The sequence below is a fragment of the Pseudomonas sp. GW821-FHT03C07 genome, from assembly GCF_059420925.1.
Window position 1 is genome coordinate 1 of the sequence record NZ_JBWKUQ010000009.1, and the last position, 115,343, is coordinate 115,343.

A 115,343-nucleotide genomic window follows, 5' to 3' on the forward strand; every position below is an offset into this window, starting at 1 on the left:
CCCCCCTCCCCCCCCCTCCCCCCCCCCCCCCCCCCCCCCCCCCCCCCCCCCCCCCCCCCCCGCTCCCACATGAAAACAGGTGTCTCACCATAAAGGTTTGCTGAGTCCGAACCCTAAGGTTGGCTTGTCAGCAATCGCCTAGTGCACCACCGCATTCGGCGGCAATTGCCCCAGCCGCTCCGTCAGCCGCAGCCGCTGCAGCGGATCTTCGCTGAGCAGCAGTGCGCGCTCCAGGTCATAGCGTTCGGCCCGTGGGCAATCGAGGCGCTGGTACAGGCTGGCACGGGCCAGGTAGTCGCCGGCATTGGCCTGGCCCAGCTCCAGGACCCGTTCGGCATCCACCAGCGCGCCGAGGAAGTCGTCGTTGGCCTGGTGCAATTGCCGCAGGTTGCGCGACAGGCGCTGGAGCATCTGCATCGGTGTGGCCGTGTCCATGTGTTCGGCCTTCAGCACCGTGCTCGGACCGTACTGGCGGGTCAGCAGTTCGCGGCAGTCGTTGGGATAAAGACGCCGGCCGCCGCATGGGTCGAGTAAATGGTCGGCCCCCGGCACCCGTAGCAGGAAATGTCCGGGGAAGTTCACCCCCACCAGCGGGATCTCCAACTGCCGGGCCAGTTCCAGGGCGATCAGCGCCAGTATCAACGGCTGCCCGCGTCGACGCTGCAGGACCTTGTCGAGCAGCGCCGCGTGCGGACGCAGCGGGATGAATTCGTCCTGCTGGAACCCCAGCTCGTTCAGCCGCCGCAACAGCGGCTGGCCCAATTCGCTGACCGGCAACATCGGCAAGCCGGCGCTGACCCGTTGTTGCAAGTCGCGGAAGTCGCGCAGCACGGCGTCGGGACGGACCTGTGGGTCATGTTCGGCCGCGATCCACAGCGCTGCTTCGAACACCGCGGGCGGGGTGCGTTCCAGGCAGGCGAAAAAGGCTTGGCGGGGGTTCATCGAGATCTCCGGCAGAGTCTCTGTTTTAGCCCCGCGCCGGGCTTTCGTCCAGTCTCTTGCAGCGGTTGAGGGTTATGTCGCAAAACCCGTAAACGCCAAGGCCTTATTCCTGCTTGCTTCTGCAAGCTTTCCTACGAAGCCTATACTCGCTACAGGTAGTATCCAGGGGGCCTCTCGATGTTCGCTCTCATGCAAAGTACTCGTCTTGAGTCATTGCACCTCAGTGTCGATCCGGTCACCGGGTTGAAGGCGGTGATCGCCATCCACAATCGTCGGCTCGGGCCGGCGCTGGGGGGCTGTCGTTATCTGGCCTATCCCAATGACGAAAGTGCCATGGTCGATGCCATCCGCCTGGCCCAGGGCATGAGCTACAAGGCCGCGCTCGCGGGGTTGTCGGTGGGCGGCGGCAAGGCGGTGATCATTCGCCCGCCCCATGTGGAAAGTCGCGCCGCCTTGTTCGAGGCCTTCGGCCGTTGCATCGAGCAACTCGATGGGCGCTATATCACCGCCATCGACAGCGGTACCTCCACCGCCGATATGGACTGCATCGCCCAATACACCCAGCACGTCACCAGCACCACCAGCGCCGGCGACCCATCGCCGCACGCGGCCATGGGCGTATTCGCCGGCATTCGCACCACCGCCATGGCGCGGCTGGGCAGCGACAACCTGGAAGGTTTGCGAGTGGCGGTGCAGGGGTTGGGCAATGTCGGTTATGCTCTGGCCGAGCAGTTGCACGCGGCGGGAGCGGAGTTGTTGGTCAGCGATATCGATCCGGGCAAGGTGCAACTGGCCATGGAGCAACTGGGCGCGCATCCGATCGCCTGTGAAGCCTTGCTCAGTACCCCGTGCGATATTCTTGCCCCTTGCAGCGTGGGCAATGTGCTCACCAGCCAGAGCGTGGCGCAGTTGCGTTGTGCCGCGGTGGCCGGTTCAGCCAGCACCCAGCTGACCCATATCAGCGTCGCCGATCAATTGGAAAAGCGCGGCATTCTTTATGCGCCCGACTACGTGATCAGCTCGGGTGGCTTGATTTATGTCGCCCTCAGACACCAGGGCGAGGAATTGCCAACCATCACCGCCCATTTGTCTCGTATCGGTTCCCGCCTGACCGAAGTTTTCGCCCATGCCCAGGCGGAAAAGCGCTCGCCGGCGCGGGTGGCCGACGAACTGGCGGAGCGCCTGCTTTACCGTTGAGCGAACCGGCGTCCCTATCATTCTGTACCGGCTGAACGCGGTCACTTGTAGGCGCCGGCTTGCTGGCGATGCAGGCGGCGCGGTATTGCAGGGACACCGCGTTGAACCTATCGCCAGCAAGCCGGCTCCCACGGTGCGGCGTGTTATTCGGCTGCAGGGGCCGAGAGCAATTCGCTCAATGCATCCGGCTGGCTCTTGAACGCCCGGGCGAATACATCACGGTTTTTCGCCATGTAGATACCGGCTTCTTCCACCTGCTGCTCGCTCAGCGAGGGCACGGCTTTTTGCAGGACTTCGGCCAACAGCTCGGCCAGTTCGAGCATTTTGTCATGACGGTCAGCTTCGGCTTTATCCATGAACAAACGCTCCAGATCTCGGCTGCTGCGGTATACCACTTCGACGGCCATTCACCACCTCACATGCCTTCACGATAGTTGTGTTTTGCAATTACTGTATTTATATACAGCCAAAAGCATAAGCGAATCCCCAGGGTTTGGGTAGTGGCTTTTTAATCTAGACTAATTCTCGGTTTGTCAGGTGGACTGCGCCATCTTCATCGCGAGCAAGCGTGCGGCCACAGGCCGAGCTCCTCAGCAGAACGTGGCGGCCCTCGCCGCAACGTGTCCCGAAACCCACGATCACCATCTCACCCCCTGTCCCTGGCCTTTTTTCTGCATGCTGGTGTAGAGAGGGACAATGGTCATCTTCCACCCGCATTATCCGATCAAGCCGAACCAAGGAACCTGTACCGTGAAAATCAATTGGGCCGAGAACCTGCGACAAAACGTGCATCAGGTGGCCGAGTCCCTGGGCAACCTGTTCGTCGAGTCGTTTCATTACCTGGCGTTGTTCGCCATTGGCGGGGTCACTGCCTGGGCGGCGGTGATGGAGTTCCTGACGATGATCGAAGAGGGTCATCTGAAGATCGACGACATCCTGCTGCTGTTCATCTACCTCGAGTTGGGGGCGATGGTGGGGATCTACTTCAAGACCAACCACATGCCGGTGCGCTTCCTGATCTACGTGGCGATCACCGCGCTGACCCGGTTGCTGATCTCCAACGTGTCGCACCACAATCCACCGGACATGGGCGTGGTTTACCTTTCCGGTGCGATCCTGCTGCTGGCGTTGGCGATCCTGGTGGTGCGCTATGCCTCGTCGCAGTTCCCGTCGATGAGGATCGAGCATCCGCAACGCAAGACCGGCGAGGGCTCCAGCGAACATCCGGAAGTGGAGAAGGGCGAGCTTTGACACTCTGTAGGCGCGAGCTTGCTCCAGGCGGCGTTCCGACGATGGTCGTCAATGATGGCAGGGCACACCTGATGCCCTGCGGTGTCTGGGCTACCATCGCGAGCAAGCTCGCTCCTACATCTACATCATCAGTTGACCCAGGCGCCGACGCGCAGATGCCAGCCATCGTTATGCCGTTCCCAGTGCGGGTGCTCATAGCGATAACCCTGGCGCACCGGTTCCCAATGGCCGTGCATCGCCACATAGCGCCGCCCGTCCCAATGCCAGTAGCCCCGTGCCCAGACGAAACCCGGGCGATAGGCTGGCTCCACTTCGATCACTTCCTGCGGTGGCGGCTGCGGTGCCACCACTTCCACGTATTGCGGCGCGGGCCGTTCGACCACCACCTGACGGTCGTGAACCACACGCTCCTGTACGCAGCCGGAAGCCGCCACGACTACCGCTGCAAGTGCTGCGTAACGTAAAAACATATTGCCTCCTCGGAATGGTCCGCCTCACGGTGTATGCCCGGCGAACGGGTCGCTGCCGTATTTTTTCACCGGCTACGCTTGTTGTAGCAGTATGTATCTGTCCGGAACCTGAACCCAACAGCGTCTTTTTTGCCGCAAGAGCCGCTTGTCACAGACCTTTGGCAGGATAGAACTGAATGCGCATTTGTCAGCATTGGTACAGCCAGTTCGACAGACACTGGGGATGAAAGGATTACTGCCGTTCCCACCTTTGGAAGCCTCTTGATATGCCAGTACCGGGTGCTGCTCTACGTTGTCTGGGGTTGTCGGTGTTCCTCGTGGCGGGCCTTCCCGCCGTTGCCATGGCGGCGCCTGCCGCACCGTTGAGTCCCGCCGACTCGGCCTGGCTGCGGCGCGACGGTTACGACCTGGATGCGGCGAATGTCGCGCGCTTTCGTGCCATGGGCCGTGCCGGCTTGCTGGAGGCGCAACTGACTGACCGCCTCCGTGATCCGTTGCCGCCGGGTATCGACGCGCAATTGCGGGCGTTCCCGATCCTCGCGCAACCGCTGCAGGCCACCCTGCTCGCCTTCAAACAGGGCCAGGAGCAGCTGCAGTCGATGCCGGACGGCGATGCCAAGGTCGAGGCGAAAAAGGCCCAGCAGCAAGGCCTCAATGACGCCGCCGACCAGGCCCGGCAAATCACCCTGCTGCGGGCGGTCTATGGCAGCAACCAGCTCAAGGAGCAAATGGTCGGCTTCTGGCTCAATCACTTCAGCGTGTTTGCCGGCAAGGGCGCGGTACGCCTGATGGCGGCGGACTACGAAGAGCAGGTGATCCGCCCGCATGCCCTGGGCAAGTTCAAGGACCTGGTACTGGCGACCCTGAAGAGTCCGGCGATGCTGGAGTTTCTCGACAATGCCCAGAACGCCAAGGGCAAGGTCAATGAAAACTACGCCCGTGAACTGATGGAGTTGCACACTCTGGGGGTCGGTTCCGGCTACACCCAGCAGGATGTCCAGCAATTGGCGCTGATCCTTACCGGCGCCGGGGTGAGGCCGCTGGACGGTCGGCAGCAGAAGTTCGGGCCACGGGTGGCACCGTTGCTGGTGAATGACGGGATGTTCCAGTTCAACCCCAATCGCCATGACTTCTCCGACAAGGTGCTGTTGGGCGAACCGATCCAGGGCACGGGTTTCGATGAAATCACTCGGGCGGTCAGCCTGATCACCCGGCAGAAGGCCTGTGCGCAATTTATCTCGCGCAAACTGGCGCAATACTTTGTCGCCGACCAGCCGCCGCAGTCCCTGGTGGACCGCATGAGCGTGACCTTCCAGCGTAGCGACGGCGATATCGCCCAGGTGCTGCGCACGCTCTTCGAGTCGCCGGAATTGCTGCAAAGTGCCGGGAAAAAATTCAAGGATCCGACCCAGTTCGTGGTCTCGGCGGTGCGCCTGGCCTATGACGGCAAGCCCATCGCCAACCCGCGGCCGATGCTCAACTGGCTCAATCAGCTGGGTGAACCGGTGTTTGGCCGGCAGACCCCGGACGGCTGGCCGCTGGACGCCGTCGGCTGGGCCAGTTCGGGGCAGATGTCCAAGCGTTTCGAGATCGCCCGCGCCATCGGTTCAGGCTACAACAAGCTGTTCACCCCGGAGGGCAGTGACAAGGCCCAGGGCGGTTTTCCCATGATCACCACGCCGCTGTACTACGAGGCAATCGGCCCGCATCTGTCGGCTGCTACCACTGCCGCGCTGAATCAGGCCACCTCGCCGCAGGAATGGAACACCTTCCTGTTGTCTTCGCCTGATTTCAACAACCGCTAATATCGTGCTCTTCAGGAAGGTGCCGTGATGAATCGTCGAGACTTTCTGGTTGCTTCGGCAGTTGCTGCCGCGACCTTGCCGACGTTGTCCTTTTCCGGGAAGTTGTTTGCCGCCCCAGCCTCGGCACCGCGCTTTTTGATGGTGTTCCTGCGCGGTGGATACGACTGCAACAACCTGCTGGTGCCCTATGCCAGCGATTTCTACTACGAGTCGCGGCCGACCCTGGCGATTGCCCGGCCCGACCCGCACAACCCCAACAGCGCCATCGCCCTCGACGGCCATTGGGGGCTCAACCCGGTACTACGGGATTCGCTCTACCCGCTCTGGCAGCGCAAGCAGCTCGCCTTTGTGCCCTTTGCCGGCACCGACGACCTGTCCCGCAGCCATTTCGAAACCCAGGACAATATCGAGGCCGGCCTCGCCGGCGATCAGCACGGACGCTATGGATCGGGCTTTCTCGCCCGGCTGGCCGGCGCCATGCCCGGCAGTGCGCCGATTGCCTTTACCGATGCCTTACCTCTGAGTTTCCAGGGCGGCCGGGATGTTCCCAACCTGTCATTGCGCGGGGTCTCGAAACCGGTGTTCGATGAACGCCAGTCCTCGATCCTCGCCTCGATGTACAAGGGCACGACGCTGGCCGCGCCGGTGACCGATGGCCTGCAACTGCGCCAGCAAGTGTCGAAGGACCTGCAGGATGAAATGACCAAGGCCGGACGCGGCGCGCAGACCGCGCAGAATTTCGCCGCGGAAACCCGGCGCATTGCCACCCTGATGCGCGATCAGTATCGGTTGGGTTTCGTCGATGTCGGCGGCTGGGACACCCATGTCAATCAGGGCGGCGTCCAGGGGCAGCTCTCCAACAACCTGGCGAACCTGGGGCAGGGCCTGGCGGCGTTTGCCGAGGCCATGGGCGATCAGTGGAAAGACACTACCGTGGTGGTGGTCTCGGAGTTTGGCCGCACCTTCCGCGAGAACGGCGATCGTGGCACCGATCATGGCCATGGCACGGTGTATTGGGTGCTGGGCGGCAGTGTGCACGGCGGGCGTATTGCCGGCGAGCAGGTGGCGGTGGCGCCCGGCAGTCTGTTGCAGAACCGCGATTACCCGGTGCTGAACAATTACCGCGACCTGCTCGGCGGCGTGTTCGGCCGCACCTGGGGCCTGTCCGCTGCGCAACTTCAGAGCGTTTTCCCCGGCGCGCGCCCCAATGGGTTGCAGTTGGTGTAGCGGCTGCTTAACGAAGTGGCAGGGTCAGCACCCGCCCGGTCGGTGTGACCGGGCGTCCAACACGATGACCGGCACCGCTCCAGACCGGGGCGGGGAGGGTCGCCAGCTTGAGGCTGTCGCTGTCGGTCATGGCCGTGAGAATATCCATCGCACTGTGCCCCTGCTCGATGGCGATGCCGAATTGCACGCTCTGGATCAGGCGTTTCAGGCGCTGCGGATCATTGCGCTGCTCGGCGCTGATCATCCGTTTGGCCACTATCCCGTCGGCGTTGGACAGGGTCAGCATGATGTCGCCGTCCAGTCCCTGGAGGCTGAGGTTGACCCGGTATTCGGGTTGGAAAGCCTCGTTGATCAACTGAAAGGGGTTATCCATGTGTGTCACCACTCTGATCGAAACCTGGATTCATTGACTGCGCGCCGGCCGGATTGGTTCGTCGGTTCCGGACCGGTGGCAGGGCAGGCGCCCTGACCTCATGTCGGAGCGCCATTGCATCGATGAATTTGCAAGGCTTGTGCCGAGTGAACGATCGTTCAGTAGAACCGTCGCGGGTCGGCGTCGATCAGGCTGGCCAGCTTGGTCAGGGCGAAGCGCAATTCGTCGCGGCTGGTGGGCGACATCAGCACGATCCGCACGCTGCGGCTAGGCCCCAGGCGCTCGGCCTGGAACTGCGTGCCGCTGAGCACCAGCACGCCGTTGGCCCGCGCCAGCAGGGTGAATTCGTCGCCGCTCCAGGGCTCGGGCAAGGTCAGCCACAGGTGATAGCCGTGGGGCTGGGTGGCGATTTGCAAACCGCGAAAAACTTCCGCGGCGATGGCCTGGCGCGCGGCCGCTTCGCTGCGCTGGACGGCTATCAGGCGAGTATCCAGCCCTTCGCTGAGCATCATGCTCGCCAGTTGTGCGGTCAGCGGCGACGGCATCCAGATGCTGCTGCGGACCATCGAGGTCAGGCGCGACAGCAGTTTCGGCGGGCTGTACAGGTAGCCGATGCGCAGGGCCGGCATCACCGACTTCGACAGGCTGGTGAGGTACACCGAACGGTCCGGGGCGTAGCTGGACAGCGGTTTGATCGACGGATCGTTGCCGAGGAAACCGTAGATATCGTCGTCGATAATGATGAAATCGAACGCTTCGGCAATCGCCGCGATCTGCGCCCGGCGCGCGGCGGACATGATCGCCGTGGTCGGGTTCTGGCAAGTGGCGACACAGATCAGCAATGCCGGTTTTTCCCGTAGGCAACGCTCGTGCAGGGCCTCGGGAATGATCCCTTCCTCATCCATTTCCACACCGCCGAGCCGCCGCTCCAGGCCATGGGCCAGTGAGATGATGCCGGGGTAGCAGAGCGCTTCGCAGAGTATCAGGTCACCGCTGTTGCTCAGGGCACTCATGGCGACCATCAGCCCATGTTGCGCACCGGCGGTGATCACCACCTGTTGCCATTGCGCATCGGCTACCGACTGGCGCAGCCACTGCGCGCCGGCTTCACGGTGGGCCGGGTGGCCGCCGTCGGGGGCGTAGTCCAGGGCGCGGGCGAAATCCGCGTCGTTGGCCATGTTCACCAGGGCATCGCGCAACTCGTGTTCGAGGGGCTCGCCGTGGGGCTTGATGATCGACAGGTCGAGCAGGTCGGTCGGCCCGGCGCTCAGCAATGCCGGCGCCTGCTGGCGCGCCGCCGGTGTAGCGCCCTGTTCCAGCACATAGGTGCCGCGTCCGACTTCGCCCTGCACCAGCTTGCGCCGCTGGGCCTCGCTGTAGGCGCGGCTGATGGTGCCCGGGGTGACATCCAGCGCCTGGGCCAGCTCACGCAGGGTCGGCAAGCGGCTGCCGACCTTCAGCGCACCGCTGGCAATATCCCGCGCCAAGGCATCGGCGATGGAGAGATACACCGGTTGGTTGAAGTCGCTGAGCCGAGGAACCCACATGCAATGACTACCGATCCTGAAAAGAGTGGGGGCAAGCTTATCACAGGGTCTGCAAATCAAATTGCTTCTATTGAATCGAATCAATTTTTGCGGTTATATGCGCATAAATCGATTCAATCGAATCAATGCTTCTCCACTCCCAGGTATCGACGCTTATGAATAGCCTCAGACAGGACTTTTCGTTATCCGCGGTGATCGCCGGCTTTATCGCCGTGGTCATTTCCTATGCCGGCCCGCTGATTATTGTGTTCCAGGCGGCGTCTCAGGCCCATCTGTCCAGCGACCAGGTGTCATCGTGGATTTGGGCGATTTCCATTGGCAGCGGTGTCACCGGCCTGCTGTTGAGCTGGCGCCTGCGGATCCCGGTGATTACCGCCTGGTCGACGCCGGGCGCGGCTCTGCTGGTGTCGATGTTGCCGACGGTGTCGTTCGCCGAGGCGATCGGCGCCTATGTGGTGGCGTCGGTGATCATCCTGGTGGTGGGGTTATCCGGGGCCTTCGACAAGTTGATGAGCCGCTTGCCCAAGGCGATTGCCGCGGCGATGCTGGCGGGGATCCTGTTTCGCTTCGGTGCCGAGCTGTTCACTTCGATCCGCCTGCAACCGGCGCTGGTGTTGTCGATGATCGCCGTCTACCTGGTGTGCAAGCGTTTCTCGCCGCGCTACGCGATTCTCTCGGTGCTGATCGTCGGCTGTGCCTTCGCCGCGCTGATGGGTGAGTTGAACCAGGGAGCGATCAGCGTGGCGCTGGCGCACCCGATCTTCACCGCGCCCGAGTGGAGCTGGCACGCGATCATCAACATCGGCCTGCCGCTGGCCCTGGTGACCCTGACCGGCCAGCACGTGCCGGGCATGGCCGTGTTACGCACCGCCGGTTATACCCAGCCGGCCCGGCCGATGATTTCGCTGACGGCCGTGGGCGCGGTGTTGCTGGCGCCGTTCGGTGCCCATGGTCTCAACTTGGCGGCGATCACGGCGGCGATCTGCACCGGTCGCGAGGCCCACGAAAACCGCGACAAACGTTACATCGCCGGCATCGCCTGCGGGGTTTTCTACATCCTGATGGGCACCTTCGGCGCGACCCTGGCTTCGGTGTTCGGCGCCTTGCCCAAGGAACTGATCGCGTCCCTGGCCGGGTTGGCGTTGTTCGGCGCGATCAGTGCCGGGCTCACGGGGGCCATGGCCGAGGAGAAACAACGGGAAGCGGCGCTGATCACCTTTCTGGTGACCGCTTCGGGCATGAGCTATCTGGGTTTGGCGGCGGCGTTCTGGGGATTGATCTTCGGCCTGGTGGCGCATTTCGTGCTGAGCTACACCCGCGAGCGCAAGGTGCTGCCGGGGTTGCGCGAAGCTTGATGCTCTCGAACGCCGGGCAGGGACGTCCGGTGTCGCAAGGCATTTTTGCCGAACTCGCGATGGGGCTTGTTCCGGGAGGTTGTGGCAAGAAATAACAGGAAAGCGATTCGACCCAACTCCCGACATTAACAGCGCCTTGCGGGCTTGTCCGGCTATTTCGTCGGATAATTATTTATCTTTTCAAAGGGCTTGAATTGTTTTTCCAACTGCCCAACTCTGTCATCAAGAGGTCATGTTCAGCACGCCTTCAGGCGTTGCCGGCGAGCCTTTTGCAAGCTAGCTGAAATAAGGGAATAACTATGCAAATCCAAGTCAATAGTGATAACCATATTCAAAGCAGCATTCGACTGGAGGAGTGGGTCCGGACGAGCGTCGAGAACGCGCTCGAACGTTATGAAGAAGACCTGACACGGGTCGAAGTTCACCTGGCGGACGAGAACGGCGACAAGCCCGGTCCCCACGATATGCGCTGCCAGATGGAAGCGCGGCCAAAAGGCCATCAACCGATTTCGGTCACCCACAAGGCCGATACGCTGGAACAGGCGATCGACGGCGCGGCGATCAAACTGGAACATGCACTGGAGCATCTGTTCGGCAAACTGCAAGCCAAACGCGCGACCGCCATCAAGGGCGAGCGCCGCGACCTGGGAGACGCACTGCTGGAAGAGGAGTTCGAAGAGAAAGAACGTGTACGACTGGCCGCTAACGGCTGATCCTCGACACTGACCCCGACGGGCCTGCATTGCAGGCCCGTTTTCGTTTCAGGTGCTGTTCACAGCTCAGCCCTGCGGCTCGCTGGCCTGGCGTTCAGCCCTGGCCTGCAACCAGCTGGCAATCAACGCGGCGTTGATGAACAGCGCGATGCCCAGCAGGATCACCAGGATCGAGGCCAGTTTGTAGGGGCCGATGCTTTCGTCGAACATCAGCCACGAGGTGATCACACCGGAAATCGGCACCATCAACGACAGCGGCGCGACCATCGCCGAGGGGTATTTCTTCATCAGGTTGTTCCACACCCGATAGCCGAACAGGGTGGTGACATAGGCCTGGAACAGCACCGAGAAGATCGCCGAAGGCGTGAGGTTGCTACCCAGTTGATAAAACGCTGCGCTGCCCTTGGCCAGCCAGGTCATGAAAAACAGCGGCGGTGCCGCGAACAGGCTGGACCAGACGATAAAGGCGACCATATCGCTGGGTCGGGTCTGCTTGACGATCAGGTTGCAGGCACTCCAGCTCAAGGCGGCCAGCAGCACCAGCACGGTGCCGGCGAGCACCGCCTGGCCTTCGCTGAAGTGAATGATCGACAGCAGCCCGAGGCTGGCCACCAGTACCCCGGCGATCTGCGGGCCGGCGATTTTTTCCTTGAGCAGCCAGGCACTGAGGAAGATCGTGAAGAAGGCGCTGAATTGCAGGATCAGCGAGGCCAGGCCCGGGGTCAGTCCCAGGTGCATGGCGTAGTTCACCACCCACCAGAGTCCGACCCCGAACAGCAGGCCGTAACCGGCGATGGCGGCCAGGCTGACGCCCGCCGGCCGTTTCATGAAAAACACCAGGGGCAAGGCGCAGCAGGTAAAGCGCAGGGCGGTGAGCAGAAACGGGTCCAACTGCTCAAGACCCAGTTCGATCACCGAGAAGTTGCTGCCCCAGATGATGGTGACCAACAGCCCGAGGGCGAGGTCCAGCGGTTGAAATTTCATGGGGATTCGAGATCCTGTTGGCGGCGGCTGAGAGGGCGTTCTTGCCGCCGCAATGGCGACGACAAGGACGTGGACGAGGTTCAGGCGGCGATCTCCGGATCGACGCCGTCATAGACGAAGGCGTCGAATTTCTCCGGGCGCCATGTGTCATCCCGGGTGTAGTAGTTCAGGACCACGGTGATCTTCTTTTCCGTCACCGTCGGCTCGCAGTCATGGAGGATTTCCCGGCCTTTCATGATCAGCACCGAGCCGGCTTTGGCGTAGATGTGCCGGTGTTCGATCCACGGCTCCGGCTTGCTCGGATGGGCCCGGGGAATCTGCATGCGCAGGGGCGCTTCGCGGTTGCTGGTGAGGAACAGCAGCACGGTGATCGCGTTGGTGTCGTAGTGCTCGCCCAAGGTCCCGCCGCCTTCGGGGTAGACCTTGATATTGATATCGGAGCGGCTGTGGGGCGAGACCACCGCATCCTGGCTGGTGACCAGGCCGATCAGCGGCAGCAGCGAGTGATAGATTGCCGTCAGCTCCGGCAAGTGATTGCGGACATCCTGGCCCTGGAAGATGTAGTGCAGGTATTGCCCGCCGGCATCGGATACCTCGTGGGTGCCGAGTCCCTGGTGGTTGACCAGCTTGACCCGATCCTGCTCGATGGTGCGCTCGACCCGTTCTTTCAAGGTGTCGCACAACGAGGCTGGGACGATGTCAGCGAGGACCGTGACATAGTCGTAGTGATACTCGGCAATGTGTTTGTTGAGATTGAACGGTGTGTTCATGGAAGCTCCCTGCTAGGTCAGAGGACGGCATTCCCCCTCGACTCCCTGGCTGAAGAGGCCGTATGTTGGACGATCAGACTAGGCCGGCCCGGGACTCCATCCGCGTACAAGAACCCGGGCCGGATCGGCGACCCGTGCTGAGACGGCAACCGTCGACACGCCGAAATTAGCCCAGCATTCGCCCCCTTCTCCAGTGTTTTCCAGCATGACTAGCCGTTCGGATAGTCAAGATGAGATGTCCTTGTGCCATTGCGGCACATCGGATGTCTTTGCGTATGAGAATTTTTATCATTAATATTGGCGTCTTTTCAGCCAGACTTGCCGCCGCCCGGCGGTTGGCTGTTGCTGGGAGTGTCGCGATGAACCTGGCCCTGCGCCCCCCCGAGAACTCCGAGGCCGAGAGGACCGAGCCGCACGCCGGTCGTACGCACTTCCTGCAAGTGTTCCTGTCCCAGCGTTCGCAGATGGAAGCGCTGGTCAGCCGCCGGGTCGGTTGTCGTGCAACGGCGGCGGACCTGGTCCAGGACCTGTTCCTGCGTTTCTGGCGTCGGCCCCTGGTGCAGGTGGAGGAGTTGAGCACCTACCTGCTGCGTTGTGCCGGCAACATTGCCATTGACCATTTGCGCAGCGAGGGGGCCCGCGTACGTGTCAATGAAGGCTGGCTGCCCGAGCAGCAGGCTAACCAGAGCCTCGAACCCGAGGCAGCTCTGGAGGCCGGTAACGATCTGCGTTATGTCGAGGCGGCGCTGCGCAGCCTGCCGGAGCGCACCCGACAGATTTTCCTGCTCAACCGCATCCATGGTCGCAAGTATGCCGAGATCGCCAAGGCCATGGGCCTCTCGCAAAGTGCCGTGGAAAAACACATGATGCGCGCCCTTGAAGCGTGCAAGGCCAGTCTGCGAGAGCCTTCAGCTATATATCGAGAGTCGTCAGCCACACGTCTGCCAGGGAAAGCATCGTGATCCATTCGTCCAGCGTCGCCGTGACACCCGCCCAGGAACAGGCCGCGCTGGCCTGGCTCAGTCTGTTGCACGATCAGCCGAGCCGAGGCGACCAGGCGTGCTTCAGTCTCTGGTTGCAAGCCGACCCGGCCCATGTCGAGGCCTATGCCCAGGCCCAGGTGCTCTGGGAACTGAGTGAGGTGCCGGCGACTACCCTGGCCCGGGAAGAGGCCGCGGCCTTGCAAGGTTGGCTCGCGGCCATGGACCGGCCACAGCTGGTGTCGCGCTGGCGCTGGTCGGCGGGCCTGGCCATGGCCGCCTGCCTGCTGCTGACGGTGTCCATGGGTCTGGGCTTTGAGCCCTGGCGTTGGCTCGACGACCTCGGCGCCGACTATGTGTCGGTGCCGGGGCAGGTGCGCACGGTGATCCTGGCCGACCAATCCGAAGTCACGCTGGATACTGACAGTGCGATTGCCGTGGACTTCAGTGGCGGCGAACGGCATGTCCGGCTGCGGCGCGGTTCGGCGTTTTTCCAGGTAACCCATACCGGCGAACCTTTTGTGGTGGAGGCCGAGGGCGGCGAGGCGCGGGTGCTCGGGACGCAGTTCGAAGTGCGTCTGCAACCGGGGGGCGCGCGGGTGACGGTGTTGTCCGGGCGGGTCGGGGTCCGCGCGGGCCCGGGCGCGCCGCCGCAGATTCTCGGCGCCAATCAGCAGGTGGCTTATGCCGACGGTTCGGCGCAGCCGCTGCATCCGGTGGACAGCGACCAACTGTTGGCCTGGCGCCAGGGCTGGTTGAATTATTCAAAAGTCAGCGTGGCCGAGGTGGTGCGGGACCTGGGCCGCTATTACCCGGGACGGATTCTGCTGTTCAACGACCGCCTGGCGGCACGGCGGATCAGCGGCAGCTTTCCGAGCAAGGATCCGCGGGCGGTGCTCGACTCGTTGCAAGGCGTGCTGGGGTTCGAACAGCACCGCCTGTTGGGCCGGGTCATCGTATTGCGCTGAGCTACCCGATAACGCCGACCGTTGTAGGAGCTGGCTTGCCAGCGATGGCGTCCGGATGGGCAGCGCCAGGCTCAAGGGCCCCATCGCCGGCAAGCCAGCGCCTACAGGGCCGTGCCAGGCCAGCGGTCGGTGTCGCGATGCCCCCCGAGAAAATATTTTCAAAATAAAGGTGAGGTAAACCCGAAGCCCATTCGTGTAGTGGTTGAAAGTGCGATTCATTCGCATTAATGATTTCTCTACACACGGGTCAGGCACACATGAAGTCCAGGGCAAAAGCGATGGCAGGCAGTTCGGGCAAGCGATGGTTCGGCGCATCGGCGCTGGCGCTGACGGGGTTGGCCTTGCTGCCCCTGAGCGTGGCCCTGGCGGCCGAGCCCGTGGCGCAGCACAGTGCGCAATTCAACTTCGCCATCGCCGCCAAACCGTTGCCCCAGGCCCTGAGCGACTTCAGCCGGGTCACCGGCCTGAGCGTGGTCTACACCGACGAAGCGGCCTACGCTCATCAGGCCCCGGCGCTCAGCGGGCAGATGAGCGCCGAGCAGGCCATGCAACGGCTGCTGAGCAATTCCGGCTTCACCTTCCGCCGCACCGATGACCACACCCTGGCCCTCGAACCCCTGCCGACCCAGGGCGCCCTGAACCTCGGCGCCACCACCATCAATGGCAACCAGCAGGCTTCCGCCACCAGCTACCAGCCGCCGCAAGTCACCTCGGTGGCCCGTTCCAGCGCCTCGCTGCAGGAAATCCCGCAGACCATCAACGTGGTCGCGGCCCAGGTCCTGCGTGACCAGACCCCGCGCAATCTCGACGACGCGCTGAACAACATCAGCGGCATCACCCAGGCCAACACCCTCGGCAGCACCCAGGATGCGGTGATGATTCGCGGCTTCGGCGACAACCGCAACGGTTCGATCATGCAAGACGGCATGCCGCTGGTGCAGGGCCGTGCGCTAAACGCCAGTACCGATCGGGTCGAAGTGCTCAAGGGCCCGGCGTCCCTGCTCTACGGCATCCAGGACCCGGGCGGCGTGGTCAATCTGGTGAGCAAGAAACCCCAGCTGGAACAGTACAACGCCGTGACCCTGCGTGGCTCGACCTACGGTTCCGGCAAGAACGGCAGCGGCGGCAGCCTTGACAGCACCGGTGCCCTCGGCGATTCCGGGCTGGCCTACCGCATGGTCCTCGACCGTGAAGACGAAGATTACTGGCGCAACTTCGGGTCCCACCGCGAGACTCTGATCGCCCCGTCCCTGGCCTGGTTCGGCGACAGCACCAAGCTGCTGCTGTCCTACGAGCACCGCGAGTTCCTCACGCCGTTCGACCGTGGCACGGCCATCGATCCGCGGACCAACCATCCGTTGGCGATTCCCAAGGATCGCCGTCTCGACGAGCCGTTCAACAACATGGAAGGCCGTTCCGACCTGGTCCATGTCGAAGCCGACCATGACCTCAACGACAACTGGAAGGCCCACTTCGGCTACAGCTGGAACCGCGAAACCTACGATGCCAGCCAGGTCCGGGTGGTCTCGATCAACCCGGCCAGTGGCACCCTGGTGCGCAGCATGGACGGTACCAAGGGCGCGCTGACCAGCGACCGCTTCACCACCGCCAGCCTCGACGGCAAGGTCGATGTGGCCGGCATGCAGCATGACCTGGTGTTCGGTGTCGACGACGAATATCGCAAGATCTACCGCTCCGATCTGATCCGTCAGAGCCCGCTGAATACCTTCAGTTACCTGGACCCGGTCTATGGCCGCGAAGTCCCGGGCTCTACCGTCAGCGCCAAGGACAGCGACCAGACCGACCTGCTACGCAGCGACTCACTGTTCGCTCAGGACTCGATCCACCTCAACGACCAGTGGATCCTGGTTGCCGGCGGGCGCTTCCAGATGTACGACCAGTACGCGGGCAAGGGCCGGCCATTCCAGGTCAACACCAACGGCAACGGCGAGAAATTCGTGCCGCGCGCGGGTCTGGTGTACCGCTACACCGACGAGCTGTCGTTCTATGGCAGCTACACCGAATCCTTCAAGCCCAACTCCACCATCGCCCCGCTGGCGCTGACCAGCAGCACCCGGCTGGTGCTGGACGGCTCGCTGGAGCCGGAACAGTCCAAGGCCTGGGAGATCGGCACCAAGCTGGATATTCCCGGGCGCATCACCGCCACGGCGGCGATCTTCGATATCCACAAGCGCAACGTGCTGGTGTCCGTCGCCGACGGCCTGACGACCCAGTACAGCATTGCCGGCCAGGTCCGCTCGCGGGGGCTGGAACTGGATGCCAGCGGTCAGTTGAGCGAGCGCTGGAGCCTGATTGGCAGCTATGCCTACACCGATACCCAGGTCACTCAGGACGCCAACTACCAGGGCAACCGCCTGCAAAATGTGGCGAAGAACGCCGGCTCGCTGTCGGCGGTCTACGACTTCGGTTCGATCATGGGCGGTGGCGACAAGCTGCGGGCCGGTGCCGGGGCGCGTTATGTCGGCCATCGGACCGGGGATGCGGCCAACACCTTCGATCTGCCGGGCTACACCGTGGCCGATGCCTTCGCCACCTACGACACCCAGGTGGAAGGGCAGAAGGTCAAGTTCCAGCTCAACGTGAAGAATCTGTTCAACAAGGTCTACTACACCTCGGCGGTCAGCCAGCTCTTCGTGTCCATGGGGGATGCCCGCCAGGTGTCGGTTTCCAGCACCCTGGAGTTCTGATGAAAAACCTCAGTGCAGCCCTGTTGTCCCTGACCCTGAGTGGTACCGTCCTGGCGACGGCACCCGGGGAAGAGCGCCTGTACCAGCGTGAATATCAGGTGACCTTGCCCGGCTCTGGCGACAGCTGGGGCTTCGCCGCCCTCGACCCGACCCGGCCCTACCTGTTTCTGGCCCGGCGGGAAAACGGCCTGAGCGTGTTTGACGTGGCGAAACAGCGTCTGGTGAAAACCCTCGACCACTCGGCGGGTGCCAATGCCGTGGTGTTCGTGCCCGAACGCAATCGCCTGTTCGTGCTCAACAGCGACGGTAGCCTCGGCGTCGTCGAGCTGTCGAGCCTCAAGCTGCTCAAACGTATTCCGGTGGCCCAGAGCAACCTCAACAGCGCGGCGTACGAGCCGCGCAGCGGCCAGGTGATTGTCGTCAGCGGCCGGCGGGCGGATCGTTCGACGTTGTTTGTCTTCGATCCGAAACAGGAAAAGATCACCGCCGCCCACGAACTGGACGTGAAGAAAATCGACCCGCTGCTGGTCAAGGGCGACGGCAGTTTCTTCCTGCCGATGCGCGACGAAGGCAAGGTGGCACGGTTTTCCGCCAGCACCTTCGAGGTACTCGACAGCTGGCGCTTCGAGGGTTGTGCCAAACCCAGCGCCCTGGCCCAGGATGAGAAGGGCCAGCGGCTGTTCGTCGCCTGTCGCGGCGAGCAACCACGGTTGATCGTCGCCGACCTGGAAAGCGGCGCGGTCAAGGCCAGCCTGCCGATCACCCGGGATGTCAATGCCCTGGCCTGGGATGCCAAACAGCGGCGATTGATCATCCCCAGCGGGGTGGACGCCAACCTGACGCTGGTGACGCAGAAGGACGTCGACCACTACGCCGTGCTGGGTAGCGTCAGCACCTTGCCAATGGCCTACAACATGGCGTTCGACCCGACCAGCAGCAAGGTCTACCTGCCGGCCATGGACTTCACCCTGCCGGCGACCGCCAAGGGCGAACCCAAGGCCGATCCGTTGTTTCACGCCAATAGCTTTTCCATCACCACTCTGGCGCCCTGAACCACAAAGCCTGTCCCCGGAAAATGGATCGCCGTGCATGGATTCCGGAGGCCGTGTTACCGCATAATTCCCCGCCTGTTGACTCGATAAGTACCTTGTTCTTACGTGCCTCCTGAGTGATGAGCCGCTGCGGTTGGCAGCGGCTATTGTGTATTGATTGGTTGAGTTCGAGGCGGAAGATGAATTCGGTACAGGGTTTCATGGGCAAGGGCATCGCGCTGGCGTTATGCGTACTGTTGGCGGCCTGTTCGAGCAAGGTGCCGAAGGCTCCCGAGCCGGTCCGGACGGTGGTCCTGCAAGCGGCGCAGTTGCCACTGCCATTGCCACGCTCGGCCTTTTGCGCCGGGCTCGACAGCGTCCTGCGCGCCCCAGCGTTGCAAGGTGCGATGACCTCGCTGGTGGTGCGCGAGGCGAACACCGGCAAGCTGGTGTGTGAATACAATCCGCAGTTCCGGCTGATTCCGGCCTCCAGCCTGAAGCTGGTGACCAGCGCGGCGGCGATGGAAGTCCTGGGTGCTGATTATCGGTTTGCCACAACCCTGTTGAGCACCGGCGTGCAGCAGGGCAACGTGCTGACCGGCGATCTCTACCTGCGCGGCAGCGGCGATCCGAGCATGCGCCAGGAAGACTACCAGGCCCTGGCGGCCGGGCTGGCGCGCAAAGGCATCACGCGGATTCGTGGGCGACTGATCTTCGACGACACCGCCTTCGACCGCGAGCGGCTGGGGGCCGATTGGTCGAGCAGCGATGAACAACAGTATTTCTCGGCGCAGATTTCCGCGCTGAGCGTGTCGCCGAACGCCGACCTGGATGTCGGTTCGATTCTGGTCAACGTACGCGCCGGCGCTACCGCGCGCCAGCCGGTGCGGGTCAGTTTCACGCCAGCCAACCGCTACATGAGCGTGCTCAATCGGGCCAGGACGGGCCGTGGCGGTCCGCTGGTGGTCAGTCGCGGCCATGGTGGCAACCTGTTGCGCATTGACGGCGCGTTGCCCAAGGGCGCGGAGCGTATCGCCCAAGTCAGTGTCTGGGAACCGACCGGGCTGGTGGCCGACCTGTTCAAAAGTGCCCTGGTTCAACAAGGCATCGCGGTGGAAGGCGGCAGCCTGCTGGGCGTCGCCACACCGGTTTCGGCTCAGCCGTTGCTCGAGCACCAGTCGCCGGTCCTCGCGGAACTGATGCCACCGCTGCTTAAACTGTCGAACAACAACATGGCGGAGATCCTGCTCAAGTCCATGGGCCGCAAGACCGCCCATGCGGGGACGGCGACAGCGGGCGTGGCGGCGGTCAACGCGTTCCTGCAGGGACATGGGGTGTCCTCGGCGGAGTTGCTGCAGTTCGATGGTTCCGGCTTGTCACGGCGTAACCAGGTGTCGGCGCGGACCCTCAGCGACATGCTGCTGGCGGTGCGCACCCAGCCCTGGTTCCAGGCCTGGTACGCGGCGCTGCCGGTTGCCGGCAATCCCGAGCGGATGATCGGTGGCACCCTGCGCAAACGCCTGCGCGGCACGGCGGCGGCGAACAACCTGCATGCCAAGACCGGCAGCATGGGCGGCGTGTCGTCGCTGGCCGGGTATGTCACCAGTCGTGATGGGCGGTTGCTGGTGTTCGCCATGCTGAGCAATAACTACCTGGTAGGGGGGCGACAAGTCAAAGCGGTGGAGGATCAGGTGGTCACGGCGCTGGCCAACAAAGCTGACTGAAGAAACGAGATCTTGAAAACGCCGCATAACCTGTGGGAGCTGGCAACAGGATATTTTGCGGAGAGACACAAACCTGTAGGAGCCGGCTTGCTGGCGATGGTGTCCGGATGGGCACCGCAAGGCTCAAGGGCCTCATCGCTGGCAAGCCAGCTCCTACAAGGTCGGTGTTCGGCCTTAGTGTGCGAAGGCTTGCCGGTACTCGCCAGGCGTTGCGCCCAACACCTGGCGAAACCGATTGGCGAAATGACTGGCGCTGGCAAATCCGCACGCCAGGGCAATCTCACCAAGCGGCTGCCGCGTGCCGCGCAACAACACCCGCGCCTGCTCCAGACGTCGCGCCAGCACATACTGATGGGGCGCCAGGCCGAAGCTGGCACGGAACATCCGCGCAAAGTGATATTCCGACAGCGCGCATAACCCGGCCAACTCACCCAGGCTCAACGGCTGGTCCAGGCGACTGTTGATGTACTCCGCCAACAGCCGTCGCTGGTGCGCGGCCAAGCCGCCTTTCAAGCGCAGACCCTGGCGCAACCCCACCTGATTGAGCAACGTATGGCCGAGCAACTCGTGGGCCAGGCTGCTACTGAGCAGGCGCTCCGCCGGCTCGTCCCAGTTCAGGCCGATCAGCTGACGAAAACGTCGGGCCTGCTGCGGGTCATCGAGAAAGGTGTGTTCCTGCAATTGCAGTTCACGAGGTTCACGGTCCAGCAGTGTGACGCAGCCGACCGCGAACTGTTCCGGGCTGAAGTACAGGTGCGCCAGGCGGATGCTGCCGTTGATCACCCAACCGGACCGATGCTCGGCGGGCAGGATACACAGCTTGTCCGGACCGCCCTTGGTGTCGGGACGGTCCCGGCGAAAAGTCCCGGTGCCACCGGCGATATAGCAGGACAGGGTGTGATGGCTGGGCGCCTCGTAGTCCTGGGCGTCATGATGATTGCTCCACAAGGCCGCAGCCAACCCGTCACCCAGATCGGCACTGTGTTCCAGGCGCGAATTGGGCGAGCGGTTCAGGGCTTGAAAGACTTGCAGGGTATCCAGTGCGGGCATGGTCTGTTCTCCAACGCCTTGCATCCTACTCCGTGATGCAAAAACCTGGCAGTCGCCGGCCGACAAAAGCGCAAGTTTTTGCAAGCGCCAGCGCCGGGCGTTCAGCACACTGAGGCCTGTCTTCGGGAGTCCGCCGCATGAACCTGTTTCTCTATCTGCTTACCGTGTTGATCTGGGGCACCACCTGGATCGCCCTGAAACTGCAACTGGGCGTGGTGGCGATCCCGGTGTCCATCGTCTATCGCTTCGGCCTGGCGGCGCTGGTGTTGTTCGTCATGCTGCTGCTCAGCCGCCGCCTGCAACCGATGAACCGTCGCGGCCACCTGATCTGCCTGGCCCAGGGCCTGTGCCTGTTCTGCCTGAACTTCATGTGCTTCCTCACCGCCAGCCAGTGGGTACCCAGCGGCCTGGTGGCGGTGGTGTTTTCCACCGCGACCTTGTGGAATGCCCTGAACGCCCGGGTGTTCTTCAAGCAGAAGATCGCCCGCAATGTGCTGATGGGCGGGGCCCTCGGCTTGCTCGGCCTGGGCCTGCTGTTCTGGCCGGAACTCTCCGGGCACACCGCGGGCCCGCACACGCTGCTGGGACTGGGACTGGCGTTGCTCGGCACGATGTGTTTCTCGGCCGGCAACCTGCTCTCCAGCCTGCAACAGAAGGCCGGGCTCAAGCCCCTGACCACCAACGCCTGGGGCATGCTCTACGGCGCGACGATGCTGGCCGTCTACTGCCTGTTCCAGGGCATCCCGTTCGCGATGGAATGGAATACGCGGTATATCGGCTCGCTGCTGTACCTGGTGATTCCGGGCTCGGTGATCGGCTTCACCGCCTACCTGACCCTGGTCGGGCGCATGGGCCCGGAGCGCGCGGCCTATTGCACGGTGCTGTTCCCGCTGGTGGCGTTGAATGTCTCGGCCTATGCCGAGGGCTATCACTGGAGCGCGCCGGCCCTGCTCGGGCTGGTGGCGGTGATGGCGGGCAACGTGCTGGTGTTCCGCAAACCCAGGGTAGTGCTGCGATCGACGTCGGCCAGGGTGGCCTAGGCGCGCCATATCCATGTAAGGCACGCCACATCTATGTAGATCAGTCCCGGATCAATGGCTGGATAACCTGACGCTTTCCACGGCGTATCAGGAAGTCCAGGCCATGAATCGAACTGATGAAGAAAGCACCGATGTCGATACGGTGAATGAACCCCCAGCGCCCAGCGAAGCCGACGACCCGCGGTTGTCGGCTTTTCTGCGGCGTGACGCCGACCTGCTGCACAACGAGAAGAGCTGGGCGCAACAGCAGGTCGTCGAACAACTGGCGAGCTCGTTCAAGGCGGCCATGGGGCCGCTGCATGAAGCCGAGCAGCGCAGCTGGCTGGGACACTATCGCCAACTCATGGCGGCCAGGTCGGTGCTGGATGCTGAAAGCCGAAAAGTTGTCGATGCCTTTGAAACCGTCGGTGTGGCAAAACTGCGCGAACGCCTGAAGCAAGTCTCCAAGCTGGACCTTGACCCGCACACCACCTACCTGCACACCGTGATCGATTCGCCGGAGCAGGCGCCGCAACCCAAGGGCGAAGGCCCGCCGGTCGAGGTGGAGAGCTTCGAGCGGCGTATCGGCACGGTCACCGTCTCGACCATGACCCTGTGGCAGGCCGCCTGCCTGAACTTCACGTTCTCCGATGCCAGCTACGCCAACCTCAAGCGGCGCTGGATCTCCTTTGACAAGAAAGTCGATATCAACGATCGACGCGGGCTGCTCACCACGGAGCAATTTGTCGGGATCGTCCGTGAGCTCGATCTGGGCGCCATGCTCAAGCCCCATGTCGCGCAGGCAATGCGCGCCGACGGGCCACTGGATCACTCGATACAAGCCTTCACCAAGGCCGAGATCGACTTCGGCCTGTATGACTCGGCCCGACAGCCGGCCGTGACGGGGCTGAGCTACGCGGCCTTTGTCGCCCTCAGGGACGAGTTGTCGGCGGCCCAGCCGCAGCTCAGGGGAGCCTATGCCGCGTTACGTTTGCCGGGCGGTCTGAAGGCCGGCCTGGACCGGGTGCTGGAGTCCATCGAGAGCGAGCTGCTGCACCTGTTCAATATTGAGCACGAACCCCTGGAGGCGATCTACTTGCCGCTGCTGCTCTTCGAGATCGTCGGGCGGACGGGATTCTACAGCTACTGTGTCGACCGTCCGGGGGGCGCCTTGCGCCACCACGATTCAAGGGCGGCGTTCGAACGCGAGTTCAAGGCCCAACTGCAAAAAGACAGCGGCGGCCAGCGGCTGCGTTGGTTGATCCCGTCGCTGGCCTTCAAGCAGCAGCATCAGTTCTGGCAATGGATCAAGGCGCACCGCAAGTCCAAGAGCCTGCACTGGACGTCGACCGTTTCTGACCTCTACAACTGGCTCTGGTCAGGGGAGGTGATCGACGACCTGACCTTCGAGTATGGCGCCTGGGAGGCCGGCTTCCGTCCCGGTCGGGCCTTGGCCGAGTTCTACGCCTGGCGTTTTCGCCTGAATACCCAAGCGATCGCGGTGGCCAAGACCGAGCACGATCTGCAAGCGGTCAAGGAGGGCGTTCTCGCCGCCATGCACCTGCTGCTCAATCTGCTGATGCTGCCGGTTCCCGGCGGTTTCGGGGTCCTGGGCCGGGTGGTGGCGACGATCATGTTCGCGCAGATGGGCCTGGAGTTGGCCGACGGTATCCTGGCGACTTTCCAGGGCCGGCCGAGAGCGTTGGGCAAGGCCCTGGCCGACGTCGGCTCGATGATCCTCAGCGCCAGCGTGCTCGGGCTGGCGGGACGTGTCATGGAGCGACGTTTCCAGGCCTTGTCCCTGGAAATCGGGCGCTGGCGCAAGGTGACACCGAGCCAGGGGCCGGAACAGCTGTGGAAGATGGACCTGAGCAATTATGCCGTCTCCGTGAAAGGCCTGAAGGAGCGCTTTGGCGCGGACGAACGGGGGCTTTATGAAGAGGACGGCGTGCTGTACGGCGAGGTGCTGGAGCAGGGCGGCTCGATTCAGGTCCGCCTGGAATACGATGCCGGGCTCAAGCGCTATGTGGCGCGCGCCGCCGACCCCGGGCGATTTCGACCGCCGATGCGCTACGACCGGCAGGCGCGCTGCTGGCTGCCGGACCTGGATGACAGCCCGGGCCTGAGCAATGCCAGTTGGTTGGCACGGATGCTGGTCCGGGGCACGACCGAAGAGGCCGAGACGATGCTGAGCATCAGCGGCGTCAGCCGCCAGGAACTCCAGACGGTCTGGTCGGGTGGCTTGCCACCGGTGTCGCTGGTCGAGGCGGAGCGACGTCGACGGATCGACGCCGGTCTCAGCGCGCTGATTGCTGGCAACGATGCGCGGCTGAGCTTGCCGGTGGAAGCCGAGCGCGCGCTGTTCTGCTTGCTGCCACGGCTGGCCGATTGGCCGGAAACCGCCGGGTTGTTTGTCCATGGGTCCGACGGCGAACTGTTGGCGGTGCATGGTCGGCACGAACATCTGGCCGACTTCGAGCACAAGGTGGCGATTCGCAGGCTGGAGGAGGGCGGCTATGTCGCGCAACCCGCCGATGCGCAACAGGTGAGCGACGTTCTCGCCCATGAAGAGGGCGTTCAGGCGCTGATCCTCAGCCTGTTGCCCGACGACTGTCCGCTCAAGGGCGACTTCGAGCCCTTTGTCCGGCGCCAATGGCACAAAACTATACGACAACAGATCAGGGCCCTGGCCCGGCTTGAGCGGCCTGCGCTGTTCGAGCTGCTCAGTGCCTATGACGGCATGCACCACGCGACGTCGCGGGCGCCAGCTCCGCATTACCTGTCGCTGGTCACGCCGTCCCTGCCGCCGCTGGTGATCGAGCTCCAGCGGCGCTACCCCGCGCTGTCGTTGGCGCGGATCGCCGAGCACCTGCGGCGCCTGCCGCTGGCGGTGTCAGAGCGTCAGCGTTTCCTGGACAGTGCCCAGTTGCCTGGCGCGCAGGCCCGCGCCCTGGCCGATGGGCAAGCCTTGAGCCGCCTCGGTCGGGTGCTGGACGGGATTCATCACAACCGGCTGTTCAATCGCGATACGGATGCCTGGCTGCAACTGGCCGGCGAGTTGCTGGTACAAGAGCAACTGGGGCTGACCCTGTGTCCGCAGGTGCGCACCAGTGAAACCCACGACAGGTTCTACCTGGCGCTGGCGGCGTTGTTCAAACCGAGTGAACTGAGTCGGCTGGGCGTGACGGACGCGACTGACGTGAAGGCCTTGCGCAAGTTGCTCGCCGGCGTCCTGGAAAGGCGGCGGGGCGCGGACGGGCGTATCCGCCTGCCGATCGAACGTTGCCAGGAAACCCGCGCCCTGCCGTCGACCCTGATGCCTGATGAAGCCGGTCGCTATCGGCTGGAAGGCAACACCTACCTGTCGCTTGAGGGGAGTCTTTACCGTATTGAAAACACCGGTTTGAGCGAGGACTGGCGGATCAGCCCCAGCCATTTGCCGGGGGCCTACCCACCGCGCCTGGAACATAACGGGGTCAGTGCCTGGTGGCATGAGTTCGAGGACCCGTTGAGCTGGGACGGCCTGACCGCGTTTCGTCGTCTGGGTGGGCAAGCCGAGTCATTTTCCGAGCCGGTCGCCCGGCGGATACTGAGTATCAGTGCGACACCCGACAGCCTGTTGCGGCAGACGATTTTTTGCAATCGACGGCCTCCGGCTTTCCTCACCACCGTCATGCAGCGTTTCAGGGACTGCCTGGATATCGAGCAGCACCTCGGCGCGTTGAACTGGCGCACGAAGGCGTTGCCAGAACCCTTTAAGACGGCTCTTGATGCGGTCGGCGAAGCCGATAGCCTGTGGCTGGCCGTCGCTCCGCAATTGCCCGAGGAGCGGAATGTCGCTGCTTTGTTGCGGCGCCTGGAGAGTGATCCGCGACGGGTCAGGCAGGTGCTGGTCGACGGTCTGTCCCGGCAGCGGGACAAAGCCGTGGAACCTTTGGCAAGCGCGCTGGTAGAAGCCTTTCCCCTGCTGCCTGGCAGTGTCGCCGAGGAAATCCTGGAGCACAGCCAATCCTGGCAACGTCGGCTGATCGAGCAGGAGCACCGTATTCCGCTGGCGCTGGCCGAAGAAGCCCGGTGGTGGAGTGAGGAGGCGCTCCTCGGCCGGGCGCTCATGGGGCTGAGCCCCGACGCGCCGAGTAACGCCCACAGCGATCAGGTCCTGCTGACGGTGCTCAAGGAGCTGTCGGGTTGGCCCGGCCAGGTCCGGATTGAACTGCGCGAAGCGGCCATCGACGGGGCGCTGTTGGACAGCAGCGGCAGCGCTGAACTGACTGATCGGCGGGTGGTGGTGAAGACCGCGGACGGTTACGAGTCATTCCTGGTTGAGGGCGAGCAGGTGGTCCGTCGGGGCGCGCTACAAAGCGACCTGCTACTGGCCCTGTCACGGTTGATGCAGGACCTGCCGGCCGGCCTGCCCTGGGGCGGTGCGCAGGGGCCGGGAGCCCCGTTGAAAACCCAAATCTGTCAGCAGGCGATTCGCCAGCGTGGTGAACTGCGCCGTCGGCTTGGCCTGCGTCCGCTACCGGCGTGGGCACCCTTGCCGCGACGTCTGGTGCGCCAACGCAACGGCCGGATTGGGATTGCGCTGAGCGGTCGCGGCCCGGGTCTGCCGGCGGTGGAGCTGTTCGGTCGGCTGAAAAGACTCTACCGCGGCGCGACCTACCAGGAGTTGTTCGACGTCCTGCAGGTGCTGGGACACACAAGAGAGGAGCAACAGGTGGCGGTCGAGGCGTTGGAACGCGACTACCTCACCTTGAAGAACGATCTGGGGGCCTGGCTCGATATCCCGCAAGCAGAGGGCCTGGACCGCTACCTGGCGCTCAGGATGCGCAGGACGATGGCGGCGCGGATCCGGCGTTGCTGGCGCTGGGAAAGCCGTAATGTATTGGGCGGTGTGTTGCTGCTCGATGGTTTTGTGGTCGAGCAGATGCCGATGCTCAATGTCGCGTTCAGCCATGTGACGCAACTGCACATTCGCGATACGAACCTGGATGTCAGCTACGTGAACGCTTTCCTGCGGGCTTTTCCGGCCTTGAAGCACCTACGGCTATGTAACACCAACCTGAAGCGTCTGCCCCATGACGTCGGCGAGCTGCGGGGGCTGGAAGAGCTCGATCTGCAGGGCAATCAGATTGTCCTGGCGGCGGCGAGTGCCTTGCAAGTGTCCGGGATGCGGCAATTGAGATACCTGAACCTGCAGGACAACCCGCTGAAGTTGCTGCCCGACTTCGCCGCCCTGACGGATTTGCAGTGGCTGAATCTGAGCCGGACCGGCATGGATAGCTGGCCTTCGGGTGTGCTGTTTCTCAAGCAACTGAGCTTTCTCGACCTGCGCCACAACCGCATCCAGCAGCTACCTGGCGCGGTGCTGTTGGCGCCAGTGTCGCTCAACCGTGGGGTGAATCTGCAAGGCAATCCGCTGCTCCCCGAGACCGTGGCCAAACTGTCGGTCTATGCGCGGGAAAACAAGATGGCGGGGGTTACCTTCGGACTCACCAGCGCCGAGCTTTCCGGGCCCGTCGGTATCGAAGCCTGGGGGGCGGCGGTGGATCGAACCCAAGAGCAGAACAGCTGTTGGCAACGGGTCAGGGACGACCTGGACGCCGATGAGTTTTTCGAATACCTGGATCGCCTGAGTGCGCTGCCGGCCTTCTATGACCCGCTGTTTTCCGCTACGCGGCGCAATCTGACAGAGCGCCTCTGGCGAGTAATCAAGGTGGCGGCCGACAGTGTCGACCTGTGCGAACAACTGTTCATCCTGCAACTTGAAACGCTGGCGGACGGGGGCAGCCTGTTGCAGATCTTCAATGAACTCGAGTTCGCGGTACTTTGCCATCAGGTCTTGCTGGCCGAGGGCGACAGGGCCTGCGCCGAGGCCCGCATGGTGCGCCTGTTCAAGGGCAAGTTCCGGCTGAGTGTGCTCCGCGACAAGAGCGCCGACCCCGCGACTTATCGGGCCTACTGGGAGCTGTTGGCCGGACGCCTGGAACTGCCCGACCTGTTCGACGAGGCCTTCCACAAGGAGCGGGTGCAACTGGACGACAGCCGGCTTGAGGCGATGGTCGAGCAGATCCAGCAGATGGAAGCGCAGCCGACCGCGGTCAATGGCTTGCACCGCTACCTGAAAGCGCACACGGTCTGGCGCAACTTTCTGGAGCTGGCCTACGAAGAGGAACTGCAGTCATTATTCGGCACGGCGCGCGAGTCGCGGATCGATGCGCTCACCAGCGCTGCCTTGGGCAGCCCCGCCTGACCGCGCGGCGCGCAAGGCCCGGGTCCGGTTGGCGATACTTAACTAGCGCCGTGGGTCCGACCTGGCGGCTTAGGCTGGTGGTTTCAACGCTTGCCAGGGAGGCAGCATGAACCTACCCGCGGAACAACCGCAACCCAGCCCATCGACCGCGCCGGCTTCCGAGCCGGATATCGACCCACGGATCAGCGCATTCCTCGCGCGGCAACCCACTCTCCTGCATTCCCGGGAGAGCTGGGCGCGGCAACAGGTCCTCGATCATCTCAGCGACCTGTTCAAGGACGCCATGCGCCCGTTGGAGGAAATGGAGCAGCGCAGCTACCTCGGGCTGTTCCGCTCGCTGGTCGCCGCCAAGGGCGCCCTGGATGCCGAGAGCAAGGGCTTTGTCGAAGCCTTCGAACAGGCCGGCCTGCAGGCCCTGCGCACGCGCATCAAACAGGACTGCGGCCAGGACCTGGACCCACGCACCACCTACCTGCATACCGCCTATGCCGTGGATCCCGGCAAAAAACGTCGGGCGGCACCGCAGCGGCGCGCACTGGACCCCAGCGCGGGCGTCGCGGTGGACGTGGCGACCCTGTCGTTGTGGCAGGCCGCCTGCCTGAACTTCGCTTTTTTCGACTTCCCCGAAATGAAGCGCCGCTGGATCAGCTACGGCACCGGCGAGGAGGATATCAACCTGGGCAGCTTGATCGATGTGGACACGTTCATCCACATTGTCCGCGAGCTGAACCTCGGCGCCGACCTGCGGCAGCGCGTCGACACGGCCCTGCAACCCTTGGCGCTGCTGCCCCGGCTGATCCACGGCTATGTGCACGAGCTGTTTCGCTTCAACCTGTACGAAGCCACCAGGGACGTGGCCAAGACCCGAATGAGCCGCGGCATGTTTGAGTCGCTGCGCGATGCCCTGGAGCGCGGAACGCCCTGGTTGAAGGTCGAGCAGGTGGCGATCCAACTGCCGCAAAGCCTGGCTCGACGGATGGCCCGCGTCGAGCTGAGTATCGCGGATGCGCTCCTGCGACTGTTCTCGTTGAAGTCGTTCGACCTCAGCGGCATTTATCTGCCGGCGTTGATCCTGCGGGTGTCCGGTGAGCCCGGCCTGTACAGTTATTGCGCCGAGCGCCCTGACGGCGTGTTGCGCCATCACGTATCGCTGGCGGCCTTCGAGGAGGAATTCAAGGCCCTGCTCAAGGCCGACAACAGCCGCGAGGCCCTAGGTTGGCTGATCTCTTCGCTGGCCTTCGAACAGCAGAGCAAGCTCTGGCAACTGATTGAGCCCGAGCACAAGCCGACCCAGCTCAATTGGCTGGCGGATAAACTCTACGACGCCTTCCATTGGGTGTTTCCGAACCACACCGTGGATGACCTGGGCTTCGCCTACCATCCCGCCGGGGCGAGTCCGGAGCAGGCGCTGAGCACCTTCTACAGCTGGCGCTTTCGCCTCAACACCGAGGCGATTGCCGTGCCCAAGGGCCAGCAGGATCTGCGCGCGGTCAAGGAAGGCATTGTCAGCCTGATGCACCAACTGCTCGACCTGCTGCTGACGCCGGTGCCGGGTGGTCTGGGCAGTCTCGGGCGGGTGGTGATGGCGGCGATGGCCGGGCACCTGACACTGGAATTGTTCGATGGGATCGAGGGCGCCGGCGAGGGGCATCCGCAGGCCTTGCTGCAAGCCGGATTGGAGACCGCCAATATGCTCTTGCTGGCCGGGCTGCATGGTTACGCCGGGCGCTTGGCCTATCGGCACATCGGCCAGGAGTTCAAGCGCCTGGACAAATACCGCCGGGTGCAATTGGCGGATGGCGCCAGCCAACTGTGGCAACCGACGTTGCTGCCCTATGCGCGCAAGAGCGTCGAGCTGAGCGCACTATTCGATGAGCAGGGACTGAGCCCCCTGGGCGGCAAACTCTATGGCCAGGTCAAGGAGCGGGGACAGGACCTGACTGTCGAGCTGGAGTACGACAAGACCCTCAAGGGCTATCGGGCGACCCATCCCGACGCGGGGCAGTTTCATCCGCCAATGCTTTACGACCCGGCGTCCCGGCGCTGGTCGGTGTCCCTGGATGACAGTCATCAGCTCTCGGATGCCCGGCTACTGCAACGGATGATCGCGCTCAAGGGCGCCGACCAGGAGCAGGCCCAGCAGATCCTCGATATCAGCGGGGTGTCCCGCGAGCACCTGGAACAGATTTGGTCGGGCGGCGTGCCGCAGGCCTCGCTGGTCGAGGCGTTGGAGCGCTTCGAGGTCGATCGGGGCATTGCCGAACTCAGGGCCGGCGACCAGGAGCTGGCCCTGCTGTCGCCGTGCGCGCAGCGGGCCTTGTTTTCCCTGCTGCCGGAGTTGCGGGATTGGCCGGCCGACCTCTGCCTGAAGGTCCACGCCGCGGACGGTGAACTGCAGCAAGCCTATGGCCAGCGCCAGCGCCTGGAGCTGTACACCCATTCGGTGAGTATCCGGCGTTTGGAGGATGGCAGTTTTATCGAGCAGACCGAAGTCCCGAGTGACTCCTCGGTCGCCACCGCGCGTGGTTATGAACCCGGCGTGTTGGCCTTGATCCTCAGCCTGCTGCCCAGCGACTCGCTGCTGCGCGGCGGTAGCGATCCGCTGGTCTGGCGAGTCTGGAGCAAGACGGTTCGGCGGCTGGTCAATGCCTTGGCCAGGGAGCGCTCGGGCCCCTTGTTCGAGGCCCTCGGCACCCATGCGGGGCGGATCAAGGTCGATGTCAGCGACAACGCCTTCGGGGCCGAAGTGGGGGCCTACCTGCCCGTGCTCACGTCCGGCGTGCCGGCGCTGCCGGGGAAAATCCGCCAGCTCTATCCACAGCTGTCGCTGGCCAGGCTGGCGCAATTCCTGCGCGACAACCCCTTGTCGTCGAGCCAATGCCAGATCCTGCTGGACAATAATCGGCTGCCTTACCGCCTGGGTTACAACCTGGCGCACACGCAGCAGCTCAGCACCCTGGGCCGGGCCTTGGATGGGATCTACCAGGCCCGCGCGTTCCAGGAAGACACCGACGCCTGGTTGCAGGCCATCGCCGTCGGCGTGGTGAGCGAACGTCTGGGCCGGGCCCTGAAATGGGTCGACAGCGACCGGGCCTTTCTCCCGGCCCCAGGGGACCTGCCATTACGCCGATATGGCCAAGGACTCTACACGGCACTCGATAGCCGCCGGCAACCAAGCCTCGATCTGTCGTCGCCCGCCGAGAGTTTTTACCTGGCCTTCGCCGCTTCATTGTCCACCCGGGAGCTGGGCTTGCTGGGCATGGTTTCGGCGGCTGACGTGCAAGCGTTGCGCAACGCCCTCGGTGCCGGTCTGGGCGCCTTGCGGCGTCCCGATGGCAGTGTCGGCCTGGCGCTTGAGCTGTATGAGTGCCCGGCGCTCTCCGAGGGTTATCGGGAACCCGACTCGCCGGGACTGTACGTCAAGGACGGTGTGCGGTTCGTCTGCCTGGACCAGCGCTTCTATCAGGTCGAGCAGGACCTGCGGTTCGATGAATGGCGGATTGGCCATCCGTGGCTCAAGGGCGCCTATGCCCCCCTGCTGGAACACAATGACCGAGGCGGTTGGTGGCATGAGTTCGAGAACCCGCTGGCGTGGGACGGACCCACGGCGTTTCGCCGCCTGGAACCGGGCGCCGCGGTTTTTTCCGCGAGCGTGGCGCGCCAGATCCTGGCGATCAGCGCAGTCGACGACGCGCTGCCGGGCCGGTTGTTGTTCGAAAACCAGCCCAGCGCACCGCTGTTGAGTGAAGTGGCTCGGCGTTTCCTTCAGGCGCGGATGGACAGCCCGTTGCTGGAGGTCGCCGAGTGTGATCCCGGCAGCGATCTCCAGGTGAGCTTTCTGCGTCAGCAGTTCCCGCGATTGAGCGTCGACATGGCGCAGGACCTGACGGAGCAGGCGGACTCGTCCCAACGTCAACTGATGCGTGACTACAAGCGCGTGCCCCTGGCCCTGGCCGAGGAAGCGCGCTACCTGAGCCGCGAAATCGAAGTCTGCCGGGTGTACGAGAGCCTGTTTCTGTCCACGACGCGCAACGACGCCTGTGACACCCTGTTATTGCAGTTGCTCGAGCGCTTGCCTGGCTGGTCGCGGACACTGCGGATCGAGCTGCGTCGCGAGACAACCACCGGCCCCTTGATCGCCAGTGTCGGCGAGGTCTCGGCCGCGGTCCGTCGGATCCTGGTCAAGACGGAGCGCGGCTATGAGCCATTCGAGTCCGATAGCAGCGGGCCGCGCAGCTTGGCAGCGCTGGATGACGATCCGTTCGCGGCGCTGTTGCAGGCGTTGCCGCAGTTGAAGCGTACGACCCTGGACCTGCTCCATGGCGGCGATGATGTCGAGATGGACTTGAAACGGCTGATGTTCCAGAGCGTGGCCGGTGATCGCAACCGCATCCGGCAACTGCTCGGACAGCCGCCGGTGCTGCCCTGGAGCCGTCCGCCGCAACGCCTGATGCGCCTGGAAAGCGGCGTGCTGGGCTATCCGCTGAGCGGGCGCGGGCGTTCGGGGCTGTATCCGTCGGAGCTGTTCAAACCGCTGAAAAAACTCTATCGCGGTTGTTCCGATGCGCAAATCGCCGAGATTCTGGCCAACCTCGGTGCCACCTTCGAGGCGCGTGTCAGGGCCGTGGAACACCTGCAGGATGAATACCGCCAGTTGAAGGATGACCTGGCGCGTTGGCAGTACGCCCCGCAGTTCGAGGAGATGGACTTGCCGTTCAGCGATAGCCGGATTCCACGGCGCCGTAAAATCGCCCGACGCCTGAGGCACTGCTGGCGTCGCCAGAGTATCGCCCAGGACCTCGGGCCGCTGCGTTATGAGCTGGTCCTCGATGGCCTGGAGATCGAGGACCTGCCCGAACTGAGCGCCGACTTCAGCCATGTCGCCCTGCTGTCGATGAATGACATGCGGCTGGGCAATGCCCGCTATCTGAGCCGCTTCCTGAGATACTTCAGCGGCCTGACCACGTTACGCATGGACGGCAACGGCTTGAGCAGCCTGCCCAATGCGATCGGGACGCTGGAGAGGCTGGAAGAGCTTTCACTGGAAAACAACCAGTTGAAGCTGACCCAGGGCACGGCGCGGGAACTGGCGGGACTGACCAGGCTGCAGCGCTTGAATCTCAACGGCAACCCCTTGGGCGTACTGCCCTACTTCGGCGAGATGGAGCAATTGCAGGTACTGCGCCTCAGCCGTACCGGTATCGAGCGCTGGCCCTTGGGGCTGCTGGCCTTGAGGGACCTGGTGCGGGTCGAATTGCGCGAGAATGCGATCAGTGAGCTACCGGCGGAGCTGTTCAGCAGGCACGCTCAACTCTGTCGTGGCCTGGACCTGTCGGGCAATCCGTTGTCAGCGCAGGTGCTGAGGTCGATTCGGCATTATCGACAGACCGTCGAGAACCATGATGTGGTATTCGGCCTGGGTCGCCTGCGCCTGTCGTCTCTGTTCGGGATTGACCGCTGGGCCGACGGCGCCGAGAAAACCGCGCAAAGGAGCGCCCAGTGGCACAGTGTCAGGGACCAGCCCAATGCCGATGTGTTTTTCCTGCTGCTCGATCGCATGAGTTCTCCGCCCAATTTCTTCCATGATGAGTATCAGCCGGTACGCAGCGACCTGAGTGCGCGGGTCTGGCGGTTGATCAAGGCCGCCTCCGAAGACCGCGCCTTGTGTGAAGAGGTGTTCCGCCTGGAGGCGCAAGGGCGTGTCGTCGGCCTTACCAGCTACCAGATATTCAATCGACTGGAGTTGAGCGTGGATTGTCATGAAGCCTTGCGATTGACGGATCAGGAGGCGGTGGAGTCGCGTCTGTTGAGCGTGCTCAGGGGGCAGTTCCGCCTGGGCGTGTTGAGCGTCGCGGTGGGCAGGAAGCATCCGGCGCGGTCGTTGTTCTGGTATCGCGCCTATTACGATGCCCTGGCCGCTGAGCTGGCCTTGCCCAGCCAGTTCAACGGCCTGTTTACCGCCAATCCGGTGCATGTCGGCAAGCAGCAGGCCAGCGACATCAAGGCTGAGGTGCTGAGCGAGGAACTGCCCCAGGCATTGCCTGAAGGATCACCCGGCAAATCCCCTGAGGCTCGGCTTGAGACGCTGCTTGAAGGCATGAGCGAAGCGTTGCCCGAGGAGATACCGCAAGAACCGCCCGGGGTGTTGCCGGATGAATTGCCGCCCGAGCCGCACGAGGAGTCTGCCGATGCCGAGAGCCTGCCGTTGATCGGCTATCTGGTGGCCAATGACAGCTGGAGCGACTTTCTTATCCGCGCCCATGAGCGTGATTTTCGGCGGGTCTTCGGGCGTCTGTGGGAATTCGACAAGCGCCTGGAAGACAGTGAGTACCGCCACCTCTGGCGCACCCGCCTGAACCAGCTCCAGTACACCCGCCGGCGTGCCGCCTGGCTCCGGCACTGGACCGTCAAGGCCCTGGGCAAAGTGGGGGTGTCGCCGCTCGGCAGTGCCTGAGTGCCCATTGGCGGCTGTCGTATTTAGTTAGAACCGCGGCCTCGGGAGGGCACGTTAGGCTGCTTTTTTCCATCAATGAAAAGAGCAGCCATGGACGACTCCCCACCCCTTGCCGACCCCAGCGTCGAGCCTGCCCCCTCAGATCTTCTCGAGGAGCAGGCGCACTTTCTCCATTCCCGCGAGAGTTGGCGGCTCGACGATATCGGCAAGCACCTGCTGGCTGTTTCCGATGCGGCCATGCAACCGCTGAACGAGGTCGAGAAGCTGACCTACGCCAGCCTGTTCCGTTACCTCACCCAGATGAACCGGGCCGTGGAGCTTGCCAACGGCAAGCTCGCCCGCGCCTTTGAACAGGACGGTTTGAAAGCCCTGCGGGACAAACTGCGGGAGCGCACCGGCAAGGACCTGGACCCGAAAAACACCTATATCCATACTCTGCACATGGAGTTCAAGGACGGCGCGGGTTGGGTGCCGGGCCAACGCGGCCGACGCGCCTACGACCCCGATGCGCCCCTGGCTCATGTCTACAGCCTGTCGCTGTGGCAGGCGGCCTGCCTGAACTATGGCTTCGGCGATCTGTTCGCCTCGACCCAGGTGCGCGCCAGTTGGATCAGCCAGGAAGCGGGGCCGGGTTACCAGCGCGGTTTTCCACCCGGGGAGATCAGCACCGGGACCCTGATGCCGGTGCGCAGCTTCGTGATAATTGCCCGTGAACTGGATCTGGGCCGTGATCTCAAGGCGCGCGTCGACAAGGCCCTGGACAAGGACGGCGAACTGAGCCGGGGCCTGGAGCAGGTGGCCTGGGCCGAGATCCGTTTCAGTCCCTATGAGGCGTATCGCAACGGCGCGCTGACCGGAGTGAGCAACGCGCCGTTCAGCCGCCTGCGCCACGATTTGTGGAATGCGCCGCAAAATGTCACGGTCAAAGCCGTGTCGATCAAGCTCAAGGACAGTGTCGTCGTCACTCTCCTGAAAAGCCTCAACCCCGGCCATCAGTTGCGTACGGTTCTTTTCGGCGAGAGCGACCTGTTTTCCAGTTTTCTCGAACTGCCGTTGTTGACCTTTGAACTCGAACAGTTCGACGGGCTGTTCAGCTACTACCCGAATCGGCTGGGCGGCGCCTTGCGCTATCACCGCGACCGGCCGACGTTCGAGGCTGACTTCAAGCGCCAGCTCAAGGAGGACAATGCGCAACAGCGCCTCAACTGGTTCCTGGCACCATTGAGCATCAAGGCCCAGGCGATCGTGCGCGATATCGCCCGCCCCCACGAACGACCGGAAGGAATGAACGCGGTGTACAGCGGGCTGTACGATGCCTTTCACTGGGTGTTTCCGGCGCCGCTGCTCGAGGACCTCAAGTGGCGTTACCAGGCGCTGACCACGACGCCGGCACAGGCCCTGAAAGACTACTACCTGGAACGCGACCGGCAGAACCTCAACGAGTTGGCCGTGGAGCGCTCGGTGAAGGATCTGCAGGCCTTCATCGAGGGCGTCAGCGCGGTCATGGACGAAGTCCTCGGCCTGTTGCTGCTGCCGGTGCCGGGCGGTGCGCGTGGCCTGGGGCGGGTGGTGCAGATCGCCCTGTTCGGCACTCTGAGCTACAACTTCATCCAGGGCCTGACGGAAGCGGCGAAGGGCCATCCGATGCAGTTGGCCCAGTCGGTGGTGGATATCGGCAACCTGTTGATCAGCGCGGGCCTGCATCGCCACGCGGTGAAAGTGTCGATACGCCGGCACCGGGAACTGAGCCGTTGCCTGGGCGCCGTGCACCGGGTCGAGGTGGCGGGCGGGCATGCCCTCTGGGCGTCGCGGCTGGACCGTTATGTCAGTGTGAAGATCGGCCTGTTGCATGGTGCCAAACCCCGGGCCTCGGGGGTGATCGAATATAAGGGCAAGCAATACGCCGAACTGTCGGTCGAGGGCGAGTCACGGGCGTTCGAGCTGGCATACGATCCGCTGGCCCGGCAACACACACTGGTGCATCCGGACGCGACGCTGTTCCGTCCGGTGGTCAGCTTCGACCCGGGCCTTGCGCGTTGGCAGCTGGACCTGGCGAAAATCGAGCCGCCGAGCATGACGCAACTGGGCGAGCGGCTGCTGCCCTGCGGGCCGCTGAGCCGTGGCGAAGTGACCCGCCTGAGCCGGATCAGTGGCACCACCTCGCAGACCCTGCAGCAGGTCTGGGCGGGTGAGCCGGCACCGGCCGCGCTGGTCGATACCGTCAAACGGCATAACACCGACCGCGCCCTGCAAGCCGTGACCGCACCGCTGGCATCGCGACAACCGTTACCCGAGGAAGGCGACCGGGCGCTGTTCTCGGCGCTGACGCAATTGCCGGACTGGCCGGACGACCTGGCCCTGGGCATTTATGATCGGCAGGGTCGGTTGCTGGAGGCCTACGGCAAACAAGACCGTTTGGCCGAACACCGCCAGACCCTCTCGCTACGCCGCCTGGAAGATGGCGGCTACGTCGATCACGCGGCGCCGGAGGCGATCGCCGATCACCAGCTGGGACCGCTCGGCTTGATTCTCGGATTATTGCCGGCCGAGGCGGCGTTGCGGCGGCCGGCCGCGCCTGGCCAGGCGTTCTCGAGCCAGGTCGCGATCCTCCGGCGCCGTGTCGGTGACCTGGCGATCAGTGAGAAACTGCCGCTGTTCGAAGTGCTGAGCCGCTATCCGGCGCGGACCCGCTCCGAGCGGCCGGAGTTGGCGCCGGGTCTGCGCCGCTTTCTCCCGGTGGCGCGGGCGCCGCGCCCGGCCGTGCTGGACCAGGCCCTGCTGCTGCACCCGGACCTGTCCCCGGCGCGGGTTGCCGAATGGTTGCGTAGCCATCCGTTGTCACCGGCCGAACGTGGCGCGTTCCTGAAAACCGGCCAGTTGCCGGAAGGCCCGCGCCGTGCGCTGGCGCAAGCGGCCAGAAGCCTGCGCCTGGAACAGTCGCTCGATGGCATTTATCAGCGCCGGGCCTGGAATGCATCGACGGATGCCTGGGCCCGCGAAGGCATGACGGCGCTGCTGCAAGACAAACTGGGAGTGACCCTGGAGATCGGCGAGGTCGAGCCGGGAGCGAACACCACTGCGGTTGTCGAGGAGTCGGCGAGCAAGCGGGTACTGCTGCGCCATCATGGCCAGGGGCGCTATGCGGTATTCGATACGGTCCGGCAGGTGGAACGTCCGGTCCTGCCCGGCACCGACAGCTTCTACAAGGCATTCAATACGGCGTTGAGCCGTAGCGAGCAGCTGCAACTGGGGATCCAGGATGCCAGTGCCGACAATGTCGCGATCCTGCGGCGCGACGTGGGTGATGCCTTGACCGAGCGGCGTAGCGACGACGGCGATATACGCCCCTGGAACGATTCGGCGGACAGCTACCGGCAATCCCTCAGCCTGCCCGCGGAGCTGGAGCCCGACGCGCTGGGACTGTATCGCTGGCGGGATAAGACCTGGTTGGCGCTGGATGACGCGGTGTTCGAGGTCGACCATGACCCGCGCTTCGACGAGTGGGGCATCGAGCATCCGAGCTTGCCCGGCGCCTACCGACTGGAGCTTGAGCATAACGGCGCCGGTGCCTGGTGGCATGAACAGGAGCAGCCGCTGGAGTGGCAAGGACTGAAGCTGTTTCGGCGTCTGGGCCATCGGGCGGCGGCGCAACCCGATGAGCTGGCGCGGCAGTTGATGGCGATCTGTGATGTCAGCGAGGACCAGTTGCGCAAAGTCCACGTGACTCGCTCGCGGGCACCGGGCCTGCTGATGGACACCCTGGAGCGGGTCGACAACCATGTCCGCGTCGGCTATAGCCTGGATCGGCTGGGGACCAGTCGCCGCCTCGACAAGGTCTTGAGCCGGGCGCTGGAACAACTGAACCAACAGGAGCGGGTGGCGCTTTTCGGCGCGGGGGACATGGATGATCAGGGCCGCGTGCGGGTGCTGAGTGAAAAAACCAGCGAGGACGCGCAGTCACTCAAGACCCTGCTGGGCAATGCGCTGGATCGGGCGCGGGACAGCGCCAGCGAGCCGTCGACCGCGCTGCTTCGCCGGCTGTTCCCCAGCCTGCCGGAACGGGTGGCGCGGGATATCGTCGAGCGCGCCGACAGCGAACAGCGCCGGGGCCTGCGCGAAACCGGCAAGCTGCCCCTGGCCATGGCCGAAGAAGCGCGCTGGTGGATTCAGGATGTCCGGCTCGGGCGGGCGCTGGAAGGTTTCCAGGTCGACAGCCTGATCAACCCCGACACCGAGCGCCTGGCCTTGCACCTGCTGGAATATCTGCCGGGTTGGCCGGACGACCTGCGCATCGAGGTGCGCGAAAACTCGCCGAGCGGGCCGTTGCTCGACAGCGTCGGCGCTGACGCGGCGGCGCGGCGCGCGCTGATCGTCAAGACCCGTGCGGGCTACGCAGCGGCCACCGGCCCGGGCAATCGCCTGCCACCGGCGAGCCACCAACTGCTTCCGGCGATCGTCGCCGTGCTGCCGGAAACGGCGCGCACGGCGCTGGTGCCCAGCGGTTTTGCCAGCGAGTTGCGGCGTGACCTGGCGCGGGCGGCGGTCGGCGAGCGCGGGCGAGCCAAACGGCTGCTGGGCATGCGCCCCGAGATCCCCGGCTTCGTGCCGCCGCAACGCCTGGCCGATGGCCGGATCGGCTACTCATTGAGTGGTGGCGAAGGTCGACAGGGCCGGCAATTGAAGCGTTTCCGCGCCTTGTATTCGGGCTATTCCTATGACGAAGCGCTGCAACAATTGGAGCGCTTGGCTGGCGATCTGGCCAGCCGCGAGGGGCTGATCCAGCAGCGCGGTGCCGAGTTGAATACCCTCAGGGGCCATCTCAAGCGCTGGCGCCAGACGGCCTACCATCCCGAGAGACCGGCGCATCTGTATCAGCTGGCGAAACGGCTCAAGCAGTGTTGGCGTCGGGAAGTCCTGTACGCCTATCCGCATTTGAATGGGGACAGCGGCTACCAACTGAACCTGGATAACCTGGAGGTGAAGCGCTTTCCGCTGTTGCCGGTGAGCGCGGATTTTTCTCACGTCACACAATTGTTGATGCGTGACATGGCGTTGGAAGCACCGGTGTTTCTCGACCAGTTTCTGCGCAAGTTTTCGTTTCTACAGGAGTTGGATCTGTCCCATAACCGCCTGACTGATCTCCCGGCATTGGAGGGGCCGCTGCGGGATCTGCGTTGGCTGACGCTGAGGGATAACCGGATCGTCTTTCCCGTGGGCGGCCATCAACGCCTGTCCGGCATGAGCGAGTTGGTGCACCTGGACCTGAGCCACAATCCCCTCGGCCATCCGCCCGCGCTCGGCGAGCTGCACCTGCTGGAAAAACTTGACCTTCATCAGACCCGGATAGAGACCCTGCCGGACGGCATCGAGCGGTTGCGCCACCTGGTACAGGCCAACCTGGGCGATAACCTTATCCGCGACATTCCCGGGCGGGTGTTCGAGTCCCTGGCGGTCGCGCCTGACGAAGGCCGGCAACCGCCAGCGATTGCCCTGGCCGACAACCCGCTGTCAAACGATGCGCGGCTACGTCTGCAGTATTTCAAACTGAGCCATCCCCATGCGCGTCTGGGTTTCGATGTGCCTGACCTGGAGGGGCTCGAGCTGTGGTTATGGAGTCGTACCGAAAACCGCAACCAGGCACTGACCGAGGCCTGGCAGCGCCTGGCTGCCGAGAACGGCGAGGAATTCCTGGGCTTCTTCAGCAAACTGGCCACGCTTCCCGATCTGTATCTGGAGGCCTGGGATTCGGTTCGCCAGGGCCTGATCGAGCACCTGGAGTTTGTCCTCACCTCGGCTTCACGCGACCCCGAACTGCGCGACCGGCAGTTCGATATCGTCCACTACACCGGGTTGCAGGATGCGCTGCCGTTTGATGTCTTCCGGGAACTGGAACTGGAGGCGTTTTATGCGCTCGCCCGGGGCAAGGCCGATATTCAAGAGGCGGAGCAAGTGCTCTTTGGCCTGGTGCGGGGGAAATTCCGCTTTTTCACCCTGGCCGAGGAGGTGCGCCAGCAGAACGTGCCGGACCCTGAGGCACGTTTTCGGGCCTATGCCTATCGCCTCGGGGACCTTGAGCTGCCGCCGCTGTTCCTGGCCGATGTGGTCGTGACGGACCTTGAACTCGGGGTGCTGGATCCGATGCGCCAGCGCATTCTTCACGCCGAGAAAACGCAAGGGTTGGAGAATATCCTGATGAGCAACAGCCAGTGGCAGGGGTTTATGAAGGACAGCCATCTTGCCGAGCATGACGCGCGCTTCGGTGAGTTTTTCGACTATTCCGCGCTGGAGGGAGAAAACACCCAGGAGTATCGCGAGCGTGGCGAGGCGTTGCAGGGCGAGTATCTGAGGCGGCGTGACGAATGGTTACGCGGATTGACGCGTGAGGCCTTGTCCCGGCTGATACCGGCCAATATCGAGACCGGGCAGGATTAGCCCGGCCTCGTGGTGACTCAGCCCTTCCACACTTGGGGATTGACCAGATCGCGTGGCCGCTCGCCGAGCAGGGCGCTGCGCAGGTTGGCCAGCGCTCGGTTGGCCATGGCTTTGCGGGTTTCGTGGGTGGCCGAGCCGATATGTGGCAGGGTGACGGCGTTCTTCAGTTGAAACAACGGCGACTCGGCCAGTGGTTCTTTCTCGTAGACGTCCAGCCCGGCGCCACGGATAGTGCCGTTTTGCAGTGCCTGGACCAGCGCCGGCTCGTCCACCACCGGGCCACGGGAGATGTTCACCAGGATCGCATCCGACTTCATCAGGCCCAGTTCGCGATGGCTGATCAGGTGGCGGGTCTTGTCGCTCAAGGGCACCACCAGCACCACGAAGTCGGACTCGGCGAGCAAGGCGTCGAGGCTGCGCAACTGCGCGCCGAGTTGCTGTTCGAGTTCCGGCTTGCGGCTGTTGCCGCTGTAGAGAATCGGCATGTTAAAGCCAAGATGACCACGGCGGGCCACGGCCGCGCCGATATTGCCCAGGCCGACGATACCCAGGGTCTTGCCGTGCACATCGCCGCCGAACAGGGCCGGGCCGACGCTGGCCTGCCACTGCCCGGCCTTGGTCCAGGCGTCCAGCTCGGCAACGCGGCGGGCGCTGCTCATCAACAGGGCGAAGCCGAGGTCGGCGGTGCTTTCGGTGAGCACGTCGGGGGTGTTGGTGAGCAGGATCCCGCGTTCGTTGAAGTAGGCCAGGTCATAGTTGTCGTAGCCGACCGAGACGCTGGAGACCACTTCGAGCTTGGCGGCGGTTTCCAACTGGGCGCGGCCGAGTTTGCGGCCGACGCCGATCAGGCCGTGGGCGTGGGGCAGGGCGGCGTCGAACTGAGCGTTGAGATCACCGCGCTTGGGATCCGGGACAATCACCTCGAAATCTTCGCGCAGGTGCTCGACCATGGCGGGGCTGATGCGGCTGAAGGCGAGTACGGTTTTTTTCATCGCAGGGCTCATCGAACGGCGGGAATGCAAAGCACGCTATCATTTTTCGCCGGATTTGTGCGCTGGATTCTGACTTTGTAGGAGCGAGCTTGCTCGCGATGGTGGTCCAGACACCGCGGGGTATCAGATGCCCCGCGTTATCGTTGACGCCCATCGCGAGCAAGCTCGCACCTACATTTCAGTTGGCGATACGTACGTTTTTCAGCTCATACGCCGCCAACTCGGCCTGATGGGCCGCGAGGATCTCCGGCAAGGAGCCTCGCAGGTACTCGACCCAGGTCTTGATCTTGGCATCCAGGTACTGCCGCGACGGATAGATCGCATACAGGTTCAGCTCCTGCGAGCGATAGCTGGGCATCATCCGCACCAGGCTGCCATTGCGCAGCCCCTCGATCGCCGCATACACCGGCAACACGCCGACTCCCATGCCGCTGATGATCGCCGCCTTCATCGCATCGGCGGAGTTGACCAGAAACGGCGAGGTGGCAATGTTCACTGCTTCCTGCCCATCCGGCCCATCGAAAGCCCAGCGGTCCAGGGCGATCACCGGGCTCACCAGGCGCAGGCAGGCATGGTTGAGCAGATCACTCGGCCGTTGCGCGCAACCGTTGGCTTTCACATAGGCCGGCGAGGCACAGACGATGCTGTAGGTGATCCCCAGACGCTGCGAAACAAAGCCCGAATCCGGTAACTCGCTGGCCAGCACGATGGACACGTCATAGCCCTCGTCGAGCAGATCCGGCACGCGGTTGGCCAGGGTCAGGTCGAAGGTCACGTCGGGGTGGGTCTTGCGGTAACGGGCAATTGCATCGATCACGAAATGCTGGCCAACCCCGGTCATGGAATGCACTTTCAACTGCCCGGCCGGCCGCGCATGGGCGTCGCTGGCCTCGGCTTCGGCTTCCTCAACGTAGGCCAGGATCTGCCCGCAGCGCAGCAAATAGCGCTTGCCGGCCTCGGTCAGGGCGATGCGCCGGGTGGTGCGGTTGAGCAGGCGGGTTTGCAAGTGGGCCTCAAGAGCCGAGACCGCGCGCGAGACGTTGGCCGTCGTGGTGTCCAGTTGCACGGCGGCGGCGGTAAAGCTACCGGCTTCGGCCACGCAACTGAAGGCGCGCATATTTTGCAAAGTGTCCATGGGGTGCTCTCTGGGGTGACGGCAAATTGTGACACGAAGTAACAGGGGGATGGGCATTCGACCAAGGGATTATCGCGTTAACGGTAACAAAGCTTCACAGAAAGGCCATCTTATCGTCTGACAGGCCGCCCTCTAGAATTGCTCCCCCAGGTCAGTGTTGTGCCCACGGGAAACCGCTTTTCTCCCCACCCCAGGAATTTGCAGCAGTGCCGCGTCGCATCAGCAGAGAGCTGAAGGCTCTCAGTGTTTGGGCTTTATCCTTGGCTATCAGCGGCTGCATCGGAACCGGAGGTATTGCCCCACAGGGCCAGCCCCTCGCCGCCAACACCTTGCTTACCGACCAGGCGATCCAGAGTGCCGAGCGCGACGCGCACTGGCCTGTGGCGCAGTGGTGGCAAGCCTATGGCGACCGCCAGCTCGACCAATGGATCGAGCGCGCCGTGCAAGGCAGCCCGAGCCTGGCCATGGCCGCCGCCCGCGTGCGCCAGGCCCGGGCCCTGGCGGGGCTGGCCGAGTCCGCCGAGTCCGTGCAGATCAAGGGCGACGCCGCGCTGAAACGGCATAACTGGGCCAACGACCCGTTCTACGGCCCCGGCGAACTGGCGAGCACCACCACCTGGGACAACAACGCCGCCCTGGGCCTGAGCTATTCCCTGGACCTCTGGGGTCGGGAAAGCAATGCCAGTGAACGGGCCGTGGACCTGGCCCATATGAGCGTCGCCGAAGCGCGCCAGGCTCGGCTCGAATTGCAGAACAGCATCGTCCACGCCTATATCCAGCTGTCGTTGCAGTACGCCCAGCGCGATATCGTCGAAGCCACCCGCAAGCAGCAGATGCAGATTCTCGACCTGGCGCAAAAACGCCTGAACGGCGGCCTCGGCACCCATTTCGAAGTCAGTCAGGCCGAGACGCCGCTGCCGGAAACCCATCGCCAGCTCGACGCGCTGGACGAAGAGATCGCCCTGAGCCGCAACCAGTTGGCGGCCCTGGCCGGCGTCGGCCCGGGCGAGGGCGCGCGCCTGCAACGGCCGTCGCTGTCCCTGCACACCACCTTGAAATTGCCCTCGGCCCTGCCCGCGCAACTGCTCGGCCAGCGCCCGGACGTGGTCGCCAGCCGCTGGCAAGTGGCGGCCCAGGCGCGTGGTATCGATGTCGCCCACGCCGGCTTCTATCCCAACGTCGACCTGCTCGGCAACCTCGGCTACATGGCCACCGGCGGCGGCCTGCTGACGTTTCTCAGCGGCAAGAAATTCAACTACGGCGTCGGCCCGGCGCTGTCCTTGCCGATCTTCGACGGCGGCCGCCTGCGCGCCGAATTGGGCGAAGCGGCGGCGGGTTATGACCTCGCCGTGGCGAAATACAACCAGACCCTGGTCTATGCCCTCAAGGGTATTTCCGACCAGTTGATCCGCCGTGAGTCCCTGGACAAGCAGCAGGTGTTCGCCGCCGAGTCCGTGGCCTCGGCGCAGAAAACCTACGACATCGCCATGATCGCCTACCAGCGTGGCCTGACCGACTACCTCAATGTGCTCAATGCCCAGACCCTGCTGTTTCATCAGCAGCAGGTCGAGCAGCAGGTCGAGGCCGCGCGCCTGAGTGCCCATGCCGAGCTCATCACCGAACTGGGGGGCGGCTTAGGCGCGGGCAACGATGTACCGGCCGAGAGCCGCGCCGTGGCGCACAAACCTGCGGCCGTGCTGGCCGCCTTTGATCACTGAGAACCGCGTCATGACCCCCTTGCCCGCCCCCGTGCGTTGGCTGTACTCCCTGGAATGGCGTCGCGGTTTCTTCGATTGGGCCCGTAGCGACGGCGTGACCTGGATCTATATCTTCAAGGTCCTGGCCGCCGCCTTCCTCACCCTGTGGCTGGCCATGCGCCTGGAATTGCCGCAGCCGCGCACCGCGATGATCACCGTGTTTATCGTCATGCAGCCGCAGAGTGGCCATGTGTTTGCCAAGAGTTTCTACCGCTTCCTCGGCACCCTGGCCGGTTCCGCGGTGATGGTGGCGCTGATCGCCCTGTTCGCCCAGTACACCGAGCTGTTTCTCGGCGCGCTGGCGATCTGGATCGGCCTCTGCTCGGCTGGCGCGCAACGCAACCGCAACTTCCGCGCCTACGGTTTTGTCCTGGCCGGCTACACCGCCGCGATGGTCGGCCTGCCGGCCCTGGCCCATCCGGAAGGGGCCTTTATGGCGGCAATGTGGCGGGTGCTGGAAATCTCCCTGGGGATTCTCTGCTCGACCCTGGTCAGCGCCGCGATCCTGCCGCAGACCTCCAGCGCCGCCATGCGCAATGCCCTCTACCAGCGCTTCGGAGTGTTCGCCGGGTTTGTCAGCGCCGGCTTGCGCGGCCGCCACCCGCAGGCCGCCTTCGAAGCCGCCAACGTCGGCTTTATCGCCCAGGCGGTGGGCCTGGAAGGGCTGCGCAGCGTCACCGTGTTCGAGGACCCGCACATGCGCCGGCGCAATGGTCGGCTGAACCGGTTGAACAGCGAGTTCATGACCCTAACCACCCGCTTCAACGCCCTGCACCAGTTGCTTGAGCGCTTGCGCAGTCGCGCTCGGGTCGAGGTGTTGGCGGCCATCGAGCCGGGCTTTCCCAGCCTCGGTGAATTGCTCGATGACTTTGCTGGCCGCGCCCTGACCGACGCCGATGCCCAGCGCCTGGCCAGCCGCCTGGCCGACTACAAACTGGGGCTGCCGGAGCAAGTACGCAGCCTGCGGGCGAGTTTCCTGGAAAGTGAGCCGAGCGAAGCCGACCTGCTGGATTTCCACACCGCCTACGAACTGCTCTATCGCTTTGTCGAGGAACTGCACAGCTACGCCCTGACCCATGCGTCCCTGGCCGATCACCACCACGAACGCGAACAGTGGGACGAGCCCTATGTGCCGAAAACCAACTGGCTGGCCGCCTCGGCGTCGGGCATTCGCGGCGCGTTTATCCTGATCGTGCTCGGCAGCTACTGGGTGGCGACCGCCTGGCCGAGCGGGGCGACCATGACCCTGATCGCCGCCGCCACCGTGGGCCTTTCCGCGGCCACGCCGAACCCCAAACGCATGGCTTTCCAGATGGCCTGCGGGACGTTGCTCGGCGCGGTGATCGGCTTTGTCGAGATGTTCTTCGTGTTTCCCTGGATCGACGGTTTCCCGCTGCTGTGCCTGATGCTCGCGCCGGTGATCGTGCTCGGCGCCTTTCTCGCCTCGCGCCCGGCGTACGCGGGTGTTGGCCTGGGCCTGTTGATCTTCTTCAGCACCGGCTCGGTGCCGGACAACCTGACGATCTACAACCCCTACAGCTTTATCAATGACTACATCGCCATGGTCATGGGCATGCTGGTCTGCGCGGCGGCGGGGGCGATCATCCTGCCGCCCAACAGCCGCTGGTTGTGGCGCCGGCTGGAGCAGGACCTGCGCGAACAGGTGGTGTTCGCCATCAGCGGCAAGCTCAAGGGCCTCGGTTCAACCTTTGAAAGCGGCACCCGCGACCTGCTGCACCAAGCCTACGGCCTGGCCGCCGGGCAGCCGAAAGTGCAGAGCCAGTTGTTGCGCTGGATGTTCGTGGTGCTGGAAGTCGGCCACGCGATTATCGAGCTGCGCAAGGAACAGGCGATCCTGCCGGTGCACCCGGCGTATGCCGAATCGCAGCCGTGGCGCCAGTCGATCCGGGTCATGGGCCGGGCGCTGGTGCGTCTGTTTATCCAGCCTAACGCGAGCAATCTGGAGCGTGGGCTGGTGGCGGTGGACCATGCCATCAGCCGGGTTCAGGCCACCGACGAACCCTTTGCCCGGCACTTCGACACCTCGGCCCTGCGTCGGGTACAGAGCTACCTGCACTTTATCCGCACCTCGTTGCTGGACCCGCAATCCCCGCTGGCCGAGCTGGGCCGTGCCCAAGGAAATCCCCATGCCCCGTGAAATCGCCTTCCACGGCGTCTATATGCCGACCATGACCCTGATGTTCCTGATCGCGGCGGGGTTGGGCTGGGCGCTGGACCGGTTTATCGCCAGCCATGACCTGTACCGCTTCTTCTGGCACCCGGCGCTACTGCGCCTGAGCCTGTTCTGTTGCTTGTTCGGCGCTTTGGCGCTCACTGTCTACCGTTGAGAACGACCTGATGAAAAAGCTCTTCAGCCTGATCGCCACCTTGCTGGTCCTGGCCCTTGCGATCTGTATCGGCCGATTCCTCTGGGTGCAGTACATGGAAACCCCCTGGACCCGCGACGGCCGGGTGCGCGCCGACATCATCAACGTCGCCGCCGACGTCACCGGTGAAGTGGTGGACGTGCCGGTGCGTGATAACCAGGAGGTGAAGAAGGGCGACCTGCTGATGCGCATCGACCCCGAGCACTACCGCCTTGCGGTCAAGCAGGCGCAGTCGCTGGTGGACTCGCGCAAGGCCACTTGGGAGATGCGCAAGCTCAATGCCCATCGCCGCGCCGACCTGGACAACCTGGTGATCTCCAAGGAAAGCCGCGACGACGCCAGCAACACCGCCGATGCGGCGCTGGCTGATTACCAGCAGGCCCAGGCGCAGTTGGAGGCGGCGCAGTTGAACCTGGCGCGCACCGAAGTGCGGGCGGCGGTGGACGGTTATGTCACCAACCTCAATGTGCATCGCGGTGACTATGCGCGGATCGGCGAGGCGAAGCTGGCGGTGGTCGATATGAATTCGTTCTGGGTTTATGGGTTCTTTGAAGAGACCAAGTTGCCGCATTTGAAGGTGGGTGATCCGGCAGATATGCAACTGATGAGCGGCGAGGTGCTCAAGGGGCATGTGGAGAGTATCTCGCGGGGGATCTACGACCGTGACAACCCCGAGAGCCGCGAGCTGATCGCCGATGTGAACCCGACGTTCAACTGGGTGCGCCTGGCGCAGCGGGTACCGGTGCGGATTCATATCGATCAGGTGCCAGACGGGGTGCTGTTGGCGGCGGGGATTACGTGTACGGTGATCGTCAAGCCGGTGGGGGCCTGAAAATCGCTAAAAGCTTCGCGGGCAAGCACCGCTCCCACAGTCTTGAGTCGTACCTGAATATTGCGTACGACTGAGAACCCGTGGGAGCGGTGCTTGCCCGCGAAGAGGCCCTCCAGAGCGCTAAAGCTTTGGGGTTAACTTCGGCCAGCAAGACAACTCGCTTTCCATTGAGTGAAATTTCCTAGAAAATCCCGGGCGCTTGTTTGTGCCTGATTGCGCGACTAGGCTTGATTTCGTCACTGCCAATTCAGTGGCCGGGTTTAGCAGCTCGTCGTGTAACTAGGCGCACAGCGCCACCTTCAGCAAGGCGCTTTTTTTCGGCCCTGTTTTATGGTGGTCGTGCGCAGGGCGCCTCGCGGCGCGCCGGGTTCCTAGTGCACCGGTCTGCTAACCTGCGTACGGCTGCCACCCTCTCGTTTAGCAGCGATGGTGACGGCTCCCAAACATGCACTTGGAGCTTTTCGCTATGTTCAAGATCACCCCCAACCCGCCGCTTTCAACCAGCGCCGAAACCATCGACCCCCAAGCCGCCGACCGTGCTTTCGCGCACTACGACCTGGGGCCGTATCCGCGTCCGAAATCTTCTGCCGTCAACTCATCGACTTACCGTCTCCCCGAGAGCAGAAGCCGCGAAGACGCCCTCGTCAACGCCTACTCCGTCCTGCAATCGGCAGCGGCCACGGCCTATGAACACGCCGACAACCAGACCGGTTCCAACCGCCAGGTGGCGATGGGGGTTGTGCACCTGATCGAGTTGGCCCAGCGCTGGATGGATTCGGTGTTGAATGGGCATTACAGGTGTGCGTTCAAGCCAAACCGCTTCATCAGCACTTTTTCCAGCAAGCCCTTGGGCAGCAACCCGGCCATCAATGGCAGCGCCCGACTGCCATTGCCCAGGCGCAACAGGCGCGGCGGCCGGGTTTGCCGCACGGCCTTGAGCAAATCGGCGGCCACGCTGGCGGCTGGCGTCGGATTGTTCTGCGAAGCATTGGCCCGCGCCCGAATGCCTTCGCGCAGCGGCCACCACGGCGATTGTTCACCAATCAACTGCTCGGCTTCATGCCCGGCGTTCTTGGCAAAGCTTGTGTCGATGGCCCCGGGCTGCACTTCCATCACCCGGATCCCGAATGGCGTCAGCTCCATGCGCAGGGCATCGCTCAAGGCATGCACCGCCGCCTTGGAGGCGCAATAGGCCCCGGCGAACGGCGTCACCAGCACCCCGGAGACACTGCCGATATTCACCACCAAACCCCGGCTGCGGCGCAATACCGGGAGCATCGCCCGGGTCACCCCGACAATGGAAAACACATTGGTTTCGAATTGCCGGCGCATGGCCTCGACCCCGCCGTCGAGCAGTGGCCCCATGGCGCCATAACCGGCGTTGTTGATCAACACATCAAGGCCGCCGCACTGCTGATTGATGCGTTCGCCCAATGCCTGCAGGGCCTCGCCATCATTGACGTCCAGCTTTACGGCGGTGAAGCCGGCACTGGCCAGCGCCGCCACATCTTCGGCCCGCCGCGCCGAAGCCCAGACCTCGTAGCCCGCCTGCTGGAACACATCCGCCAACGCGCGGCCTATGCCGCTGGAACATCCGGTGATCAGGGCAACGGGCATGGCACATCCTTAGTGGGGTTGGGAGTCGAAGACCTCCGAGAATACCCCGTTCGAAACAAAAATGAGTGTATCGAGGCCGGTCTTTATCTCATCCTTTTGCGTGCCGTACGTCAGGCTCTGGGTGCCGTGGGCATCGAGGAAAAACAGGGCCGGGACATACTCGATCCTGATCTCCGGCTGGAACAGTTTGAAGAGCGGATAACTGATCTGATAGAACGCCACCCGCTCCTGGTATGGGCCCGCGGCCAGGGCTTCAAGCAACGGTTTGAGTCGTTCGCACGGTGGACAGTCGCGTTTGTAGACCAGCACCACGGCCGGTCGAGGGCGGATCAATGGAACCTCGAGGCTGCCCAACTCCGCTCTGAACGCTTGTCGAGTTTTTATCTCGATGACCGTGCTCGTCCCTTTCATGCTCGTTACCCTGCCGCCCTATGTTTCGGTGTTGGGGGGTATTCAACGCCAAATGTGATCCAATGTAACCTGTCAGAAATGACGGGTGTCAAAGTGATATCACTGTAGGTCAGGACCGGCCTGAATGCCGAGATTTCGACTTTTTTACAATAAAATCAATGGATTGTGTTCTTGATTCGAGGGGCGACGGTGACGTGGACTGGTCGTTTTTCTCTTGGTCTTTGTCGGTAATAGGATCGTTATTGTTTCGCGTTATCGTTCGTAGTGGCGGGGATATGCCCGGTTCGGCTGTTTCTTATTTCGTTAATCACTAAAAAACTGTCAGTTCTGACAGTAGATCGCTCCCCCCTATTGCGCCCACATTAGCTCCCAGCAGACCCGCTTGGAGCCCGGCGATGGACCCACAAGAAAGCTTCAGCATCACGCCTCCTTCACTGCCCAAGGGCGGCGGTGCCATCCAGAGCATCGGCAAAGGCTGGGGCGAGGTCGGTGCCAGTGGCAAGGCCTCCTTCGACCTGCCGTTACCGATCTCTCCCGGACGCGGTTTTGCCCCAGCCCTGACACTGGGTTATGGCAGCAGCGTGGGCAACAGCCTGTTCGGGATCGGCTGGGTGCTGTCCCTGGGCTGCGTCGCGCGGCGGACCAGCAAGGGCGTGCCGGACTACACCGATGACGATGTCATGCTCGGGCCCGACGGCATGGTCTGGATGCCGGAGCGCACCGCCGCCGGGGTGATCATCCGTACCCCGGTGCGCAGCTATCAGGGCCTGGAGCTGGGCACCGACTACCAGGTGGCGCGTTATTTTCCGCGTATCGAAGGCGCGTTCGAGCGCATCGAACATTGGCGTTCGGCGGATGACTACCCGGGGTTCTGGCTGGTGCACGGCGCCGATGGCACCTTGCACCTGTACGGTTTCAACAGCTCGTCACGCAGTACCGATCTGGAGGATCACCTGCGTGTCGGCGAGTGGCTGCTGGAAGAAAGCCTGAACGCCCTCGGCGAACATATCCTTTATGAATACGCCGGCGAAGACCATGCCGGTATGCCCGAAGATACGCCGCGCGATTTTCGTGCCCAGTGTTATCTGAGCCGGGTGCGTTACGGCAATTTCGAGGCCTGCGCGCACCTCTACCACTGGATGCCGGAACAGCTGGAGCAAGTGCTCTGGCACTTCGATCTGGTCTTCGATTACGGCGAGCGCGACAGCGGGGTGGAGGATATCCCCGCCTACGAGCCGACAGGCGAGTGGCCAGTGCGCAGCGACCCGTTCGCGACCTACGGCTATGGCTTCCTGCTGGGCAACCTGCGGCTGTGCCGGCAGGTGCTGATGTTCCACCAGTTCGCCGAGCTGGGTAGCGAACCGCTGCTGGTGCAACGCTTGCTGTTTGAATACCGGACCACCGAACTGGGCTACAACCTGCTGTCCGCCGCACACCAGCAAGGTTACGACGAGCAAGGGCGCATCGAGTCGCGCCCGCCGGTGGCGTTCAGCTACTCGGCGTTTGAACCCGAGCACAGTGACTATCAAGCATTCGATGCCATGCCCGGCCTCAACGACGGCCAGCAATACCAGCTGGTCGACCTGTATGGCGAGGGCCTGCCGGGCGTGCTCTACCGCAGTGACAAGGCCTGGTACTACCGTGAGCCGCTGCGCGCGCAGTCGGCGGAAAGTCCCGACGAGGTGAGCTACGACTCGTGGAAACGCTTGGATGCCATCCCGCTGATGGACAGCCGCAAGCCGGTGCGCCAGGCGCTGATGGACCTGACCGGCGATGGCCGGCTGGACTGGGTGATGGCGCAACCCGGGGTGAGCGGATTTTTCACCCTCAACCCGGATCGCAGCTGGTCGAGGTTCGTCACCTTTGCCGCGTTCCCCCTGGAGTTCTTCCACCCGCAAAGCCAACTGGCCGACCTGATGGGCGGCGGCCTTTCGGACTTGGCCCTGATCGGCCCGCGCAGCGTGCGCTTGTATGCCAACCGCCGACAGGAAGGTTTTGCCCCGGGCAAGGATGTCGCGCATTTCGTCGAAACCGCTCCCGAAGATCGTCTGCCGTTGTTGAGTCAGGCACAGACCGAACTGGTGGCGTTCAGCGATGTATTGGGTAGCGGCCAGCAGCATCTGGTGCGCATACGCCATAACGAAATCGTCTGCTGGCCCAACCGCGGTCATGGCCGTTTCGACCCGGGCTTTCGCCTTGGCAGTTTGCCCTATACCTATGAGTCCTTCGACGCCTCGCGGGTGTTGCTGGCCGACCTCGATGGCTCCGGCGCGGCGGACCTGATCTACCTCACCAGTGAACATGCCGAGATCTTTATGAACCGCGCCGGCATGGGCTTTGAAAGCACCCCGCGGATCCAGCCGTGGCCGCCGGGTGTGCGATATGACCGGCTGTGCCAGGTCAGCACTGCCGATCTGCAAGGGCTCGGCTGCTCCAGCCTGGTGATCACCCGCCCACATATGCAACCCCAGCACTGGCGCTGCGATTTCGTCCAGGCCAAACCCTATCTGCTGCATAGCACCCATAACAATATGGGCGCGGCGGGCGAGGTGATCTATCGCAGCTCGGCGCAGGAATGGCTGGATGAGAAACAGGCGTTGCTGGCGGCGGGCCTGGAGGTCGCCAGTTACGTGCCATTTCCGCTGCCGGTGGCTGTCGAGCAGCACCAGTTCGATGAAATCACCGGCAATCGGCTGACCCAGCGCTTTCAGTATCGACAGGGCTTTTACGATGGCCAGGAGCGTGAGTTCCGTGGTTTTGGCCTGGTGCTGCAAGGCGACAGCGAAGTCACCGGCGACGAACAGTGGCGCACCGGTTTTACCGCACCGGTGCTGCGCAAGAGTTGGTTCCACAGCGGGCGCGCGGCGGACCTGCCGGGCCTGGACTATGACCATTCGGACGGCGCGGCCCAGGTCCTGGGGACGGCGTTGCTGCTGGCGCCGCAAGGCGACGATCCCGACGAGATCATCAGCCACGCCGATGACGCGACCCAGCATGACATGGCCTACGCCATGGCCGGCTTGCCGTTGCGGGTCGAAGTCTTCGGCCTGGATGGCGCCGACCCGCTGCATGCCAAGCCCTACTCGGTGCAGCAATACCGTTATGCCGTGCGCCTGTGGCAGGTGCGCGACGAGTACCAGCCTTACTGCCGGATGCAGCCGCTGGAGTTGGAGTCCATCGCCTACACCTACGAGCGCCAGCCGGACGATCCTTTGTGCCAACACCACATCAGCCTGAGGTGGGACCGTTATGGTGGACTGACCCATGAGGTGACGGTCGACTATGCCCGGCGCAAGGAGATCGGCGATGAACCGCCGTTCAGCGAAGCCCATGAACAGACCTGGTGGCGCGCCGCCCACGATGACGCGCAGCGTTTTTACTACCTGAACGAACACCGCGCGCAATTCATTCACCTGGATGACCCGCAGGCTTGCCGTCTGGGCTTGCCCTACCGGTCGCGGAGCAACGCGCTGGTGCTGTCGAAGGTGGCATTACGACCGGAAGATATTTCCCATGAGGTGATGTTCGACCGTCTCAATGCGCGACCCACGGCTGAATACAGGCGAATGCTGACACAGCTGTCCGAGCAGCGTTATCAGCATGACGGCCAGACCCTGCCGGCGGGGCAGGCGAGCTTTGAGGCCTTGGCTGACTACCTGGACTCCGCCGAACTGGATGAGGCGGCGCTGAGGGCGTATGAGTCGGTGCTCAGTCCCGAGGAACTGTGGAGGAAACTGCCTGGGCTCGGTTATCGGCCCATGGATGCCCTGTTGCCGGCGGAACCGGAAAGAGTGCTGTGTTCGACTCGCAAGGGCTTTATGACCTATGCCGGGCTGGAGGGTTTCTATCGGCTGCTCAGTGCCCGGCCCACTGAAAGCCAGGGGCCGACGAGCATCGAGTTCGATCCGTATTACTGCCTGCCGATCCGGGTCACCACGGCCGACGGATGCAGTACTCGCGTGGCCGAGGTGGACTATCGGTTCTTGTTGCCGCGTCGAATCGTCGATCCGAACCAGAACATCCAGGAGGCCCGCTTTGATGGTTTTGGCGAACTGTCGGTCAGCAGCTTCCATGGCAGCGAAAGCGGCAGCGAGGTCGGTTTCGATCCGATAGAGGAGTACCAGCCGGTTGCCCGTTTGCCCGCCGAAGCCATCGCCGATCCGGAGGCGGCATTGCAGGGCGCGGCCAGCGCCTGTTTTCGCGATGCGTTCAGTTGGATGCGGCGTCGTGAGCCGGTGCATGCCGCGGTCCTGCAAGCCGACCGCTACCCGCGGCCGCCGGACAATCCCGGACGCAAGATCCGCATCGCCGTGCAGTGCTGGGACGGCTTTGGCCGGGCCCTGCAGAGCAAGCAGAAGGTCGAGCCGGGCCCGGCCTACCAGATCGCCGACGACGGCAGCCTGGTGCTCGACGGCGACCGACCGGTGAGCGCGCCGGCCGCCGAGCGCTGGCGGGTCAGCGAACGGGTCGAATACAACAACAAGGGCCTGGCGGTGCGCGTCTACCGGCCGTACTTCGCCGATGGCTATCGCTATATCAACGATGAATCGTTTCGGCGCTTCGGTTATTGCGACCAGCAGTTCTACGACCCCCTGGGCCGGCCGACCCTGACCGTGACCGCCATGGGCTATTGGCGTCGCCAGCGTTACCTGGGCTGGTACGGGATTGCTGAGGATGAAAACGATACGTTGGAAGAGTCCTTGGCAAACAAACAACCCTCAACGGGTCAGTCGCCTTCGACGGGAGACGGGCAATGAACGATAAACCCAGTTCACTGTTGCAGTTGTTGGGCCAGGCCGAACTCCGCAGGAGCAACACACTGGCGGAGCATTACGACTCGGTCTTCGAGATCGCCAACGGTTCGCTGCAACAGTTGATGGACACCGACCGAACCTTGCATATCAGCGAAGCGCGGGCCATCCATGAACAGGCCAGGGCCATCAGCGCCATTACGGTCCGGCAGTTTCGCGAACAGCGCCTGACCACGGCAATCCGTCGGGCCTTCGAACCCGGTTCCGGAATCCGGGGGCTGGTGGATGCGCCGACCTATAACGACCTCTTCCGGCCGGACTGGGCCAACCATTGCCCAACGGATGCCATCGAAGCCACGACCTCACCCATAGCCTACCTGGCGGACCTGTACCGCGAAGTGCAGAAAATCGAGCAGAGCGGTCCCCCCGGGGAAGGGCAGGGCAATCGCATATTGTTGGCCGATCGCCGTCCGGACCTGGCGGAAATGCTGCTTGATCACACCGCCCTTGAGCGGGTCGAGCCGACCCTGGTGCTGGTCAATGAAATCCTGGAAACCTCGGCGCGCCGTTATCTGGACGGCTTTGGCGACGAGCGCTCGCTGGATGATGTCATGCTGGATGTGCGTTACCCCATGACCTTGCCCTACGAGCGTTATCAGCAGCAGATCAACTATTGCTTGCAGCGCAAGGAGCGCCTGCCCGGAGACGTTATCCGCTGCACCGATCCGGCCTATCCCTATTTCAAGGAAGGCGGGGCGCATTCGCAGCTTTCGGACATTGCGCTGGTGCAGGACACCGGCTTGGGGCCGGTGCAACAGGGGATTTTGCTGGAGGCCCCATTTTTTCCGGAGGTCGACGAAGTCGATCCAGAGTCCGAACCCGGGGCAGCCTTCACCTTGGCGCGTATCAACCCCAGAACTCATCTGTTCGAAACCACCGACACTGATCCCGATAATTTTTTCAAGGACAACTTTGGCGAGGGCGACTTTTTCAAGTTGCTCGATACCCAGACCTTCTGCTTGCACACCGGGTTGAAGACCGAAGAGCTCGAATCGCTACTCTCCGTGGGGGCTTACGCGCCTTATTCGTCGGCCAATCTCATCGCCTCGGGCAAGGTGGATGGTGCGATATTCGGTTCGGTGTACGTCAATGCCGGTACCAGCCCGGCCATGGCCATTGAAACGACGAGCGACGATGAAAACGGTCCCAGCCATCAGATCGTCAATGGGTCCCTGGACCGCTTTGACCGGCTTAACCGCATGATCCGCCTGGCGCAGTGGCTCAAGCTGCCGTTCGACCAGGTCGACCGTCTGTTGGTGGCCTCGATTCGCGCCGAGCGGAAAAGCCCGGACTACCGGATCACCACCGACACCCTGCGCGCCCTTGGGTTGTTCCAGAACCTGCGCACGCACTACAAGGTCAGCGTCGACGATTTTGCCGCCTTGCTCCAGGGGCTGGCCGTGCATGGCAGGGGCAAGCAGCCTACTCAGTTCGACCAGATATTCAACAGCCAGGCGCTGTTTCCCAGCCCCTTGATCCTGGATGGGGAGGCGTTCAGCATCACGCCACGGAACGAGACCGAGCGGCAGAAAATCGATCATCTATGCGCCGCGTTGGGCATGACCTTCGAGATGTATCGTTTTGCCGCGAAGGTTATCGAGCTGTCATACGCCGGTGAGCCCTTGCGCTGGAATGCCGGGGTGGTATCGGCGTTCTACCGTCTGGTTCGGTTGCCCCATTACCTGGGGTTGACCACCATCGAGGCGCTGGCGCTGCTCGAACTGTTGGATAACGGTGGCAGCCAGTTGGTATCAAAGCTGGCCGGGCCGACCCATATCGCCTCTTATCAGACTTCCGGTAACACCGACACCCTGAGTACGATCCATGCCCTGGTCGAGGCCCGGGCCTGGATGCTCGAACATAAATGGACCGTCGGCCAGGTGTGCCGGCTGGTGCTGCCGGCCCTGACCAAACCGGTGGCCAGCGAGGCCGAGCTCAATCTGCTGAACCAGATGCACTCGCGCCTGGCGGCGGCGCTGATCAGTGACAGCAGTTTTGTCGAAGCCGGCGCGCCTGAAAGCCGTGTGTCGGTTGAACTCGACGATAACAACCGGGAGGTGTTTTCCACTGTTGGCATCAATTGGTTCGAGCAATGGCGCGATTTTATCGAGACGGGTGAAACTTCACCGGCGGCCAAGGGCCTGGTCAAATATCTGCGGGGCGAAACCGAAGAGGATTTTGAAGAGGCTTTGAGGAGCAAAGTGACTGGAATCCTGGGGGATCTCAGGCTGCCAGCGGAGAGTCTGCTCCCCCAGCTGTGCAATATGATCATGCGCGCTCGCGGTGCGCAGGAAGCCTTGCTGATGGAGGGGCTCGTTCAGGCTACTTTTTACTGGCCTACCTCATCCTGAAAATTGGAGGGTGGCACGTTGGCGTCTGAACGCGGCAGATCCCCATCAGGGTAGGTTTCAAGCGAGGGACTAGGCGATGTCTGCTGCGCAAGGGATTCACACTCATACACCGACGCTGACGGTGATTGACCCACGCGGGCTCACGGTGCGTTCGGTCGGTTATTGCCGTTCTGTTGAGCTGACGGAGGCAGAAGAGCGGGTCGATCGCAGTGCCTATGACGCGATGGGACGCTTGATTCAACAGTGGGATCCCCGGCTGTGGGCGTTGAGTGCGGAAGATACGGAGACACCTGTCAACCTCATCAATCGTTATTCGTTGTCTGGAAAGGTACTGAGTTCGATCAGTGTCGACGCCGGAGAGCGAATCAGCTTGTTTGGCGATGGGGATCAATTGGTCCAAGCCTGGGACAGTCGGGGCAGTGAGCGGCAGATCGAGTACGACGATCTGCTGCGACCGTTGGCGATCTTCGAACAGGGCGAAGGTGAGGCCTCGCGCTGTACCGAGCGCTATGAGTATGCCGATGGCAGTGACGATTTCGCCGCTCATAATCAATGCGGACAGTTGATTCGACATGATGATCCTGCGGGTACTCAGACACTGGACGAGTACGCCTTGACGGGCGGAGTGCTTGAACAGACCCAGCGATTCCTGAGCGCGCTGGACATACCCGATTGGCCGTCAGGGCTGCCGGAGCGGGATTCGCTGCTGGAGCCCGTGGCGCAAGCAGCGACCACCTCGTCACGCTTCAACCCGCTGGGCGATGTGCTGGAACAGACCGATGCCAAGGGCAATCGACAACTATTCGATTACACCGTTGACGGTCAATTGCTTGCCACTCGTCTGCAACTCAACGGTCAGGCAACGCCTCAAACCCTGGTCAGTGGTATCAGTTACAGCGCTTACGGCCAGGTCGACCAAGAGACCGCCGGTAACGGTGTGATCAGTACACTGAGGTATCGATCTGAAGACGGTCGCCTGCTTCATCTTCAGGCCCGGCCCGGCAATAGCGATCCTCTGCAAGATCTGCACTATGACTACGATCCGGTGGGCAACGTGTTGAGTATCGAAGATGCCGCCTTGCCGATCCGCTACTTTGCCAACCAGCGGGTTGAGCCGATCAAACGTTATGGCTATGACACCCTCTACCAACTGATCACCGCCACCGGTTGGGAGGCGGGTAGCGCCAGCCGAGGACCGGGATTCAATCGCTTCGACGATCCGGGCGCAGTTGGCAACTACCATCAAACTTACCACTACGACGCGGGTGGGAATTTGCTGGAGTTGATCCATGTCGGCCCGCAAAGCCATAGCCGCAAGCTGACGGCGGCACGCTACAGCAATCGCTGTTTGCCTGAGCAAAATGATCGGCCCCCCACCGAAGAGGAAATTGCTGCCGCTTTTGACGGTAACGGTAACCTGTTGGACCTGCAACCGGGGCAGGCGATGAGCTGGGATCTACGCAATCAGTTGCGTGAGGTGCGACCAGTCGAACGTGACGATGCTGACGATGATCTGGAGTTGTATGTGTACGGCGGCGATGGCTTGCGGCGACGCAAAGTCCGCTCCATCCAAACCAACGCCCGTTCGCTGATCTCGGAAGTCCGCTACTTGCCGGGCCTGGAAATCCGCACCCGTGCGGGCACCGGAGAAGTGTTGCAAGTGATCGGGGTGCAGGCTGGACGCAGTGCCATGCAGGTGCTGCACTGGGAAACGACACCGCCGTCTGGAGTCGCCAATGATCAATACCGCTACAACCTGACCGACCATCTGGGCTCCAGCAGTCTGGAGCTGGATGGTGACGCCGAGGTGATCAGCCAGGAGACCTATCATCCCTATGGCACTACGGCCTGGTTTGCCGGACGAAGTGAAGTGGAGGCCAGTTACAAGACCGTGCGTTACTCGGGCAAGGAACGGGATGCGACGGGGCTTTATTATTATGGGTTCAGGTACTACGCAGCGTGGTTGCAGCGATGGATTAGCCCTGATCCGGCTGGCAATATCGATGGGCTGAATTTGTATCGATTTGTCGGAGGAAATCCATCGACGCAAATAGATATTTTGGGGTTGAGGCCGCCCCGGACCGCAGAGGAAGCGCTTGAAATTGCGATGCACATGGTCGCCGGAACGAGTGATCAACTCCCTCTGGAGTTAAGGCTTATGGAGATTGCCTCCGGAATGCAACTCGCCAGTGAAGACGATGAGTTAAAAAGTGGTTTTTTGAATCCAGCACTCGTGGGGGCAGATGAACTTATTAGCCGGGTAGCTCGGGAACAATGGCATGAGCCGTTTGCCGGGATAGCGCGCGAAGTAGCATCGAATTTTCTGGGCACACGAGCCGCCAGGATTTTCAATCACAACGGAGTGATCATAAAATCCCTGATGAGAGGTGCAACAGAAGCCATATTGGTTTCCCACGGTGGATTCTCGACGCATATGAAAAAGTTCGCCGCGCCCATTCAGATTCCCGAGGGTAAAAAGTTGCACTACTACGGACTGCACGGTGAAGATACATCATCAGGTGTTGCCCGTCGCCTCCTGGAAAATAGCCGGGGCATATCACAGGGCGACCTGCCTGAGCCCGTAGAGACTATCACACACGCCGATATCACCCAACGCTATCGATTGACCTTTGCCGAGGAGGGAGATATGTCTTTGCCGACTCAACATTACGACATTATCTATGTGCCGCCTGGCGTAAGTTCTTATACCGAGGAGGTCTTCCAGGCGATCGAAATCTATCGTCCTGAAATAACAGATGTTTACGCCGTCCATTGTCGTCCAGTCTTTAATAGAAGACATGAGCGCATTTATCGTACTTAAATACGCCGGGCGTTGTGCTGGCTTTCGAGTCACTGAACGATGATCGCTCCCGCACAGTGGTGCGGGAGCAGTCACTCGCTCAGGTCTATCAGGCGTCGAGCAATCCATCCATTTCCTGTTGAGCCATATCGATCAGATGCACGGCTCCCAGGGCGAGTTTGCGCTGCGCGCCCTGGAGATTGTCCGCCGCTTCATAGGCGGTCGCCGAGGCACTCTGGAGGATTTCGTAGATATGGAGCAGGCTTTCTTCGGTGCTGCGGTTTTGATTTTTCCGCGGCCGCATGCGGGTCGCTGGTAGCTCGTAGTGAGCGAAGGCCCGCTCGGCGGCGAGCCGAAATGCAGGGGAGGTGAGATCTTCCGCGACAGGCGGATTGGGGGTGATCTTGAACATGGTGTATCCCTTTTGATGAGTGAGAGCCATCACCGTTCGCTTGCACGCGAATAAAGGTGGCGACCGTACGCAGGTGTGCAAGACCGGGGCAAAAGGTAAACCCGGCAGATCCCGAAGATCTCCCGCGCACGGCCGCCATAACACACTATTTCGGGCGTAAAAAACGCCTGAAAGTCGTTGGCGTCGCGCGCCTTTTGTCGGTCCGGACTTGCACGTCCGTATCACCGAATTTGCGGTGACACATGCAGACTAGTCGCCGGCCCCGACAGGCGCAACGGGTTGGGATTTTCTAGGAAATTTCAGTCAAGTGAAAGGGAATAGTCTCCATGGGGCCCCGTCTGGAGCAGGTGATAGGCTGGTACTCGCGCAAATGAGCTGCGACCTGTAGGGCGCGGGATAGCCAAAATCCAGGGATGTATCAACACTGTTGATACTCTTTCTGCGGTGAGGTACTGTATCTACATTGTAGATACGGTATAGGAGGGTCGCGACATGCAAGTCACCATCAAAAAATGGGGTAACAGCCCTTCGGTTCGAATCCCGGCGGCAGTCATGAAATCGGCGAAGCTGTCACTTGATTCAGTGGTTGATGTCCGGGTCGAAAATGGCTGCGTCGTCATTGAGCCTATTTACCCACAGGAGGTCGACCTGGACACGCTGGTAGCTGGCATTACCCCGGATAATCTGCACGCAGAGGTCAATTTTGATGTCGCCGTGGGTAAGGAAGCGTTCTGATGGTCCGTCGCTATGTCCCTGACTCCGGCGATATCGTCTGGCTCTACTTCGACCCCCAGGCAGGGCATGAGCAAGCGGGTCATCGGCCTGCGTTGGTGCTCAGTCCTTCCAGCTACAACCACAAGACGGGCTTGATGCTCTGCTGCCCCATGACGACTCAGTTAAAGGGCTATCCCTTTGAGGTTGAGGTGACTGGGGAGCGCCCGGGTGCCGTACTGGCCGATCAGGTTAAGAGCTTGGACTGGAGAGCCCGAAAAGCAGAGTTCAAGGGCAAGGTATCCGTGGCGGAGTTGAGCGCTGTGCGACTTCGCGCCATAGCCCTGATAGGCAAACCTTAGGAAAACGCTGTGACACTACGCTTGGTGCTGCTGGTAATTGATCCAGGCACCCCTTTGGCTGGTTGCGATATAGGGCTGTAGACCCGTCATGACCATTTATCGGCCCTGTCATTTCTGACAGTAGCCAACACTGCGGATTGGGTGATTACTAGATTGACGCCTCCTACGCAGAGCCTGAGCCATGTCGAGACTGACGGGCGGGATTCACACTCACACACCGACGCTGGCGGTCATCGATCCTCGCGGGCTCGCCGTGCGCTCGGTCGCTTACTGCCGTTCTGTCGAGACGGCGCAAGCCGAAGAGCGGGTCAACCGCAGCGCCTATGACGCCATGGGGCGCTTGGTTCAACAGTGGGATCCCCGGCTCTGGGCGTTGAGTGCGGAAGATACGGCCACGCCTGCCAACCTGGTCAATCGTTATTCATTGTCAGGCAAGGTACTGGGTTCGATCAGCGTTGATGCCGGTGAGCGGATCAGCTTGTTCGGCGATGCTGATCAACTGGTTCAAGCTTGGGACAGTCGCGGCAGTGAGCGGCAGGTCGAGTACGACGATCTGCTGCGGCCCTTGGCAATTGTCGAGCAGGGTGAAGGCGAGACAGCGCATTGTACCGAGCGCTATGAGTATGCCGATGGCAGTGACGATTTCGCCGCTCATAATCAATGCGGACAGTTGATTCGACATGATGATCCTGCGGGTACTCAGACACTGGACGAGTACGCCTTGACGGGCGGAGTGCTTGAACAGACCCAGCGATTCCTGAGCGCGCTGGACATACCCGATTGGCCGTCAGGGCTGCCGGAGCGGGATTCGCTGCTGGAGCCCGTGGCGCAAGCAGCGACCACCTCGTCACGCTTCAACCCGCTGGGCGATGTGCTGGAACAGACCGATGCCAAGGGTAATCGACAACTATTCGATTACACCGTTGACGGTCAATTGTTTGCCAGCCATCTGCAACTCAGCGGTCAGACAGCCCCACAAACGCTGGTCAATGGCATTGCCTACAGTGCCTTTGGTCAGGTCGAACAGGAAACCGCCGGTAACGGTGTGGTCAGTACGCTGACCTACCGCCCTGAAGACGGCCGCCTGATTCGACTTCAGGCTCGACATGGAACTGAAGCGGCGTTGCAAGACCTGCATTACGACTACGATCCAGTGGGCAATGTGCTGAGCATTGAAGACGCGGCCTTGCCGACTCGTTATTTCGCCAATCAGCGGGTTGAGCCAATCAAACATCATGGCTACGACAGTCTCTACCAGTTGATCGAGGCAACGGGCTGGGAGGCGGGCACTGCCAGTCGAGGGCCTGACTTCAATCGTTTCGACGATCCGGGTGCAGTCGCCAACTATCGTCAAACTTACCACTACGACGCGGGTGGGAATTTGCTGGAGTTGATCCATGTCGGCCCGCAAAGCCATAGCCGCAAGCTGACGGCGGCATGCTACAGCAATCGCTGTTTGCCTGAGCAAAATGATCGGCCCCCCACCGAAGAGGAAATTGCTGCCGCTTTTGACGGCAACGGCAACCTGCTGGAGCTGCAACCGGGGCAGGCGATGAGCTGGGATGTGCGTAATCAATTGCGTGAGGTGCGACCAGTCGAACGTGACGATGTTGACGATGATCTGGAGTTGTATGTGTACGGCGGCGATGGCTTGCGGCGACGCAAAGTCCGCTCCATCCAAACCAACGCCCGTTCGCTGATATCGGAAGTCCGCTACCTGCCTGGCCTGGAAATCCGCACCCATCAAGGCACCGGCGAAGTGTTGCAAGTGATCGGCATGCAGGCTGGGCGCAGTGCCATGCAGGTGCTGCACTGGGAAACGACACCGCCGTCTGGAGTCGCCAATGATCAATACCGCTACAACCTGACCGACCATCTGGGCTCCAGCAGTCTGGAGCTGGATGGTGACGCCGAGGTGATCAGCCAGGAGACCTATCATCCCTACGGCGGTACAGCCTGGTTTGCTGGGCGAAGTGAAGTCGAAGCCAGCTATAAAACTGTCCGTTACTCGGGTAAGGAGCGGGATGCGACGGGGCTGTATTATTATGGGCTCAGATATTACCTGCCGTGGCAGCAACGTTGGCTCAACCCTGACCCAGCCGGCGATATCGATGGATTTAACCGCTACCAGTTCGTGCAAAACAGTCCTGTTGTCCTGAGTGATGCTGCGGGGCTGGTCGGGCAGCGCTGGAACAAGGCCATGGAAGGGGCACGGCTCAATCTTGCCCATGACTCGAACTTCAGTTTTTTCGATAAAAATAAGCCCGCCACCGCTTATTTTTTCTCTAAGAATCAGACCATCACGAACCGGGGCCTGCTTTCTATCAACAAGTCCAATCCTCAGGCGGGCAAGACAATTGCAACAGCCATCATGCGTGCCCATACGATGCTGGACAATGCAGTCGCGGCGCTTTCGGCAGAAAATCAGGAGTTTTACGAATACCCTGGCAGGGAAATTTTGTGGAGCTTCACGGGGAGTGAGCAGCGGCCGGTAGCCGGCTTTGGTAACGCCTGGCTTGAACGCTTGAGAGATCAAGCGTACACGGTCAATCCTGCTCGAATAATCGGTTTTGAGGAAGCCGGGACTCCGAGAGCTGCCTATGTTTATGGAAGTGATAAAGAAAAATCAATGTATATTAAGATGTCGTCCAATGTGCTCAAGGACTCCGAAGAATTGGCGGTGCTTCTTATTCATGAGTGGTCACATCAATATCTTAAAACGAAGGATTATTGGTACATGGATAATGAGGATTTATATAAGCATGGAAGTGACTGGGCCGCTCTTAATCTCAAGATGCAAGGATATCGCATGATGCAAAATGGCCTCTCTGAGAATCAGGTAAAAAATCACCCGCTCGGTTTTTTGAACAAACAGGCATTTGTGAGTACCTTTAATAGTGATCCCGTAGTGCGGCAGCTAGCCATGACCGATAATGCCGACAATATTGCCTACCTTGTTTACACGCTAAACCATGAATATGAGCGTTTGAACGCTCCGCCGCCAACTTTTTTAGGGCGCTTAAAAAGCTGGTTTCAAGGGGGGTCTTAGTCCGAAAGCTGAGCTCAGGAAAGGTATCCCCGGCAAACCCCCCCCCCCGTTCCCACCGACTGCGGATAGGGGGTACGCAGCCAGCGGGGCGGGGGTGAGTGGAACACTGTAGTTTACTGGGCGATGGTTTTCACCTCCTGTTCAGGCGCGGTCGAGCGCCCGTAGACATCTTCAAAGCGCTCGATATCGTCTTCGCCCAGGTAGCTGCCGGACTGCACTTCGATAATCTCCAACGGGATCTTGCCCGGGTTGCGCAGGCGGTGTACCGAGGCAATCGGGATGTAGGTGGACTGGTTCTCGCAGAGCAGGAACACGTTGTCGTCGCAGGTCACTTCGGCGGTGCCACTGACCACGATCCAGTGTTCGGCGCGGTGGTGGTGCATCTGCAATGACAGGCAAGCCCCCGGCTTGACCGAGATGTGCTTGACCTGGAAGCGTCCGCCCATGTCCACCGAGTCGTAGGAACCCCAGGGCCGGTAGACCTCGCAGTGGTTCTGGGTTTCGCTGCGGCCCTGGGCGTTAAGGGTGTTGACCATCTGTTTCACGCCCTGAACCTTGTCCTTGTGGGCGATCATCATGGCGTCCTTGGTTTCGACCACGACTATGTCATCCAGGCCGATCACCGAGACCAGTTTGCCGTTGCCGTGGATCATGCAGTTGTGACTGTCCTGGATCACCACGTCGCCCTTGCTGACGTTACCGTTCTCGTCCTTTTCATGCACATCCCACAACGATGACCAGCAGCCGACATCGCTCCAGCCGGCGCTCAATGGCACCACGCAGGCGCGCTGGGTCTTTTCCATCACCGCGTAGTCGATGGAGTTGTCCGGGCACTGGGCGAAGGTGGCTTCGTCGAAGGTCATGCTGTCGCCGTCCTGGGTGCTGCGTTCCAGGGTCAGCAGGCAGGTGTCGTAGATATCCGGGTCGTGTTTTTTCAGCTCTTCGAGGAAGCGGCTGGCGCGGAACAGGAACATGCCGCTGTTCCAGAAGTAACCGCCGGCCTCGACGAACTCGATGGCGCGTTTTTCATCGGGTTTCTCGACGAACTGCGAGACCCGGCTGACGCCTTCCGGCAGCAGCGCATCGTTGCTCGACTTGATGTAGCCATAGCCGGTTTCCGGTTTACTTGCCGGGACGCCGAACAGGACCATTTCACCGCGCTCGGCGGCCACGGTAGCCAGGGCCAGGGCGCGTTGCAGGGCTTTCTGGTCGTCGAGCACGTGATCGGCGGGGAGTACCAGCATCAGTTCGTCGCGGCCTTCGTTGACCAGCAACATCGCGGTCAGGGCTACGGCCGGGGCGGTGTTGCGGCCGAAGGGCTCCATCAGGATGCGCTGGGCGCTGAGCTGGCGGTTGCTCAGTTGCTCGTTGACGATAAAGCGGTGGTCCAGGTTGCAGACCACGATCGGGCTTTCCATGCCCTCGAACACCAGGCGTTCGAGGGTTTGCTGGAACAGCGTTTCCTTGCCGGTGAGGGCGAGGAATTGCTTGGGAAACTGCTTGCGCGAAAGCGGCCAAAGACGTGAGCCGCTACCACCTGAGAGGATGACTGGAATCATGGTGTTACTCCTTTAAACAATCTATGGGTTAGAGCTACTGCGTTCTGTCGTTTCACTCTCTTGTTGTTGTTTCGTGCCGGACGAAGGGCTCAAGGTGACCGCATTTCTTGTGGGTGCACTGTTTGTGTGGGAGCGGAGCTTGCCCGCGAAGCTTTTAGCGCTCTTAAGGGCCTCTTCGCGGGCAAGCTCCGCTCCCACAGGTTGGCTCCCACAGGTTCATTGGCGGGGGCCACGAGGTTTGTGTTCGTCCGGCGAATTCATCAGCGGGTCGAAACCGGGCGCTTGACCCAGACCGGCGACAGGCTGCTGCCGCTGCCGGTGACGTAGAGCACCGCCGCTTCACCGCGCTCCAGGGCCACGGGCTTGAGGTCGCTGATCTTTTTGTCGCCGTCGTACAGGGCGAAGCTGACTTTCACCGGGTTGATTTCGCGCTCGCCACGACCCTTGGCCGCCACCGCCTGGACCACGTCGGTCTTGCCGTCGGCGGTTTTCAGGGTCAGGGCCTTGTCACTCAGGTTCTGCACCCGCACCAATGACTTCTGCTTGTTCTTGAACGGCGGCTCTTCGATCAGTTGCGGCTGGCCGCTGGTGCTGTTGACCAGGGTGTAATAGTGGTCGGCGGCGAGTGTCACCGACAGGCTCTGGCTACCGACCTTGGCGCTGTAGTCGCCGCCGGGCATAAAGCTGAAATCACTGCTGGCCAATGGCGCGACATCGCTCAGCGCCGTAGCGCCAACGCTGGCGCTGACCTCTTGGTTGCTGGCGTTGTAGATACGCACGAAGCTCGAGCCTTTCGGTGCGACCGGGCCGTACAGGGCGGAATCGCCGGCCCAGACGGACAACGACAGCAGGCTCAGGCCCGCGGCCAGGGCCAGGGTTTTGACCGCGCGGCCTTGGCTGTTTTTACGAGTGATGTTGAAGGTCATGGGAAGTACCTCTTTCAGTTTTGCGCCCGTTCGGGCGACTCGGATTTAGGTGTGTTCTGGACCAGGTTCTGTTGGTGCAGCCCCGTGGCTTTCAATTGCGCGACCCACTTGGGGTCGGCATCGCCGATTTCGTTGTTGACCGGCAGGTAGCGCTCCGGGAATTCCCAGATCAGTACCTGCGGCGGGCTGTTCTTGAAGGCGTCGCTTTCCAGGTAGGCGAGCATCGGCAGGATCGGGCCGTGGCCGTCTTCGGCGTAATTCACTACGTCGCGGTGCAGGGCCTGCTTCAGCGCGCCGACGAAGTTCCAGTTCGGGTTGGCGCTGTAGCTGGTGCCGATCAGCGCCACCGGGACTTGGTTGTCGGCGAACAGCGCATCGCCAGCGACCGGCTGATCGTCAGCGGCGCGGGTGCTGCGTTTTTCCAGCGGTTCCTGGGGCGGCATCAGGTTGCTGAACAGCGGGTCCAGCGGCAGGAACAGGGTCAGGTCGCCCTTGTGTGGTTCGGTCTTCTCGGCTTCGGTGACAAAGCGCTGCGGTTCGCCTCTGAGCGGGGCGTGCTTGCCGATGGCGTCGGCCAGTTGGGTCGCGGCGATTTGCGCGCCGTCCGGGGTCCAGTGGGTGTCGGTGCGCAGGAATACTTGCTGGCCTTGTTGCTTGGCCTGTTGCAGCGGGCCCAGCAGGTCGGGAGCAAGGATCCGCTCGGCGGCGGCCCGGGCGTGGAAGTCCTGGTAGAGGTTGGCGTGAATACTCGCCGGACGCACGTCGCCCAGGTGTTCCGGGTACAGGCGGACCTTGGCCGGAACGATCGCCAACACCAGTTTCACGCCCTTGGCCTTGAGGGTCTGGCGCACGCCTTCGACCAGCGCGTAGTTGCCTTGCAGGTTCTGCTGCTCGCCGGCAACCGGGTTGAACTCCTCGTCGCTGTAGAGCCACTGGTCGCGGCCCAGCACTACCCCCGGACGGCCTTCGTTGAACAGCTTGAAGTCCAGCGCGGCCCAGAGGTTGGTGCCCAGGCGCTTGATCGGGAATTCAGTGTCGTAGCGGGTTTCCACGGCCTTGGTCCAGCGCCCGTCGAGCAGGGTCGCGTCGGGGTTGCTGCTGAAGCCGATAAAGCTGCGCAGCGACCACAACCCCAGCGCCAGCAAGGTGACGAGGAACAGGGCGATGTAGAGGATGCGGAATGAGCGGGTCATGGTCGGCTCCCTCAGAACTGGAAGTAAAGGAACGGCGAAAAGCTTTGCGCCGAGAGTTTGAGAATCGAGGCGATAAACAGCAGCAGGACCAGGGTGCGCATCACATAACGCGGCCAGTCGGCGACCCCGTAGGCCGGTTGCACCTGGGCTTCGGTGCCGACGCTGTAGCCGGGTTCGTGAATGCTGCCGGCCGTTTCACCAGGTACCGCCTTGATCAGGTCAGGTTGCGCGGTGGCCGGGCCGTCGGCGGGTTTGGCCTTGGTGGTAGGCGGGTTGCGGTAGAAGTCGCGCAGGCCAAAGAGCGCCAGGGTCGCGTAGGCCAGCACCAGGGTCGCCACTTGCAGGCCGGTGAGGCTGGCGCGGTTGAGTTCCGACAGCGACCACTCGCCGAAGCTGAACATGGCGCCGTACATGCGGGCGGCGACGTGGAGGTTTTCGGAACGGAAGATCACCCAGCCCATGATCACCAGCAGGAAGGTCAGGGCCCAGCGGATCGGGTTGAAACGGCGTGGCAAGGTGTCGATGCCCAGGGCTTTTTCAATCGCCAGCCAAAGGCCGTGCCAGGCGCCCCAGACGATGTAGGTGAGGTTGGCGCCGTGCCACAGGCCACCGAGCAGCATGGTCAGGAACAGGTTGCGGTAGGTGGTCAGCGTGCCTTTGCGGTTGCCGCCCAGGGTGATGTAGAGGTAGTCGCGCAGCCAGGTCGACAGGCTGATATGCCAGCGCCGCCAGAACTCGGTGATCGATTGGCTGATGTACGGCTGCTTGAAGTTCTCCATAAAGCGGAAGCCCATCATCAGGCCCAGGCCGATGGCCATGTCGCTGTAGCCGGAGAAGTCGAAGTACAGCTGCGCGGTGTAGGCCAGGGCGCCGAGCCAGGCATCGCCGGTGGTTGGTTGTTGCAGGGCGAAGCAATGGTCGGCGACCACCGCCAGGGTGTCGGCGATAAAGACCTTCTTGATAAAACCCTGCATGAACCGTGTGGCGCCCTCGGAGAATTTGTCGAGGGTGTGGGTACGGTTGTTGAACTGCTCGGCGAGGTCGCGGAAACGCAGGACCGGGCCGGCGATCAGGTGCGGGAAGATCGCCACGAAGGCCGCGAAGTCGATCAGGTTGCGGGTGGCCGGGGTGTCGCCACGGTAGACGTCGATGATGTAGCTGATGGACTCGAAGATGTAGAACGAGATCCCGATCGGCAGCAGCACGTGGGTGAGGATGAAGGGTTCGAGGCCGAACGAGGTCATGATCGCGTTGAGGCTGTCGACACCGAAGTTGGCGTACTTGAAGTAGCCGAGGATGCCCAGGTCGACGGCGACGCCGAGCAGCAGCCAGCGTTGCGCCGGTTTGCTACGCACGCCAGCGGCCCCAACCTTGAGGCCGATCCAGTAGTTCCATAGGGTGACGCCGGCGAACAGCGCGAGGAAGTCGACCCGCCACCAGGCGTAGAACAGGTAACTGGCGATCAGCAACAACAGGTTGCGATAGCGTTGCCCGCTCAGGTAGTACAAGCCGAGAAAGATCGGCAGGAACAGGAACAGGAACACATTGGATGAAAAGACCATCCCGAGCTCTCCTTGTTTCATCAACGGTCAAGGGCCGAAGCCCCCCCAAACCCCCCATGGAAATCGGGGGGGTGTATTACGTAGGTCCACTGTCATGCACTGACTTGTGGTGAAGGCGATTCCCTGTGGCGAGGGGGCTTGCCCTAATGCCGTTCAGTTAAGGAAATGGGGTATTGAAAACACCACTTAACCTGTGGGAGCGGTGCTTGCCCGCGAAGCTTTTAGCGGTCTCAAGGGCCTCTTCGCGAGCAAGCTCTGCTCCCACAAGGGCCGTGTTCAGCCTTAACTGACTGGCATTAGGGCAAGCCCGCTCGCCACAGGTTGTTCCAGCGCTTCAATTCCCTTGTTTGTTGCCCTTTTCGTGCGTCGGGTCGTAGACCTTGGTCAGGTCGCCGCCGAGGCGGAAGGTCTTGAACGGTTGCATCTGATGCTTGTGTTCAAGCACGTCCGGCGGACAGGTGTAGAGCGTGCAGTAGGGTTCCAGCCAGGCGAATTTCGAGTCGACCTTGAGGTCGGTCATGTCCTGGTCCTTGCCATTTCTGGCCTGGAATTGCTGCGGATCCTTCACCCCGGCCAACACCCGATCACCCAAGCGCTTGAGCGCACCATTGTTTTCCTGGCGCAGATCCACGCCGTTGGCCAGGGCAAAGCTGGCAATCATCGACAGCGGCGGCAACGCGTAGTTGTGATAAGCCAAGGCCCGTTGTTGACGCTTGAGCTCGTTGGGCAGGAAACCCTGCGGGTCGACCTGGTTGGCGCCGACCTTGTATTCCTTCACTGACCAGTCGAAGAGGTCGCGACGGTCGGTGGCGATTGCGGTCGCCATCACCGACCACGCGGCCCAGTACGAATGGTTGTTGGTCTTGTCCAGCGGCAGGTTGTCCCAGTCGCTGACCACCTGGTCGGCCATCTTGCTGAACCAGGCCTCGATCAGTTGCGCTTCCTTCTGGTGGGTGGCCAGCGGCTGGGAGTCGGAGAACTTCAGGCGGACATAGGCCGAGGCCATGCTGCCCAGGGCCCATTTGCGCATGGATTTGCCGGTGTGGTTGAAGTCCTTGGACATCAGCGCGTCGGCCTGGGCCCAGGCGGTCAGCCAGTTCAGGGTGCAGCTCAACTGTTCCGGGCGACCGTCACGCATGAACTGCATCACCTGTTTGCTGGTGCCGCGTTCCATTTTGGTGATGTCCGCAGTGGTGTCGCGAAAGGCTTGTTCCGACTGTACGTTGAGGGTCGCCCGAGCCTTGTCGGAACCCTCGTATTTGCTGCGGAACTGCAATGAGCCGGTGTAGGGTTGGGGCATGGCGTCGCAGCCGCCGCCGTTGTCGCCGCTCTTGACCTTGTCGATGGCGGCCAGGTAACCCTGGGGCGGGCGCAGCGGCGCGGCGGCGTGGGCCGAGCTGGCGAGCATCGCCAAACCGAGCAGTGAAGGAACAAGCAGTGTGCGGAGTTTCATCGGTAGGCACCTCATAGCCCGGCCCGTGCCACAGGGGGCTCGGCGCTGGGGAATACGTTGCGTTTGCAGATTTTCGCCTCGACTTGCTGTGGCGCGCCGCCGGCTTCCGGGCCCTGGACTTCGAGCGCCAGCAGGTTCTGGTTGGCCCAGTCTTCGTCGGTGCGCAGTTCAAAGGCGAAACGTCCGTCGGTGTCGGAGGTTGGCGGTTTCTCGATCTTGATGTCCTCGTGGCGGCCGTTCATGTACCAGAGGGTGGCGTGCAGGGTTTTCACCGAGGTGTCGGCGAAACGGATGTCGACCTGGTGCGCGCTGTTGCGCAGGTCGCGGTTGTTGCGGTTGACCAGCAGTTCGTTCTTGCCCGTCTTGACCGTGGTGCTGGCGCTCATCTCGGCGCTCTTGCCTTCGCAGCCGTTGCCGAGCAGGGCCATCATCTGCCGGTAGATGGTTTCCTGGTCCAGGCGATACAGCGGCGAGAATTCCCAGATCAGCACTTTCGGTGGAGTTTTCTGGAATTCCTCGCTGCCCAGGTACTGCAGCATCGAGCCTTCCAGACCGCCGCCGGGGAAGGCGACGTTGAGGATGTCGGCACCGATGTACTGTTGCAGGAAGCCGGCGAAGTTGTAGTTCTTGCCGCTGTGGCTGGTGCCCACCAGGGTGATCCGCGGGTTGCCGGCGTCGCCGAACAGGTCGCCGTCCGCCGCTTCGCCCTTGGGTTCGGTGCTGAATTGTTCCATGTACTGGATTGCGTAGCTGGTGCCGCAGAGCTGGCCGGCCATGTTGTGCAGGGTGCCGGTCTTGCCCATGCGCCCGGAAACCCAGGTCTCGAATTCGCGATGGGGAATGTCGGCAAAGCCCGGGATCTTTTTCACCGTCTCGGCGACGATTTTCGCGGTGCGCTCGGCGCCATACGGGGTCCAGTGCTGGTCACCCCGGAAGTAGAAATCGTGGGCCTGTTGTTCATTGGTCAGCGGCGACAGATCCGGCACGTGGTAGCCCATTTTGGCGAAACGCCCGAGCATCGCCTGGTAGTTGCCCAGGGCTTTTTCATAGTCGAACTTGGCGCGCTCGGCCGGGAACAGTTTGTTGCGATCCACCAAACCACGGGTCGGCTGGTACACCACCACCAACTCCACGCCCTTGCTCTTGAACGCATCGCGCAGTTGTTGCAGACGCCGGTAGCCGGCGGGGCTGGTGTCGAACTCGGTGCGCAGGTCTTCCTGGGTGCGGAACAGCCAGTCGCCCTGGGCCTGGACCAGGGTGGTGAAGTTCTGCTGGTAGCGGGTGGTGTAGTTCTTCGCGTCATGGGCCGCCGGGCACAGGCTGCAGCAGGGCTCGGCGGTGAAATTCGGCGCCTGGACTTCCTCGGCCTTGAGGCTGCCGCTGGCGGCGAAGATTGCCGCGGCAAGGCCCGACAGGCCGAGCAGTTTGATCAGGTGTGGGTTCATAAAGGTCGTCCTCAATCCGGCAAGGGGGTCTGGCGTTCGACAGGGTCGATCAGCACGGCTTTCTGCTGACGCACCAGCAGGTCGAGAATTTCATCCTGGCGATCGCCGAGAATCCCGCTGAAGCTGATGCCGCTGTTTTTCGTCGGTGCGAGCATCGACACCCGATACAGCTCGACACTCAACGGCGAGTCGATGGACAGCGGGCCGCTGCCGTTGCCGGCGAGTTCGCCACCGACCACGATCAGCGAGACCTGAGCGTCGAACGGGTCGAGCTTGATGTCGCGGTCGGTGTCGCTCAGGTCCTTGATGTGGCCGTAGACCCCGGTCAGGCCGTTGGCCATGGCGACGTTCTCGTACAGGCGGATGTTCACGCTGTTGCGGATACGGATGCCGTGGCGCTGGTTGCCGATGACCTTGTTGGCGTAGATCAGGTTGTCGGCGCTCTCGTAGAGGGTGATGCCGTCGGTGCGGTTCTGGTAGATCTCGTTGTAGGCGATCAGGTTGTTGACGCTGTTGCGGTCGATCACCAGGCCCGAGAGCTGGTTGTCATAGCTGCGGTTGTTGAAGATGAAGCTGTCGTTCACTTCCCGGGAAAGGATGATGCCGTGTTTCTTTTTGGTCCCGTGCACCCTGTTGTCGGCGATGATCAGCCCGTGGGAACGGTCGTGGGGGTCGATGCCGTAGACGATGTTGTCGCGGTAGATGTTGCCCTTGACCACGAAGTCGCGGGTCTCGTAGCAGTAGAAGCCGTACCACATGTCCGAGAACTCGGAGCCGATGATCCAGCCGGTCGGCTCGGGGCGCTTGAGCACCTGGGCCATCTTCGGCGTGTACTGGGAAATACTCACACCGTAGGACTTGCTGTTGGCATAGCCGAAGCTGGCCATCCGGCTATTGACGATATAGGTTTCGGTGCCGCCCCAGGCCAGCAGGAACGGACGGAATTCCTTGGGCGAACGGAAGGTTGCCGGGCCATTGTCGGCTTCGCGCCAGCCGGTGACCTGGGTGTCACGGATAAACAGTTGGCCGTCGTTGACCAGGAACGAACCGCCTTCCTGGGACAGCCGCAGCTCCTGGGTCTGGCCGTCGATTTCAAGGATGCCCTTGCGCCCGACCACGATCGGCAACCTGGCCAGGAATACCCCCGGCGAGGTTTCGCTGATGTACTGTTTGGGCAGTTTTTTGCTCAGGTCCTTGAGGTTGATATAGCCGTCGTCGATGAAGATCGCCTGGGGAATGCCGTGCTGGCGCACCACCCACTCGGCCATCTTGTTGTCGCCGCCGATAAAGTCCTTGAGGGCGTCTTCCTGCATCATCCGGCGGACGCTGATCTTGCCCGGCTTGCCGCGCCCGATCTTCGCCGCAACGGCCTCGCCGGTGTAGCCGCTGAGGTCAGGCAACTGGGGTTTTTCCAGGTGCAGCGGCGCGGTCGGCGCGCTGCTGACGGTGTAGGTCTTGGCCTGTTGCAGTTCCTTGGCCAGGGTCGGCGCGTGCTCGATTTTGCCGGGCGGCGCTTCGACGCTGGCAAAGGCCGCGCTGCTGGCCAACAGCAGGGCGCCGGCCAATACGCTGAGCGAGCCTTGCAGGGCGCTGTGGTTCATCTCGGTCACTCCCTTGGCGGTCTGCATCAGAAGCGCCAGATCACGTCGACAAACGCGCGGTGCATATAGGAATCGACGCTCTTGCCATAGGCATCGCCGGGCTTGAACACGCCGCCGCGAAAGCGCACCAGCGCTGAAGGTTCGTCGATCGATTGGCTCAGGGCGGCGGGCAGCAGGCCTTGCTTGAAGTACTTGGTCACGACCAGGTCGACTTCCTGGCCGAGGTCCTTCTTGCCGTCCTGCAAGGGCAGCGAGGCGCTGGAGAGCAGGGCACCGGTGGCGTCGTCGTAGTTGTTCTGCACGGCGTTGATGCCGTTGCTGCCGACGTCCTTTTGCCCGTCGACGCGCCAGAACTTGTGGTAGATCAGGCTGGCGTCATAGTCCTCGCGCAGCTGCCAGGAGCCGAACAGGGTGGCGGTCTGCAGGTTGTTCATTTCGCCACGGAAGGCTTCGCCGAAACGGTGGGTCCGCGTGCGGGTACCGGTGAAGTTCGAGCGGTTGCTTTCCAGGCCGTTCTGTTCGTAGTCGCCGCTGGCGCGGGCATAGGCGGCGCCGACCTGCCAGTTCGGGTCGAGACGCAGGCGCACGCCGAGGTCGCTGGCCCAGCCGTTGATATGGCTGCCGCGCGTGGCGTCTGCCGGCTGGCTGCCGTCGGCGTTGAGCGGGTTGACGCGGTCGCGCTGGCCGCTCATGCCGGTCAGGCTGGCCCAGTAGTTGACGGTGTTGGTGTTTCTGAAATTGTAGGCATCGCTGTCGGCTTCCAGACCGAGCCAGGTCAGGTCGCCGTTGGCTTTTTTATCCAGCGGGTCGGCGGCGACACCCGGTGTCGGGTAGTCGAGCTTGCCGTCGTCGTGGGTGTGGTGGGCGCGCAGGCCAATCCACTGGCCGGGTGTCCACTGGTAGGCAACATCGCCGTAGACATGCAGGCGATCCTTGTCCTTGGGCGCCAGTTCGGTGAGGTCGGTGCGATATTCGCTGAAGCGCTCGGCGGCGCCCAGGTTGGCCCGCAGCAGGGTGGTGTCGAAGCTCCAGTTCAGCGCTTCGATATTAGTGTCGCGCCATTGCCCGTCGTCATTGCGCAGGCGCTGGCGACCGAGTTTCAGCATCTCGCCCGGATAAGGCGTCAGGCCCTTGTAGCCGATCCAGAATTCGCGCAGGGCCAGGTAGCTTTTATCCGGTTTGCGCGCGTCGTTGCTCGAGGTTTCCTGGCTGGCATCGGACTGTTGCAGGGTGTCGGTTTCAATGATGTCGCTGGCGGTCACGGCCTGGCCCATGGCGTAGGCGCTCCAGTTGCCACGTTCGCCGTAGACCCATGGCCGCAGGTCCAGGCCGATGCCGTTGACGTCGCCGCCCTTGAGGGTGCCGAGGTCGCGGTCGTCTTCGGATTGGCCGGTGATTTTTACTTCGAGGCCGAAGTTCTTGGTCTCGGTGATCGCCGCCAGGCTCGGGCAGGACCAGAGCAGGGCGAAGCTCAGGCCGATACCAGCCTTGACGAATGGATTAAGTGTCATAAGGTTTTTTCCTCGCGGTCGCCTGCTTGCAGGACTTGTTGCAGGTCCAGCGGATTGCGGCTCAGGGTCCCGCGCAGGCGCTGCTCCTGTTGCAGCAGGCGCCGAGCATCGGCACGTCGGGCAGGCGGCAGTTGGGTGTCGAGTTGTTGGGCCAGCTCATTGGCCAGTGGGGTGTCCTGGACTTTGGCCAGTTGGCTGAAGACGTAGGCGTTGAGCGGGTCGGGTTTGGTCCCTTTGCCCTGGGAAAAAAGTTGGGCAATGGCGAAGTCGGCGCTGTTCTGGCCGTTGCGGGCAGCCTTGAGCAGGTGGTCGAGGGCCTTTTGCGAGTCGACCTGGCCGAGGTAGCCGCGACGATAGATCTGCCCCAGGTAGTAATCGGCGGCGACCTCCTTACCGAGGGCTTTCTGGAAGTGCGCCTCGGCCTGCCTGGCGTCTGCCGGCACCCACTTGCCTTCGTAGTAGAGCTTGCCCAGCAGCAGTTCGGCGCGGGGCTGGTCGGCGGCGCGGCCGTTGTCGAGGTATTCCAGCATCTGCTTGACGTCACCCAGGTCGGGGAAGTCGTAGAGCAGTTGCGCCAGGCTGACCCAGGATGCCGGGTAGCCGGGGGCGATCTGTTCGAGCAGCGCTTGCGCGGTCTTGGTGTCCGGTTGGCCGAGGCTCGCATCGCTGAGCACCCGGGCGACGCTGTCGATCCTTTGGGCCCCGACGGCGCCACGGCTGTAGGCGGCCTGGAGTTGCTTGAGCAGGGCGGCCTGTTGCTCCGGTTGGGCGCGTTTCTGGTACACGGTGGCCAGTTCGACGTAGCAGATGTCGAAGCTGTGGAGCGCGCTCTTGCAGATCTTTTCCACCTCATCCAGATGCTGGTCATAGGTGTCCTGGGTGCGGTAGAGCAGCACTTGAGCCACGCCCGCTTCCGGGTAACCGGCGCCGCGCCATTGGTTGATCTGTTGTTGGGCGTTGACGTTGGGGAAGCTCTGCGGGAATTGCAGGTAGAGCATCGCCAGGGCGATCAGGGTGTTGCCTTCACCGTTGGCGAAGGCCTTTTTCAACAGGTCTTCGGCTTCGTGGTGTTCGGCCTCGCTGGCGCCGGGCTTGGCCACCAGCAGGCGGCCCAGGCGCGCCTGGGCCCGGGGCGAGGTGTCGGCGGCGGCGCGGTAGGTCGCTTCCGCCTGCTTGAGCAGGGCCGGGTCGCGGCTTTCCACCTGGATATCGGCCAGGCCGACCTGTGCATCGCTGTAGCCCAGGTCCGCCAGCTTGCGGTAGTTCTGCTCGGCCAGGGTGGTATCGCCGCGCTTGAGCGCTTCATTGGCCAGACGCTGGTCGGGCAGGCCGGCGCAACCGGTCAGGGCGATGGCCAGGGTCAGGGTGCTCAGGGCGAGGTGGCGGTGGCTTTGAGATCTATCGCGAGCAAGCTCGCTCCTACAGGGGCTCGTGGCACAGTCGATAGCGCGGCGGGCAAGAAATCCGCCATCATCGATTACGCTGGGGCTCGTGGCGCAGTCGATAGCGTGGCGGGCAAGAAAGTCGCCATCATCGATTACCCTGGGGGTCGTGGTGCAGTCGATCGTGTGGGCAACCGGCTCACTGTAGGAGCAAGCTTGCTCGCGATCGAGTGCAGGGCACTCGTAAGGGGGACGATTATTCACAGGCATGTCCTCCGCTTACAGACCGGCGGCCATGGCTTTGTCGATCAGCCAGTTGATGTTCGGGCCACGGTCGCTGTTGACCTCCACCGGGCGTCCGGCGAGGCTGCTGTCGAGGCTTTCGTCAGGCTTGATCAGGACACGGATATCCGAGGACAGGTCGCTGCTTTTCAGGCTGCTACTGCTGATGATCTTGCCCTGACGCACCTGCGCTTCGCCGGCGATCTGGAAGTTCACCCGGGTGCCTGGACGCACGTCGCCAAACTGCCGATAGGAGAAGCGCGCCTCGACATTCGCCTGGCTCCCCCTAGGCACCAGCTGGAAGATCACATCGCCCTTGCTGGCGTATTGGCCGTTGGCGACCAGTTGCTGCGCCACCGTGCAATCGCAAGGCGAAGTCAGCGTGCCGGTCATCTGCTTGCCGAACAGTTCCTCGATCTTGGCCGGTTGCAGCTGGTTTTCGTCGAGATGCCCCTTGAGCACATCGAGCATGCTGGTGCTGAAAGTCGCCAGCGGCGCACCCTTGGCGGCGACGCCGTCTTCCTTGATCAGGCTTTGCACGGTGCCATCGCGGGGCATGGTGATGTTCATGCCCGCTACGCTGACCAGGCCGGCCTGGGCGTGGCTGACGAAGTACAGGCCATACACCGACTTCAGGACAAAGCCGAAGGCCGCGAGGCCGACCACGAAGATGCCGAGACTGAAAGTCACGGCGCGCAGGCGACCGAAGGCGCTCATGCCGCCGCCGTCGTCCTTGTTCTTGCGCGCCTTGGTGAAGTTGTCGCGCTGCAGGGTGGCGAGCACGTCGCCCATGTTGACGATGTCGCCGGACAGGTGCGAGGTGATCAGGTGGCGCAGAGTACCGATGTCCTGCTGCTCCAGGTTCTGGAACTGGCAACCGACCCGGCCGCTCTGGCGGTCGTAGGCGCGCACCTGCAACTCGACATCCATGGCCAGGCCGAGGTTGTCGATAACGAATTGCAGGCGGCCCTTGTACACCTCGCCGAGCTTCAGGGTCAGGGCCTGTTGCGGCGGGACATTGAAGCTCAGGCCGCCGGCGGACAGGTCATGCACCCGCACTTCCAGGGGCTGGCTCGCGCTGCCGAGGAAGCGCAGCTTGGCCGGGATTTTCACCCGCGCATGCTGGCGCTGGGCTTCGGATTCGTGGACGACGTTGGCATTGACTTGGGAATTCATGGGTAAAGCTCCATTCACTAATTCAGGCGGGTCGGGTCAAACCATCGTCATCAGCACGGCGACGAAAATGCTACCGGCGGAGAAGGTCATGGTTCGGGACGACCAGGTGTTGAACCAGCCTTGGAAGCTGGCGAGGTCGCGGCTCAGTTTGGTGTCCTGGCGGGTCCAGGATTGACGGTCGAGGCGGAAGAACACGTAGATCTTCATCAGTGCGCCGACGATCTGGTTGTAATAGAGGATCACCGGGTAGGCCGGGCCGATGCTGTGCCCGGAACAGGCCAGCAGCAGGGTCAGGATCAGTCGGGTCAGGCCGATCCAAAGCAGGTAGGCGAGGATGAACGCGATGCCGTACTTGAAGCTGGCGATCAGCGCCACGGTCAGACCCAGCAGTGAGGTCCACATCGACACGCGCTGGTCGAACAGCACCACGCCGGTGAACAGGCCGAGGCGGCGCAGTCCCAGGCCCAGGGCACGGGAGTTCTGCCGCAGGTTGTTGCCGTACCAGCGGTACATCAGCTTGCGGCTGGATTTGATAAAGCTCTTTTCCGGCGGGTGTTCCACCGTGTGGATCGCCGCATCGGGCACGTAGAAGGTGTCGTAGCCCAGGCGCATCAGGCTGAACCAGCTGGACTTGTCGTCGCCGGTGAGGAACTTGAAGCGGCCCAGGCGCCAGTGTTGCAGCGAGTCGCTTTCGACGTCGGCGATAAAGTCCGGGTCGGTGACCACGCTGGCGCGGAACACCGACATGCGTCCGGTCATGGTCAGCACGCGCTTGGACAGGGCCATGGAGCACATGTTGATGTGGCGCTGGGCGAAGCGCAGCTTGTGCCATTCGCTCATGATGTAGCCGCCGCGCACTTCGCAGAACTCGTTGGTGGTCAGACCGCCAACATTGCCGAACAGCTGGAACCAGGGCACGGTCTTGCGCACCACGCCTTCGCTGAGCACGGTGTCGCCGTCGATCACCGCGACCACGGCGCGGTCGTCCGGCAGGTGGCGGGAGATGGCGCGGAAACCGAAAGCCAGGCCGTCGCGCTTGCCGGTGCCGGCGATACGCACGAAGTCGAGGGTGACGTGAGCGGGCGGGTTCATTTTCGCCCAGAGGCTCTTGACCAGTAGCTCATCGGACATTTCCACCAGGGAACAGACCACGGTGGTTGGGAAGCCGCAGTCGATGGCTTCGCGGATCACCGAGCGGTAGACCTGAGCGGTGGTCAGCGCATCGATGCGGAAGCTGGTGACCATCAGGAATACCTGGGACGGGTTCGCGGCCTTGCCCAGCTTGCGCACTTTGCGGCGCAGGTGCGGGTAGACGATGTAGAGGAAAATCATCCCGCGGACGAAATGGGTGGCGCCCATGGCGTAGCGCCAGATGCCCACGGCCCCGATCAGGAAGATAAAGTCCTTGGAGTCGGCGTCGAAGGTCGAAGTGGGCAGCAACACGGCCAGACCCATCAGCAAACTCAAGTAGAACAGCCAACCGGCGGCCTGAAGAAGGCCGTGTTTTAGCCTGTGCATAATCTGCATCCGTCTCTGTCTCGGGCGGGCCTGTCGGCGGGCTCGGTGGGGTTAAGGCAGGCGAGGCGTCCTTGCGGACGCCATCGCCGGCAAGCCGGCTCCTACAGTGCGGAGTCGTACGTAATGTTCGCGTTCAACCCCGTCCATGTAGGAGCTGGCTTGCCGGCGATCAACCGCGTAGCGATTGCTGTTGGTTTACCAACAAATACCTTCGGTCCGGCCACTCGCACTAGTGGCCTTGGACATGAAGCCCACCAGGTCGATGACCTGTTTGCCGTGCGGGGCGTTCTCGGCCAGGGCGCGGAACCGCTCGTCACGGTTGCCGAGGATGATCACGTCGCTGTTGTCGATCACCTCGTCGAAGTCGGCGTTGAGCAGGGACGACACATGGGGAATCTTCGATTCGATGTAGTCCTTGTTCGCCCCGTGGACACGGGCGTACTCGACGTTCTTGTCGTAGATGCTCAAGTCGAAGCCCTTGCCGATGAGCATTTCCGCCAGTTCCACCAGCGGGCTTTCGCGCAGGTCGTCGGTACCGGCCTTGAAGCTCAGGCCGAGCAGGGCGATGCGGCGTTTGTCATGGCTGGCGACGAGGTCGAAGGCGTTCTGCACCTGGCTTCCATTGCTGCGCATCAGCGAATTGAGCAGTGGCGAGTCGACGTCCAGAGAGGCGGCGCGGTAGGTCAGGGCGCGCACGTCCTTGGGCAGGCAGGAGCCGCCGAAGGCAAAGCCGGGGCGCATGTAGTACTGGGATAGGTTGAGGGTCTTGTCCTGGCAGACCACCTCCATCACTTCGCGTCCATCGACCCCGACCGCCTTGGCGATGTTGCCGATTTCGTTGGCGAAGGTGACCTTGGTGGCGTGCCAGACGTTGCAGGTGTACTTGATCATCTCGGCCACTTCGATGTCCTTGCGGATAATCGGCGCGTCGAGTTCTTCGTAGAGCGCTTGCAGGACGTCGCCGGAGGCGCTGTCGAATTCGCCGATCACGGTCATCGGTGGGTAGTCGTAGTCCTTGATCGCGGTGCTTTCGCGCAGGAACTCAGGGTTGACCGCGATCCCGAAGTCGACCCCGGCTTTTTTTCCCGAGCCGTCTTCGAGGATCGGGATCACCACGTTTTTTACGGTGCCCGGCAGCACGGTGCTGCGCACCACGATGGTGTGGCGGGTGGTTTTGTCACGCAGGACAAAACCGATTTCGCGGCACACCGACTCGATGTAGTTGAGTTCCAGGTCGCCATTCTTCTTGCTCGGTGTGCCGACGCAGAGCATCGACAGGTCGGTGTTGCGAATCGCTTCGGCGAAGTCGGTGGTGCCGCGCAGTCGACCGCTGGCAATCCCCTGGGCCAACAGGGTTTCCAGGCCCGGTTCGACAATCGGCGATTTGCCGTTGTTGATCAGGTCGATCTTGTCCTGGGAAATATCGACGCCAACGACATCGTGGCCTCGTGCAGACAGGCAACCGGCACTGACTGCACCGACGTAACCCAAACCGAATATGCTAATGCGCATTGCATTTACCTCTATCTTAATCACGCCATTAAATGGCCGGAGTTAATGTAGCCAGTAACCGTGGTGCGTCCGGAAGTGCGGCCTAATAGGTCGTGTCCGCCGAAGGCAGGCATATAAGCGTCGAGTGGCTAAATAATTGCACTCAAGTTGTGCGCAACTTGGCCTTGTTATAGGGGCGTGCCCTTGAATGTGGCCGGCCTTCAGCGAGAAGACCCTTGTCAGCGTGCTCGAAACCTTCGGCTACCCACAGGGGGGCTTGTAGATCAACAGGTTGCGAGACGCTTGCAAGTGCTTTGTCCGGGGGCCTGTCTTGGCCTTTTAGGGGATATCAAGGTTGCGTATCTCCTGTCCTTCGCTGTGGTTTGAATGGTGGGGCGTGGTTGTAAGTCGCTGTTGGCAACTTAAACATTTACTCTCGCCTCCATGTAAGTCATCTCTTACAAGTACTGTGAGAATCGTTACCGGTGGTATGAGCAATGCTTCGGAACATAAGTTCCGATCCGCTCATCCTGTTTTCTGATAATTCTGAAAAGAGGAGGAAAGATGGCACGACTTCATATTGATAGCACTTTCCGTTTCGCCCTTTAGTTATGGGGATTAAAAATGCAGAGATGGTGGTGTGCCACTACGGGGAAAAAATTCCGGTGCCACTACTCAAAAAAATTAGAAATGTCGAGTGAAAGAATTTTCATGGTTGTAACGGTCGGTTTGTTGACGTCAAATAATTGGGTTTTTTGGGGTGTTGCGGGAGGGATATAGAGGTGAATCGTCGGGATTACACATTGCGTGTAGTGCACCGAGTGGGGGCAGGGTTACAGATGTGCCGGTCTGGGGGGCTGTGGTGTCTGTGCCGGCCTCTTCGCGGGCAAGCTCCGCTCCCACAGGTTCTCAGTCGTACACAAAATGTCGGTACGACTCAGGATTAATGTGGGAGCGGAGCTTGCCCGCGAAGAACGATAACGCGGTACTACGACGAACTGCGTTACTCCAGCGCCTGATCACGCAAAAACACCAGGTTGTCCACCTTGGAAAGTTCAGCGCTGAACCGGTAGCCTTGTTCGTCGAACGTCTTCAATTGCTCAGGGTTCTGGATACGCTCCCGGATCACAAACCGCGCCATCATCCCCCGGGCTTTTTTCGCATAAAAACTGATGATCTTGTACTGGCCGTTCTTCTGGTCGCGGAACTCGGTATTGACGATGCGCGCGTTCAGCGTCGAGCGTTTGACCGCCGAGAAGTACTCGTTCGAGGCCAGGTTCAGCAACACTTCGTCACCTTGTTCGGCCAAGGCTTCATTGAGCCATTCGCTGATGCGCGTACCCCAGAAGGCGTAGAGGTCCTTGCCGCGGGCATTGGCGAACTTGGTGCCCATTTCCAGGCGATAGGGCTGCATCAGGTCCAGCGGACGCAGCAGGCCGTAGAGGCCAGAGAGCATGCGCAGATGGCTCTGGGCGTAGTCGAAATCGGCGTCGCTGAAGTCTTCGGCATTGAGGCCGGTATAGACGTCACCCTTGAATGCCAGCAGCGCCTGTTTGGCGTTGTCCGGGGTAAAGGCCGGGTTCCAGCTGCCGAAACGCGCGGCATTGAGGCCGCCGATCTTGTCGGAAACGTGCATCAACTCGCTGATCTGCGCTGGGCTGAGGGTGCGCAGTTGCTCGATCAACTCCTGAGAGTGGTCCAGGTATTGCGGTTGGGTGAAGCGCTGGGTCACCGCCGGTGTTTCGAAATCGAGGGTCTTGGCGGGGGAAATCACCATCAGCATGAAGTCGTCTCCTTTAATCGTCGGGGGATTCTAGGGGCTTGGGCGGTTTGACTCCACCTATGATGGCGATAGCCGCTGTATGGCTGGCCTGGGACATCCTTGCCGATCTTGAGGACCTCTTCGGCTCCCACAGTGTTCGAGTCGAACTCTGGTTCTGTGAACGACTGAAAACCTGTGGGAGCGGAGCTTGTCGGGTCGCCGCATCGCCGCGAAGAGGCCAGAACAGGCACCACAAGGGCCCGGCCCGTCAGATCGGCTATAGTGCGCGGCGGGTTCTGAAATGGAGGCACCCTTTTGCGTATCGTTCTTTTCTTCTCGGCCCTGCTGGCCAGCCTCGCGACCTTCGCCGCGCCGAACGACCCCGCGACCCTGGATCGCAGCGTCTGGCCCGAGCAACTGAGCAGCCCGGCGCTGTTCGATGTCGCCTCGCGCGCCGAGGTCCTGATGTTTGCCCATACGCTGCTGGTCAGCGAACTGCTCGACGAAGCGGCCCTGAAGAAGCGCCTGGGGCTCAAGCAGATCAACATGGTCTCGATCGATACGGTGCGCCAGCGCCTGTGGCAGCGCCTGCTGAGCAGCTACAACGCCGCCCAGCAGAGCTGCGAGCAGGACGCCTCCTTCTGTTTCTACGTCGAGGACCTGGAGAGTCTGCGGACCGCCGCCGGCAAGTTCCGGGTCGGCGAAGACTCCTTTTATGTGCGCTGGGCGGTGCCGTCCCGGGCGTTCCATGAGCGTTACCTGGACGAGCTGCTGCGCCTGGCCGCGCTGTTGCCGCAGACCAGCAGCGAAATCCAGCTGCTGGGCGATCACGAGCGCAATGGCGAAGGCTTCAACGACCGGTTGTTCCTGCTGACCTTCGACGGCGGGCCGACAATGGCTCAGGGCAATACCGACGAGTTGATCGGCTACCTGCGCAAACAGAAGATGAGCGGCCTGTTCTTTGTCCTCGGCAATGCCCTGCAGGCCCGCCTGGACAAGACCTCAATGCCAGCGGTGCGCGAACTGTACCGCCAGCAATGCGTGGGCGCGGAAGGCTGGCAGTACCGCTCCCACAGTCAATGGCAGGACTGGGAGGACTCGATCCTGCGCAGTATCGCGCTGCTGCAGAACGCCCTGCCGGACAACTATGCCGCGCTGTTCCGCCCACCTTACGGGCAGCGACGGGCCGATGGCGCGGCGTTTTTCAAGGCCCAGCACTTGCAGGTCGCCTTGTGGGACATCGATTCGGCGGATGCTACCGGCAAGCTCAGCGCCGAGCAGTCCGCCCAGCGGGTGTTGACCCTGATGCTGCTCTGGCGGCGCGGGGTCATTGTGTTTCATGACACCCAGGACAAGGCGCGCACGGCATTACCCTGGCTGCTCAAGCAGACCGCCGAAAGCGGGCTCGGCTGGCAGGAGTGCAAGGACGCGTTTCGTTAGCAGGGAAAAACCCAAGTGCCCGTATTTGTTGGGCCGGGGGAAAATGAGGTGATGATTTCAGTGCAGGCGGACTTCCGACTTTAACGGTGTACGGGCCACTCGCCAAGGGCTATTCGTCACTCTGAAAAATAAACTTCAAAAAAACGTCAAAGTGCTTTTTTCTGTCATGTCTTTTGCGGTATTACGGAGTCAGACCGCCGAAACCTGCAACACAGGTGGCGTCTTACAAGACCCTACTTGTGCACAGAACGCCTGCCCCTTCACAGGCGAATTCGGCGGTCACTTCGAGGCGCAGCACCGTCCAGGTATTGCGTCGAATGGCTCCCACAAAGGTGACCGAGTATGGATGATCACGGACGCACGCCTTCTTCCAACCTGCCTATCCTTTACGTGCTCGATACCAACGTACTGATCCACGATCCAAACGCATTACTCAATTTCGAAGAACATCATGTCGCCATCCCGATGACCGTGCTCGAGGAACTCGACAAGCTCAAGGGCGGGCATCACAGCGTCGCCGCCGAATGCCGGCAGGCGATCCGCCTGATCGACAAGACCCTGGGCGACGCCAGCCCCGAGGATGTCGAGCTGGGCGTCCCGATCCAGCGCGGCAAGAGCGGTCCCAAGGGCCTGCTGTCGATCCTGATGAGCAAGCGCCACGAACCGAACCTGGTGCTGCCCGAACACCTGAACGACAACATCATCATCAACCAGTTGATCGATCTGCATGCGCGGGACAAGGACCTGCGCCTGGTCCTGGTGACCAAGGACATCAACATGCGCCTCAAGGCGCGCGCCTGCGGGATCGCGGCCGAGGACTACAGCACCGACCAACTGGTCGACGACGTGTCCTTGCTGCCCAACGGTTATCACGACGTCAAAGGTTCGTTCTGGGATCGTGTCAGCAAGGTCGAGACCCGCCAGGACCATGGCCGCACCTGGCACCAGGTGCAATTGACCGACAACCTGCCGGCGGTACACGTCAACGAATTCATCATCGACGAACAGGGCTTTGTCGGCTGGGTCAAGGAAATCCGCGCCGATGTGCTGGTGATTCTCGATCTGCATCAGGAACCCCTGTTGCACCAGGAAGCCTGGGGCCTGAAACCGCGTGACATCTACCAGAGCCTGGCGCTGTTCGCCTTGCTCGATCCGGACATCCATCTGGTTAACCTGACCGGCGCCGCCGGTTCCGGGAAAACCATCCTGGCCCTGGCCGCCGCCATCGAACAGACCATGGTCAGCAAGCGCTACCGGCGCATTATCGCGACCCGCAGCGTGCAGGGCCTGGACCAGGAGATCGGCTTTCTGCCCGGCACCGAGGCGGAGAAGATGGAGCCTTGGCTGGGGGCGATCACCGACAACCTCGAAGCCTTGCATATGGATGACGAAAGCACCCATGGCAGCGTCGACTACATCCTCAGCAAGGTACCGTTGCAGTTCAAGTCCCTGAACTACATCCGCGGGCGCAGCTTCCAGCAGAGCCTGATCCTGATCGATGAGTGCCAGAACCTGACACCGCACCAGATGAAAACCATCATCACCCGTGCCGGTGCCGGTTCCAAAGTGGTGTGCCTGGGCAACCTGGCACAGATCGACACCCCTTACCTGTCCGCGACCAGCTCCGGGCTGACCTACCTGACCGAGCGCTTCAAGGACTTCCCGAACGGCGTGCACATCACCCTGCAGGGCGTGCCACGTTCGATCCTGGCCGAATACGCCGAATCCCACCTGTAAGCTTATCCACAACCAAGGGCGGCCAGGCGGGCCGCCCTTTTTATGTCAGCGCCCAATATTGCGGCTGTCACTGTCCCTGTAGGAGCTGGCTTGCCAGCGATGGGGCCCTTGAGCCAGGTGTTGTCCATTCGGACGCCATCGCCGGCAAGCCAGCGCCTACAATAAATCCGCGGGCCAGCACATATTTTGCGGTGGTCGCGTAAAACTGACCTGCAGGTTTACAATCGACGCTCCTGATCAGGAGTATCGCTGTGCTGACTCATCTCGATTCCCAAGGCCGTGCCAATATGGTCGACGTCACCGACAAGGCCGTGACTTTCCGCGAGGCGGTAGCCCAGGCCCGCGTGCGTATGTTGCCGGAGACCCTGCAAATGATTGTCAGCGGTGGCCACCCCAAGGGCGATGTGTTCGCCGTGGCGCGGATCGCCGGTATCCAGGCGGCGAAGAAAACCTCCGAGCTGATTCCCCTGTGTCATCCGCTGATGCTCACCAGTATCAAGGTCGAGCTGAATGCCGATGGCGAGGATGCCGTGCGCATCGTCGCGCGCTGCAAGCTGTCCGGGCAGACCGGCGTGGAGATGGAAGCGCTGACCGCGGCCAGTGTCGCGGCGCTGACGATCTATGACATGTGCAAGGCGGTGGATCGCGGCATGATCATCGAAAACGTCTGCCTGCTGGAAAAGCTCGGCGGCAAGAGCGGCCACTACCTGGCGGATGCGCCATGAAGATCGTGGTGAAGTTCTTTGCCCGTTACCGCGAAGCGCTCGGGGTGGATGAGTTGGCGCTGGAGGGGGATTTCGCCAGCGTCGAGGCTGTCCGCCAGTTCCTGCTGCTGCGCGAGGGCACGCAAGTGCTCGGCGAACAGAACCTGATGTGCGCCCGTAATGAGGACCTCTGTTCGTTGACCGAGCCACTGCTCGATGGCGACGAAGTGGCGTTTTTCCCTACGGTGACCGGAGGCTGAGATGGCGATTCGCGTACAGGTGCAGGCATTCGATCCGGGGGCTGAGGTGAATGCCTTGCACGCCGCCAACCTGGGAATCGGTGCGGTAGTGAGTTTTGTCGGCTACGTGCGCGATTTCAATGACGGGCATGCAGTGGCGGGGATGTTCCTTGAGCATTATCCGGGAATGACCGAAAAGGCCCTCGGCAAGATCGTCGCGCAAGCCCGGGAGCGCTGGCCGTTGCTCGGACTGGAAGTGCTGCACCGGGTCGGCGCCCTGGAGCCGGGTGAGCCCATCGTGTTTGTCGGGGTGACCAGCGCCCATCGTCAGGCCGCGTTCGATGCCTGCAATTTCGTCATGGACTACCTGAAAACCCAGGCCCCGTTCTGGAAAAAGGAAAACACCGCCGAGGGCCCGCACTGGGTCGAAGGTCGCGCCAGCGACCAGACAGCCGCGGAGCGCTGGAAGTAGTAGTTTGCCGTTTGATCCGCGCAAGGCTTCCGGTCCCCATCGCCGGCAAGCCGGCTCCCACATTAGTACGAATGTCGAACACAGATTTTGCCTACGGCCCCGACCCTGTAGGAGTCTGGCTTGCCAGCGATGGCGTCGGTGCCGGCGCTGCAGGAGTGGCGGGCCTCATCGCCTACAAACCCCTCACCTTCAACATTCATCGGTGCCTGGCTTTCTGACCGTGCGCAGGCATTTGCTTATTGACGATTTGTACTTATAAGTCCACGATAGACTAATAAGTACAAATTAGCGCCATCGTCTTCTTTCCTACTGTCTTGCCACAACACCTCAAATAAAAGAGCGGGAGTTCCAGCATGAAGAAGTTCACCCTGATCGGCGGTCTGGCCATGAGCCTGTTGGCCGGCAGCACTGCGTTTGCCGCCGAGCCGACCTTGCGTATTGGTATCGAGGCGGCTTACCCGCCCTTTGCTTCGAAAACCTCCGAAGGCACCATCGTCGGTTTCGACTACGACATCGGCAATGCCCTGTGCGCGCAGATGAAGGTCAAGTGTGAGTGGATCGAAGGCGAGTTCGACGGCTTGATCCCGGCCTTGAAGGTCAAGAAAATCGACGCGGCGCTGTCGTCCATGACCATCACTGACGAACGCAAGAAGTCAGTGGATTTCACCCATAAGTATTACTTCACCTCCTCGCGTCTGGTGATGAAGAAGGGGGCGGTGGTGGATGACCAGTACGCCAGCCTCAAGGGCAAGACTATCGGTGTGCAGCGCTCGACCACCACCGACCGTTATGCCACGGAAGTCTTCGAGCCGCTGGGCATCAAGGTGATGCGTTACAGCAATAACGAAGAAATCTACATGGACCTGGCGTCCGGGCGCTTGGACGCGATCTTTGCCGACACCATTCCCCTGGACGATTTCCTCTCGATGCCGCGCGGTGCCGGCTACGCTTTTGTCGGACCGGAGCTGAAGGATCCGAAGTACGTGGGCGAGGGTGCCGGGATCGCGGTGCGTAAAGGTAACAGTGAGTTGGTCAGCAAACTGAACAGGGCCATCGACGGGCTTCGCGCCAGCGGCGAGTACCAGAAGATCGAGGGCAAGTACTTCAAAGCGGATATCTACGGCGACTGATTGCTGGAGCACCGATTACGAACGCTGGTATTACCTCCCTGTAGGAGCGAGCTTGCTCGCGATGAACGAACAGACACCACGGGCTTCCAGATACCCTGCGTCATCGTTGATGTCCATCGCGAGCAAGCTCGCTCCTACAGGGGGGGCTCAAACCTCGGCTTTCAATTCCTTCAGGTGTTTGTACACCGTCGCCCGGCCCATATTCAGCACGTTGGCCACATAGTTGGCCGCGCTCTTGCCCTTGAACGCGCCCTCGGCGTGCAACGCCAGCACCAGTTCGCGCTTGTGGTCGCGGGTCAGCAGGTTCAGCCCCAACTGCCGCTGACGCAGCCAGCTGTGCAGGAAGGTGTTGATCCGCTCCTGCCAGTCATCGCGAAACAGCGCATCGGGCTGCGGGATCAGTTTGTTCGGTGAGAGGAACAGGTCCAGCGCCGCCCTGGCGCTTTCAAACAGGGAAATATTCAGGTTGATGCACAGCACCGCCAACGGTGCGCCCTGGGCGTCGTGCAGCACGGTGCTGACACTGCGAATCTTCTGACCGTCCCAGTTGAGTTTCTCGTAAGGGCCGATATTGCGCTCGTCGATACCCGCCTCAAGCATGTCCTCCAGCGCCGCGTCATCGCCAATCTCGCGCTTGGAGATGTTGTTGGCGATGTAGTCGATCTGCTGCGTGCGCAAGTCGTGCAGCACCACCTCGGCATGGGGAAAGAATAGTGTGGCGATGGCATCGGCAATCGCCCGGAAGTTATCCAGGGCGGGGGCCTGTTTGGCTGTCATGGTGGTTCTCCAGGCAACTTCAGCGTCCTTGGGGGAAGCCAAAGGAAACAGCTGGTGCGGTGATCGGTTCACCTCGTAAGAAGTTGACCTGATCACCTGGTGGCGAAAGGGCAATGCCCCAGGTACGGGTGTACTAAAGAGTGTGCCGCAATCAGCGCCAGTCGTCACCCGAGACGGGCAGGGGCGAGCATTGCGGCGTCGAGACCGAAATGCACGAGAGGCTCGGGCAAGGCCTGGCCACGCACCAACGCCGCGCTGGCCTGGCCCATCGCTGGCGAAGTCTGGATGCCATAGCCGCCTTGGGCGGCGACCCAGAACAAGCCGGGTACCCGGGGGTCGAAACCGGAGACCAGGTTGCCGTCGCTGACGAAGCTGCGCAGGCCGGCCCAGGTGCGGGTCGGACGGCGAATGGTCAGGGTGGTGGCTTCCTCGATCTGGTAGATGCCCATGGCGATGTCCAGCTCTTCGGGCTGTACGTCGTGGGGCTCGACCGGGTCGGCGTTGGCCGGGGAACCGAGGAACATGCCGGCATCCGGCTTCATATAGAAGGACTCGTCGAGGCTGACCAGCATCGGCCAGGCGTGGATTTCCAGGCCTTCGGGCGGCGCGAAGATAAAGGCGGCGCGGCGCTTGGGCTGTAGGCCCAGGGGGCGGGCACCGGCCAGTTCGCCGATCTGGTCGGCCCAGGCGCCGGCAGCGTTGATCAGTACCTTGGCGCGGAAGGTTTGCCCGGCCGTGCGGACCTGCCACAGACCATCGGCATCACGTTCAAGGCCGAGGACTTCACAGTCGGTGTGGACCTCTCCCTGCTGGCGGCGGATGCCGCGCAGATAACCCTGGTGCAAGGCGTCGGTGTCGATGTCGCTGGCGCTGGGGTCGTAGATCGCGCCGTGGACTTTGTCCCGCCGCAGGATCGGCAGGCGGGCACAGGCCTGGTCGGCGCTGAGCAGCTGCATCTCGGGCACGCTGGCTTTGGCACTGAGGTATTGCCGCTGCAGTTCGTCCGAGTCGCCGCTGAAGTCCACGGTCATTTCGCCCCGGGGCGTGAGCAACGGGTGTTCGGCGAAACCGGGCGGCGGGGCGTCGAAGAAGGCCCGGCTGGCGAGGGTCAGGGCCCGCACCTGCGGCGTGCCATAGGCGGCGGTGTAGAGGGCGGCGGAGCGTCCGGTGGCGTGATAGCCGGGGTGCGATTCGCGTTCGAGCACGATGACCCGGCCGTGCTCGGCCAGCCAGAAACCGGTGGAGGCGCCGGCAATGCCGCCGCCGATGATGATGAAGTCTGCCTGGTTCATTCAAGGCCTCCTGCTGGTAAGTTCTAAAGGCTATAGACGAAACCTGTGGGAGCCGGCTTGCCGGTGATAGCGGCGGTGAATATCACATCGCCATCGCTGGCAAGCCAGCTCCCACAAATCCGCGTATCACCGCAAAATATCCTGTTGCCACAATCCCTGTAGGAGCTAGTCAGCCACAGATTCTGCGTCGGGCTCCAATCCTGTAGGAGCCGGCTTGCCGGCGATGGCGGCCGTTCAGGCGAGGCAAGACTGACTGGCCCGATCGCCAGCAAGCTGGCTCCTACAGGTACGGTGTTCAGCTGGCCTTGTGGCGCAGCTGATAAAGCGCATTGGCCAGGGCGATGTCTTCCAAGCCCAGGCCGATGGAACGGAAGAACACATGACGCTCATACGTCGGCCGTGGCGTCTGCCCGCTCAGCAGTTCGGCCAGGTCGCCGCGAATCTCGCCGGCGTTCCAACCGTGCTGGCTGGCGGCAATCAACATTTCCCCGGCCGCGCCCGGCGTGGTCTGGCGATAGTCGCAGTAGACCTGCATGTCGCTCAAGGTCTGCGGCGGCACTTCATGGGCGCGTACGGCGTTGGTGCTGATGGAGGTGATCAGGGCCGGCTTGCGCAACTGGCTCGGGTCCATGACCGGCGTCGCCGAGGAGGTGCAGAGCAGGATGACGTCGGCGTCCTCCAGGGCTTGCTCCAACTGCTCGACGATGCGCAGGCGCGGCTCGATATCGCTCAGGCGCCGGCACTTTTCGGCATTTATATTGGGCGAGTAGAGGCTGATGTCCCGCCAGTCGCGCAGGCCTTTGGTGTAGTGCAGATGCGCCTGGGCCACTGGACCACTGCCAACGATGACCAGGCGCCTGGCGTCCAGCGGAGCGAGGGCGTCCACGGCCACGGCGGTGGTGGCCGCGGTGCGTGCGGTGGTCAGCTCGCCGGCATCGCAGAGCAGCAGCGGCTGGCCGCTATGCATGGACATCAGCAGGGTCCAGGCGGTCACCCGCGGGCCTTGCTCGCCGACGATGTAGGGCGAGGTCTTGACGCCATAGACCTGATCGTCGGCCAGCACGCCGAGGTAGTTGATGAAGTCGCCGGCACCTTGCGGGAACTCCACCCATTGCTGCGCCGGTTGCACGGCCTGCCCGGCCGCCAGGTCGCGGAACAACTTGTGCAGGATCTGCGGCACGTCGATCTGCTGCAGGAGTCGATGCGCCTGCTGGCTGTCGATCACGTAGGGGGTGTGGCCGGACATGGGGGGCTCCCGAAGACTTGTGAATAAACTAATTTGTCTATTATGGACTTTTAGTTTATTTCAGCAATCGCCGGGCGAAAAAAAACGCCGCCTGGTATCGGGCGACGTTTTGTCGTGCGGCGTGTTTTTGGTTTGGGCGGTCAGGCCGGACGCTGGCGCACCACCGGCCGTAACAACTCGGTGGGTGGCATTTCGCAGCTGATCTTGTGCCCGAGCAGGGTCTCGATCGCTGGCAACTGGTAGGAGTCGTCTTCGCCAGCGAAGCTGATGGACACGCCGTCAGCGCCCGCCCGGCCAGTCCGGCCGATGCGGTGGACGTAGTCGTCCGGCACTTCCGGCAGGGTGAAGTTGATCACGTGGCTGATGCCGTCGATATGAATCCCGCGTCCGGCCACGTCGGTGGCCACCAGCACGCGGATCTTGCCTTCGCGGAAACCTTCCAGGGTCTTGATGCGCTTGTGCTGCGGCACGTCGCCGGACAATTGCGCGGCATTGACGCCGTCGCGCACCAGGCGCTCCTCGATCCGCCGCACTTCGTCCTTGCGGTTGGCGAAGACCATCACCCGTTCCCAGCCATTGTCGGTGACCAGGTTGTAGAGCAGCTTGTACTTGTCGGCGCCGGCCACGGCGTAGACGTGCTGTTCGACGTTGGCGTTGGCCGGGCTCAGCGCTTCGATCTCGACGATGGACGGGTCGGTGGTCCATTGCTTGGCCAGGTTCATCACGTCTTCGGTGAAGGTGGCCGAGAACAGCAGGGTCTGGCGTTCGTTCTTGGGCGGCGTCTGGCGGATGATCTGCCGGACTTGCGGGATAAAGCCCATGTCGAGCATGCGGTCGGCTTCGTCCAGCACCATGACTTCGACCATGTCCAGGTGCACTTCGCCGCGCTGGTTGAAGTCCAGCAGGCGGCCCGGAGTCGCTACCAGGATGTCGCAGTGCCGGGCTTCAAGCAGCTTGAGCTGCTTGTCGAAGTCCATGCCGCCGACAAATTGCATGACGTTGAGGCCGGTGTACTTGGTCAGGTCGGCGGCGTCCTTGGCGATCTGCACCACCAGCTCGCGGGTCGGCGCGATGATCAGCGCCCGCGGTTCGCCCATGTAGCGCTCTTTCGGTGGCGGGGTCTGCAACAGCTGGGTGATGATCGAGATCAGGAAGGCGGCGGTCTTGCCGGTGCCGGTCTGGGCGCGACCGATGGCGTCCTTGCCGGCCAGGGTAAAGCCCAGGACCTGCGCCTGAATCGGCGTGCAGTAGGGGAAACCGAGGTCCTGGATGGCATGCATCAGTTCAGGCGACAGTTTGAAGTCGTGGAAGCGGGTCTTGCCTTCCTCTGGCTCGACGACGAAGTCCTCGAGTTTCCAGGGCTTGACGGGTGGCTTCGGCGCTCGTTCACGGCGCGCTGGTGTGGCTTTCGGCTGTTCGGCGCGTGGCACTTCAACCGCTGTAGCGGGCTGTTCTGGGATGGCGGCCGGGGCTTTCGGTTTGGCGACAGGCTCGACGCGCTCCACTGCTTGGCCGTGATCGCGGCTATTGGAGCTTGGGACTGGGGCGCCGGAGCCTGGTGCGAGCTGCTCAGCCTCGCTTTTACCGAATATTTTTTTGAGTGCTTTGAGCACGGTCATCTCGTTAATTTGGTTAAGGAATGTACGCCGGCCAGTGTAATGCAAGAATCGGGCGCGGCGTAGTGCGTTACCGATATCAGCGCAAACGAGCGGCCAGCCAGGTACCGATGTCCTGGATTTCCTCGGGTAACACTTCGTGGCCCATTGGGTATTCTTGCCATGTCACGGTGACATCAAGGCGCTTGAGGTGCTCATACGCGGTCCGACCCATGGCGTTCTGGACCACCTCGTCATAGTGGCCATGCAGGCAGAGGGCTGGAATTCGCTGTTGGCTGGCGGAAAGTTGCAGTGCATCGCTGAAGGTCGGGGCGTAGGTCGAGAGCGCCAGGACGCCGCCGAGGGCACCTTGCCACTTCAGGTAGGCGGTGTGCAGCACCACGGCGCCGCCCTGGGAAAAGCCCGCGAGAAAGATCCGCGATGGGTCGATACCCGCGGCCCGCTGGGCTTCCAGCAGTTCTATGACGGTCGCCGCCGATTCTTCAAGCTCTTCGAAGCTGATCGAACGCGCCGGGCTCATGGCCTTGATGTCGTACCAGCTGGGCATGGCGTAGCCGCCATTGATGGTCACGGCGCGGGTCGGCGCCTGCGGCAGAACGAAGCGTGTGCTCGTCAGGCTCTCCTGCAGCGCCTCGGCCACCGGCAGGAAGTCATAACGGTCGGCCCCCAGCCCGTGAAGCCAGATAACACAGGCGTCCGCGGTCTTGGCGGGGTGAATGATCAGCGGTTCAGTCATATGTGCTCCATTAGTGTGCGTGCGCTCCAGATGTGTGCGCGGTGATGGTGCGTAACGAGTGGATTCGTTAATAAAATGTCGCGTTGTTGACCGTTTTTCTATTGACCTGTGGCTGAATCGCTTTAGCCGCCACTGTGGTACGGGCTTTGCTATGGGAGAACCGAGTGAATGCATTCACCCCTGGCGGTAACACTATCAGTCTACCGCTGGCCGTGGGATAGCAAATGAATCCGTTTCGGCGGGTTCTGATTCACGTTCGCCGAGGGCCGGCAGGGCTTTAGCGAATCTGGAAAGGGCTGATGCCCGTTCGGCCAATTTGGTGGGCGGTGAGTTTTACAGACGGGAGATGTTCTCCTACTAAACTCATAGCTCAAGTCTTTAGCCGCTTGACCCAAAAAAAAGCCAGCACGGGTTAACAACGCCTCATAAGGGTGCGGCTAGACTCTAGCTCCGACACAACAAGAGCAACTGGAGGTTTGAATGAAGATGTTGAAATCCACCCTGGCAGTCGTGACTGCAGCCGTCGTACTGGGCGTCAGCGGTTTCGCGCAAGCGGGCGCTACCCTGGATGCCGTACAGAAGAAGGGTTTTGTTCAGTGTGGCGTGAGTGACGGCTTGCCGGGCTTCTCGGTGCCTGATGCTTCCGGCAAGATCGTCGGTATCGACGCTGACGTCTGCCGTGCCGTGGCCGCTGCCGTATTCGGCGACGCGACCAAGGTCAAGTTCAGCCAGTTGAACGCCAAGGAGCGCTTCACCGCGCTGCAGTCGGGCGAAATCGACATCCTGTCGCGTAACACCACCATGACCAGCTCCCGTGACGCCGGCATGGGTCTGATCTTCCCTGGCTTCATCACCTACTACGATGGCGTCGGCTTCCTGGCCAACACCAAACTGGGCGTGAAAAGTGCCAAGGAACTGGATGGCGCGACCATCTGTATCCAGGCCGGTACCACCACCGAGCTGAACGTGTCCGACTACTTCCGCGCCAATGGCCTGAAGTACACCCCGATCACCTTCGACACCTCCGACGAAAGCGCCAAGTCGCTGGAATCCGGTCGTTGCGACGTACTGACCTCGGACAAATCCCAGCTGTTCGCCCAGCGCAGCAAGCTGGCTTCGCCGAAAGACTACGTCGTTCTGCCAGAAACCATCTCCAAGGAGCCTCTGGGCCCAGTGGTGCGTAACGGCGACGAAGAGTGGACCAAGATCGTTCGTTGGGTTGGCTACGCGCTGCTCAACACCGAAGAAGCCGGTATCACTTCGAAAAACGTCCTGGAAGAAGCCAAGTCGACCAAGAACCCGGACGTTGCTCGTCTGCTGGGTGGCGACGGCGAATACGGCAAGGACCTGAAACTGCCGAAGGATTGGGTCGTCAAGATCGTTTCCCAGGTCGGTAACTACGGCGAGATCTTCGAGAAAAACCTCGGCAAGAGCACTCCGCTGGAAATCGACCGCGGCCTGAACGCTCTGTGGACCAAGGGCGGCATTCAATACGCACCTCCTGTGCGCTGATTGACCTATCGCCCGGCAGGCCAACTGCCGGGCGATGTTCTTGTTCCGTTTTTCCTGGGGCACTACATGCAAAATAAAATCGGCGCACCCAAGCAGAGACTCAGTCTCAGCGACCCCAAAGTGCGTGCGTGGCTATTTCAGATCATCACGATTGTCGCGGTGGTCTCGTTGGGCTGGTATCTGTTTCATAACACCCAGACCAACCTGCAACACCGGGGCATTACCTCGGGTTTCGGCTTTCTTGAACGCAGTGCCGGTTTCGGCATCGCCCAGCACCTGATCGACTACACCGAGTCGGACACCTATTCGCGTGTATTCGTCATCGGTCTGCTCAATACCCTGCTGGTCACGTTCATCGGCGTCATCCTGGCAACCCTGCTCGGATTCATCATCGGTGTGTCGCGACTGTCGTCGAACTGGGTGCTCAACAAGCTGGCCACCGTCTACATCGAGGTGTTCCGTAACATCCCGCCGTTGTTGCAGATCCTGTTCTGGTACTTCGCGGTGTTCCTGACCATGCCGGGACCGCGCAACAGCCATAACTTCGGCGACACCTTCTTCGTCAGCAGCCGTGGCCTGAACATGCCGGCGGCGATTGCCTCCGACGGTTTCTGGCCGTTCGTGATCAGCGTCGTGCTGGCCATTGTGGCGATCGTGCTGATGAGCCGCTGGGCGACCAAGCGTTTCGAAGAAACCGGCGTACCGTTCCACAAGTTCTGGGTCGGCCTGGCGTTGTTCCTGGTGATCCCGGCGTTGTGCGCCCTGATCTTCGGCGCGCCCGTGCACTGGGAAATGCCTCAGCTACAAGGGTTCAACTTCGTCGGCGGTTGGGTATTGATCCCTGAATTGCTGGCCTTGACCCTGGCCCTGACGGTGTACACCGCGGCGTTTATCGCCGAGATCGTGCGCTCGGGCATCAAGTCGGTCAGCCATGGCCAGACCGAAGCGGCGCGCTCCCTGGGCCTGCGCAACGGTCCGACCCTGCGCAAGGTGATCATCCCGCAAGCCCTGCGCGTGATCATTCCACCGCTGACCAGCCAATACCTGAACCTGGCGAAGAACTCGTCCCTGGCCGCCGGTATCGGTTACCCGGAAATGGTTTCGTTGTTTGCCGGTACGGTGCTGAACCAGACCGGGCAGGCCATCGAAGTCATTGCCATCACCATGAGCGTGTACCTGGCGATCAGTATCAGCATTTCCCTGCTGATGAACTGGTACAACAAGCGCATTGCGCTGATCGAGCGGTGAGGAAACGCCCATGAGTTCGCATATTTTCAAACCCGACATGCCACCGCCGAGCAGCAGTATCGGCGTGGTCGCGTGGATGCGCGCCAACATGTTCTCCAGCTGGCTGAATACGCTGCTGACCCTGTTCGCCTTCTACCTGATCTACCTGATCGTCCCGCCGCTGCTGCACTGGGCCTTCCTGGACGCCAACTGGGTTGGCACCACTCGCGCCGACTGCACCAAGAGCGGCGCCTGCTGGGTGTTCATCCAGCAACGTTTCGGCCAGTTCATGTATGGCTACTACCCGCCCGTGCTGCGTTGGCGCGTGGACCTGACCGTGTGGCTGGCGATACTCGGCGTGGCGCCGTTGTTCATCCCGCGCGTTCCGCGCAAGGCGATCTACGGCCTGAGCTTCCTGGTGCTGTACCCGATCATCGCCTTCACCCTGTTGCGTGGCGGTTACTTGGGCCTGGAGAGCGTCGCCACCACCGAATGGGGCGGTCTGATGCTGACCCTGGTCATCGCCACCGTCGGTATCGCCGGGGCCTTGCCGCTGGGGATCCTGCTGGCGCTGGGACGGCGTTCGAACATGCCGGCGGTGAAGGTGGTCTGCGTGACCTTCATCGAGTTCTGGCGTGGCGTGCCGTTGATCACCGTACTGTTCATGTCCTCGGTGATGCTGCCGTTGTTCCTGCCTGAAGGCATGAACTTCGACAAGCTGCTGCGGGCGCTGATCGGCGTGATCCTGTTCCAGTCGGCCTATGTCGCCGAAGTGGTTCGCGGTGGCCTGCAAGCCATTCCCAAGGGCCAGTACGAGGCGGCTGCCGCCATGGGCCTGGGTTACTGGCGCGCCATGGGCCTGGTGATTCTGCCGCAAGCCTTGAAGCTGGTGATCCCCGGCATCGTCAACACCGTGATTGCGTTGTTCAAGGACACCAGCCTGGTGATCATCATCGGCCTGTTCGACCTGCTCAACAGCGTCAAGCAAGCCGCCGCCGACCCGAAATGGCTGGGCATGGCCACCGAAGGCTACGTGTTCGCCGCCTTGGTGTTCTGGATTTTCTGTTTTGGTATGTCCCGCTATTCCATGCATTTGGAACGCAAGCTGGACACAGGCCACAAGCGTTAGGAGTTTTGTCATGAGTCAAGCGATCAAACAGCCTGTGGGTCCTGAAGGCATTATTCAGATGCAGGGCGTGAACAAGTGGTACGGCCAGTTCCACGTGTTGAAAGACATCAACCTGAACGTCAAGCAGGGCGAGCGTATCGTCCTCTGCGGCCCGTCGGGTTCGGGCAAGTCAACCACCATCCGCTGCCTCAACCGTCTGGAAGAGCACCAGCAGGGCCGCATCGTGGTCGATGGCGTGGAGCTGACCAACGACCTCAAGCAGATTGAAGCGATCCGTCGTGAAGTCGGCATGGTGTTCCAGCACTTCAACCTGTTCCCGCACCTGTCCATCCTGCAGAACTGCACCCTGGCGCCGATGTGGGTGCGCAAGATGCCCAAGCGCCAGGCGGAAGAAATCGCCATGCACTACCTGGAGCGTGTGCGTATTCCGGAGCAGGCTCATAAGTTCCCGGGGCAGTTGTCCGGTGGTCAGCAGCAGCGTGTGGCGATTGCCCGTGCCTTGTGCATGAAGCCGAAAATCATGCTGTTCGACGAACCGACCTCGGCGCTCGACCCGGAAATGGTGAAAGAGGTTCTGGACACCATGATTGGCCTGGCCGAAGACGGCATGACCATGTTGTGCGTCACCCACGAAATGGGCTTCGCCCGCACCGTGGCGAACCGCGTGATCTTCATGGACAAGGGCGAAATCGTCGAACAGGCGGCGCCGAACGACTTCTTCGACAACCCGCAGAACGATCGGACCAAGATGTTCCTGAGCCAGATCCTGCATTGATCGGCTGGCGTTGAATGAAAAACCCGGACCTGGTCCGGGTTTTTTTTTTGCCTGGGTTTTTATCGATCAGGTGAGCGAGTGCTTTCCTTTTCTGGCGCTTGGCGGATGCCAGGGCATCTTGCCTTCGCTGATGCTTTTGATGTCTTCGACCAGTTCAGGGTGCCGGTCCAGGAGATGCATCAGTACGAACAAGGGCTTTGGTGGATCGATTTCCGATCTTTCATAACGTGAAAATGCATTGTGTCCACCGCCCGACAGCAGCTCCACCGCCGTACGTTGGGTGAAGTGAAGTTTACGGCGGATTCGCTTCATCTCGTTGGCGACTTCTCGCCTCGACTGGTAGATAAGCTCATCGCTTGCCTCTGAATAACGCTGGGCACTTTCAGGATCAAGCTCGATCTCCGAGCAGGCTTGGCACTGCCAGCCCGACAACCCCAGGACCGATTTTTTCAATGCTTTGAAGTCGACCTCGAAGTCCCGATCTTCAAACCAATGCATGGTGTTGTGCATGCCGCAGCTGACGCAGTCCTGTTGTTTCATGACTCACTCTCCTTGGAAAGAGATCACCGGAGGTCCGCCGGCAGGGCGGTAGCTCACTTTTGATATAGCAGAGCTTAAAACTACCCTTAAAGGGTAATTTTTAGATAGGCGACGACTTCTCCATCTCCTGTAGGAAATGTTGGTTCTTGAACTCGCAGTCAGGTTTGGAGTAGCCTCTTGGGTAATTCATCCTATGATTGGATGTTAGGGTTGTTTCCATGTCTCAAAGCATTCCCCTTATCAAACGCTCCCTGGTCGACCAGGCCCTGGAGCAATTGCGCGAACGTATTACCCGTGGCACCTGGGCCGTGGGCGAGCGCCTGCCCACCGAGCCGGAACTGGCCGCGGAGCTGGGCATCAGTCGCAACACCATGCGTGAAGCCCTGCGGGTGTTGGCGTTTTCCGGGTTGATCGAGATTCGCCAGGGCGACGGCAGCTACCTGCGGGCGACCATCGATCCACTGATGACCCTGCAGGCGTTGTCGCGCTGTTCCCTCGACCAGGCCCGTGAGACCCGGCACAGCTTCGAGGTCGAAGCTGTTGGCCTGGCGGCCCTGCGGCGGACCGAGGAGGATCTCAAGGGTCTGCGCGAGGCTCTGCACACCAGCGGCGACCACTATCACGGCGATCTTGATAGCTACATCAGCTGTGACCTGGTGTTTCACCAGCGCCTGATCGACGCCGCGCACAACCCGATGCTCAGCGAGCTGTATCGCTACTTTTCCAGCGTGATCGCCAGCGCCCTGCGCCAGACCCTGGATATCACCCCCCGTCGCCAATCGGTGTTCGACCTGCATGTGGCCCTGCTCGAAGCCGTGCAGCAACAGGACCCCGAGCGCGCCAAGGCCCTGTGCCGGAGCTTGATCAATGAACCTTGAAAGCGAGAGCCCCGTGTCCCGTTCTCCTGCCGAACCCGGCGCCGCCTCGCGGCCGGTTGAGCTCGACCGACTGCTGATCGACGCCGAGGCCGATGACGACCTGGTCCAGCAGCAACCGCCAGTGTTGCGCCGGCCCTGGCTGTTGCTGCTGGGCCTGGTGCTGGTGGCGCTGAACCTGCGTCCGGCGTTGTCGAGCATGGCGCCGTTGCTCGGCGATGTGTCCCGCGGGCTGGGTTTGTCGGCGGCCAAGGCCGGTCTGTTGACCACCTTGCCGGTGCTCTGCCTCGGCCTGGCCGCGCCCCTGGCACCGCTGCTGGCCCGGCGTTTCGGCAGTGAGCGAGTGGTGCTGGGGATTCTCCTGACCCTGGCCGGCGGGATCATCCTGCGCAGTTCGCTGGGCGAGTTCGGCCTGTTTGCCGGCAGTGTGCTGGCTGGCGCGAGCATCGGGGTGATCGGTGTGCTGTTGCCCGGCATCGTCAAGCGCGACTTCGCCAAGCAGGCCGGGACCATGACCGGCGTCTACACCATGGCCCTGTGTCTGGGCGCGGCCCTGGCGGCGGGGGCCACGGTGCCGCTGAGCCAACACTTTGCCGGGAACTGGTCGATCGGCCTGGGTTTCTGGGTCGTGCCCGCGCTGCTGGCGGCGACTTTCTGGTTGCCGCAAGTGGGGCAGAAACACGCTGCCCATCACGTGGCTTACCGTGTACGCGGTTTGCTGCGCGATCCTCTGGCCTGGCAGGTCACCCTGTACATGGGCCTGCAATCGTCCCTGGCCTATATCGTTTTCGGCTGGTTGCCCTCGGTGCTGGTCGGACGCGGCCTGAGCGCCACCCAGGCGGGGATCGTGCTGTCCGGATCGATTCTGATCCAACTGATCAGTTCATTGGCGACGCCCTGGTTGGCAACACGAGGCAAGGATCAACGGCTGGCGATTGTCGTGGTGATGGTGCTGACCCTGGGCGGCCTGTTCGGTTGCCTGTATGCGCCGCTCGAAGGGCTCTGGGGCTGGGCGATCCTGCTTGGCCTGGGGCAGGGCGGGACTTTCAGCCTGGCGCTGACTCTTATCGTGTTGCGCTCGCGCGATGCCCATGTGGCGGCGAACCTGTCGGGCATGGCCCAGGGCATCGGTTACACCCTGGCATCGATGGGGCCGTTCGCGGTCGGGCTGGTGCATGACCTCACCGGTGGCTGGGAGGCGCTGGGCTGGATCTTCGGCGTGATCGGCCTGGGCGCCATCGTCTTCGGCCTCGGTGCCGGTCGGGCGCGTTATGTACAGGTGACCAGCGAAAAGCTCTGAATCACCCCACACTCGCGGCATTCGGATCGCGAATGCCGATAGTCAGCCAGGCATTTGCAGACTATCGTGCAGGCGAGCCTTTTACCTGCACGGAGCCCGTTCATGAGTGATGCCCACAGCGCGTTGATTACTGAGTTCTATAAAGCGTTCCAGCGGCTGGATGCCGAGGCCATGAGTGCCTGTTACACCGAGGATGTGCTGTTCAGTGATCCGGCGTTCGGCGAGTTGCGTGGCCGTGATGCCGGCGATATGTGGCGCATGCTGGCCAGCCGGGCCAAGGACTTTTCCCTGACCTTCGACAATGTCCGTGCCGACGAGCGCAGCGGTGGCGCCCATTGGGTTGCGACCTACCTGTTCAGCCAGACCGGCAATACCGTGGTCAACGATATCAATGCGCGGTTTGTGTTTCGCGACGGCAAGATTTGCGAGCACCATGACAGCTTCGACCTGTGGCGCTGGTCGCGGCAGGCGCTGGGGACCAAGGGCTTGCTGCTGGGCTGGACACCCTTGGTCAGGAACGCCGTGCGGGCCCAGGCGCTGAAAGGCTTGAAGGCCTTCCAGGCGAGCCGCTAGGTTCTGCTAAGATCGCGGCCCCGTCAGCGATCAAGCCCTTTGCCACGTGAACATCAGCGAAACGCCCAGTGCCGAAACCGAGCCGGCAGCGCCTGCGGGCAAACCCTGGTTTGTCTATCTGGTGCGCGCCGCCAATGGCTCGCTGTATTGCGGAATCAGCGATGACCCGCAGCGGCGGTTTGCCTCGCATCAAAGTGGCAAGGGCGCGCGCTTCTTCCACTCCAGCCCGGCGGTCGCGCTGGTGTATGTGGAGGCCTGTCGCGACAAGGGCGATGCCCTGCGCCAGGAACGCCTGATCAAGAAGTTGCGCAAGAGTGCCAAGGAAGCCCTGGCGGCGGGGTTCAGTCTGGAGGCTATCGATCCTTTCAGGCTCGGACTGCCACCCTCTCCTTTGTGATACGCGCTCTCCACCACTAGGTTCAACTCCTGCCAGGGTGCCTTTCCGCGCCCAGGTAATTGATAGCGTTGATGAGACGGCATCAGGCTGGCTGGGTAGGCCGCCCACGATTTGCAGGCTAAGCTGCAGGTTCTTATTGGCCCGGCGGACTCCAGCATGTCTGAGTTGATTCTTCATCACTACCCGACCTCTCCCTTTGCCGAAAAGGCCCGCTTGCTGTTGGGGTTCAAAGGGCTTTCTTGGCGCTCGGTGCTCATTCCGCCGGTGATGCCCAAGCCCGACCTGACCGCGCTGACCGGTGGCTACCGGAAAACCCCGGTGTTGCAGGTCGGTGCCGATATCTACTGTGACACCGCCTTGATCGCCCGCCGCCTGGAGCAGGAAAAGGCCACGCCGCGGCTGTTCCCCCAGAGCCTGGAAATGGTCGCGGCAACTTTTGCCGCCTGGGCCGATTCGGTGGTGTTCAGCCATGCGGTCAGCCTGGTGTTCCAGCCCGAGTCGGTGGCGGTGCGCTTTGCCCGCTTGTCCCCGGAGCAGATCAAGGGCTTCATGATCGACCGCAGCGGTCTGTTCAGTGGCGGCTCGATGGCGAAGGTCCCACTGGAGGTGGCCAAGCACCAGTGGCCGGTGTTCATGGCGCGGCTGGAGCAGCAACTGCAGCATGAGGAGGGCGACTTCCTGTTCGGCGAGCCGTCGATTGCCGATATCGCCATGGCTCATCCGCTGTGGTTCCTCAAGGCGACGCCGGTGACCGCGCCGCTGGTGGATGCCTATCCGGCGGTGGCTGCCTGGTTCGCCCGGGTCATGGCGTTCGGGCATGGCGCACCGAGTGATATGACCGCCGAGCAGGCCTTGCAGGTGGCGCGGGAGTCGACGCCGGCAGCGCTGCCTGATGAGCTGTTCAACGATCCGAACGGTTTTGTCGCCGGTCAGTCGGTGATCGTCGCGGCGACCGACTATGGCGTCGATCCGGTGGCGGGCGAGCTGGTGTTTGCCGGTCGCGAAGAGTTGATCGTGCGGCGCGAGGATGAGCGCGCGGGCCTGGTGCATGTGCACTTCCCACGGCTCGGCTTCAGGATTGAAGTGCTAAAGGCTTGAAAACAGCGCAACCCCTGAGCGGGCTTGCCAGCGATGAGGCCCTTGGGCCGTGCATCGATCTTGCGCACGCCATCGCTGGCAAGCCGGTTCCTACAGGGTCCGTGTTCGGCTGTGGTTATTTCAGTGCGGCGAGGATCGCGTCCGGCTCATAGCGGCGGATCAAGCTGCCGTTCACGTCGAGCATCGGGATCCCCGCGCCGCCCAGGGCCTGGTAGGTCTTGCGCGCGGCGGCGTTTTTCTCGATATCGAATTCCTGGTAGGGAATGCCTTTCTGGTCGAGAAAACGCCGGATCTGCTTGCAGTAGCCACACCAGTCGGTGGCGTAGAGCACCACCCGAGCCTTGGCCCGGGTCTGTTCTGAGACGACCTGCCCGGGATTGAATACCCGCTCGATCTTGCCCCAGTTCTGATAGACCACCACCACCAACAGGATCAGCAGGACCTTCTTCAGCATACCTGAGAGCATGACTCAGTCCTTGCGGCGCTTGAGCTGATCGGTCAACTGGGTCGGCAGGCCCTTGATGATCAGGGTCCCGGCTTCTTCGTCATACTCGATCTTCGAACCCAGCAAGTGCGCCTCGAAGCTGATGGACAGGCCTTCGGCGCGCCCGGTGAAACGGCGGAACTGGTTCAGGGTGCGTTTATCCGCCGGGATCTCCGGCGAGAGGCCGTAGTCCTTGTTGCGGATATGTTCGTAGAACGCCCGTGGACGGTCCTCGTCGATCAGCCCGGAAAGCTCTTCCAGGCCCATGGGTTCGCCCATTTTTGCCTGGCTGCTGGCGTAGTCCACCAAGGTTTTGGTTTTTTCCCGGGCATCCTCCTCGGGCAGGTCTTCGCTTTCAACGAAGTCGCTGAAGGCCTTGAGCAGGGTGCGGGTCTCGCCCGGACCATCGACGCCTTCCTGACAGCCGATAAAGTCGCGGAAATATTCCGAAACCTTTTTCCCGTTCTTGCCTTTGATAAAGGAAATGTACTGTTTCGACTGCTTGTTGTTCTGCCATTCGGAGACGTTGATCCGCGCCGCCAGGTGCAATTGCCCCAGGTCCAGGTGACGGGAGGGGGTCACGTCCAGCTCGGCGTTCACCGCCACGCCTTCGCTGTGGTGCAGCAGGGCGATCGCCAGGTAGTCGGTCATGCCTTGCTGGTAGTGCGCGAACAGCACATGGCCACCGACCGAGAGGTTGGACTCCTCCATCAGCTTTTGCAGATGTTCGACGGCAATCCGGCTGAACGCGGTGAAGTCCTTGCCTCCGTCCAGGTATTCCTTCAGCCAGCCGCTGAACGGATGCGCGCCGGACTCGGCATGGAAAAAGCCCCAGGCTTTGCCCTGCTTGGCGTTGTAGCTTTCGTTGAGGTCGGCAAGCATGTGCTCGATGGCCTGGGATTCGGCCAGTTCGGAGTCACGGGCATGCAGGACCGCAGGGCTGCCGTCGGGTTTTTTGTCGATCAGGTGGACGATGCAATGACGGATCGGCATAGGTCTCTCGGCTGATTTGTCAGGGGGAAGGCGAGCTCCCCGGAAAAGCGCCCAGTGTACCGCACCCACGGGTTGAATCCGCCTTTGCACGGTGGTTCTGGCGGTATGAGCGGTTTCAGACAGCTTTTTTTTCGAAAACGAGCGCAAAAGCTGACCAAATGGCTAGGTAGAGGCGGATATTTCCCCGTCTCTGTGCTAGTTTTGCCCGGTCTTGCGCTCGGTAACGGCGCAAAGCGTGCATTCAGCAGGTGTCACGTCGAACCAAACCCCAATTCTGCTATCTACATCTGCGATTCGTCGTGGCTGTCAGCGGGGGGGCACAAGGCTGGCTCGATGGCTGACACTGCACTCTGCAATCCAAATGAATTTGATAGGGAAGGAACATCTCAATGGCTATTACCAAAGACCAACTGATCGCCGATATCGCCGAAGCTATCGACGCGCCGAAAACCACCGCGCGTGCCGCTCTGGACCAACTGGCCCAGATCGTTGCTGATCAATTGGAAAACGGCGGCGAAATCACTCTGCCAGGCGTTGGCAAACTGAAAGTGACCGAGCGTCCTGCCCGTACCGGCCGTAACCCGTCGACTGGCGCTGCCATCGAAATCCCTGCCAAGAAAGTGATCAAGCTGGTTGTGGCCAAGGTTCTGACCGACGCTGTAAACAAGTAAGATGCACTGAAGCCGTGCCTCGGAGTCTATCCGGGCACGGTTTTTTTTCGCCTGTGGAAACGTGCCGGAAGCTTGGCAGGGTGCCGCGCCTCAACCGTTAAGCCGGTTCCAGCGCTCCTGGCGCCACGTTTGGCGCTGCGCCTGATCCTGGAAGGTCCAGGCGACGAAACGGCTCTGTTTCTGCCCCTGGGACATTTCCACCACCTGGCTGTGCCGGGCACCGGCCTTTTTCAGCGCGTTTTCGATGGTCGGCAGGTTGGAGGCCTTGGACACCAGGGTGCTGAACCACAGCACCTGTCGGCCCAGGGCTGCGCTTTCGGCGATCAGTTGGGTCACGAAGCGTGCTTCACCGCCTTCACACCATAGTTCGGATGCTTGTCCGCCGAAGTTCAGCACTGGCAGCTTGCGCTGCGGATCGGCCTTGCCCAGGGCGCGCCATTTGCGTCGGCTGCCGTTTTGCGCTTCGTCCAGGGAGGTGTGGAACGGCGGGTTGCACATTGTCAGGTCGAAAGACTCGGTGCTTTCCAGCAGGCCAGTGAGGATGTGCTTCGGATTGCCTTGCAGGCGCAGGTTGATCGCCTTGTTCAGGCCGTTGGACTGGACGATGGCCTTGGCCGCGGCCAGGGCGGTGGGGTTGATGTCCGAACCGAGAAACTGCCAGCGGTAGTCGCTGTGGCCGATCAGTGGATAGATGCAGTTGGCGCCGACGCCGATATCCAGCACGCGCACGGCCGTGCCCTTGGGGATCACGCCGTCATTGCCTTCGGCCAGCAGGTCGGCGAGGAAGTGCACGTAGTCGGCCCGGCCTGGCACTGGCGGACAGAGAAAGTCCGCCGGGATGTCCCAGTGGGCAATGCCGTAGAAGTTCTTGAGCAGGGCGCGGTTGAACACGCGCACGGCGGCCGGGTCGGCGAAGTCGATGCTTTCCTTGCCATACGGGTTGAGGACCACGAACTTGCCCAGTTCGGGGCTGCTCTTGATCAACTGCGGGAAGTCGTAGCGGCCCTGATGGCGATTGCGCGGGTGCAGGCTGGCTTTTTCCCGCGGCTCGACGGCCTTGGCCGGGGTCGCGGGCTTGGGCTTCTTGCGTGGGGCTTTGGGGTGGCTCGGGGCGGTCATGGGCAGAGTCGATTCGGGTAGGGCTCGGAATGGCGGGTATTGTCCCATATTCATCGGGGCTGACGCGCAGGGCATTCGGTCGAACACGCTCCAATGCCGATCCTCTGCTTTGAGGGCGACGCAAACCTGTAGGAGCTGGCTTGCCGGCGATGAGGCCCGCAAGCCTTGCGCTGTCTGATCGGACGCCATCGCCGGCAAGCCGGCTCCTACAAGGTTCTGTGGTGTTTGGAAGAATGCGGCGGGCATGAAAAAGGGAGGCCCGAGGGCCTCCCTTTTTCAGTCGATCGCCACGCTTACAAGCTGGCAATCCGCGCATGTTGCTCGGCCAGCTTGCCCAGGGCCTGTTCGGCCTCGGCCAGCTTGGCGCGTTCCTTCTCGATGACTTCGGCCGGAGCCTTGTCGACGAAGGCGGCATTCGACAGCTTGCCGCCGACCCGCTGCACTTCGCCTTGCAGACGCTGGATTTCCTTGTCCAGGCGCGCCAGTTCGGCGCCCTTGTCGATCAGCCCGGCCATCGGCACCAGCACTTCCATCTCGCCAACCAGTGCGGTAGCGGACAGTGGTGCTTCGTCGCCAGCCGCCAGCACGGTGATCGATTCGAGCTTGGCCAGCTTTTTCAGCAACTGCTCGTTCTCGCTCAGGCGCCGCTGGTCCTGGGCACTGACATTCTTCAGGAACAACGCCAGTGGCTTGCCCGGGCCGATATTCATCTCGGCGCGGATGTTACGCACGCCAAGCATCAGGCCCTTGAGCCATTCGATATCGTCCTCGGCACCCGGGTCGATCCGCGCTTCGTTCGCCACCGGCCACGGTTGCAGCATGATGGTTTTGCCTTCGGCACCGACCAGCGGCGCCAGGCGCTGCCAGATTTCCTCGGTGATGAACGGCATGAACGGATGCGCCAGGCGCAGGGCCACTTCCAGCACGCGCACCAGGGTGCGACGGGTACCGCGCTGGCGTTCGACCGGCGCATTGTCGTCCCACAGCACCGGCTTGGACAGTTCCAGGTACCAGTCGCAATACTGGTTCCAGATGAACTCGTACAAGGCCTGGGCGGCCAGGTCGAAACGGAACTGCTCGAGCTGGCGGGTCACTTCGGCTTCGGTGCGCTGCAACTGCGAGATGATCCAGCGGTCGGCCAGGGACAGTTCAAAGGCTTCGCCGTTCTGGCCGCAGTCTTCGCCCTTGTCCAGCACGTAGCGCGCGGCGTTCCAGATCTTGTTGCAGAAGTTGCGATAGCCTTCGACGCGGCCCATGTCGAACTTGATGTCGCGACCGGTGGAGGCCAGCGAGCAGAAGGTGAAGCGCAGGGCATCGGTGCCATAGCTGGCGATGCCTTCGGCGAACTCGGCGCGGGTCTGCTTCTCGATGGCTTTCTGCAGCTTGGGCTGCATCAGGCCGGTGGTGCGCTTCTGCACCAGAGCTTCGAGTTCGATACCGTCGATGATATCCAACGGGTCAAGGACGTTGCCCTTGGACTTGGACATCTTCTGGCCCTGGCCGTCACGCACCAGGCCATGGACGTAGACGGTCTTGAACGGTACCTGCGGGGTGCCGTCCTCGTTCTTCACCAGGTGCATGGTCAGCATGATCATCCGGGCGACCCAGAAGAAAATGATGTCGAAACCGGTCACCAGCACGTCGGTGGGGTGGAAGGTCTTGAGGAAGTCGGTCTGCTCCGGCCAGCCCAGGGTGGAGAAGGTCCACAGGCCCGAACTGAACCAGGTGTCGAGGACATCGTTGTCCTGTTGCAGCGCAATCTCCGGGCCGAGGTGGTGCTTGGCCCGCACTTCGGCTTCGTCGCGACCGACATAGACCTTGCCCGACTCGTCGTACCAGGCCGGAATCCGGTGGCCCCACCACAGCTGGCGGCTGATGCACCAGTCCTGGATATCGCGCATCCAGGAGAAGTACATGTTTTCGTATTGCTTGGGCACGAAAGCGATGCGGCCGTCTTCCACGGCGGCAATGGCCGGCTCGGCCAACGGCTTGGTCGACACGTACCACTGGTCGGTCAGCCACGGCTCGATGATGGTCCCGGAGCGGTCGCCCTTCGGCACTTTCAGGCCGTGGTCGTCAACGCTGACCAGCAGGTCGGCGGCCTCGAAGGCGGCAACGATCTGTTTGCGTGCTTCGAAACGGTCGAGGCCGACGTATTGCGTCGGGATCTTGCCGTCGATGCTGTCGTTCAGCGTGCCGTCGAGGTTGAACGCCTGGCAGGCCGGCAGGATGGCGGCGTTCTTGTCGAAGATGTTCAGCAGCGGCAGGTTGTGGCGCTTGCCGACTTCGTAGTCGTTGAAATCGTGGGCCGGGGTGATTTTCACGCAGCCGGTGCCGAATTCAGGATCGCAATAGTCGTCGGCGATGATCGGAATGCGGCGGCCGACCAGCGGCAGCTCGACAAACTTGCCGATCAGCGCCTTGTAGCGTTCGTCTTCCGGGTTTACCGCCACGGCCGAGTCGCCGAGCATGGTTTCCGGACGGGTGGTGGCGACGATCAGGTAGCCCAGGCCGTCGGCGGTCTTGGCACCGTCAGCCAGTGGATAACGCAGGTTCCAGAGGAAACCTTTCTCGTCGTGGTTTTCCACTTCGAGGTCGGAAATCGCCGTGTGCAGCTTGGTGTCCCAGTTGACCAGGCGCTTGCCGCGATAGATCAGGCCATCTTCGTGCAGGCGCACGAAGGCTTCCTTGACCGCTTCCGAGAGACCGTCGTCCATGGTGAAGCGCTCGCGGCTCCAGTCCACGGACGAACCCAAGCGGCGGATCTGCCGGCTGATATTGCCACCGGATTGATCCTTCCATTCCCAGACCTTTTCCAGGAACTTCTCGCGGCCCAGGTCGTGGCGATTCTGGCCCTGGGCTTCGAGTTGGCGTTCCACCAGCATCTGCGTGGCGATCCCGGCGTGGTCGGTGCCCGGCTGCCACAGGGTGTTGCGACCCTGCATGCGGCGGAAACGGATCAGGGCGTCCATGATCGCGTTATTGAAACCGTGGCCCATATGCAGGCTGCCGGTGACGTTCGGCGGCGGGATCATGATGGTGTAGGCGTCGCCGCTACCTTGCGGGGCGAAATAATTCTCGGACTCCCAGGTCTGGTACCAGGAAGTTTCAATGGCGTGCGGCTGGTAGGTCTTATCCATGCGCGGCGGGACCCTTAGGCATTAATTCAGGAAAGCCGACAAGTATAACGAGGATATGGCGCGGGGCGTAGAGCGAGGTGAGCGCTGGCGGCACAAAAATGCCCGCCGGCGTGGGGCCTGACGGTATTTTGCGTTGAAATGCGCTCCGGTGTAGGCGCCGGCTTGCCGGCGATGGCGTTCGCAAGGTCGATGCAGGGCTTATGGGCCTCATCGCCGGCAAGCCGGGCTCCTACAGGGGGCGTGTCGGGCCCGGGCTATGTGGCAATAGCGGTCTTGGGGCGGCGCGTCAGGAAGGATATTGGCTGAGCAGGCGTTCCATACGGGCATCCAGGCGGCGCTTGATCTCGGTTTCGATATGCGGGGCGAAGTCGTCGATCACGTCCTGCATGATCAATTGCGCGGCGGCGCGCAGTTCGCTGTCCAGGTGCAGCAGGGCGTCCTGGTTCTTCTGTCTGGCAGGTTCCGCCGCGACGACTGGCGGTGCCGGTTTGGGCTCGACCACCGGCGTGGCAACCGCCTCGGGCTGCACCTCGACCTTGGCTTTATTACCCACCATGTCGAACAACAGGGGGATCTGCCCTTCGCTGGCGACTGTCTCGGTCAGCAGTGGCGGTTGCAGGGTGTCGTCGCCCAGCAGCTTGCGGATCGATTCGAGCTCGTCCAGCAGGGGCGCGGCTTTTTGGGGGTGTTTTGGAGTGTCCATCGGGGTGCTCAAAGTCGCTGTAGCCGGTGATCTTGCAGAGGATAGCCCTGTTCGCGGTAGAAGCGGAAACTCTCCCGCGCCGCTTGACGAATCGCCGGGTCTTCCACCACCACTTCCGCCACGCGGGCAAACCGCGAAGCAAAGGGTGGCACCTTGGTATCGAGGTTCACCAGCAGGTCCTGATGAACGCCGGGGTCATCGCCCAGCCCCAGGACCACGCGGCCGTCCGGCTCGCTTTCCGCCGGGCCGTGGGGAATGAAGCTTTCGCCCTTGAACTGCCACAGACGGGCATCCAGGTCATCGCGCTGGGCACTGTCGCTGCAATGCAGGTAGACCTTGTGCCCCAGGCGCCAGGCCTTTTCACTCAGCTTGCAGGCAAAGTCCAGGCGCGCCGAAGGGTCCGCGCTGGGAAGGATATAGAAGTCGACTTGGGTCATAGGGGATTCCGGATTCCGGGCGACGTCATTGACCGACGCCGCCCGGCAGGCTCAGGTTCAGGCCTTGGCGCGGTCCAGCAGGTACTGGGTCAGCAGGGGCACCGGACGGCCAGTGGCGCCCTTGTCCTTGCCGCCGCTGGTCCAGGCGGTGCCGGCGATGTCCAGGTGGGCCCAGTTGAACTGCTTGGTGAAGCGCGACAGGAAGCAGGCCGCGGTGATGGTCCCGGCTTTCGGCCCGCCGATGTTGGCGATGTCGGCAAACGGGCTGTCCAGCTGTTCCTGGTACTCATCGAACAGCGGCAGTTGCCAGGCACGGTCATCGGCCTGGCGACCAGCGCTGAGCAGTTGCTCGATCAGCTCGTCGTTGTTGCCCAGCAGGCCCGAGGTGTGGGCGCCGAGGGCGACGACGCAAGCGCCGGTCAGGGTGGCGATATCGATCACCGCCTGGGGCTTGAAACGTTCGGCGTAGGTCAGCGCATCGCACAGCACCAGGCGGCCTTCGGCGTCGGTGTTGAGGATTTCCACGGTCTGGCCGCTGAGGGTGGTGACGATGTCGCCCGGGCGGGTCGCGCTGCCGCTCGGCATGTTCTCGGCACAGGCCAGGATGCACACCAGGTTGATCGGCAGTTGCAGGGCGAGCACGGCGTGCAGGGTACCGAATACGCTGGCGGCACCGCCCATGTCGTATTTCATCTCGTCCATGCCCAGGCCCGGCTTGAGGCTGATGCCGCCGGTGTCGAAGGTGATGCCCTTGCCAACCAGGGCGAACGGCTTCTCGGATTTCTTGCCGCCGTTGTATTGCATGACGATCAGGCGTGGCGGCTGGTCGCTGCCCTGGCCCACGGCGTAGAACGAGCCCATGCCCAGTTCCTTGATCTTTTTCTCGTCAAGGACCTCGACCTTCAGGCCTTTGTTGGCCTTGCCGAGGTTCTTCGCTTGTTCGGCGAGGTAGCTCGGGTGGCAGATGTTCGGTGGCAGGTTGCCCAGGTCGCGGGTGAAGGCCATGCCGCCAGCGATGGCGCGGGCGTGGCTGACGGCGCGCTCAACTTCGGCTTGCGCGGCCTTGATGGTTACCAGGGTGATTTTCTTCAGCGCGCGGGGTTCGGCTTTCTGGCTCTTGAACTGGTCGAAGCTGTATTCGCCATCCAGCAGGCTTTCGGCCAGCAGGCGGGTCTTGCCGTAGCTGTCACGCCCCTTGACCACGACTTCGTCGAGGGCGAGCACGGCGTCGCTGCCGCCCAGGCCCTTGAGGGTGGCGAGGATGGAAGCAACGGCCTTGCGAAAAGGGCGGTCGCCGAGTTCGGCGTCCTTACCCACGCCCACCAGCAGCACGCGTTCGGCCTTGAGGTTGGGCAGGCTTTGCAGCAACAGGCTCTGGCCGACCTTGCCCGCCAGATCGCCGCGCTTGAGGATGGCGCTGATGGCGCCGCCGCTGAGCTCATCGATTTTGCTGGCGACTGTGCCGAGTGTGCGGCCTTCGCCGACGGCGAGTACCAGGGTGGCGGTTTTCAACGTTTCTGGGCTGACGCTTTTTACAACCAGTTCCATGTCCAGGTCCCTGAATATTTAGGTCAAAGGGCGCAGAGACAGCTCTGCGCCGGGGCAGGGCGACGCAATGGCGTGGCCTTCGGCAAAGGCCGCAGTTTGAACCTCGGCGCTGGCCGGGGGCAAGTCCCAATACCGATCCGTTATGGCACTGTAGGAGCGAGCTTGCTCGCGATGGTGGCCCAGACGGCGAGGGGTATCAGGCTTCCCGCGTTATCGTTGACGACCATCGCGAGCAAGCTCGCTCTACAGAAGGAGGGGGCTGTAGGCAAGTGCGCAGTGACAGCCGGGAGCAATCACAGGATAATGCGCCTCTTTTTAGATGGCCCGCCGCGGCGAGCCCTCTGTCGGTGCCTATGTTTGCTTGTTCGGCCACCTTAGCCTGACAACCCTGGAGTGTCTGGTTTGATTGTTTTTCGTTATCTGTCCCGTGAAGTATTGATCACCTTGAGTGCGGTCAGCGCCGTGCTGCTGGTCATCACCATGAGCGGGCGCTTCGTCAAGTTCCTGGCTCAGGCCGCCTCGGGTCAATTGGATCCAGGCTCGCTGTTCCTGATCATGGGCTTTCGCCTGCCCGGTTTCCTCCAGCTGATCCTGCCGCTGGGGCTGTTTCTCGGGATTTTGCTGGCCTACGGTCGGCTCTATCTCGAAAGCGAGATGACCGTGCTGTCCGCCACCGGCATGAGCCAGCAACGCCTGCTGGGCATGACCATGGCGCCGGCCCTGTTGGTGGCGCTGCTCGTCGCCTGGATCAGCCTGAGCCTGGCGCCCAAGGGCGCCCTGCAATTCCAGTTGCTGCTCAACCAGCAGGATGCGATGACCGAGTTCGACACCCTGGTGCCCGGCCGCTTCCAGGAGCTCAACGATGGCTCGCGGGTCACCTATACCGAGCAGCTGTCCGATGATCGGGCGAACCTGGGCGGTGTGTTCATCTCGGAAAAACGTTTTGGCGTGAACAAGAAGGACCGGGGCATTTCGGTGCTGGTGGCCGAGAAGGGCCGCCAGGAAGTGCGCAAGGACGGCAATCGCTACCTGATCCTCGAAAACGGCTATCGCTACGACGGCAGTCCGGGGATGGCTGATTACCGGGCGATCAAGTACGACACCTATGGGGTCATGTTGCCCAAGCCCGACATCAGCGAAGAAGTCACTGACCGCGATGCGATGATGACCTCGAGCCTGTTCGGCAACCCGGATCTGAAGGCTGTCGCCGAGTTGCAATGGCGCCTTTCGCTGCCCTTGCTGGTGTTTATCGTGACCCTGATGGCCGTGCCGCTGTCGCGGGTCAACCCGCGCCAGGGGCGTTTCTTGAAGCTGCTGCCGGCGATCCTCCTTTATATGGCCTACCTGACCATGCTGATTTCGGCCCGTGGCGCCCTGGAGAAAGGCAACTTGTCACCGCTGTTCGGCATGTGGTGGGTGCACGGCCTGTTCCTGGCCATCGGCCTGGCGCTGCTGTATTGGGAACCCCTGCGGTTGAAACTGGCGAGTCGTCGCACTGTGAAGGAGATGGCTCGTGGTTAAGCTCGATCGCTACATCGGTAGCAGTGTGTTCATGGCGATCCTCGCGGTGCTGGGGATCATCCTCGGGTTGGCCTCGCTGTTTGCCTTTATCGACGAGATGGGCAGCATCTCCGATACCTACACCCTGGGCGACGTGTTGAGCTTTGTGCTGCTCACGGCACCGCGCCGGGT

At 62.2% G+C, this 115,343-nt stretch carries 82 protein-coding genes and 1 pseudogene (1 of these 83 running past the window's edge); 44 read left to right on the plus strand and 39 right to left on the minus strand.

The genetic code is table 11. The features are described from left to right. Positions 1 to 138: 138 nt before the first annotated feature. A complete protein-coding gene (locus AC07VG_RS18210; protein WP_495001064.1) occupies positions 139 to 942 on the minus strand; it encodes a SirB1 family protein in 804 nt (267 codons plus the stop codon). A gap of 177 nt (positions 943 to 1,119) precedes the next feature. On the opposite strand from AC07VG_RS18210, the gene AC07VG_RS18215 reads away from it, so the two are divergent. Beyond that, a complete protein-coding gene (locus AC07VG_RS18215; protein WP_495001063.1) occupies positions 1,120 to 2,139 on the plus strand; it encodes a Leu/Phe/Val dehydrogenase in 1,020 nt (339 codons plus the stop codon). A 143-nt stretch (positions 2,140 to 2,282) separates the two neighbouring features. On the opposite strand, the gene AC07VG_RS18220 is transcribed toward AC07VG_RS18215, so the two are convergent. Continuing rightward, a complete protein-coding gene (locus AC07VG_RS18220) occupies positions 2,283 to 2,546 on the minus strand; it encodes a YebG family protein (protein ID WP_495001062.1) in 264 nt (87 codons plus the stop codon). A 343-nt stretch (positions 2,547 to 2,889) separates the two neighbouring features. Here AC07VG_RS18220 and AC07VG_RS18225 point away from each other — a divergent pair, with 343 nt between their 5' ends. Next, on the plus strand, positions 2,890 to 3,390 hold the full coding sequence (locus tag AC07VG_RS18225) for a phosphate-starvation-inducible protein PsiE (protein WP_495021634.1): 501 nt from the start codon (positions 2,890 to 2,892) through the stop codon (positions 3,388 to 3,390). A gap of 128 nt (positions 3,391 to 3,518) precedes the next feature. Here AC07VG_RS18225 and AC07VG_RS18230 read toward each other — a convergent pair whose 3' ends face one another. Continuing rightward, complete coding sequence (locus tag AC07VG_RS18230) at positions 3,519 to 3,860, minus strand: YXWGXW repeat-containing protein (RefSeq protein ID WP_495001060.1); 342 nt, start codon at positions 3,858 to 3,860, stop codon at positions 3,519 to 3,521. Positions 3,861 to 4,126: 266 nt separating this feature from the next. On the opposite strand from AC07VG_RS18230, the gene AC07VG_RS18235 reads away from it, so the two are divergent. Further along, positions 4,127 to 5,665: a DUF1800 domain-containing protein gene (locus tag AC07VG_RS18235; RefSeq protein WP_495021635.1), complete on the plus strand. Its 1,539-nt coding sequence runs from the start codon at positions 4,127 to 4,129 to the stop codon at positions 5,663 to 5,665. Between the two features lie 27 nt (positions 5,666 to 5,692). Beyond that, positions 5,693 to 6,892: a DUF1501 domain-containing protein gene (locus tag AC07VG_RS18240; protein ID WP_495001239.1), complete on the plus strand. Its 1,200-nt coding sequence runs from the start codon at positions 5,693 to 5,695 to the stop codon at positions 6,890 to 6,892. Positions 6,893 to 6,899: 7 nt separating this feature from the next. Here AC07VG_RS18240 and AC07VG_RS18245 read toward each other — a convergent pair whose 3' ends face one another. Further along, entirely contained in the window at positions 6,900 to 7,265 is a 366-nt protein-coding gene (locus AC07VG_RS18245) for a DUF3509 domain-containing protein (protein ID WP_495001058.1), read from the minus strand. A 158-nt stretch (positions 7,266 to 7,423) separates the two neighbouring features. After that, the gene (locus AC07VG_RS18250) at positions 7,424 to 8,812 is read right to left on the minus strand and encodes an aminotransferase-like domain-containing protein (protein WP_495001057.1); all 1,389 of its coding nucleotides are present in this window, start codon (positions 8,810 to 8,812) and stop codon (positions 7,424 to 7,426) included. A 155-nt stretch (positions 8,813 to 8,967) separates the two neighbouring features. Here AC07VG_RS18250 and AC07VG_RS18255 point away from each other — a divergent pair, with 155 nt between their 5' ends. Together AC07VG_RS18255 and AC07VG_RS18260 are read left to right on the plus strand one after the other, a co-directional pair. After that, positions 8,968 to 10,167, plus strand: a complete 1,200-nt coding sequence (locus AC07VG_RS18255) for a benzoate/H(+) symporter BenE family transporter (protein ID WP_495001056.1) — start codon at positions 8,968 to 8,970, stop codon at positions 10,165 to 10,167. Between the two features lie 299 nt (positions 10,168 to 10,466). Next, the gene (locus tag AC07VG_RS18260; RefSeq protein WP_495001055.1) at positions 10,467 to 10,880 is read left to right on the plus strand and encodes an HPF/RaiA family ribosome-associated protein; all 414 of its coding nucleotides are present in this window, start codon (positions 10,467 to 10,469) and stop codon (positions 10,878 to 10,880) included. 66 nt (positions 10,881 to 10,946) lie between these two features. On the opposite strand, the gene AC07VG_RS18265 is transcribed toward AC07VG_RS18260, so the two are convergent. Both AC07VG_RS18265 and AC07VG_RS18270 read right to left on the minus strand, forming a co-directional pair. Continuing rightward, the gene (locus tag AC07VG_RS18265; RefSeq protein WP_495001054.1) at positions 10,947 to 11,864 is read right to left on the minus strand and encodes an EamA family transporter; all 918 of its coding nucleotides are present in this window, start codon (positions 11,862 to 11,864) and stop codon (positions 10,947 to 10,949) included. 80 nt (positions 11,865 to 11,944) lie between these two features. After that, on the minus strand, positions 11,945 to 12,634 hold the full coding sequence (locus AC07VG_RS18270; protein ID WP_495001053.1) for a hypothetical protein: 690 nt from the start codon (positions 12,632 to 12,634) through the stop codon (positions 11,945 to 11,947). Between the two features lie 359 nt (positions 12,635 to 12,993). On the opposite strand from AC07VG_RS18270, the gene AC07VG_RS18275 reads away from it, so the two are divergent. From AC07VG_RS18275 to dacB, 5 genes are all read left to right on the plus strand, one after another. Next, entirely contained in the window at positions 12,994 to 13,596 is a 603-nt protein-coding gene (locus AC07VG_RS18275; RefSeq protein ID WP_495001052.1) for an RNA polymerase sigma factor, read from the plus strand. After that, on the plus strand, positions 13,596 to 14,582 hold the full coding sequence (locus AC07VG_RS18280) for a FecR family protein (RefSeq protein ID WP_495021701.1): 987 nt from the start codon (positions 13,596 to 13,598) through the stop codon (positions 14,580 to 14,582). Before AC07VG_RS18275 ends, AC07VG_RS18280 begins: the two co-directional genes overlap by 1 nt. Before the next feature lie 257 nt (positions 14,583 to 14,839). After that, positions 14,840 to 17,290, plus strand: a complete 2,451-nt coding sequence (locus tag AC07VG_RS18285) for a TonB-dependent siderophore receptor (protein WP_495021636.1) — start codon at positions 14,840 to 14,842, stop codon at positions 17,288 to 17,290. Next, positions 17,290 to 18,342, plus strand: coding sequence for a YncE family protein (locus AC07VG_RS18290; protein WP_495021637.1), 1,053 nt, complete (start codon positions 17,290 to 17,292; stop codon positions 18,340 to 18,342). The genes AC07VG_RS18285 and AC07VG_RS18290 overlap by 1 nt, the downstream gene beginning before the upstream one ends. 179 nt (positions 18,343 to 18,521) lie before the next feature. Beyond that, positions 18,522 to 20,045, plus strand: a complete 1,524-nt coding sequence (dacB, locus tag AC07VG_RS18295; protein ID WP_495001049.1) for a D-alanyl-D-alanine carboxypeptidase/D-alanyl-D-alanine endopeptidase — start codon at positions 18,522 to 18,524, stop codon at positions 20,043 to 20,045. A 174-nt stretch (positions 20,046 to 20,219) separates the two neighbouring features. Here dacB and AC07VG_RS18300 read toward each other — a convergent pair whose 3' ends face one another. After that, on the minus strand, positions 20,220 to 21,095 hold the full coding sequence (locus tag AC07VG_RS18300) for a helix-turn-helix domain-containing protein (protein ID WP_495001048.1): 876 nt from the start codon (positions 21,093 to 21,095) through the stop codon (positions 20,220 to 20,222). Between the two features lie 137 nt (positions 21,096 to 21,232). On the opposite strand from AC07VG_RS18300, the gene AC07VG_RS18305 reads away from it, so the two are divergent. From AC07VG_RS18305 to AC07VG_RS18320, 4 genes are all read left to right on the plus strand, one after another. Continuing rightward, complete coding sequence (locus AC07VG_RS18305) at positions 21,233 to 22,135, plus strand: DMT family transporter (RefSeq protein WP_495021638.1); 903 nt, start codon at positions 21,233 to 21,235, stop codon at positions 22,133 to 22,135. A gap of 103 nt (positions 22,136 to 22,238) precedes the next feature. After that, positions 22,239 to 28,367, plus strand: coding sequence for an NEL-type E3 ubiquitin ligase domain-containing protein (locus AC07VG_RS18310; protein ID WP_495021639.1), 6,129 nt, complete (start codon positions 22,239 to 22,241; stop codon positions 28,365 to 28,367). Between the two features lie 106 nt (positions 28,368 to 28,473). Beyond that, a complete protein-coding gene (locus AC07VG_RS18315; RefSeq protein WP_495021640.1) occupies positions 28,474 to 34,821 on the plus strand; it encodes an NEL-type E3 ubiquitin ligase domain-containing protein in 6,348 nt (2,115 codons plus the stop codon). Between the two features lie 90 nt (positions 34,822 to 34,911). Then, a complete protein-coding gene (locus AC07VG_RS18320) occupies positions 34,912 to 41,253 on the plus strand; it encodes an NEL-type E3 ubiquitin ligase domain-containing protein (RefSeq protein WP_495021641.1) in 6,342 nt (2,113 codons plus the stop codon). A gap of 17 nt (positions 41,254 to 41,270) precedes the next feature. Here AC07VG_RS18320 and AC07VG_RS18325 read toward each other — a convergent pair whose 3' ends face one another. Beyond that, positions 41,271 to 42,245, minus strand: coding sequence for a 2-hydroxyacid dehydrogenase (locus tag AC07VG_RS18325; RefSeq protein ID WP_495021642.1), 975 nt, complete (start codon positions 42,243 to 42,245; stop codon positions 41,271 to 41,273). Positions 42,246 to 42,423: 178 nt separating this feature from the next. After that, complete coding sequence (locus AC07VG_RS18330; RefSeq protein ID WP_495001042.1) at positions 42,424 to 43,380, minus strand: LysR family transcriptional regulator; 957 nt, start codon at positions 43,378 to 43,380, stop codon at positions 42,424 to 42,426. A 206-nt stretch (positions 43,381 to 43,586) separates the two neighbouring features. Here AC07VG_RS18330 and AC07VG_RS18335 point away from each other — a divergent pair, with 206 nt between their 5' ends. The 5 genes and pseudogenes from AC07VG_RS18335 to AC07VG_RS18355 form a co-directional block, all read left to right on the plus strand. Then, complete coding sequence (locus AC07VG_RS18335) at positions 43,587 to 45,098, plus strand: efflux transporter outer membrane subunit (protein ID WP_495021643.1); 1,512 nt, start codon at positions 43,587 to 43,589, stop codon at positions 45,096 to 45,098. 10 nt (positions 45,099 to 45,108) lie between these two features. Next, on the plus strand, positions 45,109 to 47,295 hold the full coding sequence (locus tag AC07VG_RS18340) for an FUSC family protein (RefSeq protein ID WP_495021644.1): 2,187 nt from the start codon (positions 45,109 to 45,111) through the stop codon (positions 47,293 to 47,295). Continuing rightward, entirely contained in the window at positions 47,285 to 47,485 is a 201-nt protein-coding gene (locus AC07VG_RS18345) for a DUF1656 domain-containing protein (RefSeq protein WP_040064387.1), read from the plus strand. The genes AC07VG_RS18340 and AC07VG_RS18345 overlap by 11 nt, the downstream gene beginning before the upstream one ends. A 10-nt stretch (positions 47,486 to 47,495) precedes the next feature. Then, positions 47,496 to 48,356: an efflux RND transporter periplasmic adaptor subunit gene (locus AC07VG_RS18350; RefSeq protein ID WP_495001039.1), complete on the plus strand. Its 861-nt coding sequence runs from the start codon at positions 47,496 to 47,498 to the stop codon at positions 48,354 to 48,356. A 466-nt stretch (positions 48,357 to 48,822) separates the two neighbouring features. Beyond that, positions 48,823 to 49,128: pseudogene (locus AC07VG_RS18355) on the plus strand (DUF6124 family protein); the annotation flags it as partial. A gap of 20 nt (positions 49,129 to 49,148) precedes the next feature. Here the strand turns inward: AC07VG_RS18355 and AC07VG_RS18360 are convergent. Together AC07VG_RS18360 and AC07VG_RS18365 are read right to left on the minus strand one after the other, a co-directional pair. Next, entirely contained in the window at positions 49,149 to 49,973 is an 825-nt protein-coding gene (locus tag AC07VG_RS18360) for an SDR family oxidoreductase (protein WP_495001038.1), read from the minus strand. Positions 49,974 to 49,982: 9 nt separating this feature from the next. Further along, complete coding sequence (locus tag AC07VG_RS18365) at positions 49,983 to 50,384, minus strand: thioredoxin domain-containing protein (protein ID WP_495001037.1); 402 nt, start codon at positions 50,382 to 50,384, stop codon at positions 49,983 to 49,985. Positions 50,385 to 50,779: 395 nt separating this feature from the next. On the opposite strand from AC07VG_RS18365, the gene AC07VG_RS18370 reads away from it, so the two are divergent. From AC07VG_RS18370 to AC07VG_RS18380, 3 genes are all read left to right on the plus strand, one after another. Next, positions 50,780 to 55,141, plus strand: coding sequence for a SpvB/TcaC N-terminal domain-containing protein (locus tag AC07VG_RS18370; RefSeq protein ID WP_495021645.1), 4,362 nt, complete (start codon positions 50,780 to 50,782; stop codon positions 55,139 to 55,141). Beyond that, complete coding sequence (locus AC07VG_RS18375) at positions 55,138 to 57,546, plus strand: Tc toxin subunit A (protein WP_495021646.1); 2,409 nt, start codon at positions 55,138 to 55,140, stop codon at positions 57,544 to 57,546. The genes AC07VG_RS18370 and AC07VG_RS18375 overlap by 4 nt, the downstream gene beginning before the upstream one ends. A 76-nt stretch (positions 57,547 to 57,622) precedes the next feature. Next, positions 57,623 to 60,367, plus strand: coding sequence for an RHS repeat domain-containing protein (locus AC07VG_RS18380; protein ID WP_495021647.1), 2,745 nt, complete (start codon positions 57,623 to 57,625; stop codon positions 60,365 to 60,367). Positions 60,368 to 60,455: 88 nt separating this feature from the next. Here AC07VG_RS18380 and AC07VG_RS18385 read toward each other — a convergent pair whose 3' ends face one another. Further along, positions 60,456 to 60,758, minus strand: a complete 303-nt coding sequence (locus AC07VG_RS18385; RefSeq protein WP_495021648.1) for a DUF6124 family protein — start codon at positions 60,756 to 60,758, stop codon at positions 60,456 to 60,458. Between the two features lie 492 nt (positions 60,759 to 61,250). Here AC07VG_RS18385 and AC07VG_RS18390 point away from each other — a divergent pair, with 492 nt between their 5' ends. From AC07VG_RS18390 to AC07VG_RS18400, 3 genes are all read left to right on the plus strand, one after another. Beyond that, positions 61,251 to 61,493 (plus strand): AbrB/MazE/SpoVT family DNA-binding domain-containing protein, encoded by a 243-nt coding sequence (locus AC07VG_RS18390; protein ID WP_495021649.1) that lies wholly within the window; start codon positions 61,251 to 61,253, stop codon positions 61,491 to 61,493. Then, positions 61,493 to 61,831: an endoribonuclease MazF gene (mazF, locus tag AC07VG_RS18395; protein WP_495021650.1), complete on the plus strand. Its 339-nt coding sequence runs from the start codon at positions 61,493 to 61,495 to the stop codon at positions 61,829 to 61,831. Before AC07VG_RS18390 ends, mazF begins: the two co-directional genes overlap by 1 nt. A 181-nt stretch (positions 61,832 to 62,012) precedes the next feature. Continuing rightward, positions 62,013 to 64,880, plus strand: coding sequence for an RHS repeat domain-containing protein (locus tag AC07VG_RS18400; protein ID WP_495021651.1), 2,868 nt, complete (start codon positions 62,013 to 62,015; stop codon positions 64,878 to 64,880). Positions 64,881 to 64,993: 113 nt separating this feature from the next. On the opposite strand, the gene AC07VG_RS18405 is transcribed toward AC07VG_RS18400, so the two are convergent. The 13 genes from AC07VG_RS18405 to yaaA all read right to left on the minus strand — a co-directional run bounded on the left by AC07VG_RS18405 (position 64,994) and on the right by yaaA (position 83,762). After that, positions 64,994 to 66,439, minus strand: coding sequence for a mannose-1-phosphate guanylyltransferase/mannose-6-phosphate isomerase (locus tag AC07VG_RS18405; RefSeq protein ID WP_495021652.1), 1,446 nt, complete (start codon positions 66,437 to 66,439; stop codon positions 64,994 to 64,996). Positions 66,440 to 66,699: 260 nt separating this feature from the next. After that, complete coding sequence (locus tag AC07VG_RS18410; RefSeq protein ID WP_495021653.1) at positions 66,700 to 67,365, minus strand: alginate O-acetyltransferase AlgF; 666 nt, start codon at positions 67,363 to 67,365, stop codon at positions 66,700 to 66,702. A gap of 14 nt (positions 67,366 to 67,379) precedes the next feature. After that, positions 67,380 to 68,558: an alginate O-acetyltransferase gene (locus AC07VG_RS18415; protein ID WP_495021654.1), complete on the minus strand. Its 1,179-nt coding sequence runs from the start codon at positions 68,556 to 68,558 to the stop codon at positions 67,380 to 67,382. Between the two features lie 11 nt (positions 68,559 to 68,569). Beyond that, on the minus strand, positions 68,570 to 70,120 hold the full coding sequence (locus AC07VG_RS18420) for an MBOAT family O-acyltransferase (protein WP_495021655.1): 1,551 nt from the start codon (positions 70,118 to 70,120) through the stop codon (positions 68,570 to 68,572). Positions 70,121 to 70,454: 334 nt separating this feature from the next. Further along, complete coding sequence (locus AC07VG_RS18425; protein WP_494999274.1) at positions 70,455 to 71,573, minus strand: mannuronate-specific alginate lyase; 1,119 nt, start codon at positions 71,571 to 71,573, stop codon at positions 70,455 to 70,457. Between the two features lie 11 nt (positions 71,574 to 71,584). Further along, positions 71,585 to 73,018: an alginate O-acetyltransferase gene (locus tag AC07VG_RS18430; RefSeq protein WP_495021656.1), complete on the minus strand. Its 1,434-nt coding sequence runs from the start codon at positions 73,016 to 73,018 to the stop codon at positions 71,585 to 71,587. An 11-nt stretch (positions 73,019 to 73,029) separates the two neighbouring features. Next, the gene (gene algG / locus AC07VG_RS18435) at positions 73,030 to 74,646 is read right to left on the minus strand and encodes a mannuronan 5-epimerase AlgG (RefSeq protein WP_494999276.1); all 1,617 of its coding nucleotides are present in this window, start codon (positions 74,644 to 74,646) and stop codon (positions 73,030 to 73,032) included. Next, positions 74,646 to 76,130 carry an alginate export family protein gene (locus AC07VG_RS18440; protein ID WP_495021657.1) on the minus strand — a complete coding sequence of 495 codons (1,485 nt, stop codon included), beginning with the start codon at positions 76,128 to 76,130 and terminating at the stop codon, positions 74,646 to 74,648. Before AC07VG_RS18440 ends, algG begins: the two co-directional genes overlap by 1 nt. Beyond that, a complete protein-coding gene (gene algK / locus AC07VG_RS18445; RefSeq protein WP_494999867.1) occupies positions 76,127 to 77,575 on the minus strand; it encodes an alginate biosynthesis TPR repeat lipoprotein AlgK in 1,449 nt (482 codons plus the stop codon). The genes AC07VG_RS18440 and algK overlap by 4 nt, the downstream gene beginning before the upstream one ends. 216 nt (positions 77,576 to 77,791) lie before the next feature. Next, positions 77,792 to 78,970 carry a PilZ domain-containing protein gene (locus tag AC07VG_RS18450; protein ID WP_494999278.1) on the minus strand — a complete coding sequence of 393 codons (1,179 nt, stop codon included), beginning with the start codon at positions 78,968 to 78,970 and terminating at the stop codon, positions 77,792 to 77,794. A gap of 36 nt (positions 78,971 to 79,006) precedes the next feature. Further along, positions 79,007 to 80,488 carry a mannuronan synthase gene (gene alg8, locus AC07VG_RS18455; protein WP_495021658.1) on the minus strand — a complete coding sequence of 494 codons (1,482 nt, stop codon included), beginning with the start codon at positions 80,486 to 80,488 and terminating at the stop codon, positions 79,007 to 79,009. Between the two features lie 195 nt (positions 80,489 to 80,683). After that, the gene (locus AC07VG_RS18460; protein ID WP_495021659.1) at positions 80,684 to 82,000 is read right to left on the minus strand and encodes a nucleotide sugar dehydrogenase; all 1,317 of its coding nucleotides are present in this window, start codon (positions 81,998 to 82,000) and stop codon (positions 80,684 to 80,686) included. 982 nt (positions 82,001 to 82,982) lie between these two features. Continuing rightward, on the minus strand, positions 82,983 to 83,762 hold the full coding sequence (yaaA, locus tag AC07VG_RS18465) for a peroxide stress protein YaaA (RefSeq protein ID WP_494999281.1): 780 nt from the start codon (positions 83,760 to 83,762) through the stop codon (positions 82,983 to 82,985). 294 nt (positions 83,763 to 84,056) lie between these two features. On the opposite strand from yaaA, the gene AC07VG_RS18470 reads away from it, so the two are divergent. From AC07VG_RS18470 to AC07VG_RS18495, 6 genes are all read left to right on the plus strand, one after another. Continuing rightward, a complete protein-coding gene (locus AC07VG_RS18470; RefSeq protein ID WP_495021660.1) occupies positions 84,057 to 85,181 on the plus strand; it encodes a polysaccharide deacetylase family protein in 1,125 nt (374 codons plus the stop codon). 342 nt (positions 85,182 to 85,523) lie between these two features. Next, the gene (locus AC07VG_RS18475) at positions 85,524 to 86,918 is read left to right on the plus strand and encodes a PhoH family protein (protein WP_494999283.1); all 1,395 of its coding nucleotides are present in this window, start codon (positions 85,524 to 85,526) and stop codon (positions 86,916 to 86,918) included. 251 nt (positions 86,919 to 87,169) lie between these two features. Beyond that, complete coding sequence (gene moaC, locus AC07VG_RS18480; RefSeq protein WP_494999284.1) at positions 87,170 to 87,643, plus strand: cyclic pyranopterin monophosphate synthase MoaC; 474 nt, start codon at positions 87,170 to 87,172, stop codon at positions 87,641 to 87,643. Then, positions 87,640 to 87,882, plus strand: a complete 243-nt coding sequence (locus AC07VG_RS18485) for a MoaD/ThiS family protein (protein WP_494999285.1) — start codon at positions 87,640 to 87,642, stop codon at positions 87,880 to 87,882. The genes moaC and AC07VG_RS18485 overlap by 4 nt, the downstream gene beginning before the upstream one ends. A 1-nt stretch (position 87,883) precedes the next feature. After that, entirely contained in the window at positions 87,884 to 88,333 is a 450-nt protein-coding gene (gene moaE / locus AC07VG_RS18490; protein WP_494999286.1) for a molybdopterin synthase catalytic subunit MoaE, read from the plus strand. Positions 88,334 to 88,686: 353 nt separating this feature from the next. After that, positions 88,687 to 89,463: an ABC transporter substrate-binding protein gene (locus AC07VG_RS18495; RefSeq protein WP_494999287.1), complete on the plus strand. Its 777-nt coding sequence runs from the start codon at positions 88,687 to 88,689 to the stop codon at positions 89,461 to 89,463. A gap of 147 nt (positions 89,464 to 89,610) precedes the next feature. Here AC07VG_RS18495 and AC07VG_RS18500 read toward each other — a convergent pair whose 3' ends face one another. From AC07VG_RS18500 to AC07VG_RS18520, 5 genes are all read right to left on the minus strand, one after another. After that, complete coding sequence (locus AC07VG_RS18500) at positions 89,611 to 90,240, minus strand: helix-turn-helix transcriptional regulator (RefSeq protein ID WP_494999288.1); 630 nt, start codon at positions 90,238 to 90,240, stop codon at positions 89,611 to 89,613. A gap of 164 nt (positions 90,241 to 90,404) precedes the next feature. Further along, on the minus strand, positions 90,405 to 91,532 hold the full coding sequence (locus tag AC07VG_RS18505; protein ID WP_494999289.1) for an NAD(P)/FAD-dependent oxidoreductase: 1,128 nt from the start codon (positions 91,530 to 91,532) through the stop codon (positions 90,405 to 90,407). Positions 91,533 to 91,827: 295 nt separating this feature from the next. Next, positions 91,828 to 92,778 carry an ornithine cyclodeaminase family protein gene (locus AC07VG_RS18510; protein WP_495021661.1) on the minus strand — a complete coding sequence of 317 codons (951 nt, stop codon included), beginning with the start codon at positions 92,776 to 92,778 and terminating at the stop codon, positions 91,828 to 91,830. Positions 92,779 to 92,918: 140 nt separating this feature from the next. Next, complete coding sequence (rhlB, locus tag AC07VG_RS18515; RefSeq protein ID WP_494999291.1) at positions 92,919 to 94,397, minus strand: ATP-dependent RNA helicase RhlB; 1,479 nt, start codon at positions 94,395 to 94,397, stop codon at positions 92,919 to 92,921. 76 nt (positions 94,398 to 94,473) lie between these two features. Then, positions 94,474 to 95,130, minus strand: coding sequence for an alpha/beta hydrolase (locus AC07VG_RS18520; RefSeq protein WP_494999292.1), 657 nt, complete (start codon positions 95,128 to 95,130; stop codon positions 94,474 to 94,476). A 480-nt stretch (positions 95,131 to 95,610) separates the two neighbouring features. Between AC07VG_RS18520 and AC07VG_RS18525 the strand changes: the two genes are divergently transcribed. From AC07VG_RS18525 to AC07VG_RS18540, 4 genes are all read left to right on the plus strand, one after another. Beyond that, entirely contained in the window at positions 95,611 to 96,642 is a 1,032-nt protein-coding gene (locus tag AC07VG_RS18525) for an amino acid ABC transporter substrate-binding protein (protein ID WP_218223666.1), read from the plus strand. Between the two features lie 66 nt (positions 96,643 to 96,708). Beyond that, entirely contained in the window at positions 96,709 to 97,890 is a 1,182-nt protein-coding gene (locus AC07VG_RS18530) for an amino acid ABC transporter permease (RefSeq protein WP_494999293.1), read from the plus strand. Between the two features lie 10 nt (positions 97,891 to 97,900). Further along, a complete protein-coding gene (locus AC07VG_RS18535; RefSeq protein ID WP_495021662.1) occupies positions 97,901 to 98,998 on the plus strand; it encodes an amino acid ABC transporter permease in 1,098 nt (365 codons plus the stop codon). 10 nt (positions 98,999 to 99,008) lie between these two features. Continuing rightward, on the plus strand, positions 99,009 to 99,773 hold the full coding sequence (locus AC07VG_RS18540) for an amino acid ABC transporter ATP-binding protein (RefSeq protein ID WP_494999295.1): 765 nt from the start codon (positions 99,009 to 99,011) through the stop codon (positions 99,771 to 99,773). A gap of 66 nt (positions 99,774 to 99,839) precedes the next feature. On the opposite strand, the gene AC07VG_RS18545 is transcribed toward AC07VG_RS18540, so the two are convergent. Beyond that, positions 99,840 to 100,313, minus strand: coding sequence for a type II toxin-antitoxin system MqsA family antitoxin (locus AC07VG_RS18545; protein WP_495021663.1), 474 nt, complete (start codon positions 100,311 to 100,313; stop codon positions 99,840 to 99,842). Positions 100,314 to 100,531: 218 nt separating this feature from the next. On the opposite strand from AC07VG_RS18545, the gene AC07VG_RS18550 reads away from it, so the two are divergent. From AC07VG_RS18550 to AC07VG_RS18570, 5 genes are all read left to right on the plus strand, one after another. Continuing rightward, positions 100,532 to 101,191: a FadR/GntR family transcriptional regulator gene (locus AC07VG_RS18550; RefSeq protein WP_494999297.1), complete on the plus strand. Its 660-nt coding sequence runs from the start codon at positions 100,532 to 100,534 to the stop codon at positions 101,189 to 101,191. Continuing rightward, positions 101,181 to 102,488 carry a CynX/NimT family MFS transporter gene (locus AC07VG_RS18555; protein ID WP_495021664.1) on the plus strand — a complete coding sequence of 436 codons (1,308 nt, stop codon included), beginning with the start codon at positions 101,181 to 101,183 and terminating at the stop codon, positions 102,486 to 102,488. Before AC07VG_RS18550 ends, AC07VG_RS18555 begins: the two co-directional genes overlap by 11 nt. Before the next feature lie 102 nt (positions 102,489 to 102,590). Continuing rightward, complete coding sequence (locus AC07VG_RS18560) at positions 102,591 to 103,061, plus strand: nuclear transport factor 2 family protein (RefSeq protein WP_494999299.1); 471 nt, start codon at positions 102,591 to 102,593, stop codon at positions 103,059 to 103,061. A gap of 46 nt (positions 103,062 to 103,107) precedes the next feature. Continuing rightward, positions 103,108 to 103,458 (plus strand): GIY-YIG nuclease family protein, encoded by a 351-nt coding sequence (locus AC07VG_RS18565; protein WP_495021665.1) that lies wholly within the window; start codon positions 103,108 to 103,110, stop codon positions 103,456 to 103,458. A 156-nt stretch (positions 103,459 to 103,614) separates the two neighbouring features. Beyond that, a complete protein-coding gene (locus AC07VG_RS18570; RefSeq protein WP_495021666.1) occupies positions 103,615 to 104,556 on the plus strand; it encodes a glutathione S-transferase family protein in 942 nt (313 codons plus the stop codon). A gap of 115 nt (positions 104,557 to 104,671) precedes the next feature. On the opposite strand, the gene AC07VG_RS18575 is transcribed toward AC07VG_RS18570, so the two are convergent. Continuing rightward, a complete protein-coding gene (locus tag AC07VG_RS18575) occupies positions 104,672 to 105,022 on the minus strand; it encodes a glutaredoxin family protein (RefSeq protein ID WP_495021667.1) in 351 nt (116 codons plus the stop codon). A 3-nt stretch (positions 105,023 to 105,025) separates the two neighbouring features. After that, positions 105,026 to 106,033 (minus strand): nucleoid-associated protein YejK, encoded by a 1,008-nt coding sequence (gene yejK, locus AC07VG_RS18580; RefSeq protein WP_103497043.1) that lies wholly within the window; start codon positions 106,031 to 106,033, stop codon positions 105,026 to 105,028. A 389-nt stretch (positions 106,034 to 106,422) separates the two neighbouring features. On the opposite strand from yejK, the gene AC07VG_RS18585 reads away from it, so the two are divergent. Next, positions 106,423 to 106,704, plus strand: a complete 282-nt coding sequence (locus AC07VG_RS18585) for an HU family DNA-binding protein (protein WP_040064476.1) — start codon at positions 106,423 to 106,425, stop codon at positions 106,702 to 106,704. Positions 106,705 to 106,794: 90 nt separating this feature from the next. Here AC07VG_RS18585 and rlmF read toward each other — a convergent pair whose 3' ends face one another. From rlmF to AC07VG_RS18610, 5 genes are all read right to left on the minus strand, one after another. Continuing rightward, entirely contained in the window at positions 106,795 to 107,823 is a 1,029-nt protein-coding gene (gene rlmF, locus AC07VG_RS18590) for a 23S rRNA (adenine(1618)-N(6))-methyltransferase RlmF (RefSeq protein ID WP_494999303.1), read from the minus strand. Positions 107,824 to 108,116: 293 nt separating this feature from the next. After that, positions 108,117 to 110,963 carry a valine--tRNA ligase gene (locus tag AC07VG_RS18595; protein ID WP_495021668.1) on the minus strand — a complete coding sequence of 949 codons (2,847 nt, stop codon included), beginning with the start codon at positions 110,961 to 110,963 and terminating at the stop codon, positions 108,117 to 108,119. A 286-nt stretch (positions 110,964 to 111,249) separates the two neighbouring features. Next, on the minus strand, positions 111,250 to 111,666 hold the full coding sequence (locus AC07VG_RS18600; protein ID WP_494999305.1) for a DNA polymerase III subunit chi: 417 nt from the start codon (positions 111,664 to 111,666) through the stop codon (positions 111,250 to 111,252). Positions 111,667 to 111,674: 8 nt separating this feature from the next. Continuing rightward, complete coding sequence (locus tag AC07VG_RS18605; RefSeq protein WP_495021669.1) at positions 111,675 to 112,103, minus strand: DNA polymerase III subunit chi; 429 nt, start codon at positions 112,101 to 112,103, stop codon at positions 111,675 to 111,677. Between the two features lie 57 nt (positions 112,104 to 112,160). Next, positions 112,161 to 113,651: a leucyl aminopeptidase gene (locus tag AC07VG_RS18610; protein ID WP_495021670.1), complete on the minus strand. Its 1,491-nt coding sequence runs from the start codon at positions 113,649 to 113,651 to the stop codon at positions 112,161 to 112,163. A gap of 402 nt (positions 113,652 to 114,053) precedes the next feature. Here AC07VG_RS18610 and lptF point away from each other — a divergent pair, with 402 nt between their 5' ends. Continuing rightward, on the plus strand, positions 114,054 to 115,172 hold the full coding sequence (lptF, locus tag AC07VG_RS18615) for an LPS export ABC transporter permease LptF (RefSeq protein ID WP_494999308.1): 1,119 nt from the start codon (positions 114,054 to 114,056) through the stop codon (positions 115,170 to 115,172). Beyond that, positions 115,165 to 115,343, plus strand: partial view of an LPS export ABC transporter permease LptG gene (gene lptG / locus AC07VG_RS18620; protein WP_494999309.1) — the 5' portion only. Its footprint extends 883 nt past the window's final position; 179 of the gene's 1,062 nt are visible here — the first part of the coding sequence; it begins with the start codon at positions 115,165 to 115,167; the stop codon falls past the right edge of the window. Before lptF ends, lptG begins: the two co-directional genes overlap by 8 nt.

Bases quoted from the DNA above. Each gene is read 5' to 3' on its own strand.
- AC07VG_RS18485 (WP_494999285.1), top strand. From the start codon at position 87,640: ATGAAGATCGTGGTGAAGTTCTTTGCCCGTTACCGCGAAGCGCTCGGG.
- AC07VG_RS18450 (WP_494999278.1), bottom strand. From the start codon at position 78,970: ATGAATTCCCAAGTCAATGCCAACGTCGTCCACGAATCCGAAGCCCAG.
- AC07VG_RS18545 (WP_495021663.1), bottom strand. From the start codon at position 100,313: ATGAAACAACAGGACTGCGTCAGCTGCGGCATGCACAACACCATGCAT.
- AC07VG_RS18250 (WP_495001057.1), bottom strand. From the start codon at position 8,812: ATGTGGGTTCCTCGGCTCAGCGACTTCAACCAACCGGTGTATCTCTCC.
- AC07VG_RS18500 (WP_494999288.1), bottom strand. From the start codon at position 90,240: ATGACAGCCAAACAGGCCCCCGCCCTGGATAACTTCCGGGCGATTGCC.
- AC07VG_RS18535 (WP_495021662.1), top strand. From the start codon at position 97,901: ATGAGTTCGCATATTTTCAAACCCGACATGCCACCGCCGAGCAGCAGT.
- AC07VG_RS18255 (WP_495001056.1), top strand. From the start codon at position 8,968: ATGAATAGCCTCAGACAGGACTTTTCGTTATCCGCGGTGATCGCCGGC.
- AC07VG_RS18305 (WP_495021638.1), top strand. From the start codon at position 21,233: ATGAACCTGTTTCTCTATCTGCTTACCGTGTTGATCTGGGGCACCACC.
- AC07VG_RS18320 (WP_495021641.1), top strand. From the start codon at position 34,912: ATGGACGACTCCCCACCCCTTGCCGACCCCAGCGTCGAGCCTGCCCCC.
- AC07VG_RS18370 (WP_495021645.1), top strand. From the start codon at position 50,780: ATGGACCCACAAGAAAGCTTCAGCATCACGCCTCCTTCACTGCCCAAG.
- AC07VG_RS18340 (WP_495021644.1), top strand. From the start codon at position 45,109: ATGACCCCCTTGCCCGCCCCCGTGCGTTGGCTGTACTCCCTGGAATGG.
- AC07VG_RS18290 (WP_495021637.1), top strand. From the start codon at position 17,290: ATGAAAAACCTCAGTGCAGCCCTGTTGTCCCTGACCCTGAGTGGTACC.
- AC07VG_RS18510 (WP_495021661.1), bottom strand. From the start codon at position 92,778: ATGTCCGGCCACACCCCCTACGTGATCGACAGCCAGCAGGCGCATCGA.
- yaaA (WP_494999281.1), bottom strand. From the start codon at position 83,762: ATGCTGATGGTGATTTCCCCCGCCAAGACCCTCGATTTCGAAACACCG.
- AC07VG_RS18495 (WP_494999287.1), top strand. From the start codon at position 88,687: ATGAAGAAGTTCACCCTGATCGGCGGTCTGGCCATGAGCCTGTTGGCC.
- mazF (WP_495021650.1), top strand. From the start codon at position 61,493: ATGGTCCGTCGCTATGTCCCTGACTCCGGCGATATCGTCTGGCTCTAC.
- AC07VG_RS18410 (WP_495021653.1), bottom strand. From the start codon at position 67,365: ATGACCTTCAACATCACTCGTAAAAACAGCCAAGGCCGCGCGGTCAAA.
- AC07VG_RS18560 (WP_494999299.1), top strand. From the start codon at position 102,591: ATGAGTGATGCCCACAGCGCGTTGATTACTGAGTTCTATAAAGCGTTC.
- rhlB (WP_494999291.1), bottom strand. From the start codon at position 94,397: ATGACCGTGCTCAAAGCACTCAAAAAAATATTCGGTAAAAGCGAGGCT.
- AC07VG_RS18265 (WP_495001054.1), bottom strand. From the start codon at position 11,864: ATGAAATTTCAACCGCTGGACCTCGCCCTCGGGCTGTTGGTCACCATC.
- AC07VG_RS18570 (WP_495021666.1), top strand. From the start codon at position 103,615: ATGTCTGAGTTGATTCTTCATCACTACCCGACCTCTCCCTTTGCCGAA.
- AC07VG_RS18530 (WP_494999293.1), top strand. From the start codon at position 96,709: ATGCAAAATAAAATCGGCGCACCCAAGCAGAGACTCAGTCTCAGCGAC.
- AC07VG_RS18430 (WP_495021656.1), bottom strand. From the start codon at position 73,018: ATGAACCCACACCTGATCAAACTGCTCGGCCTGTCGGGCCTTGCCGCG.
- AC07VG_RS18525 (WP_218223666.1), top strand. From the start codon at position 95,611: ATGAAGATGTTGAAATCCACCCTGGCAGTCGTGACTGCAGCCGTCGTA.
- moaE (WP_494999286.1), top strand. From the start codon at position 87,884: ATGGCGATTCGCGTACAGGTGCAGGCATTCGATCCGGGGGCTGAGGTG.
- AC07VG_RS18400 (WP_495021651.1), top strand. From the start codon at position 62,013: ATGTCGAGACTGACGGGCGGGATTCACACTCACACACCGACGCTGGCG.
- AC07VG_RS18550 (WP_494999297.1), top strand. From the start codon at position 100,532: ATGTCTCAAAGCATTCCCCTTATCAAACGCTCCCTGGTCGACCAGGCC.
- AC07VG_RS18600 (WP_494999305.1), bottom strand. From the start codon at position 111,666: ATGGACACTCCAAAACACCCCCAAAAAGCCGCGCCCCTGCTGGACGAG.
- AC07VG_RS18240 (WP_495001239.1), top strand. From the start codon at position 5,693: ATGAATCGTCGAGACTTTCTGGTTGCTTCGGCAGTTGCTGCCGCGACC.
- AC07VG_RS18315 (WP_495021640.1), top strand. From the start codon at position 28,474: ATGAACCTACCCGCGGAACAACCGCAACCCAGCCCATCGACCGCGCCG.
- AC07VG_RS18230 (WP_495001060.1), bottom strand. From the start codon at position 3,860: ATGTTTTTACGTTACGCAGCACTTGCAGCGGTAGTCGTGGCGGCTTCC.
- AC07VG_RS18215 (WP_495001063.1), top strand. From the start codon at position 1,120: ATGTTCGCTCTCATGCAAAGTACTCGTCTTGAGTCATTGCACCTCAGT.
- AC07VG_RS18220 (WP_495001062.1), bottom strand. From the start codon at position 2,546: ATGGCCGTCGAAGTGGTATACCGCAGCAGCCGAGATCTGGAGCGTTTG.
- algG (WP_494999276.1), bottom strand. From the start codon at position 74,646: ATGCAGACCGCCAAGGGAGTGACCGAGATGAACCACAGCGCCCTGCAA.
- AC07VG_RS18520 (WP_494999292.1), bottom strand. From the start codon at position 95,130: ATGACTGAACCGCTGATCATTCACCCCGCCAAGACCGCGGACGCCTGT.
- AC07VG_RS18300 (WP_495001048.1), bottom strand. From the start codon at position 21,095: ATGCCCGCACTGGATACCCTGCAAGTCTTTCAAGCCCTGAACCGCTCG.
- AC07VG_RS18605 (WP_495021669.1), bottom strand. From the start codon at position 112,103: ATGACCCAAGTCGACTTCTATATCCTTCCCAGCGCGGACCCTTCGGCG.
- AC07VG_RS18475 (WP_494999283.1), top strand. From the start codon at position 85,524: ATGGATGATCACGGACGCACGCCTTCTTCCAACCTGCCTATCCTTTAC.
- alg8 (WP_495021658.1), bottom strand. From the start codon at position 80,488: ATGCACAGGCTAAAACACGGCCTTCTTCAGGCCGCCGGTTGGCTGTTC.
- AC07VG_RS18420 (WP_495021655.1), bottom strand. From the start codon at position 70,120: ATGGTCTTTTCATCCAATGTGTTCCTGTTCCTGTTCCTGCCGATCTTT.
- AC07VG_RS18380 (WP_495021647.1), top strand. From the start codon at position 57,623: ATGTCTGCTGCGCAAGGGATTCACACTCATACACCGACGCTGACGGTG.
- AC07VG_RS18575 (WP_495021667.1), bottom strand. From the start codon at position 105,022: ATGCTCTCAGGTATGCTGAAGAAGGTCCTGCTGATCCTGTTGGTGGTG.
- AC07VG_RS18385 (WP_495021648.1), bottom strand. From the start codon at position 60,758: ATGTTCAAGATCACCCCCAATCCGCCTGTCGCGGAAGATCTCACCTCC.
- AC07VG_RS18595 (WP_495021668.1), bottom strand. From the start codon at position 110,963: ATGGATAAGACCTACCAGCCGCACGCCATTGAAACTTCCTGGTACCAG.
- AC07VG_RS18210 (WP_495001064.1), bottom strand. From the start codon at position 942: ATGAACCCCCGCCAAGCCTTTTTCGCCTGCCTGGAACGCACCCCGCCC.
- AC07VG_RS18540 (WP_494999295.1), top strand. From the start codon at position 99,009: ATGAGTCAAGCGATCAAACAGCCTGTGGGTCCTGAAGGCATTATTCAG.
- AC07VG_RS18275 (WP_495001052.1), top strand. From the start codon at position 12,994: ATGAACCTGGCCCTGCGCCCCCCCGAGAACTCCGAGGCCGAGAGGACC.
- AC07VG_RS18365 (WP_495001037.1), bottom strand. From the start codon at position 50,384: ATGAAAGGGACGAGCACGGTCATCGAGATAAAAACTCGACAAGCGTTC.
- AC07VG_RS18350 (WP_495001039.1), top strand. From the start codon at position 47,496: ATGAAAAAGCTCTTCAGCCTGATCGCCACCTTGCTGGTCCTGGCCCTT.
- AC07VG_RS18325 (WP_495021642.1), bottom strand. From the start codon at position 42,245: ATGAAAAAAACCGTACTCGCCTTCAGCCGCATCAGCCCCGCCATGGTC.
- AC07VG_RS18330 (WP_495001042.1), bottom strand. From the start codon at position 43,380: ATGGACACTTTGCAAAATATGCGCGCCTTCAGTTGCGTGGCCGAAGCC.
- AC07VG_RS18270 (WP_495001053.1), bottom strand. From the start codon at position 12,634: ATGAACACACCGTTCAATCTCAACAAACACATTGCCGAGTATCACTAC.
- AC07VG_RS18405 (WP_495021652.1), bottom strand. From the start codon at position 66,439: ATGATTCCAGTCATCCTCTCAGGTGGTAGCGGCTCACGTCTTTGGCCG.
- AC07VG_RS18345 (WP_040064387.1), top strand. From the start codon at position 47,285: ATGCCCCGTGAAATCGCCTTCCACGGCGTCTATATGCCGACCATGACC.
- AC07VG_RS18440 (WP_495021657.1), bottom strand. From the start codon at position 76,130: ATGACACTTAATCCATTCGTCAAGGCTGGTATCGGCCTGAGCTTCGCC.
- AC07VG_RS18245 (WP_495001058.1), bottom strand. From the start codon at position 7,265: ATGGATAACCCCTTTCAGTTGATCAACGAGGCTTTCCAACCCGAATAC.
- AC07VG_RS18360 (WP_495001038.1), bottom strand. From the start codon at position 49,973: ATGCCCGTTGCCCTGATCACCGGATGTTCCAGCGGCATAGGCCGCGCG.
- AC07VG_RS18235 (WP_495021635.1), top strand. From the start codon at position 4,127: ATGCCAGTACCGGGTGCTGCTCTACGTTGTCTGGGGTTGTCGGTGTTC.
- AC07VG_RS18555 (WP_495021664.1), top strand. From the start codon at position 101,181: ATGAACCTTGAAAGCGAGAGCCCCGTGTCCCGTTCTCCTGCCGAACCC.
- AC07VG_RS18505 (WP_494999289.1), bottom strand. From the start codon at position 91,532: ATGAACCAGGCAGACTTCATCATCATCGGCGGCGGCATTGCCGGCGCC.
- AC07VG_RS18390 (WP_495021649.1), top strand. From the start codon at position 61,251: ATGCAAGTCACCATCAAAAAATGGGGTAACAGCCCTTCGGTTCGAATC.
- AC07VG_RS18260 (WP_495001055.1), top strand. From the start codon at position 10,467: ATGCAAATCCAAGTCAATAGTGATAACCATATTCAAAGCAGCATTCGA.
- dacB (WP_495001049.1), top strand. From the start codon at position 18,522: ATGAATTCGGTACAGGGTTTCATGGGCAAGGGCATCGCGCTGGCGTTA.
- AC07VG_RS18460 (WP_495021659.1), bottom strand. From the start codon at position 82,000: ATGCGCATTAGCATATTCGGTTTGGGTTACGTCGGTGCAGTCAGTGCC.
- AC07VG_RS18285 (WP_495021636.1), top strand. From the start codon at position 14,840: ATGAAGTCCAGGGCAAAAGCGATGGCAGGCAGTTCGGGCAAGCGATGG.
- AC07VG_RS18585 (WP_040064476.1), top strand. From the start codon at position 106,423: ATGGCTATTACCAAAGACCAACTGATCGCCGATATCGCCGAAGCTATC.
- AC07VG_RS18415 (WP_495021654.1), bottom strand. From the start codon at position 68,558: ATGACCCGCTCATTCCGCATCCTCTACATCGCCCTGTTCCTCGTCACC.
- AC07VG_RS18310 (WP_495021639.1), top strand. From the start codon at position 22,239: ATGAATCGAACTGATGAAGAAAGCACCGATGTCGATACGGTGAATGAA.
- yejK (WP_103497043.1), bottom strand. From the start codon at position 106,033: ATGCCGATCCGTCATTGCATCGTCCACCTGATCGACAAAAAACCCGAC.
- AC07VG_RS18610 (WP_495021670.1), bottom strand. From the start codon at position 113,651: ATGGAACTGGTTGTAAAAAGCGTCAGCCCAGAAACGTTGAAAACCGCC.
- AC07VG_RS18375 (WP_495021646.1), top strand. From the start codon at position 55,138: ATGAACGATAAACCCAGTTCACTGTTGCAGTTGTTGGGCCAGGCCGAA.
- rlmF (WP_494999303.1), bottom strand. From the start codon at position 107,823: ATGACCGCCCCGAGCCACCCCAAAGCCCCACGCAAGAAGCCCAAGCCC.
- AC07VG_RS18425 (WP_494999274.1), bottom strand. From the start codon at position 71,573: ATGAAACTCCGCACACTGCTTGTTCCTTCACTGCTCGGTTTGGCGATG.